Origin of the sequence: Marinobacter sp. ATCH36, assembly GCF_023555055.1 — a bacterium.
In the GTDB taxonomy this organism is placed as follows: Bacteria; Pseudomonadota; Gammaproteobacteria; order Pseudomonadales; family Oleiphilaceae; genus Marinobacter.
On record NZ_JAMJPL010000003.1, the window covers coordinates 173,015 to 288,357 of the forward strand.

A 115,343-nucleotide genomic window follows, 5' to 3' on the forward strand; every position below is an offset into this window, starting at 1 on the left:
CGGGAATCCATCAGCCATATACCTTTGGCGAATGTCCGGTGACGGTTTTTTTCCGTGATGACGGGCTGTCTGACCTGATTGGCTTTACCTATGCCGACTGGCACGCCAAAGATGCAGTTGGCGACCTGGTTCATCACATGGAGAACATCGCAAAACAGGGCAAAGGTCTGCCGCGCCGAGTAATTTCCGTGATCATGGATGGGGAAAATGCCTGGGAATATTACCCCCAGAATGGTTTTCACTTTCTGGACGAGTTGTATCGGGTACTGGCGAACCACCCAAGGCTGAAATTGACGACCTATAGCGATCTGGTTGCACTCCCAGACATTGAACCGGTTCGGCTGCCCCATCTGGTGGCTGGAAGCTGGATTTATGGCACCTTTTCCACCTGGATTGGCGACCCGGATAAAAACCGTGCCTGGGATCTGCTGTGTGAGGCAAAGATTCATTTTGACCGGGTGATGGATAACGGCAGTCTGAATGCAGAACAGAGAGAGTCTGCAGAAAAACAATTGGCAATCTGCGAAGGCTCGGACTGGTTTTGGTGGTTCGGAGATTACAATCCGGCCCAGATCGTCCGCGATTTCGAGCATCTGTACCGCCGTCACCTGGTAAACCTTTACGAGATGATCGGTTATCCGGCACCGCCGTCGGTATTCCAGCAGTTGAGCCAGGGCAGTGGCGAACCGGCGCGAGGTGGCACCATGCGGCCCGGGCATGAAGCGGATAGCCTGGCATGACTTCAGGTACCAAAGACGACCTGCTCAGCAACCGCCGTGCGGGTGTTTTGCTGCATCCAACCTGCCTGCCCGGGCCCTGGGGTGTTCTCGGTGCCAGCGCCCGTACTTTTGTTGATTTTATGGCCGAAAGCGGGCTGAGTATCTGGCAAACGCTGCCCCTCGGGCCAACTCATCCGGACCTGTCACCTTACCAGTCACTCAGTGCCCACGCCGGCAATCCGCACTTTATCGACTTGTCAGAGCTTATGGAAGAAGGCCTGCTGACAGATCAGGAACTGGTACAGCCTGCGCCTGAAACCCGCACTCAGCTGCTGACCCTGGCAGCCGGACGATTTTTTAACAACCAGGGAAAGGGGCAGAACGGATTTGACCAGGGTGGTTATCAACATTTCCGCGAAACCAACGGTTACTGGCTGGATGATTTCTGCCTTTTCTGTGGCATTCGGGAGCTTCAGGCATCTCCAGGCTGGCTTCAGTGGCCCGAGTCACTCAGAGATCGTGATACCGGCACATTGCGGGCTTTTGTTGACCAGAATCAGACAAGGCTCGCAAGGATTCGCTTCGAGCAATTTCTGTTCCATTATCAGTGGCAGGCCCTGCGTGACTATGCCCGCAGTAGCGGCGTATTACTGTTCGGCGACATCCCCATTTTCGTAGCCCACGACAGTGCAGATGTCTGGGCCAACCGGCACCTGTTCAAGCTCGATCACCAGGGCCAGCCCACTGTGGTTGCCGGCGTTCCGCCCGATTATTTTTCTCCTGACGGCCAGCACTGGGGCAATCCGCTCTATAACTGGGAGGCTATGGCCCTTGAGGGGTACCGGTGGTGGCTGGAACGGCTCGAAAGCCAGCGCCATCTGTTTGACCTGATCCGCATCGACCATTTTCGCGGACTGCAGGCCTATTGGGAGATTCCCTCAGCAACACCGGAACCCAGGTATGGTTACTGGGTCCCGGGCCCGGGAGACCACTTTCTTGAGGCGTGTTTCAACCGGTTTCCTGACTTGCCGTTAGTGGCCGAAAACCTGGGTATTATCGGCGACGATGTAGAGGAGTTGCGTAAACGGTTCCGTTTGCCCGGGATGACGGTCATGCAGTTCGGGTTTGATGGCAGCCCGAACAACCCGCATCTTTTGCACAATCACCGTTCCGGGGACCTTGTGTATACCGGAACCCATGACAACGACACCACCCTTGGCTGGTACCAGAGCCTGGATGATCACACACGGCAATACGTTAACGCTTACCTGGGGGATTCGGGGGAGACGATGCCCTGGCCGGTTATCGAAGCCGCTTTCCGGTCGGTCTGCTCCCTGGCTATTGTTCCCATGCAGGATTTTATGGGGCTGGGAACAGAGGCCAGATTCAACACACCCGGAACCGTAGTCAACAATTGGGTTTGGCAGCTTGACTGGAATCTTTGCAGGAAAGGCCTATCAAAAATAATCGCTGAATCCGCGCAGCGTCATGGGCGGTCATCGTGAAGTCTGTGCAATTATTGACCAGTATCAAAAAGAGGTAAGCAATACTCCGCTATAAGTACCAGGCAGTATAAAAATTGGGGTTTTTTATGAGTCATGGGGGAAGACATGGAACACAGACTCAGCAAACGCGTAGAGGGCAAGCTTGGGCTGCTGGTATACAAACGTGGGATGCCCGTAGCAACCGGTCAGATCCGGGACGCCTCAAAACGAGGGCTATTCATTGCTACAGACTACACCGATGTTCAACTGAACCAGACACTGGAGCTCGAGTTTCGCTTTCCCGACAAACAGGAAACACAATTCCGGCGACTGAAAGCACATGTTGTTCGCAAGTCAGACAATGGCCTTGGCGTTGATTTTGAAGGGGTTGAGAACGACGGCTTCACTGTCTCTTCACTCATGCAGTGGCTGAAAAAACATTACAGGCCCATGAGCCATTTTCCCGTCCGCCGACAAGCTTACTGACACTTGAAGGAAGATTCCGATGGAAAGACTGAAAAGTAAGGTTGCAGCTGTTACCGGCGGGGCGGTGGGCATCGGGGCGGCGACTGTCATTCGCATGGCAGAAGAGGGCGCTGCCGTAGCCATTCTTGATTGTCGCGATCAGGATGGCGAAACCCTTGCTGGTCAGTTGACAGATCGTGGTCTCGAGGCTGGCTACTGGCACTGCGATGTCAGCCGGGAGCACGAAGTCAAACAGGTACTGGACAAAGTGGCAGATACCTTCGGCAGCCTGACTGTGCTCGTCAACAATGCCGGGATCTCTGGCCCTAACAAACCCACCCATGAACTTACTGAAGAAGAGTGGGACGTTGTGCAGAATGTGAACGTGAAAGGGGTGTTCTTCTGCACCAAACACGCCATTCCGCATATGAAAAAGGCAGGCGTTGGCAGCATCATCAACCTGTCGTCTATCTACGGCCTGGTGAGCGCGCCGGATATTCCACCCTATCACGCCTCTAAAGGAGCTGTGCGGCTGATGACCAAAACCGACGCCATGCTTTATGCCACTGAAAATATCCGCGCAAACTCCATCCATCCCGGATTTATCTGGACACCGATGGTTGAGGGGCACCTGAAAACCACCGGCATAGACCTTGAAAAAGCCAAGGCGGCAACGGCTGCCCTGCACCCGGTAGGACACATGGGAGAACCGGATGATATTGCCTGGGGCGTAGTGTATCTCGCCTCGGACGAATCGAAGTTTGTGACCGGCAGTGAGCTGGTCATTGATGGCGGTTACACCGCTCGTTGATGTGGCCAAGAAACTGACCGGGCCTCATCTGTGACTCCAACAGCCTACACACCGCGTTTTTTGCCAGAGTCCCTGAATGGGCTGTTTCAGCTGGCACTGGACCTGCGGTGGACCTGGCATCATGGCAGTGATGACCTGTGGTACGCCCTTGATAATGAGACCTGGAACGCTACCCGTAATGCCTGGCTGGTTCTGAACAGCGTTTCCGGCGACAGGCTGGAAGAGCTGGCAGCGGATCCCGCCTTCCAGAAACGTTATCAGGAACAGATCGCAGCCCATAACGAATTCTTGCACGCCAATACCTGGTATTCGGACGATTGCCCGGGCGATCTGGGCCAGGGTGTTGCGTATTTCTGTATGGAATACGGAATCAGTGAGTCTCTGCCGCTATACAGCGGTGGCCTGGGTATCCTGGCAGGCGACTACCTCAAGACAGCCAGTGATCTCGGTATACCGGTCACTGCGATTGGATTGCTATATCAGCAAGGATATTTTCGTCAGGCCATCAGCACCGATGGAGAACAACTGGAATTTTACCCGTATAACGACCCGACAATGCTCCCGGTTTCGCCACTCAGGGACGACGACGGCGAGTGGGTGAGGGTGGTTGTTCCTTTCCCGGGCCGACCTGTGCGGTTACGGGCCTGGGTGGCACAAGTAGGCCGCTGCAAACTGCTGCTGCTGGACAGTAACGACCCGCGTAATGAACCCGGAGACCGGGGGATAACCAGTGAGCTTTATACCGGTGATCCGGAAAAGCGTCTGCAACAGGAGATGGTCCTGGGAATCGGCGGCTGGCGTTTATTAAACCAGTTGGGGGCCGAGCCCGCCGTTTGCCACCTCAATGAAGGACACTGCGCACTGGCGCTGATAGAGAGAGCTTTCAGCTGGCAGGACAAGCACAATACCGATTTTCAGACCGCCCGCACCGCTACCCGGGCAACCAACCTGTTTACCACTCACACTTCGGTTGCATCCGGTTTCGACCATTTTTCCCTGCCATTGCTGCGGCTATACCTGACTCCCTGGCTGGAACCCAGGGATCTTACTGTTGAGGAACTAATAAAGCTGGGCAGCCAGAGCGCTTTGGACAAGATTAAAACAGGCGAGCCGAGCCTCAATATGGCGTTTATGGCGTTGAATATGAGCGCGCGGATGAACGCGGTCAGCCGTATCCATCAGAAAGTCTCACAGACTATCTTCCAGCCGATTTTCCCCCGCTGGCCTGCCGACGATATTCCCGCGGAGTTTGTCACCAATGGTGTGCATACGCCGAGCTGGGATTCTCCGGAATCCGATGCAATCTGGACCCAGGCTTGCGGAAAAGACCGATGGCGGCGTCCGTTACAGGCTTCATGTCCAATGGCCGGAATATCAGACGACGACCTTTGGAAAATGCGCAGGCTGCAGCGCAGCCGACTGGTGCACTACCTGCGGGGACGGCTGGCCAGCCAGCATTGTGAACAGAAACCGGGTAATAACCATGCCGCGGCCTGCGGGCTGTTGCTGGACAATGAAACCCTCACCCTGGGTTTCGCCAGGCGCTTCACCGAATACAAACGTCCGGACCTGTTACTCAAAGATCAACAGAGGCTTCTCGATTTGCTGGCGAGCCGTGACCAGCCTGTGCAGATTGTTCTCGCTGGCAAGGCGCACCCTTATGACCAGCGGGGCAAAGACATTATCCGGCAATGGAAGGCCTTCTCCCGTCGTCCGGATGTCGAGGGCAAAGTGGTTTTTATAGAAGACTATGATCTTGGTGTTGCAAGCCAGCTTATTCAGGGCGTGGATGTATGGCTGAATTGCCCCAGGCATCCGTGGGAAGCCTGTGGCACCAGTGGCATGAAAGTACTGGTTAATGGTGGCCTGAACCTTTCCCAGTATGATGGCTGGTGGGCCGAGGCATGGAACACAGAGGTAGGTTGGGCCATTCGCCCGGGTGCCACATTCGAGGAACTTGGCAGCTCAGGCGAACACGACAACTCGGACACCCGGGAACTCTTTGATCTTTTGGCGAACGATGTCATTCCAGCGTTCTACGACGTGGATGATCAGGGCCTTCCCAGGCATTGGCTGCGACGGATCCGGGCCAGCATGGATCAGCTGACTGCGACTTATTCAGCCAGTCGGATGGTGCGCGAGTACGTCGAGAAGTTCTATGTGCCAATGACTGAACAGGGGAAACAACGGGACCCGTCAACCGCAGCAAAAATCGTTTCTGATCATCAGGAAATCAACATGCACTGGCCCAGGTTGAGGTTCAGTGCCTTCAGTGCCAGTGAGTCGGATGGCAGCCAGACATTCGCGGTAGAGGTCTATCTGGATGGCATCGCAGAGCAGCGAATTGCAGTGGAACTGGTAGCAGACTGTTCTGAATACGGGCCGAGATGTATCACCGAAATGGCACTGAAACATCCTCTCGCCGGATCGGACCGCAGTTACTTGTACGAGTGCACGGTAGCATCACGACCGGAAGGACATTACACCCCGCGCCTGCGGGTGAAGGATGAACGACTGAATCTTCCGCTTGAGAGCTCTGCCGTACTCTGGCTGAAATAAATATCAGCTGCGCCAGAATGCGGGTGAAAGGACAATCACCACACTGAGAATCTCAAGACGCCCCATCAGCATACCTACCGACAGAATCCATTTTGCTGCTTCGGGTAATGGCGCAAAAGTGCCTGCCGGACCGATAGTGTCGCCAAGTGCGGGCCCCACGTTAGTCAGAGCGGTCAGGGCACCGGAGAGGCTGGTGACAAAATCCAGCTGCATTGCAGCCAATGCAACCGTGATGATCAGCAGGCACAGCAGGAAAATAAAGCTGTAAGCGATCATTGAGGAAATGATCTCGTCGCTCACAGCACGTCCGTTGTAGTTACGGGTAAAAACAGCCCTCGGGTGCAGAAGGCGCATTAACTGCTCCCGCAGGACAATCAATGACAGCTGGAAGCGAAAAACTTTCATTCCTCCTGCAGTTGAGCCGGAACATCCGCCGATAAACATCAGGAAGAAAAACAATACAAACGCCAGTGGCCCCCAGGCGGTGTAATCCTCCGATGCGTATCCGGTTGTTGTTACAACAGAGGTGACATTGAAGAGCGTGGAAACGTAGCCGTTGATCAGGTCGAACCCGGTCGGCGATACATACCACCGGTACAAGGTCAGCAGCGCAGGAACCACCAGTAGAATGGTAACAAACAGACGTACCTGCTGATCCCGGAACAGCGCACCGCGCTGACCATGCATCTCCCGTACAAACAGGAAGAAGGGCATGCTTCCTATCATCATGAAAAAGGTCGCTTCCAGCAAAATAAGGTTGGAATCGAACTTGGCCATCGACATGTCAGAGGTGGAAAAACCGCCGGTGGCAATACTCGTCAGACCGTGGTTGAAGGCGTCAAACAGGCTCATCCCTGAAAACCAGTAGGTGGTTACCGCCAACACAGAAAACACCACGTATACCAGTAGCAAGCCGCGACTGAGAGTTTTCATCCGCGGGAGAGCCTTGTCCGTCCACTCCGATGACTCCGTTGCGAACAGCCGCATACCGCCAACACGAAGAAACGGAAGTACCGCTACGAACATGCCGATAATCCCAATGCCGCCAATCCATTGCAGCACCGAGCGCCAGAGCAACAAATCCTGATCCATCGAATCGAGGCCGGTAAGGACGGTAGCGCCTGTGGTGGTGATGCCCGAAGTCCCTTCGAAAAAGGCTTCTCCCAGGGTGAGCCCCAGGTCACTGAGGTAGAACGGCAGAGATGATAGCAGGGCAATGATGAACCAGCTGGAAACAGTCAGCACAAACATGTAGCGAGGCTTGAGATCCCGGGCCTGGCGGTAAGTCGCCAGTATGCCCAGTAAGCCAACCCCGAAACAGATAGCTGCGGACTCCGCAAACGCCAGGGCGTTCGGAGCTTGAGAATTCGCCAGAAGAAGCACTGGCAAGGTCATGAAAATACTCAAAAGTATGAACATGACGCTGATGATGAAGATGACGGGGTTCAGGTTTCTCAAAGGATGCTCAAACCGGCTGAACAAAGAGATCGCGACAGAATACAGGCGGCATAGCGCTTTCGCAAGGTAGAACCCCCGAGGTGTCAGGGTCTTACAGGGAAATTAAATCACTGTAAATTCTGCGTAAATCGGGATCCCACCTCTGGTGTTTATCGTCAGCCTGATGCAACTTCCGTAAATGAGTGTGGTTATAAAACCAATAGGAGTATTGATCATGAAGAAGCCAATTGCACTGATGTTAGGCCTTGCCTCGGTTTCTGCGCTGGCCGTTTCCCAGTCTGCGACCGCCGACATGTACAAATCCGGCGGCGGCAGCCTTTACGCGGGCCTTAACTACAGTTTTATCGACATCGAAAGCGGCCGTGACGAGGTGGATGTTGGCGCACTTTCCGCCAAAGTAGGAGGTCTGGTTTCGCCGTTCTTTGGCCTGGAGGCCCGGGCTGGCTTTGGTGTGGACGACGACCGCATAGATGGCGTTGACTATTCTCTGGACAATTTCTTCGGAGGCTACGCCACGCTTAACCTGGCTAACGAGTCTCCGGCCACACCGTATCTGATTTTCGGTTTCACCCGTATTGAGCTGGAGGCGCAGTCCCCGCTGGGCACAACAACCGAGGATGAAAGCGACTTTTCGTACGGCGCCGGCGTCAATGTCGAGCTTACACCGGAAGTGGCTGGTAACCTGGAATACATGCGTTACTATGACAAAAATGGCGCCACCGTTGATGGCCTTGGGCTAGGGGTAACTTTCAGCTTCTGAACCGGTTGATTCCGGGCCTGGTTTTCTGGCGGGGTCGCCTGATTACCGCCAGAATTCCAGGAGCCGACTTGAATCATCTCGCCCACCTCTTTCTTGCACCGAACAACCCCCAGGCCCGCGTTGGTAGCCTGCTCGGTGATTTCGCCCGCGGCGTTGCGCCAGGGGACCTGCCGCCCAGAGTCAGGGAAGGGCTCTACCACCACCGCGCAGTGGACGCATTCACCGATCGTCATCCCGAAGTCATTGCCAGCAAGCGGCTTTTCTCCCCACAGCGGCGACGGTTTGCCGGCGTTGCCCTCGATATCCTTTACGATCACTATCTGTTAAGGAACTGGCAACGCTTCAGTCATGTGGAACCTGATACCTTCATCGATCAGGTTTACCAGGAACTTGATGCCAACTGGTCACTGATGCCCGAATCCATGCAGCGGGTAACCCAGCAAATTGTACATCACGACTGGTTTCGCTCTTATATGGAACTTGAAAACATTGGATATGCTCTGGATCGTGTGGCTGGTCGTATCCGTTTCACAAATGCTTTCAGCGGAATCATTGAAGAAATCGAAGAGAATGACGCCGAACTGGAGCGCCGTTTTCTGCAATTCTTTCCCGAACTCAAATACTTCGCCAAAGAGGCACCATAATGCTTCCAAAATCCGTGACGTCTATTACTGCGGCTCTCCTCCTCACTCCTGCAACTCTTTTGGCCGATGCGCACAATGATGAAAACAGCGTTCCCGAGACACTGGGATTTGTTGAATGGGTGGTTCTGGAAGAAACAGGGCTGCGCCTGAAAGCCCGCCTGGATACAGGGGCCAAAACTTCATCCCTGCACGCCGTTAACGTGGAACCCTTCGAAAAAGATGAGGAAGAATGGGTAAGTTTCCAGTTACCGCTGGCTGACCATCAGGACCAGGATGATGCCGACGGGGAAAACCTGGAGGAAGTTATTCTTGAGTTCAATTTGCCGGTAGAGCGCACCGTCAAAATCAAACGCAAGGGCGCGCCATCCCAGAGCCGTTATGTAGTTAATATGGAATTCTGCATTGCGGGCACTACCCACAAAACGGAGTTCTCGCTCACAGACCGTGGCAAGTTTTCATACCCGGCGCTGCTGGGACGACGCTTCATGAGTGATGACAATATTCTGATTAACTCATCGGATGCCTTCATCGCGGAAAAAGAGTGTGAACACAAGAGCCTGGCCGAACTGGCAGATAAGCATGTGGACTGAGCCCGGGCTTGTCAGTCTTCGTGTAGATTATTTTCCATTTTTGATCTACACTGATACCAAAGACAGCCTGAAGTAACGGAGTTGGTGGTATCAACCATGAGTAGCGCACAGAAGCTCGAAACCATTGAGAAAAGCAAGGCCCCCGGCGTGGGCCTCAAAACTGTGTTTACGATTCTGGACCGCTGGGGCTGTACACCTGAGCAGGTCCAGAAAATCCTGCAGATATCGCGACCGGCTTACTACAAGTACCGCAAGAACCCGGCGCAGGCAAACCTGACCCACGACCAGGTCGAGCGTTTGAGCTACCTGGTGAATATCCACGGGTGCCTGCGTATGATCTTCGAGAACCCGAAAAACGTTTACGGCTTTATGACGCTGAAAAACGATAACCCGTATTTCAATGGCAAAAGCCCGCTGGAGCTTATTAGCACCGGTCAGTTCTCTGCGCTTTATGAAACCTTTAAACGTATTGATGCGCTGCGTGGAGGGCTCTGGTGAGCCGCGAGCTACCGCCAGTTATCAAGCTGGACAGTACCGTCGGGTACCGCCTGATCAACTCGAAGTATCCACCTGTCAGCCTGTTCGACGATGTGGCTGATGAGGACGAATTCGAGGCTCTGTATGAACTTCAGGCGATGACCAACCCGCGTCTTCTAACAGAACTGGGCAATCTGAACCTGGTACGAAAAGAAGATATACCTTTTGGAATTCCTGGATGCTCTTACGCCATCAGCCCCTTTACCCATGTAAATCCCGAAGGTAGCCGCTTCAGCGATGGCGAGTTCGGTGTGTTGTACATGGGCGACAGCATTGACACCGCCATTGCCGAGGTTGCATATCACCAGTCGCGCTATTGGCAGGGAGTTCACGGCCTGGACTACGACCGGCTGGTGTTTCGGGGATTGAAATGCAAGGTAGGGCAGTCGCAACTTCACGACGCCACAAGTATCGCCTTTGACGATCCGATCTACGACGCCGAGAGTTACCACGCATCAAGGGGTTTTGGACGCAAACTTTACCAGGCAGGCTCTGAAGGGCTGCAGTATCACTCAGTGAGAAAGCCTGGCGCGACTTGCTGGGGACTGTTCACGCCACGACACGTACTTAGCGTCATCCAGAGTGCGCATTACGAGTTTATCTGGAATGGCGAGGAAATCAGTTCAGTGAACAAATTCACGCGTGCATAGCCTCTTGCTTGCTGCGGTGGTGATATACGCCCACCTTGTCTAGGCTTAGTATGTTTTGCCAACGACAGCTCAAGCCTGACGACAGACATGATGGGAGAGAGCAATGATTAACCTGACCATAAACGGACAACAGCACGAGCTTGATGTGCCGGACGACATGCCCCTGCTCTGGGCCATACGTGATGTCGTTGGCATGAAGGGTACCAAGTTCGGGTGTGGTATTTCCCAGTGTGGCGCCTGCACGGTTCACCTCAACGGCACCGCAATCCGTTCCTGCGTTACCCCGGTCTCAGCAGCGACCGGTGACATCAGAACCATTGAAGCCATGGCTGACGATCCGGTTGGCAGCAAGGTGCAGCAAGCCTGGCTTGATCTTGGTGTCGCCCAGTGTGGCTACTGCCAGGGAGGCCAGATCATGAACGCCACCGCGCTACTGAAGAAAACCCCGGAACCGGATACCCAGGAAATTGTCGATGCCATGGCCGGAAATCTGTGTCGATGTGGGACCTACAATCGCATCCTTGCTGCCATTGAACGGGCCGCAGGCAAGGAGGCCAACTCATGAGTCATTCAGACGATACACTGCTGCTCGCCAACGTCAGCCGCCGGGGCCTGTTGAAAGGGCTCGCCGGAGGCTCCGCTCTGTTGCTGGCTGCCCGCTGGGATCTGGGCCTGGCCAATGAACAGGCCCAATTTGGTGCCGGCGCCATGCCCGGTGGCTGGGTGGACAATCCAAACGTGTTTATCCACATCGATTCCGATGGCCTGGTGACAATCATCAACAACCGTGCCGAAATGGGCCAGGGTATCCGCACGAGTCTGGTCATGGTCGCTGCCGACGAACTCGGGGCGGACTGGAAGCAGGTTCGGGCGCAACAGGCGGACGCAGACCAGGACAAATACGGGAACCAGAATACGGACGGCTCCCGCAGCATGCGTCACTGGTATCAACCCATGCGCAGGGCAGCGGCGGCCGCGAGGCAGATGCTGGAGCAGGCCGCGGCAAACCAGTGGAATGTACCGGTACACGAAGTTCGGACAGGGATTCATAAGGTTGAACATCCCGGCTCTGGCCGGGAAATCGGCTTTGGTGACCTTGCCAGTGCCGCCAGAGAGCTCGAGGTTCCTGGCAGGGACGCCCTGGTGCTGAAGCCCGACAGCGAACTGAGATTCATCGGCAAGGAGTCGGGCCTGATCAATGGCGAGCTCAAATCTGCCTATCCCAAGGCCATTGACGGTAAAGACATTGTTACCGGCAAGGCGATCTTTGGTGCGGACATTGACCTGGAGAACACCCTGTACGCCGTCGTGGCCCGCCCGCCGGTCTACGGTGCCACGGTGAAAAGCGTTGACGACAGCGAGGCGCTGAAAGTTGCCGGGGTAAAGAAGACAGTCCGCATCGAAGGCACTGGTCAGCCAGCAGCGTTCAGCCCCCTGGGCGGCATAGCTGTAGTGGCCACTAACACCTGGGCCGCAATGGAAGGTCGCAGAGCCCTCAAGATTGAGTGGGACAACGCTCCGGCCGGGGACAATGCTGACTATACCTCCGACGATTACCGGAAGGCTCTGGAAACGGCGGCGCAATCCCCAGGTAAGGTCATACGCCAATCCGGTGATGTCGAGGCAGCGCTGGAAGAGGCTGCGCAACGGGTGTCAGCCACTTATTACATGCCTCACATGTCTCAGGCTCCTATGGAGCCACCGGTGGCGGTGGTGAGAATCAAGAATGGCGAGGCTGAAGCCTGGGCACCTGTCCAGCATCCCAGGGCTACCCGCGAGGGCATCGCCGGATTGCTGGAGATGGAGGCGGCAAACGTCACCGTTCATCAAACGTTGTTGGGAGGCGGGTTCGGACGCAAATCAAAACCGGATTTCGTGATCGAGGCGGCTCGTGTGGCGAGCGAGTTCGAGGGACAGCCCATCAAACTGCAGTGGTCCCGCGAGGATGATATCCAGCATGCGTACTTCCATGCGGTCTCCGTCGATCATCTGGAAGCAGGGCTGGACGAGGACGGCAATGCCACCAGTTGGCGCCACCGCACACTATCACCCAGCATAACGTCACTCTTTGCCCCGGACCCCAAGCACAAAGGGGAATTCGAGCTGGGAATGGGGTTCAATACCATGCCCTTCAGTATTCCCGCAATCCGGCTGGAAAATCCTCCTGCGCCAGCCCACGTGCGCATCGGTTGGTTTCGCTCTGTTTATAATCTGCCCCATGCATGGGCGATCCAGAGCTTTGCCCATGAAATGGCAGTAGCGGCTGGCAGGGACCACAGGGACTATGTTCTGGACCTGCTCGGGCCCGGGCGCGAGGTTCACAACCTGACCGTTGGCGATGGCTGGAATTACGGAGAGGACCCCGACCTGTATCCGATCGATGTGGCTCGAATGCGGAGGGTGATTGAGCGTGCCACAGAAGAGGCCGGATGGGGTCGCGAGACCAAGAAGGGGCGGGGCCTGGGACTGGCTTTCCATCACAGTTTTGTCTCCTACACCGCCATTGTTTTCGATGTGGAAGTGGACGATGACGGTAAGTTGACCATCCACCGCGCGGACATTGCCTTCGACTGCGGCCCCCAGGCCAATCCTGAGCGAATCAGAGCACAGATGGAGGGTTCCTGTGTTATGGGCATTGGTATTGCCCTGCAAAGCGAGGTGACTTTCAAGGAGGGAGTTGCGCAACAGGACAACTTCGACAAGTATCTGATTCCGCGTATGCCGGATGCACCTGAAGTGGTCCGGGTACACCTGATCGACAACCCGAACGACGCCATGGGCGGAGTAGGGGAGCCCGGCCTTCCGCCAGTGGCGCCAGCATTGTGCAATGCGATCTATGCCGCTACCGGTAAGCGAATCCGGCGACTTCCGGTTGGCAACCAGCTGAGCTGATCTCCATGCAGAGCCTTGACGTTCAGGTAGTAAAACAGGCACTTGAATGGCTGACTAATGACAGCACCATCTGGCTGTGCACAGTGTTGTCCACCTTCGGTTCTTCGCCCAGGGAGCCGGGCTCACTCATGGTTGCCACCGCTGACGGGAGCCATTTGGGCTCGCTCTCGGGCGGCTGTGTGGAGGAGGACTTTCTGGAGCGCCTGGCTGACGGTGAATATGAACTTCCTGCTGTCGTCGTTCGCTACGGCGCGTCAGGCCAGGGCGTCGAAAATGCCAGGGTTCGCCTGCCGTGCGGAGGTGTTCTGGAGGTGCTGGTGGAGCGAATGCTCCCATCATCCGATAACCTGGCTCAGCTTGAAAAGGTCATGGGCGCTCTGACAGGCAGACATGAACTCGCTCGATATGTCAGATTGACGGATGGCCAGAGTTGGCTGGAGGAAGCTGAGCCAACCGGGCCACGAGTGACCTGGGAAGAGGGCTCCGAACTCGTTCGCATTCAGGTTGGCCCAATCGCCAAACTGATCCTGGCAGGGTACTCAACCGTCGCTGAAGCCTGTGCAAATTTTGCAATCAGCCTGGGCTATCAGGTTGTACTCTGCGACCCCAGGGAAGAGATTGCCCGGAATATGAATCTGCCGGAAGGCGTCGAGTTTATTCCTCAGCTTCCTTCGCTTTACATTGCCGCGGAAGGTGCTTGCTCACCATCAACCGCCGTAGTTGCAGTCACACATGATCCCCGAATTGACGACCTGGCCATGATGGCAGCTGTAAAAACCGACGCTGGCTACATTGGCGTTATGGGATCTATTCGTACTTCCCGGGCGCGAGCCGAACGACTTCGTCGCACCGGCGGGCTGATCGAGGAAGAGATTGAGCGTATTCACATGCCAATCGGCCTAAATATTGGAAGTAAAACACCGGCTGAAATTGCATTGGCTATCGTTGCGGATATTGTGCGGATCAGGAAGGGACGTGGTGTCGTTAGTCCTATTTTTTAGCGCGGAAATACCAGTGATCGTAACCAGCACGCCATCGTTCATGCGGACAGCGGTAATGCGAAAGCTCAGATTCAGGCCCTCATAAAGGTAACGGGTCTCCATCTGCATGGGGATATCCGATTCGACCACACTACAATAGGCCTGGAATATGTCTTTTTCCTTGGCCTCAGGATGGGTGTCCAGTGGCCGTGGAAACCGCCGCTGGTTCCGATTCAGAGTATTCCATCCTGGCCCATAATCCCCCTTGCAGGGTGTCGCAGCCTTGATCGCGCAGGTAGGAGGCCTGTTCACGGGTGGAGACATTGCCGGCAGTTACCGCCAGTCCCAATTCACGAGCTATGCCAACCATCGATTCAATGGTTTCCTGGTGATGGCGATTGTTCACACACTCATTGATCAGGGCTTCGCCAAGGCGGATCCCATCCACGGAATAACGACCGAAGTACCGCAGGATGGAAGATGAACTGGTAACCTCAGACACCGAAAGACGCACACCAAGGGCCTGGAGGGCTTTCAGCATAGTAGCTGATTCTTTCGATGACATTTCCAAGGCGTATTCGGGGACTTCAAGCTCCAGCATCTCTCCGGGCAGCCCGCTGTCCGACAGGGCCTCATCGACCTGTACCGCCAGACTACTGCTGGCGAGGTCCTCACCAGAGACCGGAACCGTCATCCGTAAACCGGAACCCGGCACCACGTACCAGCCCATTGCCTGCTGACAGGCTCCGTGGAGCAACCAACGGCGGATAGCGTCACTCTGCCCGGCCGCTCTGGCAGCGTCCATCCACTTATCGGGTGCCAAAACACCAAACCGGGGAGAGTGCCAATAGGGCATAGCAGATACTCCCAGGACCTGGCGGGTCCGCGCACAGACCACCGGACGGAAGTGTCGTGTCATTTCTCCCCGGTCCAGTGCATCCGCTATCGCAATGCGCATGGCCGCCTGGTCTGCCGAAGTAGCGGCGGTCAGATGGTATAGAGCCTGGTCACAGGTGGGGAAAACGTGGGAATGTTGACTGCAGATGGTCCGGTACGCCTGCTGGCCGCCATCCTGATGAAAGGCGTAGAGATCGTAACCACAAAACAGCGTCACTGGCAGGCGCTCACAAACTCCATGCCAGAGATCTTCCAACGCAATTGCGGCGGTTGGATTACCGTCTTCGCAGAGGAGATTGACCAGCTCACCAAAAGCTCTTACCGGTGTTGGAGGGAAAGACTCAATACGGTCAAAAACATGCTGCTCGAAAAGGGAGTAAACCGGCATTCCCTCGCGCATGATCTGATCAAGTACGCTGCGGGCATCGAGGATGACAAGCTGCTCCTCGGTAATCAGACGGCGGATATCCATTCCATCGGCCTTCATCTTCTGCAGCAGCGAATCACGATGGGGCGGAGTCAATAATGCAAGAAGCCTTTCACCGGCGTCTGCTCCGGCCCGAAAGTAATCAGCCAGGGTGTTCGTGAGGTAGCTGTCATCCTGATAGAACTGGACAAAGTGATCGTGAGGTTTTGCCTTGAATGCGACCGGCATGCCAGTTTCTCCTCGCTGTGCATGTGCTTAATTGGCAATCCTGCGTGGTTTGACTCCAGCCAGCGCTCAAGGATCTTGGCCCGCGCTCCGGGAAAACATGTCAGTACACTACTTGATTTGTATCACACCAGAACTGATGCGCAAGTATCAAAAATCGCGGCGTGGACGGGCATTCTCGAAAATCCTGTTGTGTCCGCGAACGGATCAAAATCGGTAGGTAAGTTCGACGAAAGTCGTACATAAAATTTTTTTAGAAAACGTTTATCTTTCTTTTTGCAAATCTGGAACTATTGGTTGTGGTGATTCCGGACAGATTCCATCGTTTGGATCACCTTATGAAGTGTTCTCACGTAAAAATGCCCCGGAAGCGTATGCTCCCGGGGCCTCAGTAATGGCTTATGGACGCGCCTCCAGAACAATATTGAAAGGCGTTTCAGCGGCCCTGCGAACGTCGGTGAAACCTCCATCCTTGATCACTTCCGTCAATTTGCGCTCGCCAGCCTGAGCGCCAAGCGCAAACCCGGAATTCTGAGCCAGAGCAGTTGGCACGCAAATGCTTGTAGAGGCTGCGTAGAACAAACGCCCAACAGGATTGAAGTTATCGCTAAGTTCATCCGCTGCCATGGGCTCAACGATCATCCAGGAGCCGTCTTGCTTGAGCTGTTTCAAGACATGAACGGATGTCCCAACCGGATCTCCCATGTCATGAAGGGCATCAAAGCATGTCACCAGATCGAAGTCGCCTTCCTGAAAATCACTCGCGGTGGCCTTCTCAAAGCGAACCCTTTGAGAGTCCAGGCCGTGTTCGTCTCGGTGTGCGTTGGCCGCATCAATTGATCCACCGTGGAAGTCGTATCCGATAAAGGTCGAGTTCGGGAACGCTGCAGCCATCAACAAGGTAGAATGGCCATGGCCACAACCCAGATCGGCCACTTTTGCCCCTCGCTCCAGCTTCTCGACAACGCCATCCAATGCCGGTAACCAGCTCTGTACCAGATTGTGTACGTAACCGGGGCGAAAGAATTTGGCAACTGCACAGAACATGCAGTGAGCCTGATCTCCCCAGGCTACGCCTTCGCCGGTACGAAAACCTTCGCTCACCTTAGGTTCGTTCTCAAAGGTACTGGCGACGTTCTCAAAGCCTCCGATCATATAGACCGGGCTGTCCTCGTCGGCAAAGACCATGGCCTGCTCTGGGGGTAACCGGAACTGCTTCGTTGCACGGTCATAATCCAGATAGTTCGAAGCAGCATGATGAGCCAGCCACTCGCGCAGATAACGTTCGGAATAACCGGTGCGCTCCGCAAGTTCGACCGAGGTTGCAGGTCCTCGAGTTTCCAAATCACGATACAGACCCAGCCGATCACCAATCCTGACCAACGCAGCACTGTAGGCCCCACCGAGGTCACCAAGGACCTGGCCCACAAAGGCATTAAGCTTTTCTTCGTCGAATGTTTGTATTGCTTCCATAGTGTTTCTCCCAAAGATAATAGAGGTATGAGCCTGTCGCATCGCCGAAGTTACTCGCTTGGCTTACAGAAGCCAGGTCGGCAGCAGACTCGACTATATTGGGGGGATTAACACTGAGGCTGAATGATTGAACGCCCGGCACACATGACCGAACTACCGCATATACTGAGCGGACCGCTCACGACGCCAGGCTGCAGGAGGCAGTCCGAGCGTGCGCTTAAATGACCGGCTGAAGGCCTCTTCAGATTCGTATCCAACTTCCTGAGCGATGGTGAGCATTTTTGCGTTGGATTCTACGAGCAGATTGGAAGCAAGCTGCATACGCCAGCATCGCAGGTATTGCATGGGTGGCTGTCCAACCAATTCAACAAATCGGTCCTGCAATGCTGAGCGCGATAGGCCTGCCTGCGAGGACAACTTCTCCAGGGTCCATGCTTCAGCGGGTTTGTCATGCATCAGGCTTAAAACCCGGCCGACATGCCGATCCCGCAGGGCAGACAACCAACCTGTCTGACTCTCTGGCATATTGCTGAGGTGCATTCGTATGAGGTCGACGAACATCATTTCGCTCATGCGTTCCAGCACAGCTTCCCCGCCAGGCCTGCTTGCGCTGGACTCGGTTTCAGCGAGCCTTGCCAACTGAACGGCCCAGCTGTCTTCTGACAATTCGCCGGCACTTGCGTGGATGACCCTTGGCAATGACGAAAGTAACGGGTTAAAAGGACCGCGGTCACAACCCAGGAAACCGCAGAGTAACGTAGCGACGGGCATGCATGAGCTTCCATCAGACCTGGGCGGAGCAGGTTTAACCTGTTGATCGTCTTCCTGTCGAACCATAAACGGCAAGCCAGAACGCTTTTTGAAATTCGCGATTATAAATTCGAGGTCGGGCTCAGCTCTCAGTCCTGGGACACTGGACATTACATGCGGGTCGCCGTGGGGAAACAGAATGACATCTCCCGCATTCATCAGAATAGGGGGCTCACCTGTTATGCCGGCCCAGCAGGTTCCGCCAAGCACAATATGGTATTCCATCATATGTTCAGACATCGGCATTACAGCGTTGGAAATAAGCGCTGCCATTGGAGCCTCAGTTACCCAGTCTCCGACACATTCAACGTTGAAAAACAGCGCTCCGCGTAAACGAATACGACGAAGCAGACCGGACAGGACATCTTCACTCATTGTCATTGCTCCGGTGGTTAATTTGCTCCAGGCTCAAGGCTAAAAAATTGATCAAATTCTATTCAACCACAAAGGGCGAGGGAAATCGCTACCTGTGATTGGGCCTGAATATCAGATTCAACGAACTAAATGTTTGCTCGCGAATCAGTCTTCAGCCTGATTCAAATAGCTCACACATTTTTTCTCTTTTTCTATCGGGGAAAGACCGCTGCAAACTGCATTCAGGCTAAAAGAAGGTCCGCAACGTCACTATGATTCATTTACCGAGATACTTGACCGAATGACCGTAGTTGCTGTTTTCCCGGGTGTTGACTTGGACGGTGGTTTCGAGGGCGGCGTATACTTACTCAATCCGGTCATTTGAGTCGATAAAAATGTACCTGCCAAACAGCTTCAAGGAAAATGACACACCCAGACTGCGACAATATATTCGCGACTATGGTTTTGGCTTACTGGTGATTGCCGATGGGCAGGGGATTGAGGCAAACCACGTTCCCTTCCACCTTGAGTGCGATAATGACGATTCACTCGGTTCGTTACATTGCCACGTAGCGAGAAGCAATCCGGTGTGGAAACGTCTCATTGGTGGAGCGAGGGTGCTTGTCGTTTTTCAGGGACCGAACGGGTATGTTTCGCCATCCTGGTATGCAACGAAGGCGCAGACGGGCAGGGTGGTGCCCACCTGGAATTATCTCGCAGTTCATGCCGAGGGCGTAGCTCGTGTTATTGAGGATGGCGATTGGTTAAAGCGGCATCTAGGTCAACTGACTGACCAGCATGAATCCCGGATGAACACACCCTGGGCTTTGACTGATGCACCATCGGAATATACCGACAACTTGGTGAAGGCAATCGTTGGTGTCGAGATCAGGATCGAAAGTCTGATCGGAAAACTAAAAGCCAGTCAAAACCAGCCAGAGCAAAACAGGGTCGGTGTTAAGGAAGGTTTCAATACCGCAGAAGCAGGCTTTAACAAAGCCATGTCAGACTTCATCCAACCCGGGCCGGGATCAGAGCTGGCGTAGATGGCTTCATTTGGAGAGTGGCGATGACAATGAAACGAATCTGGCACGGCTGGGAAAGCACTACTGAAACGTTGGGACGACGTCTCATCGCATTATGAGGTTATCCAGCAGCGGTTCTAAAGAACAAGCTTTAATATCTCATTTAACATAATATACATTATACGCAGTATACAGTTATGGAGTTTGACGCTTAACGATAAACGTTTGTACGACCACACAAAGTGCTTCATTTTTCAACGCAAAGTACTTAATTTCCACACAAAGCACTTAATTAGACGTACTGGCTTCGATCGATGGGATTGTTTGCTCGGTACCGCCCAAATGGATGATAATCAGGTCAACTTTCCTCAAAGATTGGGGCGGATATATGGCCAAGGCTCAGGATAGCGCCACTGCACTGCGCGATAAGACGATTGCTGAATCGTTAGAGCTCTTCGAGGGCGATGAGGCAGCAGCTGAGCGTTGGCTGCATTCGCCCATTCGCGGTCTCGGATACAAAACCCCAGCGGAGCTAATTGAGACCCCCGAGGGGGTTGATCAGGTTCGAACATTGATAGGCCGCCTGGAACATGGTGTTTTCACCTGACCGACTTTTGATTTTTGTCGTGTGCGAAAAGCCTATCCAAAAGCCAAGGCTCCGGTCTTCCGCTGAACATTCCCCTCCCTCTGTCGAGAATTAAAAAAATCCGTTAAAATAACATTATTACGGATTTACTAATTGCCCTCTTCTTACGGCCCAGTACTTCATTAGGAACTTTTTCGATGAGCAAATCCGGCCAGGCACGCGTACTTACGCCCGATCAGTTTGCCCAGCTCCTTGGCGTTATCCAAGAGCATCGCTATCCGGAAAAGAACACAGCGCTGATTCAGATCAGCTTCAAGCTCGGATTGCGAGTTCAGGAAATTGCGCTGCTCCAGATCAAGGACGTAGCCGAACTCGGCACTGAAACCTCTAGCCAACGTTCGTTCAAACTTAAAGAAATCCTGGCGTTGCCTGCGGCTTACACTAAAGGTGCCGATGCGTTGAAGCGATCCAAATCCACGTACCAGCGGCGTCGGATCAGTTTTAGTGTTCACGATTTCCACCAGCTTGTTCAGCAAATTGAAACCATGGCCAAGGCCGACGCCCAGATCAAACCCGAGGATTTTTATCCTGAAGTCAAAAAACATCGTGGTAAATCGCGCGATCTTCCAATGAATGACGTAGCGCTGAGAACGGCTATAGAAAATTACCTTGCGATCCGCTTGGCAGCGAACCTTTCAGTGAAAAAGACGGATTCTCTATTCCTGACTCAAAAAGGAGGCCCCTATTCTCCCAATACTCTCCAGGAACACTTTGCTCTCATGCAGAGGCATTGGGCAGGTGTTGAGCGAGCTAGCTCCCACAGTGGCCGGAGGACTCTAATGACGAATATCATTCATGAACAAAAAAAGTCAGTTAAAGTCGCGCAAAAAATCGCTGGCCACGTGTCACCGTCAACAACGCTCATCTACGAAGAACCTCCCGAGGAGTCACTGAAGGAAGCGTTGCTAGATGCCGGGTACAAATATGTTGGTTAGTCCAGCAAACGAATACCTTGGAGCGCATTCATCATTACAGTTCGAACGCCCGTGGAATGCCACTGGTTTGCTTACCTGATTAGCCCACTTGTCGTGAGTCTTGTTGATAGCGCCGGACTCATAGCTGCCCTGCCCCACCAAGTGTGGGTTTCATTGCAATTTGAGATGGTTTGGTGACTGAAGCGTTAAGTTCAATGTGGTCGCAAAGCAAACGTCCGGATTGACCACAAAGCGGACCTTTTTCGCGGCCCAAATTACCTCCAGTGCTTTAAGCGTCCAGCGAGCCCATCTTGAGCATGGCGCTGCCGCCGTCAGGATAGTGTCCACTTATTTTCTGGTGGACACTTAACATGAACAATGTAAGCGTAACCAAGCCCCTCCTCACGCCGTCGCCGGTTTCCCGGTAATATAAAGGAGGGATGGCCACCCAGTGCATTCGTTTCCCTCATCTCGCTGGATAAGGGTAATATATCGCTAATTTCGAGACTTATTCAGAGTCTCACTAAATTCTTTTCTGGTTGAAAACGCCTCAGGAAGTCGGGGACTGACAGGTCAAAGCGTTGGTTTACCAGAAGCGCCTCGTTCAGCGAGATAGTCCTGCATCCACTGATTCCAATAAGCTTCGTACCCCCTCTCATCTTCAGCGACCACCGCAGGCTTATACATCGTCATCCGTACAAGGAAAACTGGATCTGAAGGTTGGTCCATCGCATTGACGTCCGCTTGGAGGACGGTACCACACGCATCAAGTTCGTTTATGGGCCCCCAATTCAATACGGCTGAACTATTGATGACGTTCTCCGGACATTTTTCTTCTCGGGAGTTGTCGGTAAATGTCAATTTTACGCCTTTCGTTGTACTATGGTATTTAAATTCTTCATAAACGACTGGCTCTCCGTACTTTTCTTTTAACGCCGCAGTGTACGCAGCCAGACTAGGAGCTTCTTCTAGCCGTCCTTTGTTATATTCCACTGTCCTATTGATCCTTTTAACCGACTCATCCAAAGGCTTACGAGCCAACTCCACTCGATACTTACTGTCGGCTGTTTGGAAGCTGTATGACGTGACATGCGCCGATTCCTCAACCTGCCGTCTTGCCTGGGTAAGGAAAACAATAGTTTGTTCCTCAAGCTCGTCAGGACTATTTACCAAGCCAGAGGCTACTTCTTTAAAATTCTCGTGAGATTGTCCGACCTCAATGCCTTGAATATCAAACTCGGCAGTGGCAGATCCTGATCCCAATGCTAACGAAATTGTGAGGCCAGTAAGCATGCCGTTGTAGATAGTTTTCATTTTAGGTCTCCTTGTATGCACCATTAATGGATGACCAATCTTTATTGGATTTATCACAAGTAACGGTTGTCTTCTCTAAAGGTTGCTTTTACTGGCCGAGTTACAGCCGAGTAATAGAACGAACACAAACAGAAGAAGAATGCTTTTATATGTTGTGCCCAAAAAATACATTCAAGTGTTTATTGGTTTACGCAATATTCATGCCTCGAATTTAAGGCTTTGAAATTGAGCAATATTTAACCAACCAGCCAGCCGATGCGTAAAATTAACTGACGCCTAGGCCAGATTTCTCATAGGTCCCTTTGTTACTGAAAGCCCTTCTCACTTCAGCGTACTGCCCCCGCGTACCAACACTACAAGCAAATTTCTTACGAAAACCTAGGGGCTAGCTGGTTTACGGCGGGTTCTACCCAGTTACTGCGGACGGTTATAAAACGGCGGACAGCTTTGTGGCCTGAGCAGCAATTCTAAGTAGCATCCTGGATTATGGGACCGCTCGATGTAATCGAATACGTCGGCACGTGCCTCATCTATAGCGCGGAGGTGGTGCGGGGGCGCTAGGCGAGCCCTCCTAGTAGGCAATCTCGTCGCGATAGAAAGGTCCGCTTTCCAATGCTTGCGCCGTCCAGAGTACGGTGCCAAGACCACAAAGCGGACCTTTTTCGCTGTCCAAAATATCGCTTTCCGAGCACCCCAAAAACCCAAGTAGATGCTGTGTAAATACGGCTATTCTGGCATTGGCTGTTGGTTTTCATTTATCGCAGTGCGTAACCAAGCTCCTTCAGAGGGCTGTTCACTTTCAAATAATCGCCGCCAGGCGAGATAACTCCGCAGATAGGCCGTCCCCACCCCATGAAAACGCGTCATTCACTCTTCAATCGACTGATATAACTGTGTGCCCATCGATAACAACTGGGTGGAAAACCAGATCCGGCCCTGGGCGCTGGGCCGCAGCAACTGGTTGTTCGCATGGTGACTGCGCAGTGGTCAGCGTACGGCTGCCGTCATCACACGGATCCAGTCGGCCAAGCTGAATGAGCATGATCCCTATGCCTACCTGAAAGATGTTCTGACTCGCCAACGCAGAAGAACAACGCCATTGGCGAGCCATTGCCCCACAACTGGAAGCTGGCTATACCTGACAGACCCGTTTAGTGGATTTTCAGAAAGTGTCGACATGTTTAACGGCATAGGTTTTTTATCCGCAAACCATTCCCGCTAAGCTGTTCAATATTTGACCAAAGAGAATGGTGGGCATCTTTATTGCCTCCTTTCTAGACCATGGCATTTCGCCATCGTTGCCCAGCAGTAGGTAATCAATATTAAGCAATATAAGGAGGAAGCAAAATGAACGTTAAAAAAAACGGTTCTGTTTCACTCATTGCCATTACTATCGCTGGCCTTGGCTTCGCGATTCCCGCTACAGCCGCACCGATAACCTATTCCTACACGACCAACATCGGCTTCGATCCGACCGGTACGATCGGTGCAGGAGGCCAGAACGCGAGCCAACTTGTAGACGAATTGTTCGGCCCAGGTATTGGCTCAACCGGCAGCGCCACCTTGACCGGATCATTCACCTACGACAACACGACACCACAGTTTGATGGCAACTCTCGCTCGGCCGGATACGCGGATGCAATAACGAATGCAACCGTAAACTTCGATAGTACGAACACCGCCCAAGCCAATATCGATACGATCCGGAACAACTTGAGCTCAAGTTCTGTCGGCTTCAATGCACTCAGCAACGGCGGTTTTTGTGGTGGCCAACTAGTGTGCGAAAGCGTAGGGATACCGTTTGTCCCAACCGGAAATATGGTTCAGGTCGTCAATGATACCAATTTCCAAATCACTGGGCCGGATGGCACTGTGCAATTCACGCCGCGCGACGCTCTGTCGTTTTCGCTTGGGGGAACCGATTCTGACGAAGACTTCTCGCCGGCGATATCCACAGATACGTTCGGAGATGTTTTCGTCAACTCCGTTGGTGTGACTCTGATATCTGAGCAATCACTCGATTTTTTTGACAGCGTTGCATTGCCCGAAAACCTATCGTTTCTCGATAACACTAATTTGCAGTCATCGATTTTTTCGATCGACTTTTCAGGTCCAAACATCCCGGGCGGTTTCTCGCTAGAAGGCATTCTCGCCGCCGTAGAAAACGGCGGAATGGATGGCGATGGCGGTGGCCCGAATCAGCCGCCAGCAGTTTCTGTGCCCGAACCCGGTTCTTTGGGCATTCTGACGCTCGGTTTGCTCGGACTTCTCGGCTTCAAAGCCCGTCAGAGTCGGAAAAGTTAACAGCTGTTACCAGTAAAGTTCGAAAAGGCCCTCTGTCTAGTGGCGCAGGGCCTTTTCGCATTGAGCATTCCCTGAGAATGCCGGGGTTGGGTCTTGCTTTTTGCCCAGGCCTTGCCATGTAGTTGAAATCAACTCGAATCTAAGGGCCAGAAGCAGGCAGGCTTGAGCGATCAGGCGATCAAGAGGTGCGCAATGATCAATCCTGCGTTGGTCCAATCTTCCGCCCTGGGCAATTTTGTCAACGCTTGTCCAATGGTCCCACTTAGCAGTCTGTGCTCTAAGGACGACTACTCAAGCTCTCTTTACTAGCCCGTCACTCTGATCGCCGGATTGAACAGCAGGAAGCGCGCCCATGCGCATTGAATACACGGACATCCATCATTTGTTGGAACTGAACCAGTATATCTGCCAGCGTATTGACGTACTGCAAGAACAGGAAATCCTGCAAGCCTTGAGTCAGCTGCGTATTCCAGACCAAGGTTGCCAATGATTCCAGACGAAGCCTGCCACCCATTCCACGCGAAAGCTGCCACTGATTCCACGGCAAAGCTGCCACCCCGGCAGGCTGCCTGAACCGCCATCGAAATCGTCCGGCGCGGGATAACTTAACGGTACTCTGACCCTTTTCATCCGGAGAGGGCCAGATGCCAGCGAAGAGGTTATCCATGCGTAAGATCAAAGAAGTTCTTCGCCTCAAATGGGAGCGAGGGCTGAGCAACCGCCAGATTGCAACGGCCTGCGGCGTTAGCCGCCCCACCGTGAGCGAATACCTACGCCGTACCGCTGAAGCCGGTCTGAGCTGGCCGTTGCCCGCGGATCTGGATGAAGCCCATCTGGAGCAATTGCTGTTCCCGCCGCCACCGGACCTACCGGCTCAGATCCGTGGCATACCGGACTGGCAGCAGATCCACGAGGAACTCAGAGGGAAGAACGTCACCCTGTTCCTGCTCTGGCAGGAGTACCGGCAGGCCAACCCGGACGGCTATCAGTACAGCTGGTTCTGCGAGCACTACAGGGCCTGGCAAGGCAAGCTGGACTTGGTGATGCGCCAGGATCACCGGGCCGGTGAGAAACTGTTCGTGGACTATGCCGGCCAGACCGTGCCCGTCATCGATCGCACGACCGGAGAGATCCACGAGGCTCAGGTCTTTGTGGCGGTGATGGGCGCGTCCAACTACACCTACGCCGAGGCCACTTGGAGTCAGAAGCTGCCAGACTGGATCAGTTCCCATATCAGGGCGTTCCAGTATCTCAACGGAGTGCCCGAATTAGTCGTCCCCGACAATCTCCGCTCCGGTGTCAGCAAGGCCCACCGCTACGAGCCGGATCTCAATCCAACCTATCAGGACATGGCTGCCCATTATGGGATCGCCATCGTCCCCACGCGCGCCCGTAAGCCCCGCGACAAGGCCAAGGTGGAAGGCGGTGTGTTGATCGTTGAGCGCTGGATACTGGCGGCGTTGCGCCATCGACAGCACTTCTCCCTGGGGCAACTCAACGCCACCATCCATGAGCTTCTGGAGCGGCTCAACAGCCGCCCCTTCCGCAAGTTGCCCGGCTGCCGGCGGGACCACTTCGAGCAGCTGGACAAGCCGGTTCTACAACCGTTGCCGGCGGAGCCGTATGTCTACGCGGAGTGGAAGAAGGCCCGGGTGCATATCGACTACCACGTGGCCATCGACGGGCACTACTACTCGGTCCCCTACACCCTGATCAAGAAAGAGGTCGAGGTCCGGATTACCCACAACACCATCGAGTGCTTTTACCGGGGCAACCGGATCGCCAGCCACCGGCGCTCCGATCAGAAGGGGCGACACACAACCATTGCCGCTCACATGCCGGAGTCTCATCGCCACGCCGGCGAGTGGTCGCCGGAACGGCTGACTGCCTGGGCGGCCAAGATCGGTCCCGCTACCGAGAAGCTCATCCGCACGGCCCTGGGAGCCCGCAAGCACCCGCAACAGGCCTACCGCTCCTGTCTGGGCATTCTACGACTGGGACAGAGCTACAGCGAGGCACGGCTGGAAGCCGCCTGCCAGCGTGCCCTGATGCTGGGCAGCTGCCGCTACAAGAGCATTGAATCCATCCTCAAGCACCGTCTCGACCAGCAGCCTCTGGAAGAACAGCAGGAGCTGGCCTTACCCGACACCCACGACAATATCCGTGGCCCCGCCTACTACCACTGAAGGAATCCAACATGCTGAAACATCCTACCCTGGACAAGCTCCACGCCCTCAAGCTGACCGGCATGGCCGCCGCCCTGGCGGATCAGTCGGCCACGCCTGACATCACGGAACTAACCTTCGAGGAACGCCTCGGACTGCTCGTGGATCGGGAGATGACGGAACGGGACAACCGCCGCATGACCAGCCGGTTGCGCCGGGCCAGGCTGCGGCACAACGCCATCCTCGAAGACCTGGATTACCGGAACTCACGTGGCCTGGATAAAGGGCTGGTCCAGTCACTGGCCAGCTGCCATTGGGTTAAGGAGCACCTGAACGTGCTCATCACCGGCCCCACCGGGGTGGGCAAAACCTGGCTGGCCTGTGCCCTGGCACACAAAGCCTGCCGGGAAGGTTACACCGCACAGTACGTGCGGCTGACCCGACTGCTACGGGAACTGACCATTGCCAAGGGCGATGGCCAGTACGCCAAACTGCTGACCAACCTCGCCAAAGTCGACGTGCTGATCCTGGATGACTGGGGGCTGATGAAGCTGAGCGCGGAGAACCGAAGAGACTTGCTGGAAGTGCTGGAAGACCGGCATGGCCGGCGCTCCACCATCGCCACCAGCCAGCTACCCATCGAAGAATGGCATGGCGTAATCGGTGACGCCACTCTGGCGGATGCCATCCTGGACCGGCTCGTTCACAACGCCTACAAGATCAATCTGAGAGGTGAATCCATGCGGAAACGACAAGCAAAGTTGACGGGCACTGAGACTTCGGAGTAAGAAGAGAAACCCCGCGTCGCTACGCTCCGATGGGTGGCAGCCTTGCCCCGGTCCGGGTGGCAGGCTTCACGTGGAATGGGTGGCAACCTTCAGCGGTTTACGCAAGTCAGCTGCGAGTCGGACTGAAAGTCACCTTCGAAGGCCGGGTGGGCCCCTGTGCAGGGAATCGTCACCAAGATCAATATCAAGAACGTGATCATGCTAGGTAACGATGGTAAGTGGCAGTACAAGGTCTCGTCGAGATTACTCAGGCCGCGCCAGGACTGGAAGTAAGTCATCTTGTAGTGGTGATGGAATGAATGTGCTTTCGCACGCTTGAATTTTTGCCAAATTTCAACCACTTTTGATTTGTGAATACGTAAAGTGGTATTTCTTAAGTAAAAACAGGCGGGTTCTGACAGTCTGATCGGTGATGTGCGTAATTCATCACCTCAGAAAGTCAACTTCAAGAAGCAATAAGGAGTTCTCTTATGATCCGTAAATCAAGTCTTATGGCCGCTGGCACGGTCGCTGCAATTGGTCTTTCTGCCTGGTCTGGCGGGGAGTATGGGAGCGCTTTCGCTCAAGGCGATAGCTACACCATCAAGTTCGGAAACGTAATTTCTGAGGGTGACACGCAGAACCAAGGTTACGACCTTTTCGCTGAACTCGTCTCAGAACGCTCCGATGGACGCATAACTGTGGAAATATACCCGAATAGTCAGCTCGGTGGCGAACGCGAGATGGTAGAAGCAACACAGGTCGGCAACATTGAAATGACGGCTCCCTCGGTTGGCGTCCTTGCTAACTTCAACAAGTCGCTTGAGGTGTTTGACTTCCCCTTTATTTTTGAGGATGCAGAAACAGCTCACGAAGTGCTTGATGGTGAGATTGGGGACGAAATGCTTGCCGGCCTTCAAGAAAGCGGCCTCGTTGGACTTGGGTGGGGTGAAAACGGATTCCGTAACCTCGCGACAGTCGATAAAACAGTCACAACTCCAGACGAGATGGCAGGTATCAAACTTCGCACAATGCAGGTTCCGAAACACATTGCATACTGGGAAAGCATCGGTGCTTCTCCTACCCCACTCGCCTTTCCTGAAGTCTTCACATCCCTCCAGCAAGGCGTTGTTGACGGGGTAGAGAACCCTTACGAGCTTCTGTATTCCGCAAAATTCACAGAGCCCGCTAACCACCTGACTGCGACCCGACATATTTATGATCCCGAGGTGATTCTGATCAATAAGGATTTCTTTGAGAATCTTTCGGATGAGGACCAACAGATCATTCAAGATGCCGCAGATGAGGCCATATCGAAGATCAGGTCACTCAAATCGGAAGTCAGCGACGAGATTCTCGCAGAAATTAGAAAAGAAGGTGGAACGGTGACTGAGCTGAGCGACGCAGAGCGTCAAGCCTGGATCGATTCAGCAAAAGATTTTTATAAAGAAAACGCATCCACTGTTGACACCGAGATGCTCAAGCGGGTCTTGGAAGCGGCGGGTAACTCCACTTTTTTGGAGGTAATTCAGTAAGTGGGGTGACTTTGACTCCGCGTGAGAACTTCTAACGCGGAGTCATCTTCTGTTTGTGTTAGAAGTAAGGGGCGCGTGTATGCTCAAACAGGCCTATCAGCATCTTGATGAACACGTTGAGACCTACCTTGCAACAATAGCACTGATCGTATTTGCAAGCTTAGTCGTGTTTCAGGTCATAATGCGTTATTTCTTCGGAAACACTTTGGCTTGGACGGAAGAACTCGCCCGCTATGCCCTTGTTTGGTTCGTCTACATCAGTGGCAGCTACGCCGTTAAGTACCAGCGACACGTCAAATTTAGTGTGCTTGTCAACATGTTGGGTAAAAGGGTACCCATAGCTCAACGCATAATCGACCTGCTAATGTTTGCACTTTGGCTTGCCTTTCTCATTTTCATGCTGAGCCTATCGATTGAAATGGTGAACCAGCAGATAAATACCGGCCAGCGCGCACCAGGTTCACAGATTCCAATGTATCTCGTTTACCTCGGACTTCCGATCGGATTCCTGTTGATGTCATTTCGTGTGTTACAACACATAATCAGGGCCATTTTCGATATTATCAAAAATCCGTTTGCGCCTATCGCCATGTCACAGAGCGAGGTGGACTAGAAATGGGCATCACGGTTCTGTTCCTCAGTTTTTTAATATTGCTCCTCTTGGGCATGCCTGTAGCGTTCGCGCTAGGCATTTCATCGGTCCTCTCGGTCATTTTGACCGGCGTGGTTCCCGTCAGCTATCTCACACAGACAATGTTTGGCGCTGTTGACTCTTACTCCCTTCTTGCCGTTCCCCTTTTTGTTCTCTCCGGCGTCATTATGGAGTATGGCGGTCTTTCAAAAAGACTTATTGATACTGCAAAGGCGTTCGTCGGCCACATCACAGGAGGCCTACCTGCTGTAACGATAATGGGAACAGCAGTGTTCGCGATGTTAAGTGGGTCCGGCCCTGCAACGGTTGCCGCAATTGGTGGCATAATGATTCCTGCAATGATCCGTGAAGGTTACGGACGCGGGTTCAGCGCCGGTGTTGTGGCGACCGCTGGTGGCGTCGGCATCGTAATTCCTCCAAGTATCCCCCTCATTATCTATGGGATTACAACGAACACTTCTATTGGCGATCTTTTTCTTGCGGGTCTGATCCCTGGCATCATCATTGTCTTCTCTCTTTACCTCGTGAGTCGTTACATCTCTAAGAAGAACGGTTACGGAGCCAATATAGCCAAGTCAAGTTGGAACGAGCGCTGGAAAACAATGTGGCGTGCTAAATGGACGCTGTTAATGCCTGTTGTCGTCCTTGGCGGTATTTATGGCGGAATATTCACCCCAACAGAGGCGTCAGGAATAGCCGTCGCCTACAGTCTTTTACTTGCATTATGTTATCGCGAAACCGAAGTTAACCAGATTCCTGTTATGCTAAGAGCGACTTACCTCATATCGGGCATGATACTGGTCATCATCGCAACAGCATCCACCTATGCCAGAATTCTGACCTTAGAGCGTATTCCCTCCCTTATTGCCGATTTTCTTGGCCAATTGCCCGTGCCATTCTGGCTCATTCTGGCGCTCATCGTGCTCCTCCTGTTATTCATCGGAATGTTCATGGAAACAATTGCCGGGATTATTCTACTCGCGCCGATCCTTGTGCCTGTGGTCACGACAATGGGTATGGATCCTGTTCATTTCGGTATCGTCATGATCCTTGCCTCGATGATCGGCTTCGCCACTCCGCCGGTGGGTGATAATCTCAACGTAGCAAGCGCGATCAGCGGACTTTCAATCGAAAGGGTGAGCATCGCAGCGATTCCATTCGTAGCGGTCCTAATTTTTATATTATTCATTATCGCTTATGTACCTCAGATCACGATGTTATTACCTAATTTAGTTGGCTAAAAACTAATCCTATTCATTTATCGGATCGTCATTTATATCTGGTTACTATATGTAAATGTGTTCAGGCGGTTCATCGTGTTGAGTGATTATGGCAGTTAACAATACAAGTTCTCGCTAAGATCGTTACCAACACTTCGTAATATGAAGCAAACCGGTTATTTCATAAAATAACCGGTTATGTTGGGGCGCTTATACAGGCCACCCAAAGTATTCAATTTCGGCGAGGCAAAAAGGTCCGCTTTCCAATGAAAGCGTGGATCTTTAGAAAGAGATTACTAATGTTCGCTTCTGTTTACTCCGGTCGTTGGCGATGCCCAGATCGGATGCCCTTCTCTCTGGTGCCCCCACTTAAAGACAAGCAAGTCAACGCTGGAAGCAAAAATCCAAAATTTCATCGAACCCCGCATCTTCACGTTCCAGCCTAATTTCTAATTCATTTAACTCTTCAACGGTAGGTAATTGGGTAGTGACTGACACCGCAACCGAAAACTCGGCATTGTAAGGTCTACCAATTCTAGAGAGCTGAATGCTAATTTGTTTCAGAATGCTGTCTCTAAGCAGCAGCTGATTTCGGCGAAAGCGGATCAATCTGTGACAAGTATAGAAATCTGAGCGCTTCACTGAGTCATAGTTCCTGCCGCTCCACCCAGTACTTCGAGTTGCACGGCACAAGACGCGCTCTTGAATATCGTTCCAAATGCGAAAGTCGAAATTGCTGGTAGGGTTCGGGTTTTCGAGTTTTGCTTTTGGTAAGAATTGGGTTTCTGCAAATTTATGTTTATCGAGAATAGCGAGAATTCTGTTTTGAGTGTTTAAAGCTTGTTTGATTGACGATGGCAAGTCGAAGCGTACCAACTTCGCAGAATCCAAAAGCCGGATCTCTCTCGAATGTTTCTTAGCGTCTAGATCCCAATCTTGTTCTAGGCATCTCGGTACCCACTGAAAATGATTGCCTAGTAGACGAAAGATACCGCGGGAATCCAAAGAGGCGAGACGAACCCCTTCAATCTCGGGATTGCCGTGCAAATAATAGTACGCTTTTCCGTGCCACACCAACGACAAAGCTATTTGTTCTGTAAGCTCTCCAATCGACTCATCAATGGAATTCGATGCGTATCTGGTCTCAGCGTTTATCAACAGCGTTTGAGCCAGTTTTTCATCATTCGACTCGACCATAAATCGATTACGACTTCGATGGTTCATCACACTGAAGATATTCGCAAAATCCTCATCAAACATTCGGCGGTTGAACCCAGGCTCTCGCTTTTGACGCTTCAGGAAAAAGCTATCAACCAACCCAATTTGGTCGTTCTGGAAAATTTGCCTGTGTATTGGTTCAGCTTTGAAGATTCTTAGACTATTCATCTCCGTCTCCATCTTCATTCAACCGCCGAGCTAGAGACGTAATGCGATGGTCGACTTTAAAATCAGCTATATCGAGATTCGGAAGAACTTCTTTTGCAAAGAACAAATGAGATGCATCAGAGAGCGAGCTAAGAAATTCTCTTACAAGTACGTTCGAGTGCTGTTTACCTTCAGAAAACATCATTTGATCGGCGTAACCATCCTCTCTCGCTTGATGTTCAAAGGCCATTTTCCAGTTAATCCTGATTAATCCACGAGGCGACGCACTCATGCTAAAGCTGGACAGATCTGACAGAAGCAGCATCCGTTTGAGATACTTCTGTTTGTTTGTCGCCTTTTCAACTAGGGTATGAAATTTCTGGAGGACATCCTCTGATAATTTTTCATTACCGAAATATGCGCCGTAAAGAATTGCGAATCCAAGCACTGAAGCCAAGTCATTAATCACTGAAGAAATTAGGTGCAATCGAAATTCATCATTTACTTTCAAAGAAGGGTCCGGGAACTTTGAATCTGCAGCAAGAATCGCCAGAGAAAAGAACATAGGGAAAACCTTATCCAGTTTATGTTCATCATTTTGCTCGATGGCATTTATGCATGCTTCGGCAAGCTCGAAGTAGATTTGTCCAAAATGATCTGGTAGATCATCATCTTGCTCAGCGTCGAAAATATGGCCCACTATTTCCGGATTGCCCAGTGAACTGATGGCGTCTTCTCTAGCTTTGCTCAGCTGTTCGATCATCTCCGAAATATCGATCTCGGGTAGCCTGTAATGCTCCTCAGAATAATGCTGGTACTCCTTATATCGCTCAACCATGTTGGCTACTTCATCAAGCCAGAAAGAAGCCAATTTCCAATGGGTGTGTAGGCTGGACAGTACAACTTGCGTCGCAGCTTTAGACATTCTCAATTGCGTCATCGCTTCCACAAACTCTGGGAGCTCGTGCTCGAAATAGTGGCTTATCGATGGAAGGATTTTTGAATAATGACGCAGTAGTTTTTGAATCGCTAACTGTTGAAGGTACCGAGGCTTCGATAAACGCCGACCTTCGACCTCCATTTCGAATTCAATGCGTTTTACGATCGGTGCTAGTTCGACTTGTAGAAAAGCTGGAAGATTTCGAAGCGATTTCCGACTCCAATCGTCTGCGTCAAAGTATTTTTGAAGCTCCTTCTCAAAAGTGAGCATTCTTCGAAGAGTTTCCAAGCATAGGTTGCTACCGAAGGTAGCCCATGTATCTGCTAAGCCAATCTTCGCCTTCGAGGATTCCTCATCAGGGGCGTCGTTAATTGAATCAAAAGCACTTACAAGAATTTGCTTGAACTCTGTAAGCTCACGCATGCCATCTTCAAACTGAAGCTGTTCTGCGTATGATGATGCACGAATAGAGAAGCGATCAATTAGTTTCAGTGCAAGAGCCAGGTCACCTGCCCCAAGTGCCAGCTCAAAATGGCCTACCAATTTAGAAGCAATTTCTTTTTCAAGCCATTCGTAATCTGGCCTTTCCTCAACCATCAATTGCTGGCTTCTGGTATTCATTGCCGAAGAGGTTGCCATGTCGCCTGCCAAGAACCATTGCTTGTGTACGATACGCCGTGGAAACCAATAACTGTTTTGGTCGATTGTGTGTTTTCGCCGAACGTAATGCTGAAGCAAAAACGTATAGTCGTCGGTAAGAGCTGGCAGGTTATACTTTAAACTCACTCGATCAGCTTTAACATAACTATCTATATAAGATAACTGTTCAATTGCCCTTCTCGCTGCCTTCGAGTGATGATTGGCCAGAGAAATTGAATTTCGCGGATTCGTTGCATATTTTATATCTCTAACAAGACTAGGAAGTAGTTCACTGTGGATAAGTTGGTTGAGATCAAAGAAGTTAAAAAGCCTTTGGCCTAATGGAAACAATGCTAAAGCACTCAATAACATCAGAATTGTTCCGACGGTATAGACAAGTATTCCTGGATTGAATCCAAACGAAGGTAAAGCAGTTGCTAGCAAACAGAAAATTGCTGAGAGCACCAAAACCTTGGAATACACGCTGCCGACCTGCTCATTGGTGAGCATTTGGATTATGTCCCGGCGAAGCCTGGTGTAACCGGAGCTTAGTATGATGCCAACTGTAGCGAAGTAGATCGAGAATATTGCGGTGAGAAGTTGCCCGTAAAGTCTGAGTTGTTCGATATTGAATTCGCGGTCGTCCGAACTCAGCGACGGCATAAAAGTAAACCTTCCGGCAACGAGGCTCTCGACATAATTGAGCATAGCTAGAAATAAAAAAACCCAAAACAGGCTCTTAACACCTATCCAAAAGAAAGAGCCAAGAATGAGGCCGTTTATTTCTGCCTTGGTAAGTAGAGCGGTCTTTGCATAAGCGGTGCGCTCAAAGAAAAAAGCAATTTTCTGGAGCCACGCCCGGAGACTCCAAAACCAGGTCTTAGACGCAATCGAAATTTTTAGTTGTTCAATCAAAAAAACATCCCACTTTCCAAATTATGTTTAAACGCGTGCCTTTCCTTGGTCGGATGGGAGGCGGACCAACCCAAAACTCGTGCTATTTGGGCCCTCTAATCAAGTGCACGAACGTGACTTTTGAATTACATGCTAATGGAACTCCACCCCTTCGAGAAAATGCGCTCCGTCGAACGTTAGCACATTGGTGTACACCTCTGTTGACTCCACGCTTCGGTGACCCAGTAACTGGCTTACAAACTTCAGCGGCCGTCCGTGCAGGAGCAAGTGCACCGCAAAGCTGTGCCGAAAGGTATGGCACCCGATCTTGAAGGGTGGCTCTCCCCCCACCTGCTCCATCAGCCGATCGATGTTGGCGCTGACCGCCTGGCGCGTGATCGGAAAGATTCGCTCGTCCTTCCGAAACTTCCCCATCCACAGGTAGCTCTGGATCCGGGTCTGAAAGTCCCGATCCAAAATCGGAATGAACCGTTTCGGTGAACGTTGCAGGCTGCGCTTGCTCGGCCGCCCTGCCCCTTGTTTGAGCGTCTTGAGCATCACGCCGAAGTCGTAGCCATCGTCGATGAAACTGGCCGGCGTAGTCGCCAGCACCTCGGAGATCCGCGCCCCGGTGCACCACATCAGATCCAGGATGAGCCGGTGCATGGGGTGCGACTCACTCTCTAGTAGGCCCAGCACCTCGGGCTTGAGCAGGTACTTGGGCATGATGTCGAGGCTTTCGAGTAGCATCGGGCGTTTCGCGATCAGCCGGTCCCAGTCGATCTCGACTCGCTGGATTGGGAACGACACCAGAGGCCGCTCCTCAAATCCAAACGGACGTTTGCTTGGTCGCTCCCGTGGAAATGAGCGTGCGCTGGTGATGGATTTTGACATTTCCCCTCCGGGATTCTGTCAATTCTAGGGAGGAATTATAGGCCCGAATAAGCGCCCTATTCCTATCTCTTCAGTATGGCAAAGGCCCGGAAAACCGCAAGAAACAGGGGTTAGTTGACGAACTATGGAAAATCGTCAAAGTGATCATAATTTGAACAATTGACGAGTGACGACCATACTTAATAGCTTTTAAACCATTCGGGGACAGCCCCATGGCTCCGTCACGTTTCGTCAAACAGCCTGGCCCGCTGAGCAGCCATTCTGTCCGCTTCAGCCAGAACCTATTGGTGCCAGCACAGCAACCAACTCGCTTGAAACTGACTAAGAGAACGGATTTCTACGAGCAGCGGTGTGTCAAGTACCCTGACCGAGCCTGTTTCCATTGCTATGCCGAGTTCATCCATGCCCTGCTCTTAGAGGCGGATCCCAGTGTCACCAGTTTTGTGCCGCAACCCTACCAGATGGAGGTGAATCGTAAGCCTTACGTTCCAGACATATACGTCGTTCGGGACAGCCGCATTGAGGTCCTTGAGCTGAAACCTCGCGGCCAGTTCGATCCCAAGAAAGCCGGCCCATTGAGCGCGTTCTTCGATCAATACGGGATGCACTTCGACGTCATCGCCAACGAAGCTGTGTTCGAGCAGGAAAGCCTGGCCCTTCACTGGCTGCCTATCGTCCAGGTACTGGCTCAGGCGCACTATCAGGGCCTGGATACGGACGAAGCGGAACAGCGGCTGTTCGATGCTGCACGAGACGAAACCGCAATGACCGTGGGTGATCTGTTAGGGGATGCGCCAAGGGAAGAACGTTACTGGACTGAACTGGCCCTGTACCGTCTACTCCATCGTCACGATTTACACTGCGACCTTTCCGATGCATCGCTGGACTACGACACGGAGGTGACAGCATGGAGCTGACCTGGAGAAACCGGCTGATGCAAGAGCCGGAATGGTGGGACTTCAAGCGGTGGCCCTTTGTGGATAGCCAGTCACTGTCGCCAGCAGCTCGCCGCCGGTATCACACCAACACCCGGATCGTCGCTAACGTGCTCGACGGCCGTCCCCTCAATGAGGTGGCCCGAGAGCTGAGGCTATCCCCCAGTTGGGTGACGCAACTGATGAACCGGTGCCTGGCAGGCAATGAAGACGCACCGCCTGCTCTAACGCAAGGTTTGGTCCCCCACCGACGCCTGCGCCGATCTCAACGCAAAACCGCGCTGAGCACCCTGACCCATTCCGCTGGTGATCGGTGTGCGTTTGAGTATGTCATGAACACGGTACCTGGGTTGAAAGCCCACCTCATGAAACAGATTCGTCGGGCGGTCACCCGACATCGGCGCGGGCAGAACCTGACGCCCCGGCGATTTCACGCTATGTTTGTCGCCTACCTGATCGCTCAAGACTGGCCCCAGGACGTCTATCCCTTCACATCACCATCTCGGGGATATGAGGCTGCCCGCCGATTTTTGAAGGACAGCTTGGCGGATCTAAAAATGCCCCGAGACAAGCCACGCGTCACGGGGCCCAAAATCCCGCCGGTGTGTGCTTTTCAGGAAATTCATATTGATGAGGCCCATATCGACTGCAAAGGGGCCGCTGCGGTGGTCCTCCACAATCAGATGAAGCCCGTACGCCTTGCTCGTATTTCATTGCTTCTCGCTCGGGATGTAGGGACCGGGGCCTATCTGGCAGGGTCGTTCGCACTTACGACGCATCCCGACTCAGCCGATATCCTCGGTCTGCTAGAGCAACTGGTTCAGCCCTGGGAGCCCTTGACCCTCACGGCTCCCGGCCTATCCTACTCGGCCAAGGCCGGTTTTCCGTCGGCGCTGAACGAGTCCTTTTGTCGACCCACGTTTGGCATCGTTCGGCTGGATAATGCCCTGGTGCACCTCTCTCATCAAGTGCGGCGTATGGTCTGTGATCACCTCGGCGCGACCGCGAATTTTGGGTTACCTAAGAATCCTAAAGCCCGTGCGCTCATCGAGCAGGCATTCCGCCGCTTGAATGTGGACATCCACCGCCTTCCCTCCACCACAGGCAGCCACCCAACGGATGTGCTGCGGGAACCAGCCAAGCTGCAAAAGGAACCACCTTTCGTGTCACTGAAAGCGCTTGAGGAGGCCATCGGTGTGTTGTTGACCGAGTACAATCACAGCCCATTGGGCAACCAAGGGGCCCAGACGCCAATGGAACAGATGCAGTACCAGATGGCAAACCACTTGCTGCCGCTGCGGGCCACCTCACTCGGTCCTGGACTGGGGCCGTACGAACGCAGCCAGGTCGTGACGGTTCGCAAGGGATTCACCATAGACGAACCTCGTATCAATTTTGAGGGGTGCCAATACACTGGCGCTGCACTGAATGACGCCAGCCGGATCAATCAGAAAGTGACCATCGTTTTCGATATTCGGGACATTCGCTCGCTGCAAGTGTTTACGCTGGACGGCCAACGGCTTGGCGAGGTTCTCGCGCCCGGAACATGGCAGCGGTTTGCTCATTCTATTTCCATGCGCAAAAAGATCAATCGCCTCGTCCGGGAAAACGCTCTGTCCAGGCACGATCCGCTGGGTGGGTTCTTCGACTACATGGCGGCACATTACACCTTACCGAGGGACGCCCTGACGCTGTTACGCCTGACCGCCGGATCCACGCCTGAGGATGAGCAACAGGAAGAGCTTTCTGTTCAAAACGAGCGCACGGCATCGGACGATAAAGCGCTTAAAAAGGCGCTTAATCAGTTGCCGGACTGGACGCCGGCAATGGCAAAAAAAAGGCGGTAAAGTATGATTTCTGCGGCCTCCTCTCTCGAAGATGCCAGCGGGTTTTGGATTCCAACCCCAATGGCAGCAGCGCTGAAAGCCACCCTGGAACAATGGATACAGTGCGGCCACACCGGCGGAGTCATCATCGGTGAAGCCAGGCTCGGAAAAACTCGGGCGCTGAAAGCCCTCGGCAAACAAATGACGAACCGTAGCGGCCAGCCCATCCATCTGTTTTACATGCATTATGGACGACGTGATACGCAAACCGTCCGCGCGGTATTCGCCAAAATCGCCAAGTCGCTGGGTTTCGACGTCAAACGGCAAACGGCGGATGCTCTGCTGGATTGTATCGTGACGCGATTAGGAGAAGCGGCGTTAGCCAACGACACACGCCAAGTGGTGCTGATTGTGGATGAAGCCCAGCTTCTCACTACCGGTCAACTCAACGCCTTCGCCGAAATCTACAACGATCTTGTCAACCTGAACATCAATTGCGTGGTGATTTTTATCGCCAATCAGGACCAGTTTGCTGAATTGGGCAGAGCATTGCTCTTGCGGCAAAACCGGTATCTAAGGGAGCGGTTTTTTAACAATTTGGACTATTTCTATGGTATCCGATCAGAAAGCGAGCTGGCGGAATGTCTCGCCGGATACGATGCCTTTTATGTTACCGAGCATCCAAGACAGACAGTTACTGAGTATTTTTGTCCAGATCTGGCCAAAGATGGATGGCAACTCGCGTCGTTGGCCCCCTTTTATTGGCGCCAGTTCCGTGAACGCTATGGGACGAGATTGGGCATTGCATCCTGGGGCATGGCTCAGTTTGTCCGCGCGACTAATCTCTTGGTCATGGACTACCTGCCCTACTGTCAGGAAAAAGACGACTTGGCGACTCAGGAAGCTGCCATTATCAAAAGCCTCGAAGCGGCCGGTATCGAACCGAGCCTCGTGAACGTTGTTGGGAAGGAGGCCTGATGATTAATACTGGGCTAATGTTCCGTCTTCCTCTTGAGAGCGATTACAGCGCGATGCGGCGGTTCGTGATTGCCAATCGTACTCGGAACTTGCAAGAGCTGCGGGGTGAGCTGGCGGCGCTTGTCCCTGGAAAAAGGCGCGGACAGAAGGCGACGTTAGCTGAGCGGGCGCAAGCATGGGAATACGAGTACTGTAAAACCTACGGTATAGATTATGTGGCGCCAAACACGGCGCCGGTGAATCGTGAGCTACGAAATTGTCCAGAATGTGCGCGGATCGGTTATCACAGTGCTCTCTACCAATACCCCTGGGTGCAGCGCTGCCCAATTCATGACTGTGACGTGGTGACGGTATGCCCTATTTGCCGCACGCCATGGCCACCGCTCACCAACCTGCTCACCAGCGATTGTCCATGCTGCAGTGCCCGCGGTTTTCAGCGAGGCGCAGTGGAGAAAACGGATCTGGCAAAGAGGATCAATGATAAGTTTATGCCGATTTGGCGGTTGATCGGACGATACGAGAAGGCATCAGGTCTGAGCCTCCGTGCCCAAGACGCAACGTTTAATGAGTATTATACCCATCGAAGTATCACACCGTTAAGCCCCAACTGGCCCAGTTTGATCACCCATAATAGTCCTGATAAACAACGCCTGTTTGAAAGATTTGGGGTTTGCTTAGCGCGGGTTCAAGAAAAAACCTTCCAGCTTGATCCTGGTGGCGACGTTGTAGGTGTGAACTGGGAACATCTGTACGAACTACAGCAATTAGTTCAACAGCAGGAGCACCCTCGTTTACGGACTCAACTAGCCCGGCGCTTTGGCCCTGATCATAAAGACCGGGCTACTCGGCTGATGTTTAGTCAACCCGTCACTTTAGCTGACGTGGTTCATTTGAGCTGGATAAACTGGCACCAGTTCGTGACTGAAGGCCGCTATCCGACTCGCCATTTGTCTTATATTGATGGCTGCACCTTTTTCCATGGCCCTCATAATGATCGATTGAGGCCCGGGGCACCCTGTTTCATGACCCACGTTACCAAAGACAGCGCCAGTCGCTACTTGCCACTGTCTCCGCACTACGAGGGTCACTACAAAGTGGTCCCCGAAAGTTTGCAAGTCTGGCTGTACACCTGCGATCTGTGGTGGACATTCATAGCGATGCTATATTTCTTTGACTCTGCCGCCCTTGCAATGAATCGTGGCTGGCGTTGGTCTGAATTCATTGAGAACCTTAAAGAGGAGGGAAATCCCGATACATGGCACAGCCCGCGTTATCTTTTTTTCGAGCGTTCGCCGGGTGAGCTAGGCGTTCGAATACTGGATCGGGTCGCAAACTTTTCTTTCGATGAAGTCGACCTGACGATTGCACATTGAGAAGCACGCCAGACGGAAGCGCAAACATGGCACCAGAGCTGGACTACATTACCGTTTCCCGGGAGGATCTTCGCGACCTCAACCAAGCCGGCATTGGCAAAGACGTTATTGCCAGCCTAATCCATGACTGGGCGCACTCCATAAGCCTTCGGCGCAAGTTGAAAATTAAAGGACCGGTGCTGGACCTACAGGTAAAATTCAAGCGCCTCAGCGATGAATCATTGGTTACTCAGCAGGTGGCGGAATTACTAGGCATCAGTCCGAGTCGTGTACGCCAGCTTTCGACGCCTGACGAACCGGGTCTGTATGTATTGGTTGGGCTGAACGAGCAAAGGAGGTATCCGCCCTGGCAATTCCAAGACGGAGGCCGACTCCCTCACCTACAACAGCTTCTCAAAGCGATTAGACGAGACGCTCACCCGTTCACCGTCTGTCATTTCATGACAACAAAAACCCACGACCTTGAATCAGGCAAGACGGGGTGGCTTCGCTCTCCCCGGGAGTGGCTCATTGCGGGAAACGAACCAGAACCCGTTCTTCAGCTAGCCCGAAACCTGTAAGTTTCTGGGTTGAAAACCCCACCTTGTGTCTTGGAACGTTGCGATAGATCTGCAAAAAGATCGTCATAATTTACTTGGTCATCGAAATCGACCTGAGCGACACGCCGACTAATACCATTCCTGCATCGCTGGTAACATTAGAATACGGTCGACGTAAGCCTGCGTGATCGAACTCAACGGTGCAACTAAAACAGGGGTGTTTACACCTGACCTTCATTTATTTCCGGCTAGTTTTTGGCGATCGAGCACTTTGGAAGTACAGCTTTACCAGATCAGTTTCTTCTCATGTTTAACCGGGCTGAAACGTAGCCGGATTTTTCTGACAGTGAGGGGTACTGAAACGGGGTCAGGGTCACCCTATTGGGTCAGCGACTCCAGATAAGCCGTTATCTCTGTTAGTCCTGAAGGCGTCGCCATACGATCAATGGGAGCTGAATTGAAGTGTCGGTTTTTGGTATTCGTCCAATGGGCCATCTCATCACCTTTTCCCCCAGTCATAGTATACAAACGCTGATAAATCCGAACTATTTGCCGGGCACGAAATCCCTCACTGCTATCGGGATCAATAGTGCCCCCCAGATCACTTTCATCAATTCCCAGCACAATTGAAAGCTGCCTCGACGTCAGCCCCAATTCTGAGGCAGCTCTGCCCACTGCTTTCGCGAGCACATCACCTGATCTGGAGTCGTTTTCCGAAGGGCTCATAAGGTTTAGTAAAACCGGGATGCGATGGTTGTCAACAATTATATTTTCTAAAGGATAGCCCAAACCCTGCGCTCTATGCTAGCGATCACGGCGTCACGAACGACACTGGAGAGTGCCCGCGGATAGAACCGATACCATTCACAAACATCACTAAACTGCTGGAAACATTGAGAATGGGAACCCCCAGCCCTTCCGCACTCGGCGGCAGGCGACGGCAGCCGCAAAGCCCAGAGCGGGGACTGACCAAGCAATGACTCTTTGGAATTCCGCGATCTCGGCATTCTCGCTGCTGAGCTTTGCCCGGTAGCGATAGCAGGTTTCGCTGATGCTGAACATCCAGCAAGTCAAGCGAATACTGATGTGCTTCCCACTGACTTCATTCAAATCCTCAAACACTAGATTCGGTTATAACTCGTTCATAGATGGCAGTACCCTGTTTTTGTGACTAAACTAATACGCGGGAGCGCTTGAGCTACTGCATCTGTACAGAGTAGCCTGCTGGGCAGTTTCCGTAACCCTGCCCTCATATTGCATCGCCGTGGTTGGGGAGGCCGGTGTTCTTGGGGAACTCTGAGGGCGGATTTCCCCTAAGTTGGAATGCTACATGAGCGGTTAGGTTTCGCCTAAAGGAACGAAGCGATGGACCTGCTGATTCTTGTAATCACATTAATTGGTGCTCAGGCTGGATATAAGCTGCTAGATTCAGCACTCAGCGGAACGCTCTCGCCTTTAACCAAAAGAATTGAATCCACATTAACCCTCACCTGGAGCCTGAAGCCCAAAGAGGCCGCCAAACAACTAGGATTCGACATAAGCCCAGGCGCGATAGAGGCACAAATAAAACACCTCGATTCGTTAATTGATAAATTTGAAGATATACTTCATATCACGAATAAGGTTTATATCTATATTAGCCCGATGCAATGGGCGGTTACAGATATTAGGCATCTGTCAAAATCATCCAAGCTTCTTTTAAAGGTCCGCGCGATTCAAGAAAGTGTGTACTGTGAAATAGAATCGCTCTTTGATATATCACCGTTCCCGGTGCTCTGTTTCGCTAAGTTTCTAGATGTTTACCTAGACAGAACCGATCTATTGATAATGTCAGACCCAGATGCGCCAATTGACGATGCCTTCATGGAAGCTACGTACATTCCGAAGGTTATGAGATGCCGATTTGGCGATGTAGACTACGCTAACTCCAATATAGAAAAAACGCTAGAGACAATCAAGTCTGGAGTTGGTAAGGCTAAACTGGATGCTGATGCTGTAAAATCTATTCGCCGATATGAAAAGTTGTCGAACACGGTCTTAACGTCCTTAAAGTGCACCAAGTGGTACCTACAGTCCATAAAATCCACCAAAGAAATTGACAGCAACTTTGTGATTTCTGTAGGACTCATGGAAACGCGACATTTAATCGATGTGGCCCGAATGAAAAGCGGTGACCCTCGTGGGGAACCCGATTTGCATGAGTCAGAAAGTCTATGGGGAGAGGCACTAAAATTGTTCGGGAATACCACTGAACTTTCGCAGGAAGACAAAAAAACTGTCTTGGATAAGATAAGGAAAATTAAACGTTTACTGGCCAAGCTTTTGAAAAAAAACAGCCCACACCAAAGGCGGGGTGATGGCGGTCTGCGAGGTCGCGCTCCCGCGTAGAAGCCCTTTAGAAGTGCAGGTACGGCCGTCGGCTGCACATCCCCAAAAGTTGTAATACGATGATGTGGCCTCGGGAAAACCTCTGAAACCAAAAGCACCCGTAATGTTTACGTCTTCTCCCACAATGATCGACGGTTTTCCTCGATCAAGGCCGTGGGCGAACGCAAACTCATCATGCTTGATGCTGCCGAGGCTTTTAAAGATCTTAAGTCCCCGCCTGGTAATCAATTGGAACCGCTGACTGGGAATCGCAAAGGCCAACACAGCATCCGGATTAACAAGCAATGGCGAGTATGTTTTCGCTGGACAGACGATGGCCCGGAAGATGTTGAAATTGCAGATTACCATTGAGGAGAATGCGCAATGACTTGTAACGGTATGCGCCCCATCCATCCTGGAGAAATTATTCGGGAAGAATATCTTGCGCCGCTGGAAATGAGCGTGAATGCGCTTTCTAAAGCACTCCACGTGCCGGCGACACGGATGAATGAAATCGTGCGCGAAAATCGCGGTGTCACGGCGGATACGGCCATGCGGCTTGCCCGCTATTTTGGCACTAGCGAACGCTTCTGGCTGAACCTGCAGACGGAGTTTGAACTGCGTCGGGCTCAGAATAGCAAAGCGGAACAGGTGGCCCGTGAAGTTCAGCCTCACGTGGCATGACTTAAGCGCTCTCCTCTAACAACCGGGCTCTAATCAGGTAAGAATTCGAATGCCCCGAGGTGAGTCATTTTTGGTAGTGAAAGCCGCTAGGCGGCTTGTGCCCGGACGAGCTTCACCAGATTGCCCACCGCCGCCATCCCGGAGCGCTTGATGCGTTCATGGGCATCGACCACGCTTGGCACATCGCGGTAGAGCTTGATTCCGCATAGTGGATACAGCCTTGTATTCTTGGCCCAGTTTGCCAGCTCAGGGTAGTAGGCCGCCCGGGCATGTTCGTTTGCAAGGCTACCCAAGAATGCCGACAGATAGTCTGTAACCACATCCCAGTATGCGATCGGCGGGCACAGGCGATTTTTCTTTTCGTCGCTGTCCAGGGTTGCCTCGACCACGCCCAGCATGGCGAACTGGTAGCATGCGAACCCCCAGAGAAATGGTTGAACGGTCACCAGGCCGGGCTCAAAAATCGGACGAAGAGACGGGCGCGACAGCCCTCTCGATGCGCAGTGGACGTGTATCGTCCCCTCACTTGTGGGCACGCTACCCTCTTCAAGGATGATCTGGTCTCGCTCTATTCTTTGCACATGTCCAAGGCGGACAACGTCCTTGATCTGACGCAGAAGCCCCAGTTCTGCTTCGCTGATCACCGCACCCCGGAACATGGTTGGAACAATGTCGGGGTCAATGCGAAGAAAGAATTCGTCAGCTTCCAGCCTCGACACCAGATCCTCAATTGAGGTTGCCTGTGCCATGGCTTCAAACTGAATGGCCATGCCCTGATAAAAATCTGGCAGCAGTTCATTCGGCTGATGGTAGCGGCGGTTCAACCACCATGCTTCTCGCGGTCTGATCCACTGGATCGCCTCGGCCGGAACGCCCTGTTCCAGCAGCCAGACACAGGCATCCAGCGCAGTCTTGCCCGCACCGATGATAACGAAACGTTCCGGACGGTTCGTGATACTGGCAATTCCGCCGGCAGACACGCAGCGAACCCCGCCGGCCACCTCAAATGGCGGCGCAGTGGCACCGGGAACGGCGCCTTCGGTATAGGTGGTGTCGACCACCTTGCGCCGGACGTTCGCCGTCCAGGATTTCTGCCCAAGCCGGGAGACAAATTGGCCATCACCCAAATAGTCACAGTTCGGAAAGTAGCGGACACGGCCACCAGGGAGAAAGTGGCGCTGCATCACGTGCGTGTAATAGGCCCGGATTTCGTCTACACCGGCGAGCTCGTAGAAACCGGCGTTCGTGCCCGTGTCATCGATGGCATTTTGACCAAGGGGTACCGAACTGACTCCATAAAGTGACGAAGGCTGGTGCAGGCGGACGTAGGGATAGGCATCGACCCAGTGCCCGCCAGGCGCGTGGCGTCGATCAACGATGGTGACAGAGGCGTCGGAATGGGTGAGCAGCGAGTCCGCGAAAGCCATGCCCGCAGCCCCGGCACCCACGATGAGATAGTCCGTTTCAAGTTCTTCGTTCATCATGAACTCCCAAGAACGACGCAACCTTTTTTCATCGCTTCACTGATCGATGGTTTCACTGTTTAGTTTGCGGCCACGTTACTCATTCAGTTTAGCTCAAGTTTTATTCTTTCATGCCGACTTGTTGCAATATTGACGTCGAATAGTCTTCCGTAAATACCGTCGTTAAGGCGTAATTCCCAGCGTTGAAGGCAACTGACTCGTCGAGCAGTCCCGTGGTAACGAGGGTACTTATCCAGCGTGTCAGAGCCGCGATTCGGTAAGAACCAGATCGGCATGTTGCCAGGCTTCGAATAAGCGGTGCTGCACTTCCCTGGCCTCCTGTACATTCCCCTGCCGTTGAAGCGCCTTCATCAAACCGAACAGTGACCAGCCGTTGTCGGGAACTTCCCGTAGGTCTTGCCGATATATCTGCTCTGCACGCTCAGGCTGGTCAGCTTGCAACAGGATTGCGCCCAAAGCCTGGCGTGTCGGGTAGTGCCAACTGGGAGGTTCGTGGTAGTTCAGGGCATCCTCGCGTTTTACCGCGCGATCAAGGCTGTCGATGGCGACTTCGAAGTGTCCGTCGGTGGCTGCGATTTCTCCTGCCAGCGAGTAAGAGGCGATTTCCAGAATGTGCTGGCTATTGTTGATTCCCCATACCGTCACCCACTTGAGGCTCGGGTCAGTGCGTAGCTCATCCAGCTTTTCCAGTTCGGTTTTGGCGGCTTGCTGTTTACCCTGGCGGGTATAGGCCATCCCTCTTGCATAGTGGTACACCGCACGCGGGTAAACCAGGTCTTCGGCGGGTTCTTCAAGGTTCAGTATCCGGTCCCATTTGCCAAACCGAACCAAGGCGTAAACCGGCGTTATCCAGTAGTGCTGGAGCGTGGTCAGCGGGCGCAGGCGCATGGTATCGACGTCGACCATGCCGGCCATGTCCTGTGCAAGGCGGATTGCCAGCTCACTGCGCCCTTCAAGCGTGGCGGTGAACCAGCCGAAGTGATAGTTGTGGGGCACGTAACCCAGCCGGTACGCACTCTGGGGATCCACCTGTGCAAGGTAACGCTGGTCGGCCTCGATGGCGTGGAGATTGGCTTGAGTGGCGTTGTGGTATTGGCCGACTCTTATGTAGATGTGGGCCGACATGTGTACCAGATGGCCGGCGGCGGGCACCAGATCTTCAAGCCGCTTGGCTGCATCCAGCCCCTGGCCTGGATCACCCGCCTCCACCGCGTGAATAAGCAGATGATTCGCGTGAGGATGGTCGGGCTGACGCTGCAGGACATTCTCCAAGGTTTTGAGAAGCCTTTCGGTTTGCGCCTTTGGCTCGCCGTTCTCCTGCCAATAATCCCACGGCGTTAAATTCATCAGCGATTCGGCATGAATTACCTGGGCATCGAGATCGTCAGGGTAGCCTGCGGCAACCTGCCCCATTGCTTCGGCAAAGGCTTCATCCCGTGAGGATCGGTTCTCCAAAGCTTCTGGCCCATAACGCTTTGCCAGCGCATTGATATAGGCCTGCTCCCGCGCACTGGCTTTGCTTGCGGCAGCCTGGGCTTTTTGCAGTAATTCCCAGGCCTTCGGGGCATTGTCCGGGTTCATGGCCGAGTTAATGTTGGGGCCCAGTACCCAGGCCGCGCCCCACCAGGCCATGGCGGCATCCGGGTCGAGTTCGGCGGCTTGCAGAAAGGATTGGTGAGCTTCGGAATGGTTGAAACCAAAAGCGAGCACCAGGCCCTGGTCAAAATAACGCTGCGCCAACCCGGAGTCGGTGGTGATGGGGTGATGGTGATCGCCCAGCCCTTCAAATAATGGCACGCCACTGGTGGCTAATGGAACGCGACTGGTGTCGCTGTGGGCGAGTGCGTTTAGAGGTATGGTAAGGATCAGAACGGTTGTCAGTGCTATCAATTTGGTCGCGTTCATGTTCAGACTCCTTCTGGTTGAAGCTTGCAACTTCAAACTACTTCACAATCGGAGCCGCGGCATGGGGCATTTGTCCCGGTTGGATGGAAACGACTGTGATTACAGGAGGCAAAGGTCCCTGGATGGAACCTTACTTTGCGGCGTCCCGGAAAATGGGCAGTGCCCGTTCGATCATCTCAGCGGTGGCCGTCAGGCTAATCCGAAAGTGGCGTTTTCGCTCAAAGAGAGTGCCGGGCATCACAAACACGGATCGCGCCGCCAGGGTCTCTGCAAAGCGCAGCGCGTCGCCCTTCGGAGCCTCTCCCCAAAGGTAGAATGTCCCTTCCGGAGGAACCATTCGATAGCCCCACTGCTCTAATGAGTGGAGCATTCGATCCCGCTTCTCGGCGAGGGCATCAAGATCAATCGACACACTTTCCAGGGAAGCAACCGAGTACTGCATGAGTGCGTCAGGGAAAGTCCAGCCCATCGACATCTGGACTGAGAAGGTCGCACCCCGAAGTTCATCACGCTGATCATTCGGGAGGAGCGGTGATATCGCCAGATACCCGAGCCGTTGGCCGGGGGCAAGGAGCACCTTGCCATAGCTGTAGTCTATTAGCGTCCATGGGTAGAGCGCGGCGGGACTGACGAAGGGCGCGCTGGTGAATCGGATGCGTCGGTAGGGTTCGTCTGAGAGCAGCCAGATGCGAGCGTCAATGCGATTAGACGCCGAGTTGAGCAGATCGGTGAGCGCCTGTAGCTGCTCTCGCGAATACACTCGGCCAGTGGGATTGTGCGGGCTGTTGACGACGACCATGCGCGTACGTGGTGTGATGGCAGCTTCGATCGCTTCCAGGTCAAGGTCGAAGTCGGGTTCGCTCAGGCCGACCTTGACCGGGACGAGATCCGCGGCCCGCAACATCGATGCGTAGCAGAACCATCCGGGAACCGGGATCACCACCTCGTCGCCTGCGTCGAGCACCAAACGAAAGGCGAGCGCAATGGCGGCGAAGGCGCCTTGCGTCATCGCAATATCCTCGGGCTCGAAATCAAGCCCTAGCTCGCGGGAAAGCGCGTCGGCAATGAAAGTCCGCGATTCGGGCTCACTGGTCTTGTAGGCAAACCATTCCGGGTTCTGCGGGTGAACGTTCTGCGCGAGGGTCTTCACAAGGCCGGCAAGCGGCATCTCGTGGGGATTCCCGAAGGTGAAATCGCAAGCTCCCGCTGCGTTCCTTGCTTCCCCATAGGTTGAGCGAAGGAAAAAATCCGCTATCGGGGCGAACTCGGCGACCGCATTTTGGCTTCGCTGTGAGAGTACCTTCATAAAAGTACCTCTGTATGCTGGTTTTTTCCGTCGTTCTACGAGAACTGAGAAAGTCTGCGGACGACACTGAGCCCATCAGGAGTCCACGAAAGGTCACCCCCAGTTCGTTGCCACATCCAAAAGTTTGGCGCGTTTCCCCGATAAAGCAAATGGGTGGATCCTGGCTGGGCCACCACGAAAATCAGTCTGCGCCGAAACCGTGTTCCCGGGCCTGTACGATCAACTGTGCACGGGTCGGGATGTCGAGACTGCCGCATATGGCACAGACATGATTGCGTACGGTTTTTGTCGCTATAGACAGGGCCTGGCCAATCTCGGTATTCGACTGGCCCCGGGCCACCAGGTTGAGCACCATCAGTTGGCGACTCGTCAACTCACCAACCCATGGCTCCGCCCTGCTCCCCGCTGTCGCCGGCGTGTCGGCGAGAAAGCGGCGCAACTCGCCGATGAAAACTGGCCAGGAACTGTCTTCAAGCTGCAAGATGTGGTTCGCTCCCTTCAGCGGTAAAAAATGTGCATCGGGTAACTGCGATGCCAGGCTGCGTCCCACCTCGAAAGGCACCATTTCATCGTCTTCAACATGGGCAACCAGGGTCGGAGTATGGATGTGCGGGAGCAGTTCATGAACATCAATCTCGTGGAAGCCGCGCCACAATCGCACGGCATCCTCTGGTGACGCAGTGGTTCTTTGCAGGTCGTCCCACCAGCCAATCTGCTTAAGGTCATGTCCTGGGGATAGGCGGCGGGCAAATAAATCGCGGAAGGCACCGGTTTTACGGCCCCAGCCAATTTTTATCATGCTCGCCAGCGCTTCGGCCTCTTCCTTGTTTTCTTCACTGGCACCGGGCGTAAAGGCTCCATTGGCATAAGCGTTATAGAGCACCAATTTACTTACCTGTTCGGGATGACGGAAAGCATAAAGCAGCGCGATGGGGCCTCCCTGGCATAGCCCTATTAGCGAGAAGCGCTTCCAGCCCAGGCTGTCAGCAACCGCCTCAAGATCTTTAATCCAGGCTTCCAGGCCTTGCTCGACAACATCATGATCGGACAAGCCGCTCCCACGAATGTCGAAGCGAGCAAGCGTGTGGCTATGCGTTAATTCACGCAACCAATGTTGCCACACAGGACTACCCCAATCGCGTTCCACATGAGTCAGCCAACCCCCGACGCGAATGAGCGGAGGGCCACTGCCTGCAACAGCGTAAGCGATGCGCACACCATCTGATGTGGTGCAGAAGCTGATTCGCTGTCTCACTGCGGCACCTTCAGTCGAATACCACAGGCGGCTGCTTTGCCCGATTGACGCGCAGCGAGAACACATCCGGGCGTGCGTAGTGACCACTGACGTCGAATTTTCGGCGTGAGGATCGGGCGGCACTGACATCTATTTCAGCGAACAGTATCCCTTTTTCCTTGTGCATCGGTCCTGCATGAATGCCTCCAAATGGCTTGTAGACCACCGCATCGCCGGGATTCACCCATTCGTCCTTATTCGGAAACAGCTCTTCATAATAAGGAATGTCTGTGGGTATATCCGAGACTTCGAGCGCGGTTGCGCAGCCAATCACCCAACAGCCGCCTTCGCGGGCGATATGTTGCATGGTGGCCAGCCAGGTGTCGCCGCTGTCCCAGGTGGGCGCCACATAGATGTCGATGTTCTGGGAATACAGCGCGAAACGTGCCAGCGGCATGTAGTTTTCCCAGCACAGAAGAGTGCCGATGCGCCCGACTGCAGTCTCGACAACATTCAGGCCCGAGCCGTCACCGAAGCCCCAGACCATGCGTTCTGGATTGGTTGGCATCAGCTTGCGGTGGTTGTTGGCAATGGTCCCGTCGGCGCCAATGATGATGCAACTGTTGAACAGGGTGCTGCCGCTGACCGCGCCATCCAGCTCCTGATAGCCAGCAACGATGACAACCTCGTGTTCCTTCGCGGCTTCCTGCAAAGGGGTCATGCCGCCCCGGCTTAGGTCAATTGAATTGGCTTGCAGATGGGCGAACAGCTCCTCTATTTTTCCCATCCCCGCGCCGGGTGGCAGGCGCCAGACAAAGGTGGGGTACCCAGGGAACCACGCCTCGGGGAAAACCACCATCTGAGCGCCCTTACCTGCCGCTTTCGCGATCAGATCAATCGCACGAGACATCGTTTTTTCAAGGTTAAGGTAGACGGGGGGTTCCTGAACAATCGCTAGTTTTGTCATGACTCTTCCATTTGAGTTATGCCGCCGAAAGGCGGATCGCTGTTTTAGAATAGTTCATATATGCACCTAGTGCGAAAGCCCGTTGAACATCAAATCCTGCTCCATGCCTCTCTGAAAATGCGCTACTGCGCTTTCATCGAACAAAACCGGCTAACAGTTCCGCCATAGTTCTTAAACAGTCTAATAGTGCACTGGTGTTCCGCCAGCGACGGCGCAAAATTAAAAGTGGAAACCTTATGAGGCAGGGAGCACCACGCCATGACTACTTTGCAGCAAGGAACGATTGACTCTTTTAGAGGGCAATTTGGTGGTTCTGTATTCGGGCCTGCGGACGACGGGTATGAAGAGGCTCGTCAGATCTGGAATGCAATGATTGACCGGAAGCCAGCGCTTATTGCCCAGTGTAAATCGGTGGACGATGTGGTGGCTGCTGTGAACTTTGCGCGTGATGAGTCGATGCTGGTGTCGGTCAAGGGAGGTGGGCACAATATTGCGGGCAATGCTGTCTGTGATGATGGCCTGATGATCGATCTCTCGCAGATGAAAGAGGTCAAAGTCGATGTCGAGAAACAGCGCGGCTATGTAGGGCCTGGCTGCACGCTGGCGGATTTTGACGCGGCTGCCCAGCAGCACGGCCTGGCGACGCCGCTGGGCATTAATTCCACGACGGGTGTGGCGGGCCTGACGCTTGGCGGCGGGTTTGGCTGGCTCAGCCGGAAGTTTGGCATGACGGTTGATAACCTGATTTCCGCAGACGTGGTTACTGCCGATGGGAGCCAGATCCGCGCCAGTGATACCGAGAACCCGGATCTGTTCTGGGGCCTGCGGGGTGGCGGGGGTAACTTCGGTGTTGTTACCCGCTTCGAGTTCAAGCTGCATCCGGTGGGGCCAGAGTTACTGAGCGGGCTGATTGTATTTCCGTTTGCCCAGGCCAAGTCAGTCGTAACGCAGTTTGCCCGTTTCACCGAAACCATGCCGGATGAACTCAACGTATGGCTGGTGATGCGCCATGCGCCGCCCCTGCCCTTCCTGCCTGAGTCGGTTCATGGTCAGCCCATTGTCGCCCTGGCGATTTGCTATGCCGGTGATCCGGAAGTTGGCGAAAAACTGGTTGCGCCCCTGCGCTCATTTGGTGAGGCGCATGGAGAGCACATTGGAGTTCAGCCCTACACCGACTGGCAACAGGCGTTTGACCCACTGTTGGTGGAAGGTGCGCGAAATTACTGGAAGTCCCATAACTTTGTAAAGCTGACCGATGATGTGATCCGGGTCCTGATTGAGTCCGGTATTAACCTGCCATCGCCTCACTGTGAAATTTTTATAGCCGCGCTTGGCGGACAGACTGGCCGGGTAGCGCCCGACGCCATGGCTTATTCAAGCCGGGATGCAAACTATGTGATGAATGTGCATGCACGCTGGGAAACGCCTGCGGAGGATGATCACTGCCGCCAATGGGCACGAGCATTTTTTGATGCGGCCAAACCCTATGCCAGCGCCGGTGCCTACATCAACTTCCTGTCGCAGGATGAGGCTGACCGGGTCGAGTTTGCCTATGGCACGGCCTACAAGCGGCTGGTGGAGATCAAGCAGAAGTATGATCCGGAGAATCTGTTCCGGGTGAACCAGAATATTCGGCCCCGCTAATGGGTCTCCCGGGATTTGTGAGAACCGAGAAGCGACGTGACTCACAAGCTTAAGGCGCTGCCGAGCGGTTTGGTCTGGCTCCGGTTAACGGCAACCGTCTTGGCTTGGCTTTTGGTGGTTGTTTTTATTCACCGGCTAACTCATGTGTATCAACATGAGCTTGTAGAAACTCTGCGCCTGCCGATGTTTAGGATTGCAGTGACAACGCTGCTGCTCACTGCCTTGGTGTATTTCATCGCCGTCAGTTTGCCATGGGTGCCGAATCCTGGGTTCCACAGCGTTTGCGTGGTGTTAGCTTGGGTGACGCTTCTGGTTCTTGGGCATTCCTTGTCCCATATGGGATTCCATGATTCACAGTCCATGCTGTCGACAATGCGGGAGGCGTTCGGCCCCGCTGCGATTATATTATTGATGATTGTATACGGTTTGGTACTGGCGATGCCGTTTCTCCCGGGTGTCGAATTGGGCCTGCTCATCATGGCCGTATTCGGCCCAACTGGCGCATTGGCGGCCTACGTGGCGACCCTCGGTGGACTAATGCTGGCGTATGCAGTGGGGCGTTCACTTCCCGAAAGGGTCATTATGAGGTGGCTGGGGCGCATTGGTGTTGTTCTGCCGCACGATCGGATTGCATCTGCCACGGATAGTATGGTGTCGCCAAAGACAACGGTTTTTTCCACACAACGAAGACTGGCCGCAACGTTGCTAAATCATCGCTATTTGTCGCTCGCAGTGTGTCTTAATTTTCCAGGCAACGCTGCGCTGGGCGGGGGCGGCGGAGTTGCGCTGCTGTGTGGCATGAGCCGGCAGTTCAGCTGGTGGGCCTTTACTCTGACCTTGGCGATCACCATATCGCCGGTGCCGATTCTCGTGTTGTCTGGTCTGCTGAACACAGAGCCATTGATGGAACATCATGGTTTTCTCCATGATGGACTTACACATATTGAGAGGCTGTTCGTTCACGACTGAATTTTGAGCCCACTTTCTTGATCAATTACTCTGCTTGAGTCCCATCTCCCAAAATAGGAAACGCGGGGCACTCGCTCTTGGTTCTAATCGCGCACCAGCGCGCACTCCAGCTTCTCAGATACGTGCGGCGTGCCGCGCTTTCGCAGGTCTCGATGACAATTGTTATGGTCGGGCTGACCGTGCTCAGTCTGTGGATTCTCTCGCTGCCGATTACCGAATAATCGACTATTTCAGTTCTGCGCCCCAGCCGTGAAGTGAAATCACCGGCCTGGGAACGACAGGACGGTTTTGCCACTCATGAACCTTATTGATAGCGGGCTCTGTCATCTTGGATACTAGTGTTGCCGAGATGTCCACGTCGTGCATCTCTTTGAATGCGTCGACGATGTCGCGGGTGCTCACACCCTTAGCGTAAAGAGCCAGGATTTAATTATGCATCTGGGTCAGCCTGGACTGCCCCTTACGCACAAACTGACATTCAAAAAAAACTTCCCGGTCAAATTCTGGATGAGGACTTCTCGGCACATAGAGGCCCGGTCAATTAGCACATCTAGCGAAAGGGAAAGCGGGCCGTCCATCATAATAGCGATGAAACGATATTCGATACGATTTGGACTGATTCGGAGCATTTCTAAACGGTAACGGAGGAAAAACGAGCTGGACGCCGAATTTAGTACTTTGTGTGGAAATTGAAACTGACTCTCTATTCTAGAATCTACTTTAAGTTTGTTTAGTACTTTGCGTGGAAACAGGCTGGTAAGCATCTGATTTGTCGTTAAACGGGTTTAGTACTTTCTGTGGTCGTCCACTCTTGCCGATGATCAAAAGCTTTCGATGTAAGGATACTAAGGCCCTGTTCAAGACTGGTAAAACCAGACGGTTTTCGTCGATCAAGGCCGTAGCTGAACGCAAACTCATCATGCTCGATGCTGCCGAGGCTCTAAAAGATCTCAAGTCCCCGCCTGGCAATCAATTGGAACCGCTGACTGGGGATCGTAAGGGCCAGCACAGCATTCGGATTAACAAGCAGTGGCGAGTATGTTTCCGATGGACTTACGATGGTCCCGAGGATGTAGAAATTGCTGATTACCATTGAGGAGAATGCGCTATGACACGTAACGGTATGCGCCCCATCCACCCCGGGGAGATCCTTCGGGAAGAATATCTGGAGCCGCTGGAAATGAGCGTGAACGCACTCTCCAAAGCACTTCATGTGCCCGCAACCCGGATGAATGAAATTGTTCGTGAAAATCGCGGTATCACGGCAGACACAGCAATGCGGCTTGCCCGCTATTTTGGCACTAGCGAACGCTTCTGGCTGAACCTGCAGACTGAGTTTGAACTGCGTCGGGCTCAGATTAGCAAAGCGGAACAGGTGGCCCGAGAAGTTCAGCCTCACGCGGCGTGAAAGACCGTAGACTGTCAAGCCGCTCGCAACCAGGTAGGAAGCCAGATTGCCGCCGGTACTTATGCAGCTTGTCAGAGCCGTGATTCGGTAGGAACCAGATCGGCATGTTGCCAGGCTTCGAAAAAGCGATGCTGCACTTCCCTGGCCTCCTGTACATTCCCCTGCCGTTGAAGCGCCTTCATCAAACCGAACAGTGACCAGCCGTTGTCGGGAAATTCCCGTAGGTCTTGCCGATATATTTGCTCTGCACGCTCAGGCTGGTCGGCTTGCAACAGGATTGCGCCCAAAGCCTGGCGTGTCGGGTATTGCCAACTGGGAGGTTCGTGGTAGTTCAGGGCATCCTCGCGTTCTACCGCACGATCAAGGCTGTCGATGGCGACTTCGACGTGTCCGTCGGCGGCTGCGATTTCTCCTGCCAGCGAGTAGGAGGCAATTTCCAGAATGTGCCGGCTATTGTTGATTCCCCATACAGTCACCCACTTGAGACTCGGATCTGTCCGTAGCTCATCCAGCCTTTCCAGTTCCGTTCTGGCAGCTTGCTGTTTACTCTGGCGGGTATAGGCCATCCCTCTTGCATAGTGGTACACCGCTCGCGGATAAACCAGGTCTTCGGCGGGTTCTTCAAGGTTTAGTATCAAGTCCCATTTGCCAAACCGAACCAAGGCATAAACCGGCGTTATCCAGTAGTGCTGGAGCGTGGTCAGCGGGCGTAGGCGCATGGTATCGAGGTCGACCATGCCTGCCATCTCCTGTGCCAGGCGGATTGCCAGCTCACTGCGCCCTTCAAGCGTGGCAGTGAACCAGCCGAAGTGATAGTTGTGGGGCACGTAACCCAGCCGGTACGCACTCTGGGGATCCACCTGTTCGAGGTAACGTTGGTCGGCCTCGATGGCGCGGAGATTGGCTTGAGTGGCGTTGTGGTAATGGCCGACTCTTATGTAGATGTGGGCCGACATGTGTACCAGATGGCCGGCGGCGGGCACCAGATCCTCAAGCCGCTTGGCTGCGTCAAGCCCCTGCCCTGGATCGCCCGCTTCTACCGCGTGAATAAGTAGATGATTCGCGTGAGGATGGTCGGGCTGACGCTGTAAGACGCTCTTCAAGGTTTTAAGAAGCCTTTCGGTTTGCGCCTTTGGCTCGCCGTTCTCCTGCCAATAATCCCAGGGTGTCAGGTTCATTAGCGATTCGGCATAAATGACCTGAGCATCGAGATCGTCGGGGTAGTCTGCGGCAACCTGCCCCATTGCTTCGGCAAAGGCTTGATCCCGTGAGGATCGGTTCTCCATAGCTGTGGGCCCATAGCGCTTTGCCAGCGCATTGATATAGGCCTGCTCCCGCACACTAGCTTTGCTTGCGGTAGCCTCGGCTTTTTGCAGTAATTCCCAGGCCTTCGGGGCATTCTCCGGGTTCATGGCCGAATTAATGTTGGGGCCCAGCACCCATGCCGCGCCCCACCAGGCCATGGCGGCATCCGGGTTAAGCTCGGCGGCTTGCAGAAAGGATCGGTGAGCTTCGTGATGGTTAAAACCAAAAGCTAGCACCAGGCCCTGGTCAAAATAACGCTGCGCCAACCCGGAGTCGGTGGTGATGGGGTGATGGTGATCGCCCAGCCCTTCAAATAATGGCACGCGGCTGGTGTCTGATGGAACGCGACCGGTGTCGCTGTGGGCGAGTACGTTTAGAGGTATGGTAAGGATAAGAACTGTTGTCAGTACTATCGCTTTGGTCGCGTTCATGAGTCTGCCGCCTGTTCTACGTGCCAGAGTGTTTTCACGTCGACCTCTGCCCGGATAGTCTGCATGACCACACAGCAGGCTTCCGCTTGCTTCATTAGCATTTTCAGCCTGTTGTCATCGGTTTTCCGGGCCAGGTGCAGCCACACTGTGCAATCCATTCGCTGAAAGTGCACCGGCACGGATGAATCCACCATGAGGGCACCCCGCAAATCGCATTCCGCGCCAGCGGCCACCTCGATATCAGCGAGCTCGATATCGAGCCACTGCGCGCTCATGCGAGTGGTCGAGAGCAGGCATGCGGCGAGTGCTGATGTGAGCAGATCCCCCGGATTTGGAGCATCGTGATCACCCCCAGCCGACCGATGAATACCGAAGCGCCAGCGCTCACCGGCGTTGTTCGCCGGTTCGATCTCGCCGTGAAAAGGGTCGGCACTGGCTCCCACAATTGCCCGGGCTTCATCGCGGATCCATGCGGCATCAGGGTCTTTGCGATAGCGTTGTTGCAATGGCTTCTGGCGGGTAGGGACCAATCTCGGATCGGTTTTGGTAATTGTTGCGTTCATGTTCTGACTCCTTCTGGTTGAAGCTTGCAACTTCAAACTACTTCACAATCGGAGCCGCGGCATGCGGCATTTGTCCCGGTTGGATGGAAACTACTGTGATTATAGGAGGCAAAAGTCCCGGGTGAGGATCAGTCTGCGCCGAAACCGTGTTCCCGTGCCTGTACGATCAACTGTGCACGGGTCGGGATGTCGAGACTGCCGCATATGGCACAGACATGATTGCGTACGGTTTTTGTCGAAATAGACAGGGTCTGGCCAATCTCGGTATTTGACTGGCCCCGGGCCACCAGGTTGAGAACCATCAGTTGGCGACTCGTCAACTCACCAACCCATGGCGCCGCCCTGCTCCCCGCTGTCGCCGGCGAGTCGGCGAGAAAGCGGCGCAACTCGCTGATGAAAACTGGCCAGGAACTGTCTTCAAGCTGCAGTATGTGGTTCGCTCCCTTCAGCGGTAAAAAATATGCGTCGGGTAACTGCGATGCCAGGCTGCGTCCCAGCTCGAAAGGCACCATATCATCGTCTTCAACATGGGCAACCAGTGTCGGAGTATGGATGTGTGGGAGCAGTTCATGAACGTCAATCTCGTGGAAGCCGCGCCACAATCGCACGGCATCCTCAGGTGAAGCAGTGGTTCTTTGCAGTTCGTCCCACCAGCCAATCTGCTTAAGGTCATGTCCTGGAGATAAGCGGCGGGCAAATAGCTCGCGGAAGGCACCGGTTTTGCGGCCCCAGCCAATTTTTATCATGCTCGCCAGCGCTTCGGCCTCTTCCTTGTTCTCTTCACTGGCGCCGGGCGTAAAGGCTCCATTGGTATAAGCGTTATAGAGCACCAATTTACTAACCTGTTCGGGATGACGGAAAGCATAAAGCAGCGCGATGGGGCCGCCCTGACATAGCCCTATCAGCGAGAAGTGGTTCCAGCCCAGGCTTTCTACAACCGCCTCAAGATCTTTAATCCAGGCTTCCAGGCCCTGTTCAACAACATCATGATCGGACAAGCCGCTACCACGAATGTCGAAGCGAGCAAGCGTGTGGCTATGCGTTAATTCACGCAACCAATGTTGCCACACAGGACTACCCCAATCGCGTTCCACATGAGTCAGCCAACCCCCGACGCGAATGAGCGGAGGGCCACGGCCTGCAACAGCGTACGCGATGCGCACACCATCCGATGTGGTGCAGAAGCTGATTCGCTGTCTCACTGCGGCACCTTCAGTCGAATACCACAGGCGGTTGCTTTGCCCGATCGACGCGCAGTGAGAATACATCCGGGCGTGCGTAGTGACCACTGGCGTCGAATTTGCGGCGTGAGGATCGGGCGGCACTGACATCTATTTCAGCAAGCAGCAAGCCTTTTTCCTCGTGCATCGGTCCTGCATGAATGCCTCCGAATGGCTTGTAGACCACTGCATCGCCGGGATTAACCCATTCGTCCTTATTTGGAAACAGCTCTTCATAATAAGGAATGTCGGTGGGAATATCCGAGACTTCGAGCGCGGTTGCGCAGCCAATCACCCAGCAGCCGCCTTCGCGGGCGATATGTTGCATGGTGGCCAGCCAGGTGTCGCCGCTGTCCCAGGTGGGCGCCACGTAGATGTCGATGTTCTGTGAATACAACGCGAAACGCGCCAGCGGCATGTAGTTTTCCCAGCACAGCAGAGTGCCGATGCGCCCGACTGCGGTCTCGACAACATTCAGGCCCGAGCCGTCACCGAAGCCCCAGACCATGCGTTCTGGATTGGTTGGCATCAGCTTGCGGTGGTTGTTGGCAATGGTCCCGTCGGCGTCAATGATGATGCAGCTGTTGAACAGGGTGCTGCCGCTGACCGCGCCATCCAGCTCCTGATAGCCAGCGACGATAACAACCTCGTGTTCCTTTGCGGCTTCCTGCAAAGGGGACATGCCGCCCCGGCTCAGGTCAATTGAATTGGCTTGCAGATGGGCGAACAGCTCGTCGGTTTTTCCCATCCCCGCGCCGGGTGGCAGGCGCCAGACAAAGGTTGGGTAGCCGGGAAACCACGCCTCAGGAAAAACCACCATCTGAGCGCCCTCACCTGCTGCTTTCGCGATCAGCTCAACCGCACGGGACATGGTTTTTCCAAGGTCAAGGTAGACGGGTGGTTCCTGAATGATCGCTATCTTTGTCATGACTCTTCCATTTGAGTTATGCCGCAAAAAGGCGGATCGCTATTTCAGAATAGTTCATATATGCACCTAGTGCGAAGGCCCCTTGAACAACAAATACCGCTCCATGCCTGGCTGAAAAATGCGCTACCTTCGCTTTCCCCGATCAAAGCCGGCTAGTTGATGGCCTGATGAATGATCTTTCGCAGATGAAAGAGGTCAAGGTCGATGTTGAGAAACAGAGCGCCAAGTCAGTCGTAACGCAGTTTGCCCGTTTCACTGAATTAACTTTGGTGACGGCACGATCTGTGGCGGTGGCAAACTCCGGTCCTGAGGTTGATTGCACGCACTTAGAATGGCCAGCTCCTCGGCCTGCGTGAGTTTATGGGGCTGTTCGACCTGTTTCGCATCAGGACGCCGATCTTCAGCAACCCGGCCGCCGACATCATGGAGGCTCCTTTGCAGGTCAATCCTCTTGCTCGGGCGGGCGCAGACGGGCGACTTCTTCAGCCGTAATCTCATCCGGATAGTCATTCCCGAAATGGCTGCGGACATAAGTCGTCAGGGCTGCGACCTGTTCATCCGACATCATGCCGCCAAAGCGCGGCATGCCTTGGTACCCGGTCAGGATGACCCCCGCGATAAAATGCCGCGAGGTCAGCTTGGTGTTGTCGCTATTCAGGGGCGGGTACGCGCCCGCACCTGTGGCTCCTGTACCATCCTCCATATGACATGCCTGGCAGGTGGTCTGATAAAGCGCCGCCCCATCCGTTTGGGTGAGGTGGTCCGGATCGCTGGAAAACCGTGACAGCAGCGCTTCAAGGTCCCCCACGGATGCGGGCGGCTGTGCCGGCGACGGCGTATCCTGCGCTGTGGCGGCGGACGCGAGAAGGGTTCCCGCGAGGATCAGGCAGAGGGCATCCCGGTGCATTACGTATTCTCCCTTTGATCCAGTTGCCGGATGGCGTCCAGCGCCGACAGGAGAGCCCCTTCGAGCCATGCCGGAAGATGCGAGCAATGCTCGCCTGCCAGTACAAGCCGGTTGTCTATTTCGCACAAAGTCTTGTAATGCACATTGCGCAGCTGTTCGGTCCATTGGCCATAGCAGCCCAATGACCAGTCGACACGGTGCCATACCCACGAGGTGCCGTTCATGAACTCGGCATCATATTGTGGATGAATCTGGCGCCCCAGCGCGAGAGCTGCTGCGACGCGTTCCTTCGGTGTCATGGTCGACCATGAATAGGTGAAGTTTTTGCCCGCGGTCGATGTATCGTAAGCCGCCTGCAGGACTGCCGGGCCATCGCTCATAAAGCCGTAGTTCGGATAGGCGATCTGCACCAGCGGCAGGTCCGTATAGCTGATCCCACCCATGATCCAGTCATCCTGCTCCCAGAAACGCCGCTTGAACTCCAGCGCGACCTTAAACGCCGACGCATACGGGACCGCCGCGATCGCCCTCCGCATCGGTTCCGAGCAATCGACGTCAAGCTGCGCGAGAACCGACAATGGGATGGTGCAGATACACCAGTCTGCGGTTTCCTCGCGCATCATGCCGTCGCGATCGCGATCTTCGTAGGTCACGGTGACGCTGGTATCTCCTTGCGCAATCCGGGTGACGCGGGCATTGAACTGGATCGTATCTGATACCTCGCGCGCGAAAGCGTCGGCAATCGCGTCCATGCCGCCCGCCGGCTCGAACATCGGCGAACTGTAGGAATAACCGTTGAAGTTGAAAAGCTGGTCCCACAACCCGGATTGCAGCAGGGGCGAAAGTTCCAGCGGATTCGAGGCTTTCTGATCGGGCATCAACCCGCCGCCGGGTGGCACCTCCCAGCCGCGGACGCCCCCCAGATCTGTGTTCGTGCCGTAGCGGAGATTGTGGTCCAGAACGCCCCATTCTCGCAGCCCTTCGAGCAGCTTTTCGCGATCCTCGGTGCTCACCGTCTCGTCGAGTCCGCCCTGGTCCAGTGATTTGGCCAGCAACTCGGACACATGGCCGCGCACATCCGTTGCAACCTGGCCGACCCGCTGCGGCTGCCCGCCGAAGGCACGGGACGAATGCAGATAGGCCTTTTCATTGTGCATAATAAAGGGGTGCAGCGGCACGCCCAGCCGGCGGCAATAATCGAAGACCGCGCGGTGATGCACCGGCAACCTCCAGGGGCCGGGATTGAAATAGCCGTCACCCTCGAAATTGCAGGCAATCTCGTGGCCCCCCATCTCCGTGTACCTGTCACCGCCCCGCAGGGTCAGACACCGCCCGCCGTGGCGGTTCTGATACTCGAGGATCTTCACCTCATATCCGGCGCGCCGCATCTCATAGGCGGCGGCCATGCCGGCGACGCCTGCGCCAAGGATCAGGACCCGGCGTCCCTGACGTGGACCCTGCAGGGCGACCTGCCCGGTATAACCGGAATCCTGCGCGAAGCCGAGGCTGGTCATCGCCTGGTACATTGCTGCGGCCCCGGCGACCTGACCGATCATCTTCAACAACTGCCGGCGGCTTGGGTTGAAAGATCCGGTGTCCATAATGTCAGCCTTCTTGCCGTTTGAGCCTGCGCCGCCGAATGACCCACCAAAGGATCAGCAAAGCGACGACGAAGGCGAGAGTCACGCCGACCCACGCCAGAACCTGAAGAATGCGCAGGGGTGACGGCATCTCTTGATCGAAGGCAAGGACGTGCATGACGTTCGCTTCTGTCACGGTGCTGTCCTCGCGCCCGCCAAAGGTGCTCCGGGTATAGTTGGCCAGCGTGGCGATCTGTTCGGCGCTCAGCTCATCCCCGAACCCCGGCATTGCGGGGGCGCGATAGATCTTGCCCGCCGGCACGCCATGCAGCAGCACCTGCAACAGATTTCCCGTATCGGCGCGGCGCAGTGCAGCGTTCTGGGTCAGCGATGGATAGTAGGCCTGTGGCTGTCCTTGCCCGGTGACGCCATGGCAAGCCGCGCAATGGACCACATACAGTTGCTCCGCCGCGTTCAGATCGTCGCGGGCCACCGCCACGGCCATTTCTTCACGGATCTGACCATAGCGGTGCTGTGGCTCCGTCCGCTCGGCCTCAGGCGGGAGGAGGGAAGTGTCCTGCTTCCCGCGCGGGACCGTGGGGACGACCCTGAGATAGGACACGATTGCCGCAAGATCGTCCTCCGTAAGATGGCTGGTGCTGTGGCGAACCACATCCGCCATCGGTCCGGCGGCCTGCGCGACATTGCCGGCATGCCCCGTGCTCAGATACTCGATGATGTCCTGATCAGTCCATCCACCGAGCCCGTTAACCGGATCCGGCGTCAGGTTCGGGGACAACCAGCCGTCCATCTCCTCGCCTGCCAGATACTGGTCTTCCTGGGTAGCAAAGAGGTCGTTGCGCGGCGTGTGGCATTCGCCGCAGTGCCCCAGGTGATTAACCAGATAAGCGCCGCGTGCCAGCACCGGATCATCGAACTGCGGCAGGTCGCGGTCACCCAGATAGAGCCAGTTCCAGGCGATCACGCCCATTCGGATATTGAACGGGAAGGGAAGATCGGTTTCCTCGGCAGGGGGTTCGTCGATGGCTTCCTGGTCGCGCAGCCAGGCATAAAGGGCGTCAATGTCGTCATCCGTTATGCCGCGGTAGGACGCATAGGGCATCGCCGGATAGAGCCACCTGTCCGGAGCTACGCCGCGTCGCAACACATCGGCCAGATCGTCGCGGCTGTAGCCGCCAATGCCATAGGTGTCCGATGGGCTGATGTTGCTGGCGACGATGGTCCCCATAGGGGTCTCGACCCGGTAACCGCCGGAGAGATCCTCCTGATGGCAGGACATGCAGCCCGCCGCCCGCGCTACATATTCACCGCGTTTGGCCTCCTCCGAAGTGTCCGTTGTGGCGTTGGGCGCCGCATCGGGGCTCTGGGCAAAGGCACCCCCGGCCACCACTCCCATTACCAACAGCGTAGGGATGAGTCGTGGCAGTAGAGGGATCACGGTCCGGTGCTCGCTTGTTACCAAAGTATCACTCCCTCCCAGGGGCGACTCGGGTACGCGCATTCCGCGCGGGCCGCATTCTGCCGCCATGCCTTCCATCGCACTGAAGAGCTAAACAACCGGGTTACTATCAATGTAGCAGAACAGAACAACCGGGACAGGTTTATTTTTTTAGAGTTATTGTCAAATCTGCTTTATGACCATCAGGCAGCGGTATTTGCCCAGACCATAGCGCTCGTGACCATGTGGTGCCACCGAAGCACCTGATGCAGAAAAATCCCATCGAAAAACCCGCCGACGACGCCAAAGAAGATGCCGGCTGCGATAGGAAACTGTCTTTCTTTGCGTTCGTCCGTAGCCATTCTGCTTTCTACTGTAGTGATCATCGGTCCAAGACACGGTCGATAGAGAGATCTCCGCAAGAACGTGGCTTTCATTCATTCACTGACTCCCTTACATAAAATCTACTATATAGATGGTGAGTACAACTTGCTTATGATCATGAACTCAAGTGCGCAAGGGACGCTTCTTACGTCGCGACCCTGCTGCAAGCGTCAATCACAGATTCAGGATTCGCGGATGGCTATAATTATTCATCTCACTGCAGCAATATGGACTTTGCCGGCCGGGATTAGTCAACTAACGTAAGACTATAGGAGAGCGTTCAGGACGAACATCATGCTGACTGAGGGATTTGGATCGGCTGAGCGGCCGATAAACGCGCTGGTTATTCTAGGGCATCCCCGCGCCGAAAGTTTTTGCGGAGCGCTGGCCGAGGCCTTCTGCCGAGGCGCAAGCGCGGCGGGGGTGCAGCTGCGCAGGCTAGACCTGTCAAAACTGGATTTCGATCCTCACTTGCACACGCCCTCCCCCAACGACCAGCCACTCGAAGACGACCTGTGCAGGGCGCGGGAGCTCTTTCTTTGGGCGGATCACCTGGTAATCGTTTACCCAACCTGGTGGGGCTCCGCTCCCGCCTTGCTCAAAGGCTTTCTGGATAGGCTTATGGCACCAGGCTTTGCCTTCATGACCTGCGAAGGCGGCACGGGTTATCAAGGGCTGTTGCAAGGCCGCTCAGCTCAGCTTATCACCACCATGGATACCCCCCCGCTTGTGCATCGGCTACTGTACCGGCAACCGGGTAAGAATGCCCTGGCACGGGCGACCCTGGGCTTTTGCGGCATACGCCCGGTGCGTTCGCTGGTGTTTGGCTCCGTCAAGCACGCCAGCGCGGACCAACGAGAGGCATGGCTCGCCCGCGCAGAACGACAGGGCCGGCGGCTACAGCAGGGTCGGATCACCCGGATGGACCGGCTGCGGCAAAAAACTGGCGCTTGGCTGCGAAGCCTGCGACTGCAGTTTTATCCAATGTCGTGGATGGCCTATGCCATCGGCGCTCTCGCGGCCTCCCCCGGCAGCCCCGTGCTCGGAACGTCGGTGTTCTGGGCTGGCTACCTCTGCCTCTTCCTACTTGAGGTGGCAACCGTGCTGATCAATGAGGTGGTCGATCTTCCCACGGATCAGCACAATCGTTACTTCAACGCCTTCACCGGCGGGTCGCGTGTACTGGTTGACGGCTCGTTAAGCCAACAGGAGCTCAAGGCAGGGGTAGGCGTTGCGCTATTGGGCCTGCTAGCCAGCACGATCTGGCTACTGTCTCTATCCGCGGCGGTGCCGGCTGCCATTATCGCGGTACTTGGCGCCCTGACGGTGCTGGCCATCGGCTACACGGCGCCGCCGCTGAAGCTCAGCTATCGTGGCTTGGGAGAGGTGGATGTGGCGGTCACCCACAGCCTCGGCGTACTGTTGTGTGGCTACGTGTTCCTTGGCGGGGTCTGGAATGACCCCACGCCATGGCTCCTGAGTCTGCCCATGTTGCTGGGAATATTGCCCTCCATCACGCTGGCGGGCATACCGGATCTTCAGGCGGATGCCATGGCGTCCAAGCGCACCTTAGCGGTACGCTTCGGATTCAGGAACGCGCTGCGTATTGCGCTCTTCTTCGTCCTGCTCTCCTCCGTAGCTGCGCTGGCCTGGGACGTCTGGGGGCTGGCCGGTGGCGCCTACACCGGCATTGCCTGGCTGGTCGTCCCTCACGCCGCTTTGTTGACCTGGCTTTTGTATCGACATGTTCAGATTGATTGTGCCCCCGGCCGCATCGATGGGCTGATGGTTGCTTCGCTGGGCTACGTGGTGTGGTTTGGGCTGGTTCCATTATTGAAACTGGCACTACTATAAGCATCCGCAGGCCTCGCGAGCGCCTCTCAGTGTTGCGTGGTTGAATATGATCCGCCCCCGCAACGTCAGTTTAGCGCTCTCCTTTGAAATGCGGGCAAGATGGGAAGGTATCTGTTTCCACCGGAGTGGCAAGCCCCCGATATCCTAGACACCTGACAGCTTTGTGAAATACTGCTTTTCGAAGTCCGCTGGCGACAGGCCACCGTTGTTGCCATGACGGCGAACCGGGTTATAGAACATCTCGATGTAATCGAAGATATCTTGGCGAGCCGTTTCCCGATCTTTGTAGATTTTCCGTTTCACCCGCTCGCTCTTGAGCAACGAGAAGAAGCTTTCGGCAACGGCATTGTCGTGACAGTTGCCACGCCGGCTCATGCTGGGTTTCAGTCGGTGGTCTTTCAGGAAGTCTCTCCATTCACGGCTGGTGTACTGCGATCCCTGATCGGAGTGGATCAGAACCTCCTGTTTTGGCCGACGCTTCCAGGAAGCCATCAACAGCGCATCCATAACAAGGTCTGTCGACATTCTCGATTTCATGGACCAGCCAACGATTTGTCGTGAGAACAAGTCCAGCACTGCCGCGAGATACAGGAAGCCCTCATGGGTACGGATGTAGGTGATATCGGTCACCCAACGTTCGTTCGGCTTCTGGGCCTCGAACTCACGGTTCAGATGATTCGGTGCCACGTGAGCCGGCTTGCCACCGTAATAGCCCTTGTGGCGCTTGTAACCGCGCTGTGCGCGGATGCCTTCGTTTCTCATGAGCCGGTACACCCGGTTCTTACTGCACCGCTCTCCGAGGTCTTTCAGATCCAGGGTGATGTTCCGGTAGCCGTACACGCCACCACTTTCGAGCCAGGCCTGTTTGATCAATCCCACCAAGCGACGATTGGCCTTGGCGCGAGGGCTTTCCGGTGTATGTAGCCAGCTATAGAAGCCACTGAAGTGGACTCCCAGAACCCGGCACATGACACGGACTCGAAATTCACTCTGGTGAGCCCTGATGAAGCGATACTTTACTTGGACTCTTTGGCAAAGAACGCTGCGGCCTTTTTTAGTATGTCGCGCTCTTCACTGACCCGGCGCAACTCCGCTCTCAACTTGCGCAGCTCATCCTGCTGGTCGTTGATCTGTTGGTGCTGGCTGCCAGCATCACCGTAGAGCTTGATCCATTTATGCAAGCTGGCTGAGGTGATCCCCAGTCTCCGGCACACATCCGTCACCTTGTAGCCACGCTCGGTGACTTGCTTGACGGCCTCAATTTTGAATTCTTCGGAGTATCGCTTTCCGCTCATTACCAACACCTGTAGATTTGCGTTTAGTGTAACGCTATCAGGCGTCTACTGTATCGGGGGCTTGCCAGAGAGCGGCCAGAAGTGGAGCCGTAATATCGGCCAGGGAGAGATAGTATGAACAAGCAAAGACGTTAATTCGGAATATCAGTCTCCAACTTGCGACAGCCGGGGTGAGTGGCTTGCTTCTGGCATCGCCGGTATTGGCCCAGTCAGACTCGAATGATCAGAACAAGCAAGCCAATGAGAGTAAGAGCCAGAAAATGGAGCAAGCGGCCCGTGCCGAATTCAAGCAGCTGGATAAGAACAGCGATCAGAAGCTGCAATGGGATGAAATAGAGCCGCAGGTTGAGCAATCGGATCTGAAAAATAAGTGGAATCAGAACAAACTCATGAGCGAGTATGAAGGGCACATGGTCATAAACGCCGACGGCCAGGAGCTTGGTGAGGCCAACCAGGTGGTCATGTCCGATGAGCAGGTACTGCAGGTGTGGTGCTCTCGATGGGGGGTATTCTGGGTATCGGTGCCAAGCAGGTAATGGCGCCTCTGGATCAATTGAGCCTGGAAGGTGATCGGCTGATCTGGAAGACCTCCCAGACAAAAGATGATCTCAAGCAGTCAGCGGATTATGAGAAGGATAATCACAGGGAGGTATCTTCCAACGACTATCAGACTGTGGGTGAACTCAAGCAAAGCATTGGCCAGTAAGCCAACCTGACTGGCGGCAGGGGCTGGAGGAAAACTCAGTGCCCTGCCCCGGGCGCGTCGTAAGACTGCGTGGCAACGCCTAGTTGCTTGCCGTCCAGGTGCCTGTATCCCAGAGCTCCGCCGCAGCATCCAAGTGCAACGCGGTCGAGGCCATTCCACCCTAAAGTGTGAAATCATTGTTTGCTTGGTACAACTTATTGAATTATCGATCGAAAACTGTAGTGCTTTGTTTGGTCATCTACAAAGTACGGGTATTTTCATATGAGTAATAATGGTTTCTGCCTACGCCCAATAGAGCCTCTTATTCGTAGACTAATAGTGAGCTTACACATAATCTGTCGGCCAAAGGTTGAGTTCAGTTGTTACTTGTTCGTTGGGACAAAACTCCTGAACATCAGACGTAAGGCCGACAATTGAGCGACTGGAGGTTATACCCTATGAACATTGTTCCCGTAATTACTCTTTTCGGCGGCCTGGCAGCATTTTTTTCACTGGCCGTTGCCCTGCGATTCGCAGTTGGCAAAGTTCAGGTTCCCGTCAAACAGATGGACAAATAACTCATCGGCTCTTAATTATTCGTTAGCCAGGTGTAAACCGGCTGTTTCTTTGACAGCCGGCTTCTCATTTTATGCGATCAAGCAAACTCAGCTGCGCTATTCGACCATTATCGACTGAATTTAGCACTTTGGATGGTCGTCTATCACGACGAGCAGCTATAGTGTGACGATCCACCAACCTCAAAGAGTTCGGGCGGCTTCAGCCTGTAGTATTTCTGCTCCACTCCCTCCGATTGCTCGGCGTAGGGCTGCGTCATGACCTCCTGCAGTTCTCGCAGTAAAGAATAACTGCCCTCTGCCGCTTGCTTATAGGCAGGCACAACGAACCACTCCCTCAAGCTGTACTTCGGGTTGACAAGCTTCATCTCACTGGAAAGCTCTTCACGAGAGCGAGATTGAGTGAACGCTTTCCATTTTTTGAGCCACGCTGACCAGCGCTTATCTATGCCTTCGGGGTCTGCAGCATAGCTCCGGGCCTTGTAGAAGCTCTTCTTGAGTGGGCCAATGTCGTCAGGCAACGACGAGAGTTCCCGGAAGAACATGGTGTAATCAGCGGGCGTTTGCATCATCAGCATCGCCAGTTCGCGGAACAAGGCGGCGTCAAAAGCGTCAAGTCCAAGCTTGGCCGCCCACATATTCTCCATTTGCTGTTGCATCACCTTCGGAAAATCACTTTGAATCTCGTCGAGCTGCCGCAGACAGTCCTGGTGAGCCGTCAACAACGGCCGCAACGCCGAACAAAACGAGTGGAAATTGCGTTCTGCCGCCGCTGGTTGGTTGAGGAACGAGAAGTGTTGACCGCCCCCCGTCCATGGTTGGTACTGCGAATCAAACACATTGATAAATCCAAAAGGTCCATAGTCGAGCGTGAAGCCGCCGGCCGCACAGTTGTCGCTGTTGAAGTTACCCTGGCAGTAGCCAACACGTATCCAGTTCGCCACAAGCGACGTCAGTCGGCTGCAAAACTCACGTGCAAGCAACACAATTTTTTCGGCGGTAGGCAGTGTCTGGTCGATAACGTCACCGTACTCACGATCGATCAGGTGCAGGACGATCTTCTCCAGCTCCTCCATTGCCTGCGGGTGTTCCTTCTTGCGGGCACGACGACTGAAGAGCTCGAGCTGCCCTACCCGAATGAACGACGGTGCAACACGCGTAGAGATGGCAACGGGCTCGGATATAAGCACATCCGGATCTATTGAGCGTGAGCCCTCCGAATACCACGGACGCCTGACTGTCTCGGTTTTTGACACGTAAAGAATCAGAGACCGTGACGTTGGCACACCGAGCGCGTGCATGTGCTCCTGTGCCAGGAACTCCCGAACACTGGACCGCAGAACGGCCCGGCCGTCCGCGCCGCGGCAGTATGGTGTGCGCCCTGCTCCTTTGAGTTGCATTTCCCAGCGTTGGCCGTTGATGACTGCCTCAAGCACCGAAATAGCGCGACCGTCGCCGTATCCGTTGCCGGTCTGGAACGGGCATTGCTGGTAGAACTCGGTGCCATAGATAGAAAGTGCGTAGCCACATGCCCACCCGACCTTGCGCATTGGCTCCGGAACACGCGATAGATCGCCGGAGAACATGCGGACGAATTCATCCGACTGCGCCATCCCGTCGGCGAAGCCCAGCTCGCGAAACAGGTTATGGCTGTGCGCGACGTATTCAGGGTTTTCGATGGGCGTGGGATTGACCGGCACATAATGGCCCGATAAGACCTGTCGCGGCGCGTGGTCGTCTCCGTTTGCTTTGCCCTCAGGGTCGCAGTTGAGAGTATCCATGAGCGAATAGTCTGCCAACGGTGCGAGATCGTCGAGGGTCGCGACAATGGTGGGGATTTCCCGGGGCTGTCGCTTCTGCATAGGGACTCCTCATGCGTGGTTTTTGATAATGGACTAGCTACCGCTTATTCCTGATTGGGTTCATACTGGATCTTGAAAGCATAGGTATCCAACATTGCACTAATGCCGATGCACCCGCAATCAGAGGTCAATAGATAGTATGAGTAAAAGCCAGGACAGAAAAAAAGATATCAAAAAGAAACCGCTTTTAACCGCAAAGGAAAAGAAAAAGGAGAAAAAATCAAAGAAAAATGAAACCGACGTTCTGGGACATTGATTGTAGGGGAGATTGAAACCTCCTCGACTTGCCCTTAACCGCCGGGCTGACTGGCGAGGCTGCCATGAACTATTCCGACACGGTCAGTGAAATTTGGTGCCATGATGAGCTTGCTGTCTCACCATACGACTATAGAGCGTTGGTTCGGTACGCCACTCTCGCGGCGTCCAGCCATAATACACAGCCCTGGATATTCAAGCTTGAATCCAACCGGATATGGGTTCTTCCTGATCTATCCAGACGCTGCCCGGCAGTCGATCCGGATGATCACCACCTCTACGCCAGTCTGGGGTGTGCCACTGAAAATTTATTGCTTGCAGCACAGGCGGCTGGACTAAAGGGCCATCCCAGGTTCGATGCGTCGACAACAGGAGTGCAGATTGAGTTTGAAGAGACGACGGCCGTACGGTCTGCCCTTTTCGATGCCATTCCCCTGCGCCAATGCAGTCGTTCAGAGTATGACGGAGTGCCCCTCACGGAAAAAGAATTGAAACAGCTTCAGGACGCCGGCCATGGCGACGGCGTGTCGGTGCTTCTGATGACCGACGGCGCGCACAAAGACCTGGTTACAGGCTTCGTCGCCAAAGGCAACGACGCCCAGTTTGCTGACCCTGCCTGGGCTCACGAACTCAGGTCCTGGATTCGGTTTAGCGGTAAAGAGGCAGTTCATTCAGGAGATGGCCTGTACGGGCCTGCCATGGGCAATCCTGACGTGCCCCGTTGGCTCGGATTGTTGGCGATGAAGGCCACGTTCTCGGCCAAAAACCAGAACAAAAAAGATCGTCGTCACATCCAAAGCTCTTCTGCCATTGCCGTAATCTACTCAGAGACGGATGGCATACCGCACTGGATCGAAGCAGGCCGTTGCTACCAGCGCCTCGCCCTTCAGGCTGCCGCTCTGGGTCTGCGGACGGCATTCATCAACCAACCCGTGGAAGTAGCGAAACTGCGCCCGGAATTTGCTCACGCAATTGGGATTGGTGATTGCCGCCCCGATTTTATCGTGCGGATTGGCCACGGTCCGGAGATGCCGCGATCTCTCAGACGGCCAGTTGAGGATGTTCTCGGCTAATTGCGTCGAGCTCCCTCATGAATAATTCTGGTCATCGATTTATCGGCCTCCGGCAATGGGTTCTCTCTCATACGCTACTGGCCTTTCCGCTGTTTTACCTCGGGTGGGCCTACCTTTTCTGGGCACCGGTGCTGTTGTCAGAGGAGTCGGTGTGGACATTTCCGAACCTGTTGTGGTTCCTGATCGGAGGCGCAAGCCCCTTGTTGTTGGCGCAGGTCTCGCAGGACTGAAAGCGGCCTTAGAGCTGAAAAAAGCTGGGAAACGCGTCGTGGTATTAGAGGCTCGGGATAGAGTCGGCGGGCGCTCCATGCCGGGGGAAATATGTGGCCAAACCAGCATCCTCGTCGGTTTTATCGACGGGAATAATGCCATCGACATGAGCGAGAAGAACGAATCCACCTACGTCGCGCACACTGCCCCGGGCACGATTACCTCATTCGGTGAAACAATTCGGGAGCCCTGCGGCCGAATTCACTGGGCTTGTGTGTCCACCTCAGAAGCGGCTCGAGCCAGGGCTCCCTTGCCATTCGTTTGGTTGGTATTTGTGACCAGACGTCAATTGTGTTCATCGCAAGTTTCCATCGCGTTTAACCGTCCGGTTGGCTGGCGAGCTCCTTAAGTGCTGCCATCGCCTCATCGCTTCGATCGTTGGGCACAAAGATGTGGTCGTGGTAGAAGCCGGCAATTACGTTCGTGGTAATCCCCCGCTCGGCAAGCAGACTTGTTACAACGGAGGTAAGCCCCAGAGCCTCAAGACTGGAGTGACCTTCGAGCGTGATGCGGCGGAAGACTCTATAGTAGTCGAGGCCCTCGGTTTTGGCATGTTCCAGAGGAATAACCAGGGTTAGGCCTTCCAATTCGGCAATACTGACGATCGGCTTGAGCTTTTCCAGCTCGCCATACTTTGCGCGAGGCACTGTGCAGTAGACATAGGAAATCGAATCAAGTTGTGGCGAGAGTTGCTTGATCAAATCCTGGAGAAACTGTGATCGCTTCATATTTGGCTTTCCTCTGGCCGAATGTCGTTGGCATTGCTTCGGGAAATTTCAAATTCACCGTTACACAAACAGGCTGGTCGCAAAAAGCCTGTAACAAGATCTTACAATCCTGAATGTAGTAAATAAGTGAAAGCCGGTACAGCGCTTTATTCTACTGTTTTAACGATTGCCTGCTCCCTCACCACGTCATAGAATTCACGCCTCAAGCAGCTTCTACGACATTCGGTGAGGCGCAACCGGCAGTAGGTCAAACATAAGGCTGTAGTTAATGGAAACCGCAAATCGCATCAGCGCCGTTGAACCCGAGAAGATCTCCCTTGATGGTGTCGAAATCGCCGGGCTCGTTGTTCCGCTGCTTTTTGCGATCATGACAATTGTTCTGGTGGCAATTGCCCCAGATTCCGCCGGGACATCGTCAAAAGATTCGAAAACTGACTCCCAGCGTGTTGAATTGATCGAACAGATCCAGAAGCGATAGGGTTTCCTCAGAGGTGGGTCTGGCAGTGAAGACGCGTATGCGGGAAACCTACTGAGACGCTAAATACTGAGCCTCAAACAGTTCTGGAGCGATTGCCTTGCTATAAAGGAATCCCTGCGCACTTTCACAACCAATGCCCCTCAGAAAGTCTGCTGTATGCCGGTCTTCAACCCCCTCCGCCAGAATACGGAGTGGCAAACTTTCCCCTAATGAAATGATGGCTTTAACAATGGCCGCTTTCTCCTGATTGCTGGTGATGCCACGGAGGAAGCTCTGATCAATCTTCAACTCATCGACCGGAAGCTCCTGCAGATAACTCAATGAGGAGTAGCCGGTACCGAAGTCATCAACCGAAACACCTACTCCCAGAGCTTTCAGAGCGCGGACTCGATCCGTTGCACCCGCAATGTCAGTCATCAATAGCGATTCGGTGAGCTCAAGTTGTAGTTGAGCAGGTCGCAACTGATACAAACTCAGGAGCTCTTCAATTCGGCTTACCAGCGTGTCATGCCGCAACTGCACCAGAGACACGTTAACGGATATCCGCAGCGGCGCATGGCCGGCATCGTCCCAGGCTCTGGCCTGCCGGCATGCCTCTTTCAGAACCCAATCGCCAATCTCCAGCATCAGCTCTCCGTGTTGCTCCGCAACAGGAATGAATCGGCCCGGAGAGACCTGGCCAAGCTCCGGGTGCTCCCACCGCAGCAGAGCCTCGGCTCCTTCTGCTTTTCCTGAGGAGAGGCAAATTTGCGGCTGAAAATATAATGCGAGCTGGTCTGCCGCCACTGCCTTTTTCAGTTCAGCCCTGAGATGCCGACGCTCTTCTGCTTGCTGGTTCAATTGGGCCGTAAAAAACTTGCCGATATTACGGCCCTCGGCTTTGGCCTGTTTCGTTGCTGTCTCTGCATGCTTGAGGAGTGCGTTGGGGTCCAGTCCGTCATCCGGGTACGTACTGATGCCGATGCTTACCGATATATGGACATCCTGACCCCGAATTTTAAAGGGATGCCCAATACGCTCCTGTAGTTTATCGCAGAGACCGCTTACGTAATCTTTATGCTCAACATCTGACAAGAAAAGAATGAACTCATCGCTTCCGACGTGGCTCACCGTATCCGAGCGGTCGATGCAGGACGCCAAACGTTTTCCCACCTTCTTGAGCAGGTTATCTCCGCCGGAACGGCCCAGCGTATCGTTGGCATCTTTGAACTGGTCAAGGTCCAGATGCAACACGGCAACGCCAAGCTCATCGTGTTCAGCCTTGACCAGTGTCTTATAGAGCCGGTCAACAAACAGGGCCCGGTTCGGTAAGCCCGTTAGTGCGTCATAGGCAGAGAGATACCCGAGCCGTTGTCTTAACGACCGTTCCTTACTGATGTCACGAAACGTGGTTACTGCCCCGATGAACTCGCCCCGGGCGTCTCTCAGCGGGGCTGCCGTTTCCTCTGCCGGAATCAGCTTGCCGTCGGCGCGCTGCAACAGGATGTCGGGTCCACGATGGGTAATCTGGCCATTTTCGGTAGCGCACAATGCCGCGCACTTCAAGCGCTCTCTCGTTGTCTCATCAAGAGTAACCATCACGCTATTAACAGGCTGACCCAGGGCTTCCTCAAGGCTGCAACTCAGTATGGACTGCGCCGCCGGGTTGATGTAGTTGATTATGCCGTCTGGTCCGGTGCTGACAACGCCATCGCCAATGCTTTGCAAAGTAACGTCCAGCCGCTCGCGTTCGCTCGCCAGGCGGCGATTTGCCTTGGCAACGTAATTATTAACTGCCTCAACGATGGCTTCATCCAGAGCCTCGTTAAGAAATCCGACCTCCTCGGTCGGCATTGTTTCAATCTGCGGGATCAGACGTTTGAAAATGGCCATCCGCAGCAACCCGTATTCTCTCGTCGTTTCTTCCAGAGTGAAGCCCAGCTCCCACCGCTGTTCAGCGTGATGCTTGGGCCACTTTCCGGGTAATTTCGCAGGGTAGGTGCTGGTGCTTACTTTCTCTGCACTTGCTGCGATGCTCTCCAGCAGTTCTGGCACTCTGTTGCGTTGCAGTTCATCTGACAAATCACGGGAGGCGTTGATTCTACGTTTACCCAGTGCTCGCCAGTCCTCAAGGATTGCCTCCTGCTCCTGGCGGAGAAATTCATGAAGTCTTTGCGGCGAATGTTTAACGTTTTGGTTCATTATGCATCGTACCGTAACAGCTGTATTTTCATCTTCATGATACGTTTTTCCGTAAAGCGTCGTGATGCAAAAACCGTGTAGAAAGATGAGTTTCCCCTTTAACTGATAGTACTCAGCGGTAAATTGTTCAAGACGGATCGTCCTCTACACAGGTGACTCCAGCCAGGGTTTTCTCGCCATCCATCTGCTCGTTATTTTTTTGTAATTGTCGCTCTTGATCAAGATTAATTACTATCGCAAGGAAAATCGATTTAAAGTAAATACATCATTTTAGATCTGACAAGGCCAGACAAATGAGGTTAGCGGAGTTTATCCGAACCTACAGGCAAAAGATCCTGGAGGTCTGGGAGCATGATGCAGAAGAGATTATCCCCCATCAGCACCGCCTCACCAGTTCAGAGGTGCGGGATCATGTCGGGCTTATCCTGTTGAGAATTGCCGGTGACATCGAAGCAAGCGACGGCGATGTACCGCGGGTTATCGATATCGACGAAGATCGCTCCGGCAAAGTGATGCCTGCCAAACAGCATGGTGTTGAGCGCCACGATCTGGGGATTGATATTGTCCATGTGGCGACGGAATTCAGTGCCATGCGCACGGCGGTGGTTCAGCTTTGGACTCAGGATAATCCCCCTACAGATCCAACTGATCTGAACGACCTCATGCGCTTCCACAAAGAGGTGGACCGAGCGTTGGCACACTCAATTGATCACTATGCCCAGCGCAAGGAGAAACAGGGGCGCCTGTTCGAAACCATGCTGTCTTCGCTGCCGGATCCCTGTTGTATTCTCAGCGTTGAAGGCCGGTTTATTTATGCCAACAAGGCGATGGCCGAGATGTGCGACCTGCCCCCCGATGACGTTATTGGCCGCAAGTTTTACGAACTGCCGCTGCCTGCGAATTACAACGGTGAGGGCCAGCTCAGCGAGGTTATCCAGCGCAAGGAACAGCGGGAAGGAGAAGTCGAGATAGACGTTTTCACAGGTGAGAAGCGCCATTTTGAATATGTTTATGTTCCTGTCCTTAACGAAAACAACGAAGTTGAGGCCGTGTCCGGAATTGCTCACGACGTGACTGAGCGTAAAAGATCAGAGGCTGAAATTTGGCGCCACGCTAACTTCGACACGCTCACCAACGTACCCAACCGCCGTCTGTTCCGTGATCGCCTGGAACAGCACGCTGCCCACTCCGCACGTACCGGGGACCCGTTCGCGCTGCTGTTTATTGACCTGGACCGCTTTAAAGAGATCAATGACACGCTGGGACACGATGCTGGCGATAAGCTGCTCAAAGATGTTGCCATACGTATCAGTGCATGCGTGAGGCAGTCGGACACGGTGGCCCGAATCGGTGGGGATGAGTTCACTGTGATTCTGCTGGATACCGGCGGTGTGGACGTGATCGAAACCATCGCCGGTGCAATTCTTGAAGAACTTAAAAAACCGTTCCAGCTCGGAGATGAGGAAGTCATTATTTCCGGCAGCATTGGTATCACGCGCTTCCCGGCGGATGCCACCACACCACAGCAGTTACTCAGCAATGCCGACCAGGCCATGTATGCCGCCAAATACTCAGGACGCAACCGTGTCTGTCTCTACACTGACGTGGCACAGCGTTCACACAATGACAGGCAACTGCTAATCAGCGAACTGAGGGCGGCTCCTGCCAGCAACGAGTTAAGGCTCTACTATCAGCCGATTGTTGACCTCACAGACGGAAGAATCGCAAAAGCGGAAGTGCTGCTGCGCTGGCAGCATCCACGCCGGGGCCTGCTGTTACCCGAGGACTTTCTTGGGTTGGCGGAAGAAACCGGGATCATGTGTTCCCTCGAAAACTGGGTCTTTGCTGAAGCCGCCCTCTTCTCCGATCATTGGTCCACCCTTGCCGGCGGTGAAGCATTTCAAATTACCATCAATACCTCGCCAACACAGTTCATGCACAGTGACAGCAAGCCTTGGGAGGCACACCTGAAGACGTTTGCAAACTCGGGGACAGGAATTGCCGTCGAACTCACAGAGAACGTGTTTCTGCACGATTCAAAGAACCTGTCCGAACGTTTCGCGGAACTCCAGGATGCGGGAATTCAACTGGCACTGGACGATTTTGGTACCGGCTACTCATCCCTGGCCTACCTGAAGCGCTTTGACATCAACTATCTGAAAATCGACCAGTCATTCGTGCACGGGAGCGACCCGGACTCGAGCGCTAAAACGATAGCCGAAACGATCATTGTGATGGCGCACAAGCTGGGTCTCAAAGTTGTGGCGGAAGGCGTGGAAACGGCTGAACAACGGGACTGGCTGGTTGCTGCCGGTTGTGACTACGCGCAGGGATATTATTTCTCCCGGCCACTACCTGTTGATGGCTTTGGCAAGCTACTTGAAAGGGGCTACGTAACACACTGATTTTATTGTCGCCGCCCTAGCCTCACCGATATCCTAAGCGACCTCAGAATGCGTAAATCGGACTACTGAAGCGCTTTTTCAACAGCGTCCAGAAAACCGGCCATATCCACTACCTGCTCCGAATCCGGGTCTACCGTTTTGCCCTTAAGATCCGCCGTGACAATGCCTCTGTCTACGGTGTCGGTCAGTGCTGACTTGAGATTAACGGCGTATTCGCTCAATGGTGTATTACCCTCACGCTCGCCCAGAGTTTCCAGTGCGTTTGCCAGAGCAAAGATCAGTGCGGAGGGATTAAAGTGAGCTTCCCGACCGTCGCTTTCAAGGTACTTCACGTACAGATCAGCAGCAGTGCCGTGGGGGGCTTCGAAAAGCATGGTGCCGTCTTTGCTCTCAATGATGGAGCTGGCGGTGGCCAGGCTGCCGCCCAGGGCCGCCGAGATGTCAGAGAAGATGTCGCCGTCCAGATTCTGGGAGGGATAAAGTGCGTTTCTCGGCGGATCGGTAATCATCTTCTTGAGCTGGCTTGATGGCCGCATAATCATGAACGACGGCGGTGGCGTATGCTCACGGGCCAGCTCCCGGCGCACTTCGGTAATCACGTTGCTGTAAACTTCGTCGTATTCCATGTACTCGCGTTTCAGGCCGAAGTAGACCTCCTTGTCCTTGCGGGAGGCGTCACGGAACACCTGGGCAACCCAGTCCTTGATGGCTTCCCGGTCATTGGACATCAGCAGCACCGGGTCGCCCTTTTTGACACGGCGGGCGTGCTTTTCTTCGCCGTCTACGATCACCTTGATAATACCGTCTTCCTGCGCCGGCATGTTAAAGCTGCCGTACTGGTCACCGCCGCCAGCACTCATGCGAGAGATAGACACATGGGCGCCGCGGCTGGGGATGCCGAATTCCCGGAGCTGGTTCACCAGTTTATACAGTTTCCGCCCTGTGGTGTTATCGGGCACGCCCCAGAGCGCACGCTCTGGTGGATTGGAGACGATGCGCGCCGCCTGGGCGTCGATCAGTTCGTAGTAGTAGTTCAGCCCCAGATCCTTGATTTTCTGGCGGTAGTCACGTTCATAGATGTCTTCGATCACCGTGCGCATGGCGCCGTCATAGCCGGGTATCACAGTGTCTTTCAAGCCCAGGTAAACATCCCGCTTCTCGTCGATGGCACGCTGGAAGAAACGATGCGCCCAGGCTTTGACATCCTCAAGGTCATTGGTGGCTAACAGCCATGGATCTCCTTTGCAGATTTCACGGCGATGCAATTCTATCGGGTCGCCACTGCTACCCACGAAGACCAACTTGACCACACCGGTTGCCTCGGAAAGCTGGTTGAAGCTGTCCTTGATACCGCCAAACTCCATGGTGTCCACTTCGATATCGCGGCCGACCCACGCCGGCCGCCTGATATTGAGGTTGCGGAACTGGATGTCCTCCCGGGTGATATTGCCGCTGATGCCCTTGCGGATGGCGCCGTTGGGGGATTTGGTGGCCAGTGGGCTCAGATTGCTGGAGTCCACCTCGGGGTGTTTGCGGAGCAGATCCTCCAGTTGCTGGCGGTTGACGGTCATGCCGGCATTCTTCACCCCTACCCCATGGCGCTGAAGAGCTTCGATGGCATCGGTTACCGCTTTGCCGTTGGTCAGCAGGCGGTGTTCCGCGGACAGGTCAATTTCTTCAAGCTTGATGTCGAGGCGCGCGGACACAAATTTTTCGAGAATCTGCTCGAACGCCACCTGGGCCATTTCGTCACCATGAAGAATGACCAAAGGCGAAGCCACATTGATCCTGCTGTCCATAGATTTCTCCCTGCGGTATCTGCGGTGTATTCAAATTCATTGAGCCGTGGACTGGTTTATCCCTAGCTGTTTGTTGACGGCATCACGAATCTCGCGGTACCGATCGGCATTATCCGCCAATGTGTCGAGATCATCCTCGGGAAAGATTTCACTCTTCCTTTTCATGGCTCCCTCTTTGGAAAAGATAGACGGTATTAGCTGTTCCAGACAGCGCAACATGACTTCTGGCGAAACCGACGCCCCGGGTGATGCCCCAAGTAGCGTCCCGTAGGTTTTGTCCTTGGACACCAGTATTTCCGTGCCCATCTGCAAATCGCCGTCTTTGATGATTTGAACCCGCTGGCCGGCTTCGATCGGTTTCCAATCGAACTTTTTACTTAAGCCCGGAGCAAAGCTGTCCAGCTCCTCGACCATGCTTTTCTCGCCTTTGAAGCTTTCTGAAACCAGATACTTGACCAGCGGAAAATGCTCCAGGGCGACGCTCAGCAAACCGGGGATGTCATGCAGCCGAATGGAAGTAAGGTAATCAAGAAACCCACGACCTCTCTCGAGAATCGGTTTGAAGGATGCAAACGGGCCGAACAGCAGATAATGCTTGCCATCCACTACCCGCAAATCCAGGTGCGGCACTGACATGGGAGGTGCGCCAACTTTCGCTTTGCCATAGGTTTTGGCCTTGTAGTACTTGGCCTGTTCTTCGCTAATCTGGGCCTGTAAAAAACGTCCGCCGACAGGGAAACCGGCAAATCGACTCCGAAATGGCAGATGGCTTCTTTTCAGAAGTGGAAATGCGCCGCCGCCGGCACCAACAAACAATACATCCGCCCTGTGTTGAACCGGAGTTCCTTTGCTGACTGCCTCGATCAGCCAGCGCCCGGTCGGGCTCTTGTGAACGCGCTTGACGTGGGTGCCATACTCGATTTTGACACCCAGCTCATTCACGGCGTATGCCGCCATTTGCTCTGTTAATGCCCCGAAGTTAACGTCTGTGCCCGTCTCGATGACGGTAGCCGCCATCTTTTGATCGCGGGGGCGCTCATCCATGGTGTAGGGAATCCAGCTCTTTATCTCATCAAAATCTTCTGAGTAACGCATGTTCTCGAAAAAGTGATGAGCCGACATTTCCCGGAATCTCAGTTGCAGTTCTTCGATCGAAGATTCGGACACAATGGTGCAGTGCTTGGTTTGATTGATAAACGAATGAGGGTCTTTGATGGCGCCTTTCTTGAGAAGGTAGGCCCAGAACTGCTTGGCAATATTGAACTGGGCATGGATCTTCAGGGCTTTTTCAACCGAGATGACTTCCTCGTCCACCGGGGTATAGTTCAGCTCACAGTTCGCCTCGTGGCCGGTTCCGGCGTTCCAGAAGGCTGACGAGTTTCCCGCCCCGGCGCTGTCCAGCCTCTCCAGAATGGTGATGTCCAGGTCAGGTGCGATCTCTTTTGCCAGTGTGGCAAAGGTGGTACCCATGATGCCTGCGCCAATTATTACTACGTTCATATAGCTTTCTCGCCAGTGTCAGTTTCTAGGTTATTAACCAGTAAAGTGTTGTGACCCGAAAATATCATGCTTACGGTATTCGCTGAAAATCAGTTGCAGGTGTTACCACGCCTCGCAGCAAGCGATGGCGACATTAACCCCACCAACATTGAAAGATAGTGATACCGGTACGGCTTTTCCACGTACCGAATAACTCACAAACTCACTTTTAACCAAACCAAAGAGGCCAGATCATGAATGTAATCAACGTAGGCCACCGTCTCCCGACCACACCGGCAGCCCTCCTCGGTTTCGCAGCGATGTTAGCAGCCGGTTTGGCGAGTGCCGACACTTCGCTCAGTGCAGAGGTCATCTCTAACGCGGTTAGCGACCATTCCTACCAGGGCAGCATGAGCGAACCCAACTCCGGGTTCAACGAATACTATGCGGCGGATGGCACCATTTACGGCGAGAATTACGAAGGTGAATGGACTACCCGGGAGGGCGAGATGTGTTTCGCCTATGGCGACGGGCCAACCTGCTACGAAGTCAGTCTCGATGGCCCATCCATGGTTTTACGTCAGGACGGCGCCATAAAAGGAAGCGGCATGCTGATACCGGGCAACACTGTTAAGTAGGAAGACTGCATCGCGGCTTGCGTCATTGCTTCTGAATGGGGTCAAGCCAGACCGCATACCAAAGATGAACTCCCTGAGCGGACACTATGTTTACAGCGATAGCGGCATGAAGCACTGGAACCTGAAACTCTCTCCCATGATCGCCAGCCAGGCGAAGTTTGTGGAATAAAAGCTTGGCCGTCGGCTCCAGATTCTCGTCGGCCAGTCGTTAAGCAATAAATCGAGTATGGGAAAAGAGGCAGACCAGTGGCTGTAAACACCTTTGAAGCGATTGAACGTCGACTTGGCGTGAGCGGGAAACTCCTGATTGCGCCTGTTTTTATTCTTCTGCTGTTTGCCCTCGTCACGTTTTACAGTGTCAGGGAGTTCCAGAGTCTGGATGAGCGCATGGGCACCGTTGCCAGAGACCTGGCACCGGAAACATCGATTGCGACCGGTGTCCTGATCAACCTTTACAACATGAGGTTAAGGGTTTTCGACTACTACGACACCGGTGACGATGAAATCCTGTCTCGTTTTGAGCAACTCGAGTCGGAATTCTTCAACGATCTGTCTGCCGCCAGGCAAGAGATTCAAAATGCAGAGCGGACTCAGCTAATCGGTGAAATTGAGAAAACGACTCTCCAGTTCGTGGATGTGTTCAAGACCGAACTGGTGCCGGCCAAACAGCAGGTAATGGATATCGTTGCCAATGAACTTGACCAACACGGCCCCGATGCGTCGGAAGCATTGCGCAGAGCCATGGATGGCGTTACCAACCGGGATCCCGATAGCCAGTTACGAGTGGTTCTGGAGCAGTTGATCCACGACACACTCCTTATGCGCATGGCAACACAACGCTTTTTCGCAGATGGTGACAAGTCATCCGAAACGGCACTTGGTTATGCCATGGAGGACGTGGCAATTGGCCTCGAGTTCCTGGATATGGATTCCGTTCCGGATTATGTCAGACAGTATTTTGATACCGCCATAGCATCACTGGAGAGCTACCAGGCATCGGTCCAGGAGTTGCTGGTTCATCAGAAAACAATGATTCGTACAAAAGAAGAGAAACTTGACGTACTGGGGCCGCGGATTACCGGATTGGCGAGGGATCTGGAACAAAAAGTGTTCGCATCACTCGAGGCGGTGGCGGACGAGGCGGAGGCCGAAACGGATACGGCACTCAATCTGACGTTGGGTGCGTTCATTGTATCTGTGGTGCTAGGGCTCGTGGTTGCCGTACTGATGAGCCGAATGATGGGCGCCAGTGTCAAACGTGCCCGGTCAGAAATCCTCGCCTACCTGGAAAATATCGGTAATAACGAGGGTGACGTCTCTACCCGGCTCACCAGGGGTCGTCCGGACGAAATCGGCGACTTCATCGCGGCCGTAAACTCGTTTCTGGAAACCCTGGAAGACATCATTTCCAGGATCGTTACTTCGTCACGGCGCCTCAGCACCGAGTCCGAATCTCTGTCCGGCATTACCGAAAGCACGTCCGCAAATGCCGAGCAACAACGGGACCAGGTAACACAGGTGTCGGCGGCGATGCAGGAAATGGTGTCGACATCCGACGAAATCGCCTCAAACACCAGTGACACAGACGAGTCCGCACGGCAGGCAGCCGGGCTCGCGGGTACCGGGCAGGAAACCGTTGCGACTGCGGTCAAATCGGTAAACAGGCTTGCAGAACAGGTGGAGGAAGGTTCAAAGCGCATTCAGCGCCTTGAACAGGAATCGGGAGAGATCGGCAACGTACTGGAGGTGATTCAGGCGATCGCGGCACAAACCAATCTCCTGGCGTTGAACGCTGCTATCGAAGCCGCTCGTGCTGGTGAGGCGGGCCGTGGTTTCTCGGTGGTTGCCGATGAGGTTCGTGGCCTCGCGAAGCGGGTTCAGGACTCCACGGTGGATATTGAGCGCATTGTCTCCAACTTGCAGCGCGGCGCCGCCGGTGCTGTGGTTGATATGAGCAAGGCCAAGCAAATGGCCGGTGAAGCCAGCGAAGAAGCGAGTAAATCAGGCGAAGCCCTGTCAGAAATCATTGCCGCCGTGAACCGGATCGTTGATATGACCACGCAGGTGGCAAGTGCAACTGAGCAACAGCGGGCTACAGCGGCCGAGATGACGCAGAACGTTGAAGCCAGTAGCAGTGCTATCGATAAACTGACGGACGACGTTGCCCATGTGAACCGATCCAGCAAAACCCTGGCGGATATGGCGGAAGATCTGGGTAGCCTCGTGCGCCGCTTCAAAACATCAACGTAATTTGGATTGCTTCAGATGTTTCCTACGTCACAGGCTACATATTCAAAGACTGATACCTGCTTGGCTGCTTGATCTGACAAGCTCAACAGCAGGATTTGCCCATACCGGGACTATGCCGAGAACTTCCAGAATGGCGTTCTTAAACGCTGCTCGACAACTTCTGGCGGGTATCCAACATCTTTGAGAAGGCGTGGTTCCATGGTCAGGACCAGGTGGAGGAAGTTACGCTTCATTCTCCAACCTTTGTAAAGTGATGCAGCTCTGTTCATTTCAATCATCCATTCATAGGTGACGATAAAAGGGTTAAACCGTAACCGGTCTTTGTTAGTTACCTATTTTATGGATAACGCCTTTCCGGCCCCATACTTGGAAACCACTACGCAGCCTCTTTTCAGGGCCCGGAGGGCTAATGACTTATACCTATCCTGCGCCGTTGGACTTGTTTACGAGCGTTTTGTAGAGGTCATCTTTCAGTTGCAGGCGTTGTTGTTTCATCCGGTGCAATTTGTCATCACCAATCGGGGCATCTCTGCGCTCAAGCCCTTCGATTTCCTGGTCCAGCTCTGCGTACTGCTGAAAATGTTCCCTGAACGTCAGATCATTCTGTTTTAACTCGTCGATCAGCTCTTTGAATTGCGGGAATTCGTTGTGAAGCTCGTGGTTGGAAATGCCCATTACCTCGTCTCCTTCTTATCGCAGAGTGGTTAATCAGGATGCCATTGCTGTTCGGGATTTGTGAACAGTCGAATGACTTAACAATCGGAAACCTATAAATCCGAAGCCAGTGGTTCCAGCCCAAGGGATTCCTTGAAATCCCTGTATTTATCGCGGTAGACGATAGCACCCAACGCCATAGCGGCCTTGGTGGCCATACGATCAAAGCTATCACGAATCAGGCAGGGTATGTTTGTTTTCAGCCTTACGCTGGCAGTTTCAATCAGCACGGCGCCCATGACCAGCAAGGCATCAATGCGCCGGTTCTCCCGGTCTCCATCCATGATGCGACGAGCCAGCGCTTTGGCGTCACCCAGTATGACAGTTTCCTCACCACTCAGACTTGCGCCATCAAACTCCATAAAAGCCTGATAACGCTGAGCCCGCTTCAACATCAAGGATTCCTTCACAACCGGGTCCGGTTCGTCCTGCTCTGGCCGTGTATTGAGCAGGCCATGTAAGCGGAAATCGACCTCTCCTGATGCGCGTTTCTGTTCGAAAACCTTCTCCATGTCGGCACGTGCAATGCTGGAGGTCGTTTCCATGGCCTCCGCGGTGACTGCGTCAAAGGTAGTCTTTTCCACTACATCCAACACTCTTCGAATCGTGTGAATCGCCTTCATCAGCTCCGGCCAGAGACGAGGGTCGGCTTCCCCGGGATCGTTAGGAAGCCTTGTCTGAATTGCCCGGGCGCTGAAAAATGCATTCTCTACATCACAGGCGGCAATACCGGGCTCGCTAGCAACCCATTTGACGCCATAGTCATTGAGGTCTTCAATCAGGCTAGAGGTGAGAATAAGCAGGTAATACTTCATGCCTAGGGGAAGGTCTGTCACCAGCAACACTCCTTCACAACAGGGGTACCTGACTACAGGTATAGCTGAATATGGCGCGACTACCAACGTTTCGTCAGGCCTGATGCGGTTTCCTATGACAAACCGCTAATAGCTGGGGGCGATCAATAAGGTATAGGATGATTGAAAGAATCTGAGTAATGACCCGTTTATCTGAGGACTATGGCACATGACGTACGCGCGAATTGTCGGCACGGGCTCCTATCTGCCCGAGAATGTCATGACAAACGAAGACATGGAAAAAATCGTCGACACCAGCGACCAGTGGATTCGTGAGCGTACCGGAATAGAACAGCGGCATATTGCCGTGGAAGGCGAAACCACCGTCGATCTGGCTGAAAAAGCCTCACGACTGGCGATTGAGGCAGCTGGCCTGAAGCCCAGCGACATTGATCTGATCGTGTTCGCCACGTCCACTCCCGACAAGATTTTCCCCAGTTCGGCCTGCATCCTCCAGGCCCGGCTTGATATCCATGGCTGCCCTGCTTTCGACATCCAGGCAGTGTGCAGCGGTTTCGTCTATGCCCTGTCGGTGGCTGACAAGTTCATTAAGACCGGCAGCAGCAAGCGGGTTCTAGTGGTCGGAGCAGAGCTGTTTTCACGCATTCTGGACTGGGAAGATCGCGGCACCTGCGTGCTCTTCGGCGACGGCGCCGGAGCGGTGGTTCTGGAAGCCAGCGAAGAAACCGGCATTCTGTCCACTCACATTCATGCCGATGGCAAATACGAAGACCTGCTGCACGTTCCTTACGGTATTGGTGATGGCTTTGACCAGGTACGCGCTGGCAAGGGCCACGTACACATGAAAGGCAATGAGGTATTCAAGATCGCGGTGAACACCCTGGGCCGGATTGTGGATGAAACCCTGGAGGCCAACCAGATGAAGAAGTCAGACATTGACTGGCTGGTACCTCATCAGGCCAACCTGAGGATCATTTCCGCCACCGCCCGCAAGCTGAATATGTCCATGGACCGGGTAGTGGTAACCGTTCACAAGCACGGCAACACCTCCGCCGCATCCATCCCGCTGGCGCTGGACGTGGCTGTTCGTGACGGGCGCATCCAGAGAAACGAAGTGATTCTACTGGAGGCTTTTGGCGGCGGCTTTACCTGGGGTTCAGCGCTGATCCGCTACTGAGTTCTGTTTCGCCAATAGCGCTGCGGCCCTGCCTCCTGATCAGCAGGGCTGCCATTGCCCCTCTCGATACAGCTCACCGCCCTGATCCGTCAGGCGATATAGCCAGACCCACTGATTTTCCACCAGGGCCGCCACGTCCGGGTTCTGCCGGATGGCGGCTTCTACCCTCTCTGCGGGCGCGTCGACCAGCACAGTCAGCCGGACCGGTTCATGCCGCCAGTAGGTGCCATCATGGACAGACTGGAGCGGTAATCCGATACGCAGATCAGTTCCGTTGCCCTCGATCACACCCACATTTCCTCCTACGACCGAGTGCAGCAGCTTGTTCCCGGCACCATAGACATCCAGCATGGTGACCGAGCCGAAATACTGCATATTGATCCAGTTCGCTACGATCATGGGTGCGGAAAGCAATGCCGCCAATATGTCGCCGTTCTGGTCCTGCTCAGGATCGTAATCGTGCAGGAAGACCCGTCCTCCCAGATTTCTGGCACGGGTTCTCGCCCGCTTTGCAAAGATGATGGCAGCGTTATTGGCCAGCCCCCACTCCGGCCTGACTTCAGTCCAGTCCGAGGTTCTGCTCTTAACCTTCTGTAATAGCTCATCATCGCCAAAGCCATTAAGCTTCAAAGCCGTCGCTCTTTCCCGCCGCGTCTTCTTTCCCGCCTCGGCAAATCCGCGCTCGAGATCTGCAAGCAATGGCGCATGTGACTCCGGAAGGCTGTGGGAATCAAAAAGAGAGACCTCATCGGTAACCGTGCAGTGCTCTGCTGCCACAGCCCAGCTGTCACCGGGAATGGAAATGCCCTCCTCTGCCAACGCTACACGCACCTGAGGATCGTTGAACAGTTGCGCCGCAAGTCGGGCATTGAGGCCCCCGTTCTGGCCACCACAGGCACCACAGGCCAGGCCGGCATGATGGGGGTTGTTCTCCGTCTGGGTACCATGGCCGGTGAACACCAGCAGTGGTGCAAAGTTACGGGTCAGGGACATGCCCCGGAGAAATCCGGCCACCAGTTCAACCTTGGTGGTTTCAAACAGCTGATCTCCACCGTGGAGATACACCAGCCGCGCCTCTGTCGGGACCTGTGTGTCTGCCCTGATTTTGCCGACGGACAGGTTGAGCGAGTCCTTCACCAGTTTCCAAGCCCAGGCAAGTCCGGTCGTTTCCACCAGTGTAAAGGTAGACAGACTGCCATACTTGGCTTTGCGAACCGATTCCCGCGTCATTTCACGCTGATCCAGCGCCTTGCTCATGGCAGTATCGCTCTCGTTGCTGCCGCGGGTATCCACCACCCGATAGGCCGGCCCCAGTATGCCAGGCAGCTTCTCCATGGGACGGTAAGGCCCGTGCCGGTGGTGAACGATGGGCAGCCCGAAGAATCCGGCAAACCCGATAGTCTGGATGCCGGGATGCGCCTCTTCAAGGTGACGGCGCATGATCTCCGAACGCACATCAATGCAGAACACTGCCTGGACATCGGGCCGTCCGGCAACGGCGCCGTCACCGGGCTGAGACCATTTATTGTCGCCCAGCGCCTGCCATAACGTGCGCCGGTATCCGATCTCGAACGCGCGCTGCCAGACCCAGAGCGAATCGGGCTCCGTTACGCAGCCACGCTGGACCAGAGCCCCACACTGGCTTGCCGCGGTGTTGATCTGTTCCGGACTGGCATGGGCAGTCGCCGCCCACTCCCAGATAAGCAATACGGACAACAGCTCTTCGCAGACAGCAGATTGTTCTTCTTTCAGGTTCGCGCGCCAGTCCACACCCCGGCACCAGCCTGCCCACCCGGGTATACGCATTAACAGCCCGTGGCAGAGCGCCTCCAGTGTTCCTTCATCGACACCGATCGCCTGAATGGCCAGGCTTGTAGCCTCCAGCCGGTCCTCAGGCATTGCTTTGAACCAGGCCCTGACCCCGCGAATGCCCGTGCGGAAGTCCAGTGACACGTCCATCCGTGCGGAATGCAGCCAGAAACCAAACAGGCTTTCCTCCCCGGAACCTGTTGACCAGCGGGACTGTCTCTTGTCAAAGAATGCGCCGCAGGTTCGACCAATCTGGTCAACCACAGCCGCCATTGGCCGCTTTTCTTCGTCAGCGGCGGGGAGAATATCCAGAAGCGAATATCCCGGCGGGATAATCGGGTGCTCGGGGCGGTAGAGCCGCTCACAGTAAAATTCAGGAGCGTCGGTGATTCCCGCCTCTTGCAGACTCATCAGCAGATCATCGCGGCTGATTCTGCCGCCTTCCCACGCCTCACGATAAAAAGCCACTGGCATCAGCAGGGATTCGGAGCGCCGGAGTCGCAGCAGGTTGTCTGCGTGGGAGGCCTGATAATTTCGTAAACCCCAGAACGGGTTTACGGCAATCCACTGATCCAGCGGCCAGACCGGTGCGATCATATTACAGGCGTTCGCCATCGATACCTGCCACTGGCCAAGGGACTCATTAGCAACAGAGCATTGAGCAAGACCGTTCATGCTTTTTCTTCCATGGTGAAGGGATGGTGAGGAACCCTGTTCAATGAAGCAGGCACATGCAATGCCCGGGAAGCCAGACGACGGGTGATCCGATCGAATGGAATATCAAGATACAGGCCTTGGCTGAAATGTCTTTGCAGAGACGCCACAATCGGCGCCCGGGGCATCAGTGCCACCATGAGCGACAACAACACCAGAGCGGCCAGTAATCCGAATCCGATGCCCAGGGCCACGCCAGGCAGGGCAAATGTTGCATGTTCCGGCACCGCTGAACCCAGCAGGGCGTGGAGAGCGGCATAGACAGGCACCAGCACTAGCGCGAGGCCGGCAATGCTGGCCCTTGTCTCCTTGCTGGCACCCCGTGGTGTGCCCATGGCCGCGCTGGCTACAGCAAATACCAGCAAGGCACCGAAGACCGGATTGCCCTCAACCAGCCACGGCTGCCATACCAGCATGAATGAGGCCAGTGCTGCGGCTGAGCCGGCCCAGAACAGCCGGCTACGCAGCGGTGATTCAGGGAATACGTCCACAGCAGACGCATTGACGGTGCGCCCCGCAGCGAGGAAGGAGTGGGCCTTGTACACAGAGTGAGCCAGTAAATGCAGCAACGCCAGGGTGTAGGCACCCATGCCAATCTCGAACAACATGAAACCCATTTGGGCGCAGGTGGACCAGGCTAACGCATGCTTCACCGAGTAATGAGTCATCATGGTAACCACCGCTATAACAGCAGTGGTTCCGCCCACGACCAGTAGAATCATGTGCCCGGCGGTGAAACCTTCGAAAACCGGGAACAGGCGCAGCCACAGGAAACCACCCAGGTTGATAACACCCGCATGCAAGAGTGCAGATACCGGCGTTGGCGCTTCCATAACCCTGAGCAACCAGCCATGAAACGGTATCTGGGCACATTTGAGCACAGCTGCAATTGCCAACAGGATGGCAGCTGCGTTGAGCGCGGTGGAATCCGCGGAGGTGGTGGCCTGCATGGCCATCATATCCGGCAGGCGAAAAGAGCCATAGTGTTGATACAGCAACAGAACTCCACCAATCACCAGGGCATCACCCGTGCGGCTGACGATAAATTTCTGCACTGCGGCAATCCTTGCCTGCGGGCGATCGGGATAGAGGGTCAGCAGATGGTGAAGGGCCAGGCTGACCCCTATCCAGGCACCCGCCAAAACCAGCAGATTATTGGTGAACGCCAGCACCATCACGCAGGTAATGGTGGTCAGAAACCAGGGCAGAAATCGTTCACGACCGGGGTCACCCCGCAAATAGTTTTCTGCAAAACGAAGAATGGCCCAGCCGATAAACGCCACCATCAGCGCCATCCAGAGCGCAACTCCATCGGTGTACAGTCCCAGCTGGAGAGCAGCGCCGGTAAGACTGTTGTTGCTGCCAGTCAATGCGGTCTCAATCATGGCGAGCATGGCAATAACAATAGTGAAGACCATGGAGGCGCTCAACAGCTGACCTGCAATTCGCCAGCAGTGATTGAGTTTAAGAATGTCACCGGATCGCGCGCTGAACAGGGCAACGGCAAACAGGCAAACCGGTACCATCAGCCACAGGCCAAGCGCCAGAAAAGCCAGTACAGACATCAGTAAGTTCATTTTGATTCCCTCCAGATTTGGCTCTACTTTGCCTTTTCCGGAATGTTATTTAAAATAGATAATAATGAACTGCTCGTTCTTATTTTAAGAACCATATTCTATGAAACTGAATTACCATCACCTTTACTACTTCTGGATGGTCGCCCGGACCGGCCATCTGACGCGGGCCGCCAGGATGCTTCACGTCTCTCAATCGGCACTGTCGGGACAGATTCGCAAACTGGAGGACAGCCTTGGTCACGACCTGTTTATCCGCGAGAGCCGCAAGCTGATACTCTCGGAAGCGGGCCGAATGGCGTTTTCCTACGCCGAGGAAATATTCCGCCACGGGGAAGAACTGACGGCTCTTTTTTCCTCCGGATCGAAACCGAACCGGGAGGTAATGCGCATAGGCGCCGTCGCGACGTTATCGAGAAATTTTCAGGAGGCTTTCCTGCAACCATTGCTGGGGCGGGATGATCTGGAGTTGTGCCTTCAAAGCGGGCATATCGATGAACTGTTGCGGAGACTGTCGGCCCACCGGCTGGATATTATCCTATCCAACCAGGCGGTGAGGGGCGACGAACAGAACCCCTGGCGGTCGCGGCTGATCGCCCGGCAACCAGTCAGTATCATCGGCCCACCCGGCGCGGAAAATGATACTGGGTTTCCTGACTTCCTCACCGGCCGGAACCTGATCGTGCCCGGCCCTGAGAGCAATATTCGCCAGGGCTTTGACCAGCTTTGCGAATATCACGGGATCTATCCTACGATAGCTGCCGAAGTTGACGATATGGCCATGATGCGACTGCTCACCAGGGATAGTGGCCACTATGCGGTTTTGCCACCAGTTGTGGTTCGTGACGAGCTGAGATCTGGCGCTCTCGTGGACTACGGACCGTTGCCCGGCATATTCGAGGAGTTTTACGCCATCACCATACGGCGACGATTCGAAAAACCGGCACTGCAGCAAATACTGTCGCAACCGGCCGAGAATTTCCTGGCGATGCCGGCCGTTGATCATTCTGACTAACCTGTCTGTCCGAAAAAGTCATCCATTGCCGCGAGTTGGCCCCGTATACTGATTGCTCAATCATTTCTCCAGCAGGCGAATTTGCCATGAATCAATCTGCAGGTGCTGCACTTCCCACTGTCCTGATTATTGGCACCGGGTTTGGTGGGCTGGGCATGGCAATACAACTCAAAAAATCCGGCATCAACTCATTCCTGATGCTGGAGAAAGCCAACGCAGTCGGCGGTACCTGGAGAGACAACACCTACCCCGGCGCTGCCTGCGATGTTCAGTCCCACTTGTACTCTTTTTCCTTTGAGCCCAAGCATGACTGGTCCAGGAAATTCGGACTGCAACCGGAAATTCTCGGTTATATGCAGCACTGCGTTGAAAAATATGGACTGGCTGACCACATCCGGTTCGGCAAAGAAGTGGCCAGCGCGGCCTTTGACGAAACCGGCAATACCTGGACTGTAACAACTACCGACGGCGACTCATTTAACGCCGATATTGTTGTCACCGCCACCGGACAGCTGAACCAGCCCGCCTGGCCCAACATACCCGGGCTGGAAACTTTTACCGGCAAAATGTTCCACTCAGCTCGCTGGGACCACGATTACGACCTGAATGGAAAAAAAGTGGCCGTTATTGGCACCGGTGCCAGTGCCATTCAGTTCGTACCGGAAATAGTGCCCAGGGCGAAATCCCTGAGACTGTTCCAGCGCTCTGCTGCCTGGGTGCTACCAAAGCCGGACCGGCCTTTTTATCGGTGGGAGCAAACACTGTTTCACAAAATCCCCGCCTGGGACCGACTCTACCGTTACCTGATTTACTGGAAGAATGAGAGCCGTGCCCTCGCCTTTACCCGCTTCAACAGCCTGCTGGAAATTTTCGCCTGGCAGGCAAAGCGCTTTGCAAAAAGCGAGGTCGGCGACCCCGTCAAGCTCAGGCACCTGATCCCGGATTACAAGATTGGCTGCAAGCGCATCCTGATCTCCAACGACTGGTACCGGGCCGTGGATCAGCCCCATGTAAACCTGGTTACCGCTGGTATCGAAGGGGTAACCGAAAATGGCGTTGTGACTACCGACGGTGCTTTACATAAGGTGGATGCCATTATCGTGGGCACCGGCTTTGCTGCATCCGAGTTCCTGTCGCCCATGGAAATCACCGGTCGCAACGGCGTGTCGCTGAACCAGGCCTGGTCTAACGGTTCTGAGGCGTACAAGGGAATTACCGTGTCCGGCTTTCCTAACCTGTTCATGCTCTACGGTCCCAATACCAACCTCGCTCACAACAGCATTGTCTATATGCTGGAGTCGCAAGTTCGGTACGTGCTCAGCTGCATCGACTCACTGCGTAACACCCCTGGTGCTGCTATGGACGTGAAGCCGGACAGGCTCAGCGAGTTTTCCGCTACCGTCCAGCAGAAGCTCCAAAGCAGCGTCTGGGAATCCGGCTGCCAGTCCTGGTACCTGGATGAAAACGGCAGGAACACTGTGAACTGGCCAGGCTTCACATTCACCTACCGCAAGGCCACGCAACAGGTTAATCCAGACGACTACGAGTTTCTCCAGGCCTCACGCTAGAACGCAGCCACCGGAAACCTGTTTGACAGCCCAAACCAATTCATAGGATGATTGGATCATCTGCTGTCAGGATCATAGACATGAAACTCGCAAGAATCACCAAAGGCTCCCTGGTGGAAACCGCCATTGAGAGTCTTCGTCACGCTATCGAACAGGGTCACTGGGCTATTGGTGACAGGCTACCCGTGGAAGCGGACCTTTCAGAGTCGCTCGGTGTCAGCCGTAATACCGTTCGGGAAGCCGTCCGGGTTCTGGTTCATGTGGGCATGCTGGAAACCCGCCAGGGCGACGGCACCTACGTACGTGCCACGAAAGATGCCGGTGAAACCCTTCGCCGAATCGGCCGCTCTGAACTGAGGGACAAGCTGGAAGTGCGCATCATGCTGGAAACGGAAGCAGCAAAACTGGCGGCGAAACGGAGAAACACACATGACATGGAAAAGATGACCCTCGCCCTGGATGAGCGGGCCAGGGCTGATGACAGTATTGCAGATCGTATTCATCACGATCAGGCGTTCCATACCGCCTTGGTAGCGGCATCCCACAACCCTGCCCTCGCAGAGCTGTACGATTATTTTGCCCATGCGATCGCGATGACTATAGAGCAGACAGAACTGGACTCCGAACTTCCTGAGCCGTCCCAGGAAGATCATGAGCTGCTGCTGGCCGCCATACGGCGTCAGGACGCGGCAAAGGCAGAAACACTGGCAAAGGCCCTGTTGCAGCCAAGCTTCGACGCCCTGGGGAGCAGGCTTGCATGAAATTCCGGCTCGACACCTTCACACTTTTGCTGCTGGGCGCCATTGTTCTTGCAACCTTTCTGCCTGTACGCGGTGACGCCGCCGAAGCACTGGCCACAGCCGGCACGGTGGCCGTTGCGCTTTTATTCTTTTTCCACGGAGCGGCACTGTCCCGCGAGCAGATCATTACCGGCGCCACTCACTGGCGCCTGCACATTATTATCACGTTATTTACCTTTGTATTTTTCCCACTGGTGGCACTGCCGATTAACGAGATAAGCAGCTTCGCACCCCAGTGGATGCCGCCGGATCTGGGCCTCGGTTTTCTCTACCTGGGGGTGCTGCCATCCGCTGTGTCCTCATCCATTGCGTACACCGCCATGGCAAAAGGGAATGTGCCTGCTGCCATCTGCAGCGCAGCCGCTTCCAACGTGTTCGGTATGATGCTAACACCGTTCCTGCTGTTGCTACTTGTGAGCACATCCGGGGATGGCAGTTTTTCGGTGGCCGAAGCGCTCAAAGACATCGTGCTCCAATTGCTTTTGCCGTTCGCCGTGGGACACGCTCTGCGGCCATTGTTGGGTGGTTTCCTGGCCCGCCATGAAGCCCTGACCTCCCGCTACGACCAGTGCGTTATCTGGCTGATTGTCTACTCCGCCTTTTCCCATTCTGTCGCCAGTGGGCTCTGGCAGAATTTGCCATTGAACGCCATTTTGCTGGCAATAACACTGTGCTTTGCTCTGCTGGGCTTTTTTATGGTGATGGCAATGTTCGTTGTTCGCAGGCTTGGGTTCAGCCTGGAAGATGAAGCAGCTGTGGTCTTCTGTGGTTCCAAGAAAAGCCTGGCGTCAGGTCTGCCCATGGCCAAGGTTCTGTTCTCCGGGCATCCCGGGTTTGGCATGATCGTTCTGCCGATCATGTGTTACAACCAGATCCAGGTCATCGTAGGCGCCATGCTGGCGCAGAAATACCGCGCCAGGATCGAGGCAGCGTCAGCCGCCCCCACCCATTCCACTGAATAGCGTCGCCAGAATGGCCAACCCTACAATCCAGCCGATGACCGCTGGCCAGAAGTTGACCATCTGGGGCGGGAGCTCTTCACCAGCCTCCTGATCCGAACCGGCGTTGTCTGAAAAGGTTTCATCCTCTGCCTGCACTTCAGGAGCGTCGCGCAGGCTGTACCAGTCGAACCAGCCAGCCAGAAACTGCACCACCGGCGCCGGAAAGCTTCCGTTCTCAGCCATGGGACGAACCTGCTGCTCCAGCGCATGCCCGATTTCCCGCCGCAGACGGGGCTGGTCCGCTGGGGGTTCTCCAAGAATGGCTTTCCAGATCTGGGGGTCACTGCTACGGCGAGAATCATTGAGCAGTGCGCTGATCTGAATAATCACTTCCCGTACAACCTGCTGTTCGGATGCATCGAGCTCGGCAGCTTCGGCCTGCTCAGGCTGAGCCGGACTCTGCTCACGTCTCGCTTCTGGCTCAGCCGGTGGCGCGTTGGACTCTGCACCAGTGGCTTCACGATAGGCCTGGCGCAAGCGTTCAAGCTCCTCATCGGAAGCAAATTTTTCCTGCCGCTCGTAGGCGGCATCAATCACGGCCCGGTCGCGAGTGGGCTCAATTCCAAGTATTTCCCAACAATTCATAGAGTTACAACTCACTCTGCATATAGAGATTACATTTTTGAGAGACAAATGTAATCTTGTCACTTAGGATAAAGACATAAAAGCTAATCTAAAAAAATCAAACACTCGGCAAAGTATAAAACGACACCCATGCCCGTTACGAACTATCTCTATAAAAATCGGGAGCTTCCCGGTGGTGGCAGGATGCAGCCCCGTTTGATGCCTGTTGTTCTGGTTGGTGTTCTGACTGGTGCAGTTTCTACCGTTGCGATGGCGGAGGCGGCAGACAACACCGCCAGCAGCTACGATCTCGCTGCCCTTGGTGACGCCCCCGAAGCCTTTGAAACAGGCTCGACGATTCCCGAGGTTCTGACCACTACCCGACTCAGGCAGCCGAAATCCCGGGTTCCGGGCTCAACTACGATTATCACCGGGAAGATGATCCGCGATCTTGGCATCATGAACCTGGTTGAGGTGTTCCGCCTGGTGCCGGGCATGACTGTCGATGCGGTTGGCAGTAACCAGCCGGTAACCAGCTACCACGGCACGGTCCATTATGAGCAGCGCAGACTGCAGGTCCAGGTTGATGGTCGCACCTCTTACCAAGCCAGCCTGTCGGACATGGACTGGAATACGATGCCGGTGCCTCTGGACCTGATAGAACGGATCGAGATCAGTCGTGGCCCTAACAGCGCGGCCTACGGCATCAACGCGTTTCTAGGAACCATCAATATCATTACCCGCGCGCCTGAAGACTCCGCTGGCATTGAATTGCGCGCCATTTCCGGGTCGCGGGGTTACCGCAGAGCATTTGGGTCCGTGGGCGACACTACCGATGACAACTACAGGTGGCGCCTGGCGTACGAAAAACGCAAGTCAGACGGGTTCGACGAACAGGAAGACGATGACAAAATCTACCCGTTCCACAACGGGTATGACATGAACACGTTCAACTATGACAGCAATCTTGCGTTGGGCAGTCATTACGATCTCGATTTAAGAGCAGGCATTGTCGACGGCGTTGATGAGGAAGACGCGCGCAAAAACGGAAAGCTCGGCGCAGATCAGGACCCCGATATCCTGGTCGATGACTATTACCTGCAAACCCGGCTGAACGTTACGACATCCGAGAACCATTTCTTCCATGTTCAGGCATCGTTCCAGAATTATGATCGCCGGCAGAGATGGACCATCTGTATTCCACAGAGCCAGTTCAACGATATTCTTGATCCGGACTCCCCAACCCCCGACCTAACGGCATGCACGCCAGACGATACGAATCCTTTCATCGCCAACCTGAATGAGGACACCGAAGAGTCTCGGCTGGAATTCGAACTACAGGATACCATTCTGTTCAATCCGGACCTGAAACTCGTGTCGGGCCTGGGTTATCGCAAGGACACCTACCGGTCCGAGACGTTTTTCGACGGCCGAGGCAACAACTATCAGTCGCGGGTATTCGGTAATCTGGAGTACTCTCCATTTCGCTGGCTGACACTGAACTCCGGCGGCAACTGGGAAAAAACAACCACGACAGATGAGGGTTATTTCTCGCCGCGCCTTGCTGCGAATTTTATTCTCTCCAACAACCACACCCTAAGGTTCGTCTATTCAAGAGCGGTTCGCACACCTGACGCGTTCGAGCAGAAACCGGATTGGTCCTATCGTCCGAGAAACGTAGCTCCGCCCTTCCAATCTCTCGAAGGACAACGGTTTCTTGTGGAAAATATTGTCGACCCAACCACTTCGACTCTTGGCAAAGAACTTGAAGAAGAGCGCATAACATCACGGGAAATAAGCTACTTTGGTCAATACTACCTGGATTCATCCATTCTTTCCCTGGAAGTCCGGTATTTCAACGACCAGCTCCGTGACATGATCAGCGGTATTATCAATGAGGAGGAGTGGACCATTGATAACAATGTGGCTCTTGACCAGGAAGGTTTTGAAGTCGAAGCCTCTCTGGATTTCCCGGGCACCAGGCTGCGAGTCAGCTATGCTTATCTGGACCAGGATGGGCGTTATACTGGTGCGAATGATCGCGATGCCGGAGATAAGCAATACGCCATTGACCTTCTGGGGCGGCTCTCCGTCAGGCACTCGGGAAGCTTCGCATGGATTCAGGATTTGCCATGGAACCTGACTTCCTCGGCGGCGTTCTATTTTGCCGATGAATTCCGGCGCTCCCATTTCGAGCGAGCCGATTTCCGGCTGGCCAGACAGATATTCATGACAGGCTACAGTTACGAACTGGCGCTGACCATGCAAAACTATCTTGACAGAGACCCGACCCTCAGCCCGGACAATATTATCAGAGACCACAATCAGTTCTTCGTTGAAGCAGGCGTAAGATTCTGAGCAAACACGGACGATATCAGACCTCGGATGGTATGAAAGCGACAGAGAACCCGAACATTCCGGCAAGAAAAGGTTCACCTGCAACCAGATGGCTTCTGGTTATCCTTGCCCTGTTCCTGATTGTCACCCCGTCATTTCACCCTGCTGTGGCTCAGTCCGCCACGGGCTCCCTGGTCTACCTTGCCGGCTCCGAGAATTCAGCACTGAACCGCCGAATGCTGTCTCTCCTTGAAGAAGCGATGGGGAGTACAACGATTATACGGTCCTTCAGCCGCGGGCAGACATCCCAGGATTCAACAACACCCGTTATCGCCCTTGGCCCCGAAGCATTTACCCGCGTTCGTCAGGAAAACAAGAGCGTGCCTATCCTGGCTCTGCTTGTTGATGAGTCATTCATTGACGGCTATGCCGAGCGCTCCGAGGGCTCGGTCTCCGGCATCCTTTACAACCCTCCCCTTCTGCGCCAGGCCATCGCCGGTAAGGTCATTCTGCCACAAGCTACTCGGGTAGCGATGTTGGCGCGTCCTGATACGGTTGAGATATACGAGTCGGTAACCGAAGAGCTTCCCGACTACGGGCTTGAAGGCAAAGTGTTTATTGTTACCTCCGATGACAGGCTGATACCCACGCTGATCCGTGCGCTGAACTATGGGGATTTCATCCTGGCAGCACCGGACAACAACATCTACAACCCCAGAACAATAAAACACATCCTGCTGACCGCTTACCGGCGTAACCGTATTGTCATTGGCCCGAGTCAGGCTTATGTGAAGGCGGGATCACTGGCGTCGACTTACACACCTCTCACCCAGATTGCGAACCTGGCGGCAGACTTTGTTGCTGAATATCGGGCCAACGGCCAGCTCCCCTCGCCCGCTTATCCGGATAACTTCAGTATCGATCTCAACTCGCAGGTCGCGAGATCCATGAATATTCCATTACAGGATCGGCAGGATATTATCAGGTCAGTAATGGAGCAGCTTACCGGACCAGAGGAGGCTGCCGATGAGTGAGCAGTTAGACGCGCAGGCTCCGCTTTCCAGAAAACTTCTGCTATTGGGGGCAGCGCCTGCCATCGTCATGTTCATTGTGTTGATGGTGTTCTTTACCTCGGCACGCCTTGATGATGCCCGCAAGGACCTGGCCGACAGCAGTCAGATGCTGGCAGACAGTCTTGCCCCGGCTGTTGAGTACGCCGTTGTATCCGGCAACACCGCTGCCCTTGAGCAGATTCTCTCCCAGTCCCTGCGGCGAAGCCGGGCGCAGTGGATCAGAGTTTCCAATCTCATGGGTGACGAGGTGGGCTTTGTGTCCACCGAGCAGGCACCAGAGACAACGCCTGACCAAACGTTCGACGTATTTGAATCGGAAATCCTGCAACAACCGCTGGACCTGGGCGAAGACCGCCAGACAGAGTGGTTTGAACCGGATTACGGATTCGACACTGGCGCCCTCAGAGTGGGCACGGTTCAGGTGGGCGTTAACAAGGAGCAACTGGCTGCGCGTCGGCAGGACATACTCTGGACATCGCTTGCCGTCGGCTTTTCACTTCTGCTGTTTACCCTGCTGGTCGTTAATCACTCCCTCAACAGCATTATTTCGCCCATACGAGGTCTTTCCCGGCGGGTGGCGAAACTGACCAACAGGGAGTACGAAGAAGTTGCGGTCAGCCGGACGGGTACGACCCGTGAAATCCGGGAGCTGGAAGTGAGCCTGAACTCGCTGGCTACCCATCTGAGAACCCTGAAGCAATCACGGGATGAGACCCTGGCCTCATCAGAAAAAGCCAGAGAAAGGGCGGAACAGGCAAACCGGGCTAAATCCGAATTTCTGGCGACCATGAGCCATGAACTGCGCACGCCTCTCAACGGTGTGCTGGGCATGATTGAACTGGTGTCCGAGGAACCACTGAGTCCACGACAGATTGATTATCTGAAAACCGCCCGTGACTCCACCGAGGACTTGCTGACCGTCATCAACGATATTCTGGACTACTCCCACATTGATCGCGGCACGCTGGAACTGGAAAACCGCGAGTTCGATCTGCAGCAGCTGATCACCAACTGCACTGCGAGCTATCGTCATATAGCCGAACAACAGGGCCTGACGCTTTCCAGCAAATTCGTCGGAGAATGGCCGGATCGACCTTTGGTTCTTGGCGATGCCTCCAGACTTCGCCAAATCCTCGCAGGATTGATCGATAACGCCATCAAGTTTACCGGCGACGGCTACATCAACGTGCAGGCCGACTGGTTCTCGCTGGAAGACAATTGCGTTGTACTGAATTGCACCGTCAGCGATTCCGGATGCGGAATCCCCATCGAACGGATCCATGACATATTCAACTCTTTCGAGCAACTGGAAACCGGTGACTCAAGACGCTACGGAGGAACCGGTATGGGGCTTTCCCTGGTGCAGCGGCTGGTCGAACTGATGGGCGGTCACATAAAGGTGGAAACAGACCCTGGCAAGGGCTCCTCATTCCGATTTGAAGTGCCTTTCGAGCTGGCAACGCCCGCCACCCATGCCCTGGCCCGAGACCCGGCACCGCTGGTCACCAACGAAGGCAAAGCCCGGGCGCTGGTCGTGGAAGACAATATGGTCAATCAAAGAGTCGCTACCGCCTTACTTCGGAGGCTGGGATTCGAAGCAGATGCTGCTGTTAATGGTGAGGAAGCACTGGAGTTGGTACAAACCAATCACTCCGGCTATGACGTTATCCTGATGGATTGCCAGATGCCATTGATGGACGGTTACGAGACAACTCGCTGTATCCGGGAATGGGAGAAGAGCAACGGCCAGGGGGGCACACCGATCATTGCTCTCACCGCTGACGCATCACCAGGTACGGAAACAACCTGTCGCGAAGCGGGGATGAACGATTACCTCTCGAAACCCGTCAGAAAGGAAAATCTGAGAAAGGTACTCAGCCGCTGGATAAGGTTGTAAACAGCGGCCAAAATCGCTTTACGCCACCGGTTCACGCATGGTGACGAATTCTTCAGCGGAGGTCGGATGAATACCGATGGTGCTGTCGAATTGCGCCTTGGTCGCACCTGCCTTGATGGCAACTGCGATTCCCTGGGTGATTTCGCCGGCATCCGGACCGACCATATGCGCACCAAGCACGCGGTCAGATTCATCATCGACCACCAGTTTCATCAGCGATCGCTCGTCCCGCCCGCTGAGGGTGTGCTTCATGGGTTTGAACTCGGAACGGTAGATACGCAGCTTATGGCCAGTCTCCCGGGCTTCTGCTTCAGTCAGGCCGACGGTTCCAATGTTGGGCTGGCAGAACACTGCAGTGGGTATACTGTTGTAGTCCATTTCTCCCTTGCCATCCCCGAACAGACGCCGCGAGAGCACCATGCCCTGAGCCAGCGCAACCGGTGTCAGTTGCGGCGTGCCAATCACGTCACCCAGAGCCGTGATGGACGGTACGGCAGTCTGGAAGCAGTCATCAACCACCACGTGTCCCGAGGCACTGAGCTGAACCCCCAGTTCTTCCAGGCCAAGACCATCAACCAGTGCCCGGCGGCCCGTCGCTGCCATCACCAGGCCAGTATTCAGGCGTGAGCCGTCGGTCAGGTTGACGGCATAGTGGGCGTTATCAGTCTCTATGGATTCAATATTGACACCAAAGCGGAGATTGATGCCCTTCTTGCGCATTTCCGCTGCCGTGAATTCGCGAACATCGTCGTCAAATCCACGAAGGAAGAGCTCCCCCCGGTATAGCAGGGTTGTTTCCACACCAAGGCCGGCAAGAATGCCCGCAAACTCCACCGCAATGTAGCCACCACCCCAGATCACGGCCTGTTTTGGTAGTTGCGGCAAGTAAAACATCTCGTTGGAGGTAAGAACACATTCCTTCCCGGGCACATCGGGAACCACAGGCCAGCTGCCGGTGGCAATCGTAATATATTTACTGGTAAAGGTCTGATCGCCAACCACGACGGTATTGGCATCCGCCAGAGAGGCGGTACCCTGGATTACCGTCACCCCGGCGTTCTCCAGCATGCGCGCATAGATGCCGTTAAGCCGCTCAATCTCGGCATTCTTGTTGGCCACCAGCCGGGTCCAGTCAAACGTGACCTGGTCGCCCGGTACGTTCCAGCCATACCCGCCAGCATCCTCAATATCCTCGCCAGCGTGGGCTCCGTAGACGAACAGTTTCTTCGGGACGCAACCCACGTTGACGCAGGTACCGCCAAGGTAACGTGATTCCACCACCGCCACGCGAGCACCCTTGGCAGCAGACATGCGCGCCAGCCGAACTCCGCCGGAACCCGCACCAATGATGATCAGATCGTAATCCTGTTTGTCAGACACAGCGTCTCCTGTCATGCAAAAAAGAGTTTCGCTTAACCGGGGGCAGTTGCTGCCTCTCCGGCGTGGACTTCGCGAAACAGTATATGGTCTTCGAAATCACCAAGCCGAATGGTGCCCAGGCTGCGAAAGCCTTCCGATTCATAAAACGGCAGGTATCGACTGTTGCCGGTGTCCAGAACGAGACCACTGCCGCGCGGGTTTTCCGCGCACAGCTTTTCCACGGTGGACAACAAAATCCTCCCAAAGCCCTTGTTCTGGTATTTGGGGTTGACCCCCATCAATGGCAACTGGTGCGCGAGGGGCTGCGGTAACATTTCCTTGATTTTCTCGTGGTAGTCAAGATAACGGCGCGTAGAGGCAAAGCCAGCCGTAAGCACCATGCGGATACGCCAGCTGATTTGTTCAGCCAGGTTCAGCCTGAGTTCGGGCTCACCAATGAACGCAACCGCGACGAGTGTGTCGTTGACCATTACACCGATGGCGTCCTGATTCAGCTCGAAGTAAAGATCGATCAGTTCCCGCACCGTAGCCCTCACCCGTTGCTCATAACCGGGCCGGCGATGATCAAACAGGTACTGAAACGTTGGTTCGTCCCGATAGGCGCTGACCAATATCGATATAGCCTCGTTGCGGGCACTTGCATCGAGACGGACAATAGCCGGCTCCGGGCTGTTCTTGTTGTTTGTGACGTCCGTCATCCTGTGTTCTCCAACATTCAATTCAGATTGATAAGGTAAGGCGTACGGATACCATGCCCGGATCGTTCTGTCGATCCATGGAGGCCTGATCTATCTGAACGCCATGCCCGGTGTTGAGCTGCTCTAACCAGCCTGCCACCTCGGTAAAGGGGGCACCCTCAAGCCAGACCCGTATGGCGCTGTCGCCACTTGGTTCAAACCGCTGAAGCGACAGCCCTGCTTCTCCGGCACTGCGGGTAACCAGCGACATCAGCGCCCGGCCGTCTTCGGGAGCATTCACCACGGCATTACCCTGGCCACCAGTGGCACCAGACAGTCGCCTCAGGGAATCATTATTGGCTTCCAGCCAGGCCAGAAGCTCCGCCGAACGTTCCCGTTCGCTGAGGGCGTCGTCATGGAAACTCACAGCCGGTGTCCAGACTGCAAAATAAAGAATGCCGAGCAAGACCGCAATTGCCAAAACGGTTAAGGCCTGCTGGTCCCGGCGCGGTAACTGATCATACTGGGCGATCAGTTTGCCTACCGCCGGCTGTTCGCTGATTCTGTTCAACATCACGTCATCCTCCTGAAACGGTCAGCCGACCGCGGGCACCGTCGGATTCGTTCACCACCGACCCGATCTCGGCCTTCAGCCCCTGGTTTGTCAGCCCGTTTCGCAGGGCGCTCAACTTGTTATAGCTGTCTGCCCTCACATCCACCGCCAGCTCCCCGCGGTTGCTACTGTAATTGACAGAATTGAACATGACCGAGCCTGGGTCCGGTATCTTTGAATATTGTTCGCCGGTGTATTTCATAAGGGTGATAAACCCGGCATCAGGGCCATCGGCTTGCAACTGCCGCAACTGGCCTTCAACAACCCGGCGCACATTCCCGGCCTGGGTTCTCGTGTCGTTCGGAAACGCCTGTCGATAGAGGGCCATGGCCTGTTCGTTGGTCTGGTCGGCCTTTTGCTGATGGTAAAAACCCATGCCGACCTCAACACCGATCTGGATGACGAACCAGACACTGGCAACTGCAATCAGTGGCTTCCACGGCCCCAGTGCGCTGGTTTTGCGGGTACGGGTGCTGTACTCACCCTGGCAGAGGTTGATTGGCTGGCAAAGATGATGATGATGGGCATGGGCCAACAATTCCAGCGGCATCAGCTCCAGGGTCTTCTCGGTGACGGTCAGGCGGCCAGAGGATTTGAGCTCAGCGAGGTCGGCCTGCTGGCGCTCAAACTCCTGTTCGGTGCCGTAGACCGTCACCGGCACCTCCGCCACAACTTCTTCAGAAGGCGGCAATGCAAGCGTCTGGGCAAACATGGTGAGGTTGAGCGCCTGCACGCTGAGCCACTCGCCCTCTTTGCTCGCCAACATGGCCGTTTCACCGTCCAGGCAAATCGACCAACCGCCTTCGGTAATCGGGAGCAGGCCTGCATCAGGGTAGATCGCCTCAAGCTTCAGGTGCTCCCATCCGCTGAACATCGCAGCCCATTCCGCCATCCGATAATGGTCGACCGCTGCCACCCGGAAGCCCTTATCAGTGCGGTTGCCAAGGGCAAGATGAACGCCCTCTATATCCTGGGCAATCTGCTCCTCAACCGCATAAGGCAATGCCTGGTGAACAAACCTGGTCTGCTTGGCTGGAATATCTGCCACACAAAACAGTGCCTCTTCACCCGGAATTAATCCCACCAGCAGCACATTTTCCAGATCGTTCTGTGCCAGCGTCTGTTCAATATCTTCTTTTCGGTCCGCGGTTCCGCGAGCCTGGGCATCGCCGCTGGCATCGAGCAGAACCCAGCTGTACAACTGGGCGTCAGGCGTGGTGTCAGGGTCCGCAAAGGGTGGCAAAGGCCTGACATAGAGGCGATAGGACATTCTGAGCAATTTCCTTTTCTGCCCTCACGGGCGTTTGTTGTCGGTACTATTCTGAGATGCTGAACGGCTCTTTCGTGATCCGGTTTTTCTGGCCAGTATCCCTGCGCACTGTCTGCATTTCGCCCTCGGGGCTGCGATAAACTGTGCTCACCAGATTGGCAACCCGGTTATCGTAGGTAATTCGCGATACCACTTCAAAAAAACGCGTCTGCAACCCAAGCCCTGCAGATTTCAGCCCCAGGCCTGCGAATTCCGGTTCTGCCAGGAAATCCTGAATACTCTCGTAGCGCTCTTCCTGACGCTTCTCCAGAATAGCGTCTGCCTGAGCCTGTGTCAGTTCCTCGTGCAGCGAGCGCAACACAGCGGCAGAGGCGGTGTTGACGTTAATGCCCAGGCCCACAATGGGCAAGGCTGTTACATGAGGCTGCAATGCCTGATAGGCCTCTTCAGTCATACCATCAATCAGTCGCAATTCAGACACCGATACAAACGGCTGGTTTCCCGCCCGGTAGGCCGGTTCCTGCATCAGGTATTGACCATCCTCGGCGCCATAAGCACTGATTGTCTGGTCATCCGGATCGATCCAGTCAATCAGCGCATCGACATTCACTGTGGTGATTTCCAGCACCTGGAGCAGCCGGGTTACCCGGTCCCGGACCACCGGATCAACCTGCCCGTTACCGCGCACCAAGTCATTGAGATTGATCTTTCCTCCCAGGTCATCGATCTGCACTTCCGCCACACCGTTATCATCGAGGGGTAGAATTGCCGCGTTCCGAGCCCAGAACTCGTCGGGGCTATCCACCATGGCACTGTTTTCCTTGTCTTCTTCGAAATCCCGTACCAGGATCTGCCGCGCAAAGGCTTCCGCCCCCAGGGCAACACTATGACCCTGTTGTTGAGCAAGGTAGTGGCTGGCACGGAACACCCTGACACTCTGTTGCTGGGTCATGCCACTGGCCAGCATGACAACCAGAGCCATGGCCAGCAACACCATGATCAGCGCCACACCACCCTGGCGACTGGCCGGAGTACGCAGTATCAGGGCATTGGTCTCAGGCATCACTGCCCCCCGGTCTGGGAGTTGTCCGGCTGGGTATCATCGCCCGGCTGCTGGGTGTCAGCCTGGTCAGCTTGCGATTCATTTGCTGCATTGATAACGCCCTGGGCCTGACCGATATCAAAATCAGGCAATGAGAAAGTCCGTACCAGCTCGCCAAAGCGCTCATGTTCAAGGGTAATTTCAATACCGAGTGGCAGTGGGATGTCCGGGCGGGTTCCGGGATTCATGTTTGCCATGCTGGAATCGTCGGGCCAGCTATCACGCCAGATACGCTGATCATCCAGAAAGCGAACCGCAAAGTCTGTCACATCCGACAGAAGCACCGTGTCCTGGCTATTGTCTTCCTGCCCCTGGTCAACGGAGACCCAGTAACGACGGCGCAGTTCATCGCCGGTGTAATCCCATGCAACCCGCTGCAACGTGCTGCGACGTGTGCCCAGCGGATTGCGCCAGCCCTGACGGGTAAGCATCAGCACAAAGTCGTCCTCGCGACTGGTCAGTGCCGGATCGAAGTCGCCGTATATGTCGCGGCCCGGTCGATTGACGATCTGTGTGATATCCCGTTCAAGCAGCAGCATTGTGCGTTGAACCGCATCGAACTGATCAGCGACTTCATTGACCCGATCTCTGGACGCCACCACGTTGCCAAGGACCTGCCAGACCCCAAGGCCGATGACGGCGGTAATCGTTACCGCGATCAACATCTCCATTAGCGTGAAGCCGTTGCGGACTACCGGCCGCCCCGACCGGCAGTGTGCAAGCACCCTGATATCCATCAGCTGTCACCAATAAAAGCGGAGAGTGTATGCACAGGTGGTGGATCAGACTCATTACCCCGAAAGCGTGCAACGGTGACTTCAACTCGCAATATGGATGGGTCCTCTGTGCCCAGAACAGCCGTAGTGACCCGCCAGCGGAAGGGGCCATATTCTATTTCGTCGGAATTTTCGGAGATCTCCGGAAGATTTTCCTGCAGCCGGAGGGCATTGATCCGGTTATCGGCAACCCAGCCAGCCAGGGTCTTGTCCCGAATCCGTTCGTAGCTGGAAATATACTGGCTTCCTACCTCAGCAGCGGCCGTTGCAATCAGGCCGAACACCAGTAAGGCAACAAGAACCTCAATCAGCGTAAATCCGCGCTGGGTATTCATGCGTCGTTGTTACCTTCACTTCCGGGGTAACGCCACTCCATCGGAGAAAAACCATCCGAGGCAATCGTGTGCATTCTGGAATCATCCCGGCCGAGAGTGAATTCCAGTTCGAACGGCGTGGTCTCGCCGCTGGAGAAGAACACAATATCCGGACGCAGGCGATCTTCTTCCGACGCCAGCCGGGGAGTGTCGTTCTCGATGTACTCGGTGACTGTTATCCACTCCGGAAACCCTCGCAGCCGAAACATCGGCTCTCCCGGGATTTTCCAGTCACCGCTAAGGTCTTCCCAGGCCACGAAGCGATAGCCTTCTTCGTCCAGAATCAGCCCCAGCTCGGTGTTGTTGAGCACTGCCTGTTCCGAAGCGGTCTGCATAAGAAGGTACAACTCGCGTATTTCGTTCTCCATTTCCCGATCCCGGGAGCTACCGCCCATGGTCATGACGGCAAGGGCCGCCAGCAATCCCACTACCACCAGGACAACGAGAATCTCAATCAGCGTAAACCCTGTGTGTCGTGTCCTGGTGTGCACAATCAGTTCCTGACTTTCCAGACACTGATGTCGGCGTCATCCTCCTCGCCACCTTCGCGGCCATCTGCGCCGTAAGAGAAGAGGTCGTAGGGCCCTTCAGTGCCGGGACTGATGTACTGGTAATCGTTACCCCAGGGATCTTCGGGAACACTGTTGAGATAGCCCTCCGGGTTCCAGTTTCGCGGTTCAGGGCTGCCGCTGGGTTTGGAAACCAGTGCCTCAAGACCCTGCTGGGTGGACGGGTAGTGGCTGTTGTCGAGACGGTACAGGTCAAGGGCGTTGGCAATATTGCTCAACTGGGTTTCGGCGACGGTTACCCGTGCCTGGTCGCTTCGCCCCATGATATTCGGGGCTACGATGGCGACCAGCAGGCCAAGGATAACCATTACCACCATGATTTCGATCAGGGTGAAACCCCGTTGTACAGTCTGATATTCGATTGTCTTGCTGTTCATTGTTCCATGTCTCTGGGTTTGAAAATTGGCTGGCTGGCGATGCCCACACTGCGGGCTAGCCAACCAGGTTACTCATATTGAGAATCGGGAGCATGATGGCCAGCACAATAATGAGGACCACCACACCCATCAACAACAGCATCATGGGTTCGAACAGGCCCACAATGGCCGCGATTTTCGATTGCAGGGTTGTCTCCTGCATGGTTGCTGTCCGCTCCAGCATGCTGTCCAGTTCACCACTGGCCTCACCGCTGGCGATCATGTGCAGCATCATGGGCGGGAAGTAGCCGGTCTGATCCAGCGAACGATGCAGCGACCCACCCTCGCTCACCTTCCTCGCCGCATCCTTCAATTCCTGACGCAGATAATCATTGGATAATACCTCGCCAGCAATTCGCATGGCATCCACCAGGGGAACACCACTGGTGGTCAGAATGCTGAGTGTGCTTGCGTAACGGGCGGTATTGACGCCGCGTACCATGCCAGCCAACAACGGCATATTCAGCAACCCCTTATGAAACCTCATTCGGAACGCAGGCTTGCGCAAGGACCACCGGAATGCGGCAATAGCGGCAATGATCAGTATCAACAGATAAATGCCGTAATCGCCCAGAAAATCTGACACCGCCAGCATTGCCGATGTTAATGCCGGCAGCTCTTGCCCTTGCTTCACAAAGACTTCAATAATATCGGGCACCACGTAAGTGAGCAGGAACACCACGATGGCGATGGCAACCACACTGAGAATGATCGGATAAATCGCAGCAAGCTGGATCTTCTGGCGTGATTCCTGTCGCGCCTCGGTGTAATCCGCCAGCCGGTTAAGCACCAGGTCAAGGTGCCCGGCATGTTCGCCGGCCGCCACGGTAGAACGGTATAACCGCGGGAAAGCCCGGGGGAACTCACCAAGACTGTCAGCAAGGCTATACCCTTCCATGACTTTCGCGCGAATCGCAATCAACATGCTACGAATCCGCGGGCTGGACGACTGCTGGGCCGCCGCCGAGAGGGCCTGTTCAATAGGAATGCCGGACTGTATCAGTGTTGCCAGTTGCCGGGTAACAAGTGCAAGGTCGGCGGTGGCGAGGCTACCGCGGCTGCTCAGTGGGTTACTGCGCGTCTGCTTTTCGGTAGCAGGCTCCACCGCTAAGGGCGTCAGCCCTCTTTCGCGCAGTTGCTGGCGTACCGCCCTGGGTGCATCCGCTTCCACGACACCCTGTTTTTGCTTGCCGCGACTGTCGAGAGCTTTGTATTCGAACGCTGGCATGAATCTACTTGCTCCGGTGGGTCACACGCAGGACTTCTTCAACCGTGGTCACCCCATCCAGGATCTTCTGAACGCCATCGGCGTGGATGCTCGGGCCATGGAGCCGGGCTTCGTGCTCCAGGTCCAGCTCCCCTGCCCGTTTGTGAATCAGCGAGCTGATTTCTTCATTCACTTCAACCACCTCATAGATACCTATACGGCCGCGGTAGCCTAAATGGTTGCAGTGCTCGCAGCCCGTGGACCGGTATATGGTGGGCGGATTGGCCGGGTCCTGCTGCAGGAACTCGCAGTGTTCTTCACTGGGCTCATAGGGCTCCCGGCAATCCTTGCAAAGCACTCGCACCAGGCGCTGGGCAACGATACCCACAAGACTGGAGGAGATCAGGAACGGCTCGATACCCATATCCATAAGGCGGGTAATCGCGCCTACGGCGGTGTTGGTGTGCAGGGTCGACAATACCAGGTGGCCGGTCAAACTGGCCTGCACGGCAATTTCGGCGGTTTCAAGGTCGCGGATCTCACCAATCATCACCACGTCCGGATCCTGGCGAAGGATTGCCCTCAGCCCCCTGGCAAAGGTCATATCCACCTTGGTATTGACCTGGGTCTGGCCGATTCCCGGAAGGTTGTACTCGATGGGGTCTTCAACGGTCAGAATGTTCCGGCTGCGGTCGTTAATCTCCTGCAATGATGCATACAGGGTTGTCGACTTACCGGAGCCTGTCGGGCCGGTGACCAGCAAAATACCATAAGGACGATAGATCAGCTTCCGCAATACCTTAAGATCGTTGCCGGCCATGCCCAGGGATTCCAGGCGAATGTTGCCAGCCTGCTTGTCCAGCAGACGCAGTACCACACGCTCGCCACTGGAAGACGGCATGGTCGAGACCCGGATGTCCACCTCCCGCCCGGCAACACGAAGCGCAATACGGCCGTCCTGGGGGACGCGCTTTTCGGCAATATCCAGTTTTGCCATAACCTTGATACGGGACACCAGCAAAGGTGCCAGCGCCCGCTTGGGCTGAACCACTTCCCTGAGCACGCCGTCTACCCGGAAGCGCACTACCAGGCGGGTTTCATAGGTTTCGATATGCACATCCGACGCGCTGGTCTTGACCGCCTCCGTCAGAATGGCGTTGATCAGCCGGATAATCGGGGCATCATCTTCCTGTTCCAGCAGATCTTCGGTTTCCGGCACCGAATCAGCCAGGGAGGCCAGGTCCATGTCGTCGCCGATGCCTTCAACCATTTGCATGGCCTCGGCGGAATCGTTCTGATAGGCCGCATTCAGAGCGGCATCGAACCTTGCCGGCTCAATGGTTGAGAATCTGGCCCGGCCACCACTGATACGATTAGCTTCCGCCAGCGCCGAATGACCGGCGCCCGGACGCACCAGGATAACCGGCTCGCCGTCGTCATTGCGGGTCAGAATGACGCCATTGCGCTTGGCAAACGTGAAGGGAAGACGGCCCAGCGGAGCATCCTGCGGATGAAGTTCTGTTTCTGTATCCACGAGTTCCAGAATCCCTTTTTATTCAATTAATTCAGAAAGGCTACCATAGGATATGGAACCGCTGAATAACTCTATACACTATACTGCCAATTAAACTTTTCAGTCTGATAACCTGTGAGCCTTTTGCCGGTCCACAGCAGCGCTTTTCGGGACAGTCCATGCTTTTAACCAGCTCGAGGTTACCACTGTTAATTGCCACCGTCGCAGGCATTACCATGATTACTGTGACAGCCTGTCAGGGATATCGTTTCTGGCAGAATGAAACGAATACGACGCTGTCCGAAATCTCCTCCGAAAGAGCCCAGACCGCCACCGACGCCCCGCGGGAACCTGATGTCAACCTGGCCTCTCTTGACCTGTTCGGCAAACCCGGGGAGGTAGACAGCAAAGCGGAACCTGACACCGAAAACCTGCCAGAAACCAACCTGCGACTGTTCCTCAGGGGTGTGCTCGCGGCTTCCGGTGATTTTCCCGGCAGCGCACTGATCGAAGATGACAAGCGTCAAACCGAAGCCTATCTGGTCGGCGACGAGCTACCCGGCGATGCCACGCTTCGTTCCGTGCGGGCCAACCGAGTCATCATTGAACGAGGGGGTAAACTGGAGAATCTCTATTTCCCGGAAGACGAAGACAATTCCGGCGTTTCACTGGCGTCCAGCCAAACAACCGGGGGCGATGACGATCCGCAGACACAGGCCAGGCCAGTGAGTTCAGGGCAGGCTTCTTCCGGCACCAACGGCAACAGTGAACAGCGTCGGGAAGAAATTCGCCGGCGGCTGGAGCAGCTACGTGAACGCCTGAGAACGAATAACTGAGGAAAACCATGGAGACGGCCGCACTGCCCACCGGAAGCCGCTACTCCCTGCTCTCTTTAGTCTCCGTATTGCTGATGGTTACCACACTGACAGTGGCGGCGTTCGAGCTTGGTGAACGCCTGATGGACTATGTGCGGTCCGAATTTGGCGATGAGGCCCACGGCCGCCTGGAAACCTGGCAGAACCTTCACAACATGGCTTCCAATGCGCCTGTCGACCGGCAACTCAGGCTGGTCAATTCCTTTTTTAACCGCGCCCGCTTCGTGACCGATATGGAACACTGGGGCGAGGAAGACTACTGGGCTACGCCGGTAGAACTGCTGACCACCAACGGTGGTGACTGTGAGGATTTCTCCATTGCCAAGTATCTGACCCTGAAGTCCATGGGTGTGCCGGATGAACAGCTGCGCATTGTCTACGTCAAGGCTTTGGAGCTAAACCAGGCCCACATGGTGCTTGCCTGGTACCCAGAGCCGGATGCGGACCCGCTGATACTCGACAACCTCATCAACGACATCAAGCCTGCCTCACAGCGACCGGATCTTGAGCCGGTTTACAGTTTCAATGGCGACGGACTGTGGCTTAATCGCTCAGAAGGCGACAGCAAGCGTATTGGTGAAGCCGAGAAGCTCTCCCACTGGCAGGATCTTAACAGCCGGCTTATTGACACCCTCCGTTGACGCCATAAGACACAACTCCTGTCGCCAGATGACATAGCCACTGGAACAAATGGCGGTACAATCCAAAGCGTATAAACCACTTTATAAGGATTGTCAGTATGCGACGCTGGAATGGCTGGGGCGATGACCAGTTCAACGTTGAGCTACCCGACAGTGGGCGTCAGTTCCTCGAAAAGCGCATCGGTAGCGCTACCCTGCTCAGCGACACTTCTCTTGAAGCTGCCTGTGCACAGGTACCTGCCAGCCGTTTGCCGGAACATGCAGCTGTGGTGACAATTGCAGAAGACCGGGTGCGTCATGCCCGTGGCCAGAGCCTGGCCGACTGGCTTGCCATGCGCAGCGGGGATTTCGGAGTATTTCCGGATGGCGTGGCTTATCCGGAATCATCCCAAGACGTGGAAACACTGCTTCGCTATGCCGAAGAACATGGCATTGTAGTGATCCCTTATGGCGGCGGGACCAGCGTTGCAGGACACATCAATCCCGTTGTGAGCGATAAACCGGTACTGACGGTGGATATGGGGCGCATGAACCGGCTGATTGACCTCGATCGCGAAAGCCAGATCGCCACCTTCGGTTCCGGTACGCCCGGCCCGCTGGTGGAATCCCGGTTACGTGCGCTGGGATACACGCTCGGGCACTTTCCCCAGTCATTCGAGCTTTCCACCATTGGCGGCTGGGTAGCCAGCCGTTCCAGTGGCCAGCAGTCGCTCCGATATGGTCGCATAGAGCAGTTGTTTGCCGGTGGCCGGATTGAAACGTTAAAAGGCACGCTGGAGATCCCTACCGTGCCAGCCTCCAGTGCCGGCCCGGACATTCGCGAGATGATTCTGGGCTCTGAAGGCCGCATCGGTCTGATCACGGAGGTAAAAGTACGGGTCACACCCCTGCCCGCCCATGAAAGCTTTCACGTGGTGTTTTTCTCCAGCTGGGACGAAGCCCGCACCGCCTGCCGCAAACTGGTTCAAAACCGCACTCAGCTTTCCATGCTGCGCCTGAGCAACGGCACTGAAACCGAAACCCAACTTGCGCTGGCCGGTCATCCGGCGTTGATAGCAATGCTCGAATCCTATCTTTCACTGCGAGGGGTAAAAAACGGCAAATGCATGATGACCTTCGGCATCACTGGCAGCAAACGCCAGTGCAGCAATGCCCTGAAAGAAACCCGCGCCATCTGCAGTGAGCATGATGGAATATACACCGGTAAAAAACTGGGCGATAAATGGGCTGCCAAGCGCTTCACCATGCCTTATTTGCGAGAAGCCCTCTGGCGGATTGGCTACGCAGTCGACACCCTGGAAACCGCCACCGATTGGGATAACGTCGACAAAATCTTGAGCCTGATTGAAGAAAACCTTCGTAACAAACTGAATAATAACAATGAATCAGTCCATGTATTTACACATCTTTCACATTTCTATACCCAGGGCTGCAGCATCTACACCACCTATGTGTTCCGCGTTGCCGACAGCTACGATGAAACCCTGGCCCGCTGGAGGACCATGAAAGACAGCACCTCCGCCGTTATCGTCAACAACGGCGGCACCATCAGCCATCAACACGGTGTCGGCAAGGACCACGCGCCCTTCCTTGCAGTAGAGAAAGGCGAACTGGGCATGCTGGCCATCCGCTCCCTGTGCCAGACCTTTGATCCGGCGGGCCTGCTTAACCCTGAAACCCTGGTGGAATAACCATGTCTCTGACCCGAGCACAGAAGCTGGAACAGATCCAGAGCGGTAATTCGGCGTTCGACCTCGTGGTGATTGGCGGGGGTATCACAGGTGCCGGAGTTGCCCGCGAAGCGGCAGGCAGTGGCCTGCGTACGTTATTGCTAGAACAGAATGACTTCTCCTGGGGCACCTCCAGCCGATCCTCGAAAATGGTCCATGGTGGTCTGCGATACCTGGGCAGCGGCCAGTTCAGCCTCACCAGAGACGCGGTGCGGGAGCGTGACCGTCTGATGGCGGAGGCTCCGGGGTTGATCGACCCTCTACGCTTTGTCATGCCCCACTACCGTAAACAGTTTCCCGGGCCCCGGCTGTTCCAGATTCTGTTGCGAGTTTACGACAAGATAGCGCGTAAACCTTCCCGGCAGCGGCTCTCGCCGGCTGAAACCCTGCAGTGGGTACCGGGACTGGCAACTGACAATTTATTAGGCGCCAGCGGCTTTACCGACGCGGTCACAGACGATTCCAGACTGGTGCAACGGGTGATTGAGGAGGCTGAGGCCGATAGAGCTCTGTGCCTGAATTACCTTCACGTAGAGGATATTATTCGTGACCGCGACAGTGGCGCTGTCTCTGGCGTCCGGCTTCGCGACACCGGTACCGGAGAAGAGTCATTTAGCGTTAATACCCGGCTGGTGATTAATGCCACGGGCGCCTGGGCGCGCCAATTCCAGCAGGCAGATGTTGATAACACCCGCATACGTCCCCTCAGAGGCAGCCACCTGGTTCTTCCCTTCAGCCGCCTGCCTGTTTCCTGTTCTGTCTCATTGTTTCATCCCGAGGACCGGCGCCCGGTATTCGCCTTTCCCTGGCAGGGCACTACCGTGCTGGGCACCACCGACCTGGATCATGAAGACAGCCTTGCCCGCGAACCCGCGATCACCCGCACAGAAATGGATTACCTGTTGCAGAT

The 115,343-nt window shown here is 54.6% G+C and carries 99 protein-coding genes and 5 pseudogenes (2 of these 104 running past the window's edge); 58 read left to right on the forward strand and 46 right to left on the reverse strand.

Translation table 11 applies throughout. The features are described from left to right. The 5 genes from M8010_RS11700 to glgP form a co-directional block, all read left to right on the forward strand. Positions 1-740 carry the 3' end of a glycoside hydrolase family 57 protein gene (locus tag M8010_RS11700; protein ID WP_250091420.1) on the forward strand. 988 nt of this gene lie to the left of the window's left edge, so 740 of the gene's 1,728 nt are visible here — the last part of the coding sequence; its start codon lies beyond the left edge, outside the window; it ends in the stop codon at positions 738-740. Next, positions 737-2,224, forward strand: a complete 1,488-nt coding sequence (gene malQ, locus M8010_RS11705) for a 4-alpha-glucanotransferase (RefSeq protein ID WP_250091422.1) — start codon at positions 737-739, stop codon at positions 2,222-2,224. The genes M8010_RS11700 and malQ overlap by 4 nt, the downstream gene beginning before the upstream one ends. 105 nt (positions 2,225-2,329) lie before the next feature. After that, on the forward strand, positions 2,330-2,689 hold the full coding sequence (locus M8010_RS11710) for a PilZ domain-containing protein (RefSeq protein ID WP_250091424.1): 360 nt from the start codon (positions 2,330-2,332) through the stop codon (positions 2,687-2,689). Between the two features lie 19 nt (positions 2,690-2,708). Continuing rightward, positions 2,709-3,479, forward strand: a complete 771-nt coding sequence (locus tag M8010_RS11715) for an SDR family NAD(P)-dependent oxidoreductase (RefSeq protein WP_250091427.1) — start codon at positions 2,709-2,711, stop codon at positions 3,477-3,479. A 30-nt stretch (positions 3,480-3,509) separates the two neighbouring features. Next, entirely contained in the window at positions 3,510-6,038 is a 2,529-nt protein-coding gene (gene glgP, locus M8010_RS11720; RefSeq protein WP_250091428.1) for an alpha-glucan family phosphorylase, read from the forward strand. Between the two features lie 3 nt (positions 6,039-6,041). Here the strand turns inward: glgP and M8010_RS11725 are convergent, their stop codons facing one another. Then, positions 6,042-7,457, reverse strand: a complete 1,416-nt coding sequence (locus M8010_RS11725) for a TrkH family potassium uptake protein (protein WP_250091830.1) — start codon at positions 7,455-7,457, stop codon at positions 6,042-6,044. A 253-nt stretch (positions 7,458-7,710) separates the two neighbouring features. On the opposite strand from M8010_RS11725, the gene M8010_RS11730 reads away from it, so the two are divergent. The 8 genes from M8010_RS11730 to M8010_RS11765 all read left to right on the forward strand — a co-directional run bounded on the left by M8010_RS11730 (position 7,711) and on the right by M8010_RS11765 (position 14,570). Continuing rightward, positions 7,711-8,256: a porin family protein gene (locus tag M8010_RS11730; RefSeq protein ID WP_250091431.1), complete on the forward strand. Its 546-nt coding sequence runs from the start codon at positions 7,711-7,713 to the stop codon at positions 8,254-8,256. Positions 8,257-8,324: 68 nt separating this feature from the next. Beyond that, positions 8,325-8,900 (forward strand): acyl carrier protein phosphodiesterase, encoded by a 576-nt coding sequence (locus M8010_RS11735; RefSeq protein WP_250091432.1) that lies wholly within the window; start codon positions 8,325-8,327, stop codon positions 8,898-8,900. Continuing rightward, positions 8,900-9,490 carry an ATP-dependent zinc protease family protein gene (locus M8010_RS11740; RefSeq protein ID WP_250091434.1) on the forward strand — a complete coding sequence of 197 codons (591 nt, stop codon included), beginning with the start codon at positions 8,900-8,902 and terminating at the stop codon, positions 9,488-9,490. Before M8010_RS11735 ends, M8010_RS11740 begins: the two co-directional genes overlap by 1 nt. Positions 9,491-9,586: 96 nt before the next feature. Continuing rightward, positions 9,587-9,988, forward strand: a complete 402-nt coding sequence (locus tag M8010_RS11745) for an MbcA/ParS/Xre antitoxin family protein (RefSeq protein ID WP_250091435.1) — start codon at positions 9,587-9,589, stop codon at positions 9,986-9,988. Then, positions 9,985-10,677, forward strand: a complete 693-nt coding sequence (locus M8010_RS11750) for an RES family NAD+ phosphorylase (RefSeq protein WP_250091438.1) — start codon at positions 9,985-9,987, stop codon at positions 10,675-10,677. Before M8010_RS11745 ends, M8010_RS11750 begins: the two co-directional genes overlap by 4 nt. 103 nt (positions 10,678-10,780) lie before the next feature. Further along, positions 10,781-11,242, forward strand: a complete 462-nt coding sequence (locus M8010_RS11755) for a (2Fe-2S)-binding protein (protein WP_250091440.1) — start codon at positions 10,781-10,783, stop codon at positions 11,240-11,242. Then, positions 11,239-13,569, forward strand: a complete 2,331-nt coding sequence (locus M8010_RS11760) for a xanthine dehydrogenase family protein molybdopterin-binding subunit (RefSeq protein WP_250091442.1) — start codon at positions 11,239-11,241, stop codon at positions 13,567-13,569. Before M8010_RS11755 ends, M8010_RS11760 begins: the two co-directional genes overlap by 4 nt. A 5-nt stretch (positions 13,570-13,574) precedes the next feature. Further along, positions 13,575-14,570, forward strand: a complete 996-nt coding sequence (locus tag M8010_RS11765; RefSeq protein ID WP_250091443.1) for an XdhC family protein — start codon at positions 13,575-13,577, stop codon at positions 14,568-14,570. Between the two features lie 166 nt (positions 14,571-14,736). On the opposite strand, the gene M8010_RS11770 is transcribed toward M8010_RS11765, so the two are convergent. From M8010_RS11770 to M8010_RS11780, 3 genes are all read right to left on the reverse strand, one after another. Next, complete coding sequence (locus M8010_RS11770; RefSeq protein WP_250091445.1) at positions 14,737-16,101, reverse strand: EAL domain-containing protein; 1,365 nt, start codon at positions 16,099-16,101, stop codon at positions 14,737-14,739. Positions 16,102-16,497: 396 nt separating this feature from the next. Continuing rightward, a complete protein-coding gene (locus M8010_RS11775) occupies positions 16,498-17,571 on the reverse strand; it encodes a class I SAM-dependent methyltransferase (protein ID WP_250091446.1) in 1,074 nt (357 codons plus the stop codon). Between the two features lie 153 nt (positions 17,572-17,724). Further along, the gene (locus tag M8010_RS11780) at positions 17,725-18,756 is read right to left on the reverse strand and encodes an AraC family transcriptional regulator (RefSeq protein WP_250091447.1); all 1,032 of its coding nucleotides are present in this window, start codon (positions 18,754-18,756) and stop codon (positions 17,725-17,727) included. A gap of 374 nt (positions 18,757-19,130) precedes the next feature. Here M8010_RS11780 and M8010_RS11785 point away from each other — a divergent pair, with 374 nt between their 5' ends. The 3 genes from M8010_RS11785 (at position 19,131) to M8010_RS11795 (ending at position 21,341) form a co-directional block, all read left to right on the forward strand. Beyond that, positions 19,131-19,781, forward strand: a complete 651-nt coding sequence (locus M8010_RS11785) for an FMN-binding negative transcriptional regulator (protein ID WP_250091448.1) — start codon at positions 19,131-19,133, stop codon at positions 19,779-19,781. Positions 19,782-20,148: 367 nt separating this feature from the next. Beyond that, entirely contained in the window at positions 20,149-20,367 is a 219-nt protein-coding gene (locus M8010_RS11790) for an MbcA/ParS/Xre antitoxin family protein (protein WP_250091450.1), read from the forward strand. A 176-nt stretch (positions 20,368-20,543) separates the two neighbouring features. Further along, positions 20,544-21,341 carry a tyrosine-type recombinase/integrase gene (locus M8010_RS11795; RefSeq protein WP_250091451.1) on the forward strand — a complete coding sequence of 266 codons (798 nt, stop codon included), beginning with the start codon at positions 20,544-20,546 and terminating at the stop codon, positions 21,339-21,341. 552 nt (positions 21,342-21,893) lie between these two features. Here the strand turns inward: M8010_RS11795 and M8010_RS11800 are convergent. Together M8010_RS11800 and M8010_RS11805 are read right to left on the reverse strand one after the other, a co-directional pair. Next, entirely contained in the window at positions 21,894-22,634 is a 741-nt protein-coding gene (locus M8010_RS11800) for a hypothetical protein (RefSeq protein ID WP_250091452.1), read from the reverse strand. 726 nt (positions 22,635-23,360) lie between these two features. Next, positions 23,361-23,530: pseudogene (locus M8010_RS11805) on the reverse strand (IS1595 family transposase); the annotation flags it as partial. On the opposite strand from M8010_RS11805, the pseudogene M8010_RS11810 reads away from it, so the two are divergent. The 8 genes and pseudogenes from M8010_RS11810 to M8010_RS11845 form a co-directional block, all read left to right on the forward strand. Further along, a pseudogene (locus M8010_RS11810) lies at positions 23,530-23,789 on the forward strand (transposase domain-containing protein); the annotation flags it as partial. The pseudogenes M8010_RS11805 and M8010_RS11810 sit on opposite strands and share 1 nt — an antisense overlap. Positions 23,790-23,981: 192 nt before the next feature. Next, positions 23,982-24,938 (forward strand): PEP-CTERM sorting domain-containing protein, encoded by a 957-nt coding sequence (locus M8010_RS11815; RefSeq protein WP_250091454.1) that lies wholly within the window; start codon positions 23,982-23,984, stop codon positions 24,936-24,938. A 352-nt stretch (positions 24,939-25,290) separates the two neighbouring features. After that, positions 25,291-25,428: a hypothetical protein gene (locus M8010_RS11820; RefSeq protein WP_250091455.1), complete on the forward strand. Its 138-nt coding sequence runs from the start codon at positions 25,291-25,293 to the stop codon at positions 25,426-25,428. Positions 25,429-25,582: 154 nt separating this feature from the next. Next, positions 25,583-27,124, forward strand: a complete 1,542-nt coding sequence (istA, locus tag M8010_RS11825) for an IS21 family transposase (protein ID WP_250091457.1) — start codon at positions 25,583-25,585, stop codon at positions 27,122-27,124. A gap of 11 nt (positions 27,125-27,135) precedes the next feature. Continuing rightward, entirely contained in the window at positions 27,136-27,891 is a 756-nt protein-coding gene (gene istB / locus M8010_RS11830) for an IS21-like element ISSpu5 family helper ATPase IstB (protein ID WP_250091458.1), read from the forward strand. 470 nt (positions 27,892-28,361) lie between these two features. Beyond that, positions 28,362-29,405, forward strand: a complete 1,044-nt coding sequence (locus tag M8010_RS11835) for a TRAP transporter substrate-binding protein (RefSeq protein WP_250091460.1) — start codon at positions 28,362-28,364, stop codon at positions 29,403-29,405. A 79-nt stretch (positions 29,406-29,484) separates the two neighbouring features. Then, positions 29,485-30,018, forward strand: a complete 534-nt coding sequence (locus M8010_RS11840; RefSeq protein WP_250091462.1) for a TRAP transporter small permease — start codon at positions 29,485-29,487, stop codon at positions 30,016-30,018. Between the two features lie 2 nt (positions 30,019-30,020). Next, positions 30,021-31,298, forward strand: coding sequence for a TRAP transporter large permease (locus M8010_RS11845; RefSeq protein ID WP_250091463.1), 1,278 nt, complete (start codon positions 30,021-30,023; stop codon positions 31,296-31,298). A 363-nt stretch (positions 31,299-31,661) separates the two neighbouring features. On the opposite strand, the gene M8010_RS11850 is transcribed toward M8010_RS11845, so the two are convergent. From M8010_RS11850 to M8010_RS11860, 3 genes are all read right to left on the reverse strand, one after another. Then, positions 31,662-32,663, reverse strand: a complete 1,002-nt coding sequence (locus M8010_RS11850) for a hypothetical protein (protein ID WP_250091466.1) — start codon at positions 32,661-32,663, stop codon at positions 31,662-31,664. Then, positions 32,656-35,136, reverse strand: coding sequence for a hypothetical protein (locus M8010_RS11855; RefSeq protein WP_250091467.1), 2,481 nt, complete (start codon positions 35,134-35,136; stop codon positions 32,656-32,658). The genes M8010_RS11850 and M8010_RS11855 overlap by 8 nt, the downstream gene beginning before the upstream one ends. Before the next feature lie 132 nt (positions 35,137-35,268). After that, entirely contained in the window at positions 35,269-36,009 is a 741-nt protein-coding gene (locus M8010_RS11860; protein WP_250091469.1) for a tyrosine-type recombinase/integrase, read from the reverse strand. A gap of 212 nt (positions 36,010-36,221) precedes the next feature. Between M8010_RS11860 and M8010_RS11865 the strand changes: the two genes are divergently transcribed. The 5 genes from M8010_RS11865 to M8010_RS11885 are packed head-to-tail and all read left to right on the forward strand — an operon-like array spanning position 36,222 to position 41,681. Beyond that, positions 36,222-36,926, forward strand: a complete 705-nt coding sequence (locus M8010_RS11865; protein ID WP_250091470.1) for a hypothetical protein — start codon at positions 36,222-36,224, stop codon at positions 36,924-36,926. Beyond that, on the forward strand, positions 36,917-38,791 hold the full coding sequence (locus M8010_RS11870; RefSeq protein ID WP_250091472.1) for a Mu transposase C-terminal domain-containing protein: 1,875 nt from the start codon (positions 36,917-36,919) through the stop codon (positions 38,789-38,791). Before M8010_RS11865 ends, M8010_RS11870 begins: the two co-directional genes overlap by 10 nt. A gap of 3 nt (positions 38,792-38,794) precedes the next feature. After that, the gene (locus M8010_RS11875) at positions 38,795-39,748 is read left to right on the forward strand and encodes an ATP-binding protein (RefSeq protein ID WP_250091474.1); all 954 of its coding nucleotides are present in this window, start codon (positions 38,795-38,797) and stop codon (positions 39,746-39,748) included. Further along, positions 39,748-41,121 carry a hypothetical protein gene (locus M8010_RS11880; RefSeq protein ID WP_250091476.1) on the forward strand — a complete coding sequence of 458 codons (1,374 nt, stop codon included), beginning with the start codon at positions 39,748-39,750 and terminating at the stop codon, positions 41,119-41,121. Before M8010_RS11875 ends, M8010_RS11880 begins: the two co-directional genes overlap by 1 nt. 26 nt (positions 41,122-41,147) lie before the next feature. Continuing rightward, positions 41,148-41,681 carry a hypothetical protein gene (locus M8010_RS11885; RefSeq protein WP_250091478.1) on the forward strand — a complete coding sequence of 178 codons (534 nt, stop codon included), beginning with the start codon at positions 41,148-41,150 and terminating at the stop codon, positions 41,679-41,681. 357 nt (positions 41,682-42,038) lie between these two features. Here the strand turns inward: M8010_RS11885 and M8010_RS20135 are convergent, their stop codons facing one another. Next, complete coding sequence (locus M8010_RS20135; RefSeq protein ID WP_502846220.1) at positions 42,039-42,386, reverse strand: antitoxin Xre/MbcA/ParS toxin-binding domain-containing protein; 348 nt, start codon at positions 42,384-42,386, stop codon at positions 42,039-42,041. Between the two features lie 639 nt (positions 42,387-43,025). Here M8010_RS20135 and M8010_RS11890 point away from each other — a divergent pair. From M8010_RS11890 to M8010_RS11900, 3 genes and pseudogenes are all read left to right on the forward strand, one after another. Continuing rightward, positions 43,026-44,048: a hypothetical protein gene (locus tag M8010_RS11890; protein ID WP_250091479.1), complete on the forward strand. Its 1,023-nt coding sequence runs from the start codon at positions 43,026-43,028 to the stop codon at positions 44,046-44,048. Between the two features lie 144 nt (positions 44,049-44,192). Continuing rightward, positions 44,193-44,399 (forward strand): annotated as a pseudogene (locus tag M8010_RS11895) (type II toxin-antitoxin system RelE/ParE family toxin); the annotation flags it as partial. Positions 44,400-44,411: 12 nt separating this feature from the next. Next, positions 44,412-44,711 (forward strand): HigA family addiction module antitoxin, encoded by a 300-nt coding sequence (locus tag M8010_RS11900; RefSeq protein WP_250091480.1) that lies wholly within the window; start codon positions 44,412-44,414, stop codon positions 44,709-44,711. An 86-nt stretch (positions 44,712-44,797) separates the two neighbouring features. Here the strand turns inward: M8010_RS11900 and M8010_RS11905 are convergent, their stop codons facing one another. From M8010_RS11905 to M8010_RS11925, 5 genes are all read right to left on the reverse strand, one after another. Next, on the reverse strand, positions 44,798-46,192 hold the full coding sequence (locus M8010_RS11905; protein ID WP_250091482.1) for an NAD(P)-binding protein: 1,395 nt from the start codon (positions 46,190-46,192) through the stop codon (positions 44,798-44,800). 243 nt (positions 46,193-46,435) lie between these two features. After that, positions 46,436-48,100, reverse strand: coding sequence for a tetratricopeptide repeat protein (locus tag M8010_RS11910; protein WP_250091483.1), 1,665 nt, complete (start codon positions 48,098-48,100; stop codon positions 46,436-46,438). Positions 48,101-48,230: 130 nt separating this feature from the next. After that, the gene (locus M8010_RS11915) at positions 48,231-49,406 is read right to left on the reverse strand and encodes an aminotransferase class I/II-fold pyridoxal phosphate-dependent enzyme (RefSeq protein WP_250091484.1); all 1,176 of its coding nucleotides are present in this window, start codon (positions 49,404-49,406) and stop codon (positions 48,231-48,233) included. Positions 49,407-49,587: 181 nt separating this feature from the next. Further along, positions 49,588-50,790: an alpha/beta fold hydrolase gene (locus tag M8010_RS11920; protein ID WP_349666103.1), complete on the reverse strand. Its 1,203-nt coding sequence runs from the start codon at positions 50,788-50,790 to the stop codon at positions 49,588-49,590. Continuing rightward, positions 50,672-51,607 (reverse strand): carbon-nitrogen hydrolase family protein, encoded by a 936-nt coding sequence (locus M8010_RS11925; RefSeq protein ID WP_250091487.1) that lies wholly within the window; start codon positions 51,605-51,607, stop codon positions 50,672-50,674. The genes M8010_RS11920 and M8010_RS11925 overlap by 119 nt, the downstream gene beginning before the upstream one ends. 258 nt (positions 51,608-51,865) lie before the next feature. On the opposite strand from M8010_RS11925, the gene M8010_RS11930 reads away from it, so the two are divergent. Together M8010_RS11930 and M8010_RS11935 are read left to right on the forward strand one after the other, a co-directional pair. Then, on the forward strand, positions 51,866-53,251 hold the full coding sequence (locus tag M8010_RS11930) for an FAD-binding oxidoreductase (protein ID WP_250091488.1): 1,386 nt from the start codon (positions 51,866-51,868) through the stop codon (positions 53,249-53,251). 36 nt (positions 53,252-53,287) lie between these two features. Then, positions 53,288-54,220: a TVP38/TMEM64 family protein gene (locus tag M8010_RS11935; protein ID WP_250091490.1), complete on the forward strand. Its 933-nt coding sequence runs from the start codon at positions 53,288-53,290 to the stop codon at positions 54,218-54,220. Positions 54,221-54,472: 252 nt separating this feature from the next. On the opposite strand, the pseudogene M8010_RS11940 reads toward M8010_RS11935, so the two are convergent. After that, positions 54,473-54,718, reverse strand: a pseudogene (locus tag M8010_RS11940) (transposase); the annotation flags it as partial. 319 nt (positions 54,719-55,037) lie between these two features. Between M8010_RS11940 and M8010_RS11945 the strand changes: the two are divergent. Continuing rightward, a complete protein-coding gene (locus tag M8010_RS11945; protein WP_250091832.1) occupies positions 55,038-55,316 on the forward strand; it encodes a type II toxin-antitoxin system RelE/ParE family toxin in 279 nt (92 codons plus the stop codon). Between the two features lie 12 nt (positions 55,317-55,328). Further along, complete coding sequence (locus M8010_RS11950; protein WP_250091492.1) at positions 55,329-55,628, forward strand: HigA family addiction module antitoxin; 300 nt, start codon at positions 55,329-55,331, stop codon at positions 55,626-55,628. 71 nt (positions 55,629-55,699) lie between these two features. Here the strand turns inward: M8010_RS11950 and M8010_RS11955 are convergent, their stop codons facing one another. The 8 genes from M8010_RS11955 to M8010_RS20030 all read right to left on the reverse strand — a co-directional run bounded on the left by M8010_RS11955 (position 55,700) and on the right by M8010_RS20030 (position 64,462). Continuing rightward, positions 55,700-57,364, reverse strand: coding sequence for a tetratricopeptide repeat protein (locus M8010_RS11955; RefSeq protein WP_250091494.1), 1,665 nt, complete (start codon positions 57,362-57,364; stop codon positions 55,700-55,702). Next, positions 57,361-57,927, reverse strand: a complete 567-nt coding sequence (locus M8010_RS11960) for an OsmC family protein (protein ID WP_250091496.1) — start codon at positions 57,925-57,927, stop codon at positions 57,361-57,363. The genes M8010_RS11955 and M8010_RS11960 overlap by 4 nt, the downstream gene beginning before the upstream one ends. Before the next feature lie 128 nt (positions 57,928-58,055). After that, positions 58,056-59,129 carry an alpha/beta fold hydrolase gene (locus M8010_RS11965; RefSeq protein ID WP_250091498.1) on the reverse strand — a complete coding sequence of 358 codons (1,074 nt, stop codon included), beginning with the start codon at positions 59,127-59,129 and terminating at the stop codon, positions 58,056-58,058. Positions 59,130-59,139: 10 nt separating this feature from the next. Further along, positions 59,140-60,075, reverse strand: coding sequence for a carbon-nitrogen hydrolase family protein (locus M8010_RS11970; protein ID WP_250091499.1), 936 nt, complete (start codon positions 60,073-60,075; stop codon positions 59,140-59,142). Between the two features lie 442 nt (positions 60,076-60,517). Further along, a complete protein-coding gene (locus tag M8010_RS11975) occupies positions 60,518-60,982 on the reverse strand; it encodes a c-type cytochrome (RefSeq protein WP_250091501.1) in 465 nt (154 codons plus the stop codon). Further along, a complete protein-coding gene (locus M8010_RS11980; RefSeq protein ID WP_250091503.1) occupies positions 60,982-62,583 on the reverse strand; it encodes a flavin monoamine oxidase family protein in 1,602 nt (533 codons plus the stop codon). Before M8010_RS11980 ends, M8010_RS11975 begins: the two co-directional genes overlap by 1 nt. Positions 62,584-62,587: 4 nt before the next feature. Continuing rightward, on the reverse strand, positions 62,588-64,120 hold the full coding sequence (locus M8010_RS11985) for a c-type cytochrome (RefSeq protein WP_349666104.1): 1,533 nt from the start codon (positions 64,118-64,120) through the stop codon (positions 62,588-62,590). Positions 64,121-64,204: 84 nt separating this feature from the next. Further along, a complete protein-coding gene (locus M8010_RS20030; protein WP_349666105.1) occupies positions 64,205-64,462 on the reverse strand; it encodes a hypothetical protein in 258 nt (85 codons plus the stop codon). A gap of 237 nt (positions 64,463-64,699) precedes the next feature. Here M8010_RS20030 and M8010_RS20035 point away from each other — a divergent pair, with 237 nt between their 5' ends. After that, a complete protein-coding gene (locus M8010_RS20035) occupies positions 64,700-66,259 on the forward strand; it encodes an NAD(P)H-dependent oxidoreductase (RefSeq protein ID WP_349666106.1) in 1,560 nt (519 codons plus the stop codon). A 144-nt stretch (positions 66,260-66,403) separates the two neighbouring features. On the opposite strand, the gene M8010_RS12005 is transcribed toward M8010_RS20035, so the two are convergent. Beyond that, positions 66,404-67,554 (reverse strand): IS3 family transposase gene (locus M8010_RS12005; RefSeq protein WP_250091508.1). Its coding sequence is split into 2 segments (ribosomal slippage): positions 66,404-67,311 and positions 67,311-67,554, totalling 1,152 coding nucleotides; the frame shifts between segments, so codons are not numbered across the junction. A 179-nt stretch (positions 67,555-67,733) separates the two neighbouring features. On the opposite strand from M8010_RS12005, the gene M8010_RS12010 reads away from it, so the two are divergent. Together M8010_RS12010 and M8010_RS12015 are read left to right on the forward strand one after the other, a co-directional pair. Continuing rightward, complete coding sequence (locus tag M8010_RS12010; protein WP_250091509.1) at positions 67,734-68,090, forward strand: hypothetical protein; 357 nt, start codon at positions 67,734-67,736, stop codon at positions 68,088-68,090. After that, a complete protein-coding gene (locus M8010_RS12015; protein WP_250091511.1) occupies positions 68,054-68,260 on the forward strand; it encodes a hypothetical protein in 207 nt (68 codons plus the stop codon). The genes M8010_RS12010 and M8010_RS12015 overlap by 37 nt, the downstream gene beginning before the upstream one ends. Positions 68,261-68,960: 700 nt before the next feature. Here M8010_RS12015 and M8010_RS12020 read toward each other — a convergent pair. Further along, entirely contained in the window at positions 68,961-70,676 is a 1,716-nt protein-coding gene (locus tag M8010_RS12020) for a protein adenylyltransferase SelO (protein ID WP_250091513.1), read from the reverse strand. A 320-nt stretch (positions 70,677-70,996) separates the two neighbouring features. On the opposite strand from M8010_RS12020, the gene M8010_RS12025 reads away from it, so the two are divergent. The 3 genes and pseudogenes from M8010_RS12025 to M8010_RS20045 all read left to right on the forward strand — a co-directional run. Then, positions 70,997-72,004: an Acg family FMN-binding oxidoreductase gene (locus M8010_RS12025; protein ID WP_250091515.1), complete on the forward strand. Its 1,008-nt coding sequence runs from the start codon at positions 70,997-70,999 to the stop codon at positions 72,002-72,004. A 17-nt stretch (positions 72,005-72,021) separates the two neighbouring features. Then, complete coding sequence (locus M8010_RS20040) at positions 72,022-72,234, forward strand: hypothetical protein (protein ID WP_349666111.1); 213 nt, start codon at positions 72,022-72,024, stop codon at positions 72,232-72,234. Beyond that, positions 72,162-72,311, forward strand: a pseudogene (locus tag M8010_RS20045) (FAD-dependent oxidoreductase); the annotation flags it as partial. The gene M8010_RS20040 and the pseudogene M8010_RS20045, both read left to right, overlap by 73 nt. Positions 72,312-72,591: 280 nt before the next feature. Here M8010_RS20045 and M8010_RS12035 read toward each other — a convergent pair. Then, a complete protein-coding gene (locus M8010_RS12035) occupies positions 72,592-73,002 on the reverse strand; it encodes an ACT domain-containing protein (protein ID WP_250091517.1) in 411 nt (136 codons plus the stop codon). A 268-nt stretch (positions 73,003-73,270) separates the two neighbouring features. Between M8010_RS12035 and M8010_RS12040 the strand changes: the two genes are divergently transcribed. Continuing rightward, positions 73,271-73,480: a hypothetical protein gene (locus M8010_RS12040; protein WP_250091518.1), complete on the forward strand. Its 210-nt coding sequence runs from the start codon at positions 73,271-73,273 to the stop codon at positions 73,478-73,480. A gap of 48 nt (positions 73,481-73,528) precedes the next feature. Here the strand turns inward: M8010_RS12040 and M8010_RS12045 are convergent, their stop codons facing one another. After that, a complete protein-coding gene (locus M8010_RS12045; protein ID WP_250091520.1) occupies positions 73,529-75,661 on the reverse strand; it encodes an EAL domain-containing protein in 2,133 nt (710 codons plus the stop codon). A gap of 293 nt (positions 75,662-75,954) precedes the next feature. Between M8010_RS12045 and M8010_RS12050 the strand changes: the two genes are divergently transcribed. Further along, positions 75,955-78,066, forward strand: coding sequence for a putative bifunctional diguanylate cyclase/phosphodiesterase (locus tag M8010_RS12050; RefSeq protein ID WP_250091522.1), 2,112 nt, complete (start codon positions 75,955-75,957; stop codon positions 78,064-78,066). Between the two features lie 62 nt (positions 78,067-78,128). On the opposite strand, the gene M8010_RS12055 is transcribed toward M8010_RS12050, so the two are convergent. Beyond that, positions 78,129-79,865 (reverse strand): NADP-dependent isocitrate dehydrogenase, encoded by a 1,737-nt coding sequence (locus M8010_RS12055; protein WP_250091523.1) that lies wholly within the window; start codon positions 79,863-79,865, stop codon positions 78,129-78,131. A gap of 36 nt (positions 79,866-79,901) precedes the next feature. Continuing rightward, on the reverse strand, positions 79,902-81,365 hold the full coding sequence (locus M8010_RS12060; RefSeq protein WP_250091525.1) for a malate:quinone oxidoreductase: 1,464 nt from the start codon (positions 81,363-81,365) through the stop codon (positions 79,902-79,904). 233 nt (positions 81,366-81,598) lie between these two features. Here M8010_RS12060 and M8010_RS12065 point away from each other — a divergent pair, with 233 nt between their 5' ends. Both M8010_RS12065 and M8010_RS12070 read left to right on the forward strand, forming a co-directional pair. Then, complete coding sequence (locus M8010_RS12065; RefSeq protein ID WP_250091526.1) at positions 81,599-81,982, forward strand: hypothetical protein; 384 nt, start codon at positions 81,599-81,601, stop codon at positions 81,980-81,982. 246 nt (positions 81,983-82,228) lie between these two features. Next, a complete protein-coding gene (locus M8010_RS12070) occupies positions 82,229-84,232 on the forward strand; it encodes a methyl-accepting chemotaxis protein (protein WP_250091528.1) in 2,004 nt (667 codons plus the stop codon). 420 nt (positions 84,233-84,652) lie between these two features. Here the strand turns inward: M8010_RS12070 and M8010_RS12075 are convergent, their stop codons facing one another. After that, on the reverse strand, positions 84,653-84,907 hold the full coding sequence (locus M8010_RS12075) for an HP1242/YdcH family protein (RefSeq protein ID WP_250091530.1): 255 nt from the start codon (positions 84,905-84,907) through the stop codon (positions 84,653-84,655). Between the two features lie 92 nt (positions 84,908-84,999). Further along, a complete protein-coding gene (locus tag M8010_RS12080) occupies positions 85,000-85,782 on the reverse strand; it encodes a hypothetical protein (RefSeq protein ID WP_250091532.1) in 783 nt (260 codons plus the stop codon). A gap of 187 nt (positions 85,783-85,969) precedes the next feature. Between M8010_RS12080 and M8010_RS12085 the strand changes: the two genes are divergently transcribed. Further along, complete coding sequence (locus M8010_RS12085; protein WP_250091534.1) at positions 85,970-86,938, forward strand: beta-ketoacyl-ACP synthase III; 969 nt, start codon at positions 85,970-85,972, stop codon at positions 86,936-86,938. A gap of 39 nt (positions 86,939-86,977) precedes the next feature. On the opposite strand, the gene M8010_RS12090 is transcribed toward M8010_RS12085, so the two are convergent. Together M8010_RS12090 and M8010_RS12095 are read right to left on the reverse strand one after the other, a co-directional pair. Further along, the gene (locus M8010_RS12090) at positions 86,978-89,422 is read right to left on the reverse strand and encodes a YbcC family protein (protein WP_250091536.1); all 2,445 of its coding nucleotides are present in this window, start codon (positions 89,420-89,422) and stop codon (positions 86,978-86,980) included. After that, complete coding sequence (locus M8010_RS12095; RefSeq protein ID WP_250091539.1) at positions 89,419-91,038, reverse strand: NADH-quinone oxidoreductase subunit L; 1,620 nt, start codon at positions 91,036-91,038, stop codon at positions 89,419-89,421. Before M8010_RS12095 ends, M8010_RS12090 begins: the two co-directional genes overlap by 4 nt. A 100-nt stretch (positions 91,039-91,138) precedes the next feature. Here M8010_RS12095 and M8010_RS12100 point away from each other — a divergent pair, with 100 nt between their 5' ends. The 4 genes from M8010_RS12100 (at position 91,139) to M8010_RS12115 (ending at position 95,380) form a co-directional block, all read left to right on the forward strand. Continuing rightward, a complete protein-coding gene (locus M8010_RS12100) occupies positions 91,139-92,050 on the forward strand; it encodes a LysR family transcriptional regulator (RefSeq protein ID WP_250091540.1) in 912 nt (303 codons plus the stop codon). 86 nt (positions 92,051-92,136) lie between these two features. After that, complete coding sequence (locus M8010_RS12105; RefSeq protein WP_250091542.1) at positions 92,137-93,618, forward strand: flavin-containing monooxygenase; 1,482 nt, start codon at positions 92,137-92,139, stop codon at positions 93,616-93,618. Positions 93,619-93,698: 80 nt separating this feature from the next. Continuing rightward, entirely contained in the window at positions 93,699-94,379 is a 681-nt protein-coding gene (locus M8010_RS12110; protein ID WP_250091544.1) for a FadR/GntR family transcriptional regulator, read from the forward strand. Beyond that, the gene (locus M8010_RS12115; protein ID WP_250091545.1) at positions 94,376-95,380 is read left to right on the forward strand and encodes a bile acid:sodium symporter family protein; all 1,005 of its coding nucleotides are present in this window, start codon (positions 94,376-94,378) and stop codon (positions 95,378-95,380) included. Before M8010_RS12110 ends, M8010_RS12115 begins: the two co-directional genes overlap by 4 nt. Here M8010_RS12115 and M8010_RS12120 read toward each other — a convergent pair. Continuing rightward, positions 95,351-96,004 carry a J domain-containing protein gene (locus M8010_RS12120; RefSeq protein ID WP_250091546.1) on the reverse strand — a complete coding sequence of 218 codons (654 nt, stop codon included), beginning with the start codon at positions 96,002-96,004 and terminating at the stop codon, positions 95,351-95,353. The two genes, M8010_RS12115 and M8010_RS12120, sit on opposite strands and share 30 nt — an antisense overlap. A gap of 198 nt (positions 96,005-96,202) precedes the next feature. On the opposite strand from M8010_RS12120, the gene M8010_RS12125 reads away from it, so the two are divergent. From M8010_RS12125 to M8010_RS12135, 3 genes are read left to right on the forward strand one after another with little or no spacing between them, the layout of a single operon-like run. Continuing rightward, the gene (locus M8010_RS12125; RefSeq protein WP_502846216.1) at positions 96,203-98,341 is read left to right on the forward strand and encodes a TonB-dependent receptor plug domain-containing protein; all 2,139 of its coding nucleotides are present in this window, start codon (positions 96,203-96,205) and stop codon (positions 98,339-98,341) included. Positions 98,342-98,373: 32 nt separating this feature from the next. Further along, entirely contained in the window at positions 98,374-99,354 is a 981-nt protein-coding gene (locus M8010_RS12130) for an ABC transporter substrate-binding protein (RefSeq protein ID WP_250091549.1), read from the forward strand. Continuing rightward, positions 99,347-101,290 (forward strand): ATP-binding protein, encoded by a 1,944-nt coding sequence (locus tag M8010_RS12135; protein ID WP_250091550.1) that lies wholly within the window; start codon positions 99,347-99,349, stop codon positions 101,288-101,290. The genes M8010_RS12130 and M8010_RS12135 overlap by 8 nt, the downstream gene beginning before the upstream one ends. A gap of 18 nt (positions 101,291-101,308) precedes the next feature. Here the strand turns inward: M8010_RS12135 and gorA are convergent, their stop codons facing one another. Genes gorA through gspE form a run of 11 tightly spaced genes read right to left on the reverse strand, consistent with a single transcriptional unit; the run spans position 101,309 to position 111,208 of the window. Further along, a complete protein-coding gene (gorA, locus tag M8010_RS12140; protein ID WP_284048086.1) occupies positions 101,309-102,685 on the reverse strand; it encodes a glutathione-disulfide reductase in 1,377 nt (458 codons plus the stop codon). Positions 102,686-102,702: 17 nt separating this feature from the next. Beyond that, positions 102,703-103,368, reverse strand: a complete 666-nt coding sequence (locus tag M8010_RS12145) for a GNAT family N-acetyltransferase (protein WP_250091553.1) — start codon at positions 103,366-103,368, stop codon at positions 102,703-102,705. Between the two features lie 22 nt (positions 103,369-103,390). Next, on the reverse strand, positions 103,391-103,921 hold the full coding sequence (locus M8010_RS12150; RefSeq protein WP_250091554.1) for a type II secretion system protein M: 531 nt from the start codon (positions 103,919-103,921) through the stop codon (positions 103,391-103,393). Positions 103,922-103,925: 4 nt separating this feature from the next. Beyond that, entirely contained in the window at positions 103,926-105,230 is a 1,305-nt protein-coding gene (gene gspL / locus M8010_RS12155; RefSeq protein WP_250091556.1) for a type II secretion system protein GspL, read from the reverse strand. A gap of 46 nt (positions 105,231-105,276) precedes the next feature. After that, positions 105,277-106,293, reverse strand: coding sequence for a type II secretion system minor pseudopilin GspK (gene gspK, locus M8010_RS12160; protein ID WP_250091558.1), 1,017 nt, complete (start codon positions 106,291-106,293; stop codon positions 105,277-105,279). Continuing rightward, positions 106,293-107,069 (reverse strand): type II secretion system minor pseudopilin GspJ, encoded by a 777-nt coding sequence (gene gspJ / locus M8010_RS12165; protein ID WP_250091559.1) that lies wholly within the window; start codon positions 107,067-107,069, stop codon positions 106,293-106,295. The genes gspK and gspJ overlap by 1 nt, the downstream gene beginning before the upstream one ends. Continuing rightward, positions 107,069-107,443, reverse strand: coding sequence for a type II secretion system minor pseudopilin GspI (gene gspI, locus M8010_RS12170; RefSeq protein ID WP_250091561.1), 375 nt, complete (start codon positions 107,441-107,443; stop codon positions 107,069-107,071). Before gspI ends, gspJ begins: the two co-directional genes overlap by 1 nt. Beyond that, positions 107,440-107,979, reverse strand: a complete 540-nt coding sequence (gene gspH / locus M8010_RS12175) for a type II secretion system minor pseudopilin GspH (protein ID WP_284048106.1) — start codon at positions 107,977-107,979, stop codon at positions 107,440-107,442. Before gspH ends, gspI begins: the two co-directional genes overlap by 4 nt. Further along, positions 107,976-108,428, reverse strand: coding sequence for a type II secretion system major pseudopilin GspG (gene gspG / locus M8010_RS12180; RefSeq protein WP_250091564.1), 453 nt, complete (start codon positions 108,426-108,428; stop codon positions 107,976-107,978). Before gspG ends, gspH begins: the two co-directional genes overlap by 4 nt. Positions 108,429-108,483: 55 nt before the next feature. Continuing rightward, complete coding sequence (gene gspF / locus M8010_RS12185; protein ID WP_250091566.1) at positions 108,484-109,695, reverse strand: type II secretion system inner membrane protein GspF; 1,212 nt, start codon at positions 109,693-109,695, stop codon at positions 108,484-108,486. A 4-nt stretch (positions 109,696-109,699) separates the two neighbouring features. Then, positions 109,700-111,208 carry a type II secretion system ATPase GspE gene (gspE, locus tag M8010_RS12190; protein ID WP_250091567.1) on the reverse strand — a complete coding sequence of 503 codons (1,509 nt, stop codon included), beginning with the start codon at positions 111,206-111,208 and terminating at the stop codon, positions 109,700-109,702. Positions 111,209-111,366: 158 nt separating this feature from the next. Here gspE and M8010_RS12195 point away from each other — a divergent pair, with 158 nt between their 5' ends. The 4 genes from M8010_RS12195 to M8010_RS12210 all read left to right on the forward strand — a co-directional run. Further along, positions 111,367-112,023, forward strand: a complete 657-nt coding sequence (locus M8010_RS12195) for a type II secretion system protein N (protein ID WP_250091569.1) — start codon at positions 111,367-111,369, stop codon at positions 112,021-112,023. Positions 112,024-112,031: 8 nt separating this feature from the next. After that, a complete protein-coding gene (locus tag M8010_RS12200; protein WP_250091570.1) occupies positions 112,032-112,703 on the forward strand; it encodes a transglutaminase-like cysteine peptidase in 672 nt (223 codons plus the stop codon). Positions 112,704-112,801: 98 nt separating this feature from the next. Beyond that, the gene (locus M8010_RS12205; protein WP_250091572.1) at positions 112,802-114,394 is read left to right on the forward strand and encodes an FAD-binding oxidoreductase; all 1,593 of its coding nucleotides are present in this window, start codon (positions 112,802-112,804) and stop codon (positions 114,392-114,394) included. A 2-nt stretch (positions 114,395-114,396) separates the two neighbouring features. Then, a protein-coding gene (locus M8010_RS12210; RefSeq protein WP_250091574.1) for a glycerol-3-phosphate dehydrogenase/oxidase crosses the window boundary here: on the forward strand, positions 114,397-115,343 show its 5' portion. 676 nt of this gene lie beyond the right edge of the window; only the first 947 of its 1,623 coding nucleotides appear in the window; it begins with the start codon at positions 114,397-114,399; its stop codon lies off the right edge, out of view.

Coding starts and splice junctions, on each gene's coding strand:
- M8010_RS12020 (WP_250091513.1), bottom strand. CDS start 70,676: ATGCAGAAGCGACAGCCCCGGGAAATCCCCACCATTGTCGCGACCCTC.
- M8010_RS11885 (WP_250091478.1), top strand. CDS start 41,148: ATGGCACCAGAGCTGGACTACATTACCGTTTCCCGGGAGGATCTTCGC.
- M8010_RS12065 (WP_250091526.1), top strand. CDS start 81,599: ATGAATGTAATCAACGTAGGCCACCGTCTCCCGACCACACCGGCAGCC.
- M8010_RS12035 (WP_250091517.1), bottom strand. CDS start 73,002: ATGAAGCGATCACAGTTTCTCCAGGATTTGATCAAGCAACTCTCGCCA.
- M8010_RS11945 (WP_250091832.1), top strand. CDS start 55,038: ATGATCAAAAGCTTTCGATGTAAGGATACTAAGGCCCTGTTCAAGACT.
- M8010_RS12090 (WP_250091536.1), bottom strand. CDS start 89,422: ATGAACGGTCTTGCTCAATGCTCTGTTGCTAATGAGTCCCTTGGCCAG.
- M8010_RS11930 (WP_250091488.1), top strand. CDS start 51,866: ATGACTACTTTGCAGCAAGGAACGATTGACTCTTTTAGAGGGCAATTT.
- M8010_RS11730 (WP_250091431.1), top strand. CDS start 7,711: ATGAAGAAGCCAATTGCACTGATGTTAGGCCTTGCCTCGGTTTCTGCG.
- M8010_RS11900 (WP_250091480.1), top strand. CDS start 44,412: ATGACTTGTAACGGTATGCGCCCCATCCATCCTGGAGAAATTATTCGG.
- gspG (WP_250091564.1), bottom strand. CDS start 108,428: ATGAACAGCAAGACAATCGAATATCAGACTGTACAACGGGGTTTCACC.
- M8010_RS12135 (WP_250091550.1), top strand. CDS start 99,347: ATGAGTGAGCAGTTAGACGCGCAGGCTCCGCTTTCCAGAAAACTTCTG.
- M8010_RS11955 (WP_250091494.1), bottom strand. CDS start 57,364: ATGAACGCGACCAAAGCGATAGTACTGACAACAGTTCTTATCCTTACC.
- M8010_RS12150 (WP_250091554.1), bottom strand. CDS start 103,921: ATGTTGAACAGAATCAGCGAACAGCCGGCGGTAGGCAAACTGATCGCC.
- gorA (WP_284048086.1), bottom strand. CDS start 102,685: ATGACAGGAGACGCTGTGTCTGACAAACAGGATTACGATCTGATCATC.
- gspJ (WP_250091559.1), bottom strand. CDS start 107,069: ATGGATATCAGGGTGCTTGCACACTGCCGGTCGGGGCGGCCGGTAGTC.
- M8010_RS11745 (WP_250091435.1), top strand. CDS start 9,587: ATGAGTAGCGCACAGAAGCTCGAAACCATTGAGAAAAGCAAGGCCCCC.
- M8010_RS12110 (WP_250091544.1), top strand. CDS start 93,699: ATGAAACTCGCAAGAATCACCAAAGGCTCCCTGGTGGAAACCGCCATT.
- M8010_RS12055 (WP_250091523.1), bottom strand. CDS start 79,865: ATGGACAGCAGGATCAATGTGGCTTCGCCTTTGGTCATTCTTCATGGT.
- M8010_RS12125 (WP_502846216.1), top strand. CDS start 96,203: ATGCCTGTTGTTCTGGTTGGTGTTCTGACTGGTGCAGTTTCTACCGTT.
- M8010_RS20040 (WP_349666111.1), top strand. CDS start 72,022: ATGAATAATTCTGGTCATCGATTTATCGGCCTCCGGCAATGGGTTCTC.
- M8010_RS11870 (WP_250091472.1), top strand. CDS start 36,917: ATGGAGCTGACCTGGAGAAACCGGCTGATGCAAGAGCCGGAATGGTGG.
- M8010_RS11800 (WP_250091452.1), bottom strand. CDS start 22,634: ATGAAAACTATCTACAACGGCATGCTTACTGGCCTCACAATTTCGTTA.
- M8010_RS11975 (WP_250091501.1), bottom strand. CDS start 60,982: ATGCACCGGGATGCCCTCTGCCTGATCCTCGCGGGAACCCTTCTCGCG.
- M8010_RS11780 (WP_250091447.1), bottom strand. CDS start 18,756: ATGAGTGAAGATGTCCTGTCCGGTCTGCTTCGTCGTATTCGTTTACGC.
- M8010_RS12040 (WP_250091518.1), top strand. CDS start 73,271: ATGGAAACCGCAAATCGCATCAGCGCCGTTGAACCCGAGAAGATCTCC.
- M8010_RS11920 (WP_349666103.1), bottom strand. CDS start 50,790: ATGTCAGTGCCGCCCGATCCTCACGCCGAAAATTCGACGTCAGTGGTC.
- M8010_RS11710 (WP_250091424.1), top strand. CDS start 2,330: ATGGAACACAGACTCAGCAAACGCGTAGAGGGCAAGCTTGGGCTGCTG.
- M8010_RS11760 (WP_250091442.1), top strand. CDS start 11,239: ATGAGTCATTCAGACGATACACTGCTGCTCGCCAACGTCAGCCGCCGG.
- M8010_RS12060 (WP_250091525.1), bottom strand. CDS start 81,365: ATGAACGTAGTAATAATTGGCGCAGGCATCATGGGTACCACCTTTGCC.
- M8010_RS12115 (WP_250091545.1), top strand. CDS start 94,376: ATGAAATTCCGGCTCGACACCTTCACACTTTTGCTGCTGGGCGCCATT.
- M8010_RS11785 (WP_250091448.1), top strand. CDS start 19,131: ATGTACCTGCCAAACAGCTTCAAGGAAAATGACACACCCAGACTGCGA.
- M8010_RS11765 (WP_250091443.1), top strand. CDS start 13,575: ATGCAGAGCCTTGACGTTCAGGTAGTAAAACAGGCACTTGAATGGCTG.
- M8010_RS11790 (WP_250091450.1), top strand. CDS start 20,149: ATGGCCAAGGCTCAGGATAGCGCCACTGCACTGCGCGATAAGACGATT.
- M8010_RS11950 (WP_250091492.1), top strand. CDS start 55,329: ATGACACGTAACGGTATGCGCCCCATCCACCCCGGGGAGATCCTTCGG.
- gspI (WP_250091561.1), bottom strand. CDS start 107,443: ATGAATACCCAGCGCGGATTTACGCTGATTGAGGTTCTTGTTGCCTTA.
- M8010_RS12075 (WP_250091530.1), bottom strand. CDS start 84,907: ATGGGCATTTCCAACCACGAGCTTCACAACGAATTCCCGCAATTCAAA.
- gspL (WP_250091556.1), bottom strand. CDS start 105,230: ATGTCCTATCGCCTCTATGTCAGGCCTTTGCCACCCTTTGCGGACCCT.
- M8010_RS12145 (WP_250091553.1), bottom strand. CDS start 103,368: ATGACGGACGTCACAAACAACAAGAACAGCCCGGAGCCGGCTATTGTC.
- M8010_RS11820 (WP_250091455.1), top strand. CDS start 25,291: ATGCGCATTGAATACACGGACATCCATCATTTGTTGGAACTGAACCAG.
- M8010_RS11775 (WP_250091446.1), bottom strand. CDS start 17,571: ATGGAAGCAATACAAACATTCGACGAAGAAAAGCTTAATGCCTTTGTG.
- istB (WP_250091458.1), top strand. CDS start 27,136: ATGCTGAAACATCCTACCCTGGACAAGCTCCACGCCCTCAAGCTGACC.
- M8010_RS12025 (WP_250091515.1), top strand. CDS start 70,997: ATGAACTATTCCGACACGGTCAGTGAAATTTGGTGCCATGATGAGCTT.
- M8010_RS11770 (WP_250091445.1), bottom strand. CDS start 16,101: ATGCCGGTCGCATTCAAGGCAAAACCTCACGATCACTTTGTCCAGTTC.
- M8010_RS12050 (WP_250091522.1), top strand. CDS start 75,955: ATGAGGTTAGCGGAGTTTATCCGAACCTACAGGCAAAAGATCCTGGAG.
- M8010_RS11815 (WP_250091454.1), top strand. CDS start 23,982: ATGAACGTTAAAAAAAACGGTTCTGTTTCACTCATTGCCATTACTATC.
- M8010_RS11850 (WP_250091466.1), bottom strand. CDS start 32,663: ATGAATAGTCTAAGAATCTTCAAAGCTGAACCAATACACAGGCAAATT.
- M8010_RS20135 (WP_502846220.1), bottom strand. CDS start 42,386: ATGAGCCCTTCGGAAAACGACTCCAGATCAGGTGATGTGCTCGCGAAA.
- M8010_RS11910 (WP_250091483.1), bottom strand. CDS start 48,100: ATGAACGCGACCAAATTGATAGCACTGACAACCGTTCTGATCCTTACC.
- M8010_RS12195 (WP_250091569.1), top strand. CDS start 111,367: ATGCTTTTAACCAGCTCGAGGTTACCACTGTTAATTGCCACCGTCGCA.
- M8010_RS11845 (WP_250091463.1), top strand. CDS start 30,021: ATGGGCATCACGGTTCTGTTCCTCAGTTTTTTAATATTGCTCCTCTTG.
- M8010_RS11715 (WP_250091427.1), top strand. CDS start 2,709: ATGGAAAGACTGAAAAGTAAGGTTGCAGCTGTTACCGGCGGGGCGGTG.
- M8010_RS11890 (WP_250091479.1), top strand. CDS start 43,026: ATGGACCTGCTGATTCTTGTAATCACATTAATTGGTGCTCAGGCTGGA.
- M8010_RS11880 (WP_250091476.1), top strand. CDS start 39,748: ATGATTAATACTGGGCTAATGTTCCGTCTTCCTCTTGAGAGCGATTAC.
- M8010_RS12045 (WP_250091520.1), bottom strand. CDS start 75,661: ATGAACCAAAACGTTAAACATTCGCCGCAAAGACTTCATGAATTTCTC.
- M8010_RS11875 (WP_250091474.1), top strand. CDS start 38,795: ATGATTTCTGCGGCCTCCTCTCTCGAAGATGCCAGCGGGTTTTGGATT.
- M8010_RS12095 (WP_250091539.1), bottom strand. CDS start 91,038: ATGAACTTACTGATGTCTGTACTGGCTTTTCTGGCGCTTGGCCTGTGG.
- istA (WP_250091457.1), top strand. CDS start 25,583: ATGCCAGCGAAGAGGTTATCCATGCGTAAGATCAAAGAAGTTCTTCGC.
- M8010_RS11865 (WP_250091470.1), top strand. CDS start 36,222: ATGGCTCCGTCACGTTTCGTCAAACAGCCTGGCCCGCTGAGCAGCCAT.
- M8010_RS12130 (WP_250091549.1), top strand. CDS start 98,374: ATGAAAGCGACAGAGAACCCGAACATTCCGGCAAGAAAAGGTTCACCT.
- M8010_RS11740 (WP_250091434.1), top strand. CDS start 8,900: ATGCTTCCAAAATCCGTGACGTCTATTACTGCGGCTCTCCTCCTCACT.
- M8010_RS11840 (WP_250091462.1), top strand. CDS start 29,485: ATGCTCAAACAGGCCTATCAGCATCTTGATGAACACGTTGAGACCTAC.
- M8010_RS11960 (WP_250091496.1), bottom strand. CDS start 57,927: ATGAACGCAACAATTACCAAAACCGATCCGAGATTGGTCCCTACCCGC.
- M8010_RS11915 (WP_250091484.1), bottom strand. CDS start 49,406: ATGAAGGTACTCTCACAGCGAAGCCAAAATGCGGTCGCCGAGTTCGCC.
- M8010_RS11860 (WP_250091469.1), bottom strand. CDS start 36,009: ATGTCAAAATCCATCACCAGCGCACGCTCATTTCCACGGGAGCGACCA.
- M8010_RS11835 (WP_250091460.1), top strand. CDS start 28,362: ATGATCCGTAAATCAAGTCTTATGGCCGCTGGCACGGTCGCTGCAATT.
- M8010_RS11985 (WP_349666104.1), bottom strand. CDS start 64,120: ATGGAAGGCATGGCGGCAGAATGCGGCCCGCGCGGAATGCGCGTACCC.
- M8010_RS20035 (WP_349666106.1), top strand. CDS start 64,700: ATGCTGACTGAGGGATTTGGATCGGCTGAGCGGCCGATAAACGCGCTG.
- M8010_RS12105 (WP_250091542.1), top strand. CDS start 92,137: ATGAATCAATCTGCAGGTGCTGCACTTCCCACTGTCCTGATTATTGGC.
- M8010_RS11980 (WP_250091503.1), bottom strand. CDS start 62,583: ATGGACACCGGATCTTTCAACCCAAGCCGCCGGCAGTTGTTGAAGATG.
- gspF (WP_250091566.1), bottom strand. CDS start 109,695: ATGCCAGCGTTCGAATACAAAGCTCTCGACAGTCGCGGCAAGCAAAAA.
- M8010_RS11725 (WP_250091830.1), bottom strand. CDS start 7,457: ATGTTCATACTTTTGAGTATTTTCATGACCTTGCCAGTGCTTCTTCTG.
- M8010_RS12200 (WP_250091570.1), top strand. CDS start 112,032: ATGGAGACGGCCGCACTGCCCACCGGAAGCCGCTACTCCCTGCTCTCT.
- M8010_RS12205 (WP_250091572.1), top strand. CDS start 112,802: ATGCGACGCTGGAATGGCTGGGGCGATGACCAGTTCAACGTTGAGCTA.
- M8010_RS12120 (WP_250091546.1), bottom strand. CDS start 96,004: ATGAATTGTTGGGAAATACTTGGAATTGAGCCCACTCGCGACCGGGCC.
- M8010_RS12085 (WP_250091534.1), top strand. CDS start 85,970: ATGACGTACGCGCGAATTGTCGGCACGGGCTCCTATCTGCCCGAGAAT.
- M8010_RS12100 (WP_250091540.1), top strand. CDS start 91,139: ATGAAACTGAATTACCATCACCTTTACTACTTCTGGATGGTCGCCCGG.
- M8010_RS11755 (WP_250091440.1), top strand. CDS start 10,781: ATGATTAACCTGACCATAAACGGACAACAGCACGAGCTTGATGTGCCG.
- M8010_RS20030 (WP_349666105.1), bottom strand. CDS start 64,462: ATGAATGAAAGCCACGTTCTTGCGGAGATCTCTCTATCGACCGTGTCT.
- M8010_RS11970 (WP_250091499.1), bottom strand. CDS start 60,075: ATGACAAAGATAGCGATCATTCAGGAACCACCCGTCTACCTTGACCTT.
- M8010_RS12015 (WP_250091511.1), top strand. CDS start 68,054: ATGGGGGGTATTCTGGGTATCGGTGCCAAGCAGGTAATGGCGCCTCTG.
- M8010_RS11925 (WP_250091487.1), bottom strand. CDS start 51,607: ATGACAAAACTAGCGATTGTTCAGGAACCCCCCGTCTACCTTAACCTT.
- M8010_RS11795 (WP_250091451.1), top strand. CDS start 20,544: ATGAGCAAATCCGGCCAGGCACGCGTACTTACGCCCGATCAGTTTGCC.
- malQ (WP_250091422.1), top strand. CDS start 737: ATGACTTCAGGTACCAAAGACGACCTGCTCAGCAACCGCCGTGCGGGT.
- M8010_RS11905 (WP_250091482.1), bottom strand. CDS start 46,192: ATGAACGAAGAACTTGAAACGGACTATCTCATCGTGGGTGCCGGGGCT.
- gspK (WP_250091558.1), bottom strand. CDS start 106,293: ATGCCTGAGACCAATGCCCTGATACTGCGTACTCCGGCCAGTCGCCAG.